The following is a 111,686-nucleotide window of genomic DNA, read 5'->3' on the forward strand; positions in this document are numbered from 1 at the left end:
GCGACCCGGCTGGCCGAACCCGACGGAGACAGCCCGCACGCGCCGAACGCTCCGCTGTGGTACCGCTCAGGCGCCGTCCACGCCAAGAAGCAGATCCTCGTCAACGACCGGTTTCCCGAGTACGACATCGAAGGCGAGTTCCGCACGCAGACCGGGAAGGGCATCTGGCCGGCTTTCTGGACCACCGGGATCTGGCCGGACTGGCCGCCGGAGAGCGACATCCTGGAATACGTGGGGAATTCCACCAACCTTTTCAACACCTGGAGCAGGAGCGCCGACGACAATGAGCACGTCGAGCGTAAGCTGATCAGCGGCCAAAAACCCGACGCCTGGCACAGGTACCGCGTCCGGATGTCCAAGCGGGGAAACGACGTCATGCTCGACTACTACTTCGACGGAGTCCGGAAGGCGACCCACCGGGGAGTCGGCTGGGCCGGTGTCCCCCAGTGGCTCATCATCAATCTGCAGATGGGATCCTGGGCTTCCGGAATCGCGCCTGGCGGTCCCGGCTGGGACAAGCAGCCGGGTCCCGCCGGCAGCACCTACCTCCGTGCTCGCAACGTGCGGGTCGGTCGCATGCGCGCCCGGTGACGCATCACCCCGGCAGAACGCGACGTCCGCCCGAAGCCTGCGTGGCCGGGGAGCGGCGAGCCGGCTCTCCGGGACGGGCTCGATCGCCGCTCGCCATCTGGGGGCGGTGAGACAGCCGTCGCGGACGAGGTGGTCGGCCAGCGTACGGCGAAGCCGTCCGGCCAGGTCGAATGTCTCGCGCTATGGGATTGCTAGGCAGATTTCTTAAACTCCTCATAGCGACTCATAATCGCAGCAATGCTAGGCCGATCCTGGCGCAGTTTAGGAATTTTCAGCGCAATCCCATCCATCTCTTGAAGACCATGACGCAGCATAGGCCCGTCTTCTTCATCGAGGAGATCTTCTCGAATCTCCACAGTATAGTCGGGGCGAATACCTAAGAAGTTTTTGTCATAGGCGGCGTGATGAATCTTGCACAACGCTAGGCCATTTGAAACCGCGGGGATACCCTCCGGATGACTGTCACGCATGATGTGCGCAGCATCCAGCAAAGAAGCATGGCGAAGATTACATATAGCGCAGCTTCCCTCATAAGCGCGCAGCACTTGGGCTCGAAAAACAGGCTGATGGAGACGCTGACGAGTCAATCGCTCAGCATAGCGCCGCTGAGCCACCGATGCTTGACTACCTACAGGTATCGAAAGCTGAGCCTCGTCAAGAGCAACCGCAAATTGGAATTGGTCTTTCTCTTCAGCGATAAGCCAAGCTGGGAAGCGCGGCAAATAGAGCCCGGGCGCTACCCCGTAAAACCATATCAGAGGAAGTTTTCGCTCATGAGCAACACGCAATGCTACATTATCCGCTTGTTTATCATCTCTTCCACGATACTTATATCGGAGCAACCCGTCAGGCCCAGGCTTGTCGTCATACGGTGGACGCTTACCGGGCGCCGTGTAGGTTGTTAATATGGAAAGAGCTGCAGTCATGTACTTAGGCTTGCGAATCCCCCGATTAGGGTCTACCAGAGGGATCCTTTCACCCTCGAAATGAAACCCAAGTAGCTCGTCACGACGCACTACAGGATCTTCGTCCGTACAGCGCAACCTAAGCCAGTCCATTGCGGCCGCTCGAAGTCGGGCGCTGAACGCGTCTTCCATGTAGCTATCGCTCATGGCGTAGTCCTACAGCACAGCAGCAAGTCCACAGACGCAAGAAGCAATCAATTTGATTACAAATTAGACCGATCTGGCTATTCTTCGCCTTATGGGACATACCTTCCTAATGCGCTTGGCCGACTAAGGAACGCTGGGTCAAGCTGTAGATCGCCAGATCGATCCGCTAACCCTGGAGCTTGGGGGCACTTCAAAGGATGTGCATGCGGACGCCGAGGCGGCGGATGCGTTCGCGGTAGCTGTAGCGCTCCAGGTCCAGCAGGGTTCGTACGGCCTGCTGGGCCATGGGGTGGTTGCGGACGAGCATCGGGGCGATCTTCTCGGCGCGTTCCAGCTCGGCCACGGCGGCATCGCGCTTGCCGCACCACAGCAGCCCTCGTGCATAGTCCAAGTAGTGATATCCAGCCCGGCCGGCTTGTAAGTTCTTCGGAAGCCGCACTGCCTGGGCTCGCTGTACAGCTTGTGGGCCATCACCAAGTTCGACGGCAATGGCGACGCCATGGATGTCGATGTTGGTCTGGTTGGTGGATAGCTCGTAATAGTTTGTACGCTGGCGAGCGCCAAGTCGGGTGACCGCTTCCGCCGCGAGCCGATGACGTGACCACGCCTCATCGGCATCGTTCTTACGCGCGGCCGTGATCGCGGCTCTCAGCTGGAGACCTCCCCACACGGCCAGCGCTTCTGAGGTGCCTGCGGTGTATTCGCGCTCGATGCTCGCGCACGCCGTGTCGAGCACGGCCATCGCGTCGTTCCATGAGGTACTGGCCCACAGGTTGCGGCTTCGGATGTAGGCGAATATGGCCTCGTTGTAAAAGTCCCCGGCGCGGCCTCCTGCCCAGCGAACCCGATTGGCAGTGATCACAGGGAGGTCGGCGTAGCCCAGGTTATAGGCAACCGCGTCGGCTGCTCGATACGCGAAGGAGAGCAGACCAAAGGCCGCGCTTCGGTCGGGTTCCTCGTACAGGTGCGTCGCGGCCTGGAGTTCGGAGAGCAACGCGGGAAGCTCGTCCGCCAGATCGGCATAACGTGCCTCTCTCCTCAGCCAGCGGGCACGTTCGATCACCGCGCGCAGATCCGACAGCGGTCGCACCGCGTCTTCCCACTCCGGGTCGAGATCGTAGCGCTCCAGTTGGCGGCGGATCTCGGGGATTGCGGAGTGGCCTCGGTCCTCGCTCGGGCTGTCGCCGCGGTAGGGGCGCGCGGTGAGCTCGTTGGGGTGCATGCGCAGGGCGCGGGCGAGGGCGTTGATCAGCGCGACGGAGTCCAGGGGGATGCTGTCGTTCTCGACTCCGGACACCCAGGACTGCGCACGGTTGAGCCGCCGGGCCAACTCGATCTGAGTGATACCGGCGCGCTTCCGGGCACGCCGTACACGGGTTCCCACGCTCTCCGCCGCCGGATCTGAGTAGGCCATGGCCTCAAAGTAACCCTGCTGGATGGCTTTGGCCTTACCCATCGCCGAAATATCAACGGCACTGATGTCCACGCCGCTGTGCTTCCATACATTCACTCTCCGTGAGGGATAACGAGCATCCGAACGGCCCCCGGCATCCGCCTGAAGCGTCGGCCGTAGAAGCCGCCGAGCGGCTGCGGCGGGCGCTTGAAGCACTGGGTGTCGTGGCCGATGTCCATGACGGTTACGAGCTGGCGCTCGTGTCGGTGTGGGACGGCCTGGTGGTGTGGTGCAACGGCGACCGGTTCTGGTGGCAGGCCGGGTGGGACGAGCAGTGGGGGCGACCCGCCTACACCTTGCGGCCGGTGTCTGGAGCCGAGGAGGTCGCCCGCCTGGTCGCTGCTCGATGCGCGGAGCTTCGGCGAATCCGGTTCGGGGAGCGGGCCGACCCGAGGCAAGTCCGGCCTGGGGAGCGGGCCGAGTCGCCGCGAGCCCAGGCCGACGAGCGGGCGGTGATACCGGAGCCTGAGCGGCCCCAGGGTCCCGTCTGACGGTCCGCGAACTTATCCACAGCCTGTGGAAACAACTCCCAGGCGAGTCCCGGAACCCTCATAGTCCAAAGAGAACGGCCCCACCAAGCGAGGCCAAGTCGCCTGGCAGGGCCTTGATCGCACACAGGAGGTGCGACCCGTGTCCAACCCTAATGGAGCCGTACGGATCATCCGGGTCCGTTGGCACGCCGAGCAACCGCCCACCCCGCTCGGGTGCCGGTGGTGCGGGCATCCGCCGTACGCCCACGACGCCGCCGGCCTGCCGCATCGGCCCGGCCACCTGTGGGAACAGCCCACGAGTGTCCAGGTCCGCGCCCGGATGGCCGCCCGGCGGCGGCTCGGCCTGTGCGACCGCCCCTTCCCCGGTACGGCGAAGCCTGCAGTGGCCCGCTCCCCGAAGCTGTTCCACTCGCCCACGGGCTCGGTAGGCAGGCCGACCGCTGGGTCTCCGTCGAGCAGGCCGTCCCCGGGATTCCCCACGGGCCAGGGGCGGCACGCGCGACCGGCGGCGACCGCCGTCGCACCGTACGGACGGGGGCCGCACCCGCAGGACCCGTACGTGCGGGACTCGCCACCGGGGTCATGCTCGCCGTACGGGAGCAGGCGCGGGGCGCGCCGCGAGGGGGTGGCGGTATGAGCCCGGAGCGTCGGGCCGACGGCCCGAGGGACCCGGTTCCGCGGTCCCGGCCGGGCAGAGAGCCGGGCAGAGAGCCGGATAGGCGGCTGGGTGAAGAGCCGGACCGAGAGGAGGTGGAGAGGGCGGCGCGGTTGCTGTCGCGACTGCTCCGTGTACTCGTCCGGCGCGCCGGAACAGCGAACGGCCCCGCTGGCATGCACACCAGCGGAACGGCGAACGGCCCCGGCGGCGCGAACCCCACCGGAACGGCACGACCGAACACCGCCGGACCAACACAGCCGAACACCACCGGACCGGCCCGGCCGAAGACCACACGGACGGAGGCGGAAGCCGCGTGGCCGCCGCGCCCCGGACGGGCCGGGACCGACCTTCCGGTGATCTCCCACTGCTTCCCGGCGAACCGCGACCAGATCAGGCACGCCCGCGACTTCGTCGCCGGACTGCTCGGCGTCGGCCACCCGCTGCACGACGACGCCGTACTGCTGACCAGCGAACTGACGACCAACGCCGTCGAGCACGCGTGCGGGCCGGGCGGGAGGCCGAACGGCGAGTCGGGTAAGCCAGGCGGGCCGGACGGTGCGGTGGGCAGGCCGGCCGGACCGAACGACGGACCGCGGGAGTTCCTCGTCACCCTCGCCTTCGTCGAGCGCGGCGTGCTGGTCACCGTCCAGGACCCCGGTTCCGCACGGATCCCCTGCCCGCGTGACCCCGGTCCGGACGCGGTCGGCGGGCGCGGGCTCGCGCTGGTCAACACGCTCGCCGCCCGCTGGGGCTTCCACCGTGATTCCCTCGGCACCGTCATCTGGTTCGAACTGCACTCCCCCGGCTGACGGCCCACCCGTCTCCGCGTCCGCCTTCGGCCGAAGCAGCCTCGGTCACCTGTTCGATCTGATGCCAGACTCCGCCGGAGCACGTCACCGTCCGGGTCGTGCGGTCACTTACCGCAGGGCGGGTCGTAGGCCAGGGCGGGTGATACGTAGTCCCTCCACAGATCGGGGGTCATGGCCCCACGTGTCGACGCGCACAGGAGCGCGAAGGCGCGGTCCGCGTCGGTCTGCCAGAGCCGTACGGTGCCGTCCTCGCCCCCGCTGATCAGCAGGCCGCCACGCGGGCTGAACAGCAGGGCCTGGACGAAACCGTTGTGCCCGGTGACCGGAAGCCCGTAGGCGGAGGTGGCTGCGGGGGTGGAGGTGTCCCACAGCCTGATCTGGCCGAACGCACCGCCTGCGAGCAGCTTGCCGTCCGGGGCGAAGCCGACGCTGTAAACGACACCGCCGGCGGGCAGTGGATCTCCGATGGCCATCGGGGAGCGGGGCCGTGACAGGTCCCACAGCCGGACCGTGTCGTCCCTCCTGCCCGTCGCGGCCAGCCGTGAGCCTGGATCGATGGCCAGGGAGAAGATCGGCTGGTCGCCGGCAACGTGACCGGAGAGCATGGGGACGGCTCCGTCGCCCGTCCGCCAGGCGCGGATGGTGCCTAGGACATCACCGCTGTAGAGGTACGGTCCCTGGGACGCGGCGGCCATGCCCCTGACCGGAATGTGCTGTTCGCGCAGCACATCGCCGAGCGCGGCGGGACGCGCCGGATCCGACACATCCCAGGCGCGCAGGTCGCCGAACAAATCGCCCTGCAGGTTCATCGAGGCCGCGACCAGCGTGTGCCCGGTGGTGTCGAAGACCAGCGCGGAGATCGATTTCCCTCGTCCAACCGATACGTCACCGGCCTCCACCGGGTGGGCCGGCGCCGATACGTCCCACAGCCGCACGCTGCCTTCTTGGTCACCGGTGGCCAGGACGTTCTTCCCGGAGGTGACTGACCGCCCGGATCTGAAGGCGATCGCGTCCACGACGGTGCGGAACCGGGGGAGCGCGCCGAGTGGTACGAGGCGGGTGGGATCGGAGACGTCCCAGAGCGTGACCTGGTGGCCGGAGGCCACCGCGAGCAGGCGTCCATCGCCCGTGAGCGCCAACGCGTTGACCGACTGGCCGCCGCTCATGACGGCCAGCGTCGGAGGTAGCCGCCAGAGCCGCACGGTGGCGTCTCCGCTGCCGCTGGCCAGCGTGCGCCCGGTGGCGTCGAAGGCCAGGCTGTTGACGACGGTGGTGTGCTCGTGCAGTGCGGGGCCGAGCGCCCTGGGCTGCCGTGGAAGGCCGATGTTCCAGAGGACGATGGTCCCGGAGCTGTCCCCGGTGGCGAGCACGCGCCCATCCGGGCTGAAGGCGACCGAGCTCGCAGTGGCGGCCGTGGACAGGGTGGCGCTCACCTCCGGCCGCCGCCGGTCGGTGACGTCCCAGACCAGCACCCTGTTGTCGTCCCCGGCGGTGGCCATCACCCGTCCGCCTGGACTGAACGCCACGTCGTAGACGATGCCCGTGTGGCCGCCCAGCTCGCCGCCCAGCGCTGTGGGACGGGCCGGGTTCGACACGTCCCACAGCCGGACCAGCAACCTGCGATCGGGACCTGGGCCGAGGCCTCCGGTGACGGCCAGGGTGGTCCCGTCCGGGCTGAACGCGACGGAGTTGACGCTCTGACGCCGCAGGGACACCACGGTGCTCAGCCGCCGGGGGTGTCGCGGGTCGGCGACGTCCCACAGTTGCACGTCGCCTGTCACCGTGTCCCCAGCCTGCCGGGTGCTGAGGGCCAGGCTCCGGCCGTCGGGGCTGAACCTCAGGCTCACCACCGAACCGCCTGGGGACACGACCACGGGCTCCGACAGCGCTACCGGGCGCCTGGTGTCGGAGACGTCCAGGATCCGTATGGTGCCGTCCGAGCCGCCGCGGGCCAGCAGGTCCCCCCGCGGGCTGTAGGTCACCTGCTTCACACTGACTGCTTTCCCGGCGCTGAGCACAGGGGCCAACGGGGCCGGACGGGCCGGGTCAGAGGCGTCCCAGATCCGCAGCCGGTCAGCGCCGGTGGCCAGCGTGCCGTTCGGTCCGAAGGCGACCGAGGGGGCGTTCGGATACCGTCCCGGCAACGTCGTGGCCGATACGAATCCCGCCTGCGTCATCAGCACCGTGCGCAGCTCCGCCGTCGGCCGCATCCGGTACGCGATCAGGTCGAGCTGCGCGGCGAGCGCACCGCTGGTCTCGCGCCGGCGGTCGGCCTCCGCGGTGACCCGCTCGAAGATCGCGTCGTCGCGCTGCCTCAGGGCGTCGCTCCGTTGGTTCAGCGCGAATACGGCCAACCCTCCGGAGAGTAATGCCAGCACGCTCATGGTGGCCATGACCGTGCGCCAGAACCGGCGGCGGAGCCGCTCGCGCTGTGCGGAAGCGGCGAGGAACTCCCCGGCCAACAGGGTGACGTCCTCGCGGTGCGCATCCGCCCAGGCGCGGGCCAGCTCCAGTCTGGCCCCCTCGTAGAGGATCGTCGCGTCCCTACGGCCGCCGCGCTCCCAGGCGACGGCCGCGTCCCCCACCTCCTGTCGCAGGAGCGCGCGATCGACATCTCTGTTGTCCGCCCCGACCCAGTGGCGCAGCTCCGGCCAGGCCCACAGCAGCGCTTCATGGGTGACCTCGACGGTGACCGGGCTCCCCTCCCGCTCCGCACCCTGGGTGATCAGGCGGGCGCCGGTGAAACGCTCGATGACCTCCGCGACGGCCTTCGGGTCGTCGGCGGCCAGCATCAGGTCCTCACGAGTCCGGCGGCGGCTGGTGACCTCACCGTTCTCGCCGACCCTGACGAGACCGCGGAACAGCAGCGGCGCCGCCTGCTTGGCGGCCGGTATCAGCTTCCCGAACTCCTCCTCCGCGGTGTCGGCGACCGCGCGGTCGATACCGCCGGAGTCGCGATAGCCGTCCACGGTCAGGACCTTGCCTCTGCGGTTCAGCCACGTGACCCGCAACGCGTGGGCGAGCAACGGCAGCCGCTCACCCCGGTAGGCGCCGCCGTCCTGACCGGCGCCGCCGCGCAGATCGCCCAGGATGACGTCGACCAGGCCGGGCGCGAGCGACAGGCCGCTCCGCTCGGCCGGCTCGGTCACGGCGCGGCGCACCTCCTCGTCGGTCATGGCGCCGACGATGATCTGACGGTTCGCCAAGGCGTCACGAAGGTGGGGGAAGGCGGTGCAGGAGCCGTAGAAGTCGGCACGCAGGCCGTAGAGGGTCAACGCGATGGGCTGCTCGGCGCCGGATGGGGCGTCGGACGTCTCGGTCCCGGTCAGGCCCGCCAGCGCGGCGACGAACCGGTACCGTGCGGACTCGTCCCGGCAAAGGGTGAACAGCTCCTCCAGCTGGTCGACGACGAGTACCACCCTGCCGTCCGGAGGGAGCCGGAGTCGCTCGCGCACCAGTGCTGTCAGCTCCCCGGGACCGGCGCTCATCGCGTCCGCGACCTGCGTCTCCTCGGCCCCGGTGAGTGCCCCCAGCTTCGAGGCGAGCTCCTTGAGCGGTTCGGCCGTGGGGGTGAGCAGCAGCTGTGGCCACTGCTCGGAACCATGCAGTTTTCCCTCGGCCAGCTCTGGCAGCACCCCGGCACGCAGCAGTGACGACTTGCCGGCGCCGGAGGGTGCGACGACGACCAGCGGGCTGTGATCGGTCAGGCGCCGTTCGAGCTCGACCTTGGCCTTGCTGACCAATGCCTCCCGCCCGAAGAACCACTTGGCCTCACCTCTCTCGAACGGGCGCAGCCCGGGGTAGGGGCACTCATCGCCCGTCCCCACGCCGTCGTCCTCCGGGTTCGGCCCGCGTCCGTCCCGGATGCCGGCCTCTTTGCGGGCTTGCTCCCAGCGCTCCTTCCACAGGTCGTGCTGGTTGCGCCACCAGGGGTGTCTCAGGTCGTAGCGCGGCTGGTCGCCCGCACGCTCCAGCAGCGCGCGAACCAGCGTCCACAACAGTACGAAGTCCTGGGCGGCGCTGCCCCGGTTGATCCAGTCGCTGACCGTCTGCGGGGTCAGTCTCGCCGGGATGCGCTGCTCGGCGAACAGCTCGTTGGCCCGGTCGATCAGAGCGCTTCGCCGCAGTCCGGGTGCGCGCTCGCGGGCGCGTTTCTCAAGCGCTTTCAACGCGTCCCGCAACACCGCCCGCGAGGCGGGCAGGGGCTCACCGCCGGTCATGTCCCGACCCCGTCGTGGTGGGTGCCGTCCCGGCGCGTCCGGCGCGTCCGGCCGGATCGACGCCGGAGAGCCGCCTTACCTGGGCGATCACGATGTTCTTCCGGCCGCACCGGTATCTGTTGGGCCGCCGGGGAGGGCGCGCTGAACTGACACCGGCGGAGCGGCCGATCCCCCGGCCGCGGGTCAGAGAAAGGACCGCGTCGATGAATCCTGTGGTGTGGGCTCTGGTGCCGATGGCCGGCCTGGCGTGTGTGGCCTTGGCCGCCGTGCTCATGGTCTTCGCGGCCACCAGGGGGTGCGCCTCGGCAGAACGCGCACGGGTGCTCCGCGCGGTCGCCGAGGTGGTCCGCGCGGTGTGGGGCAAGCGGTGACCAGGCGACCGGAACCACCGGGGAAAGGGCAGGGGTCGCGTGCCTCCGGCTCGCCCCCGCCTCCGGTCGGTCCGGGCCGCACGTGGGGGCCGCCCGCCGCTGAACCGCGGACAGGTGGTGCGCTCGATCCACATCATCTCCGGCCGTCCCTCGCCTTGAGCCCAGCCTCTTTGAAGGTAACAACGGTCGACGAGATGAGCCCGGCGGTTCATCAAACCGCAATCAAGCGCATACAGAAGGTCATATCAGCGGCCGGGAAGGCGCTGCCATCGGACCTCTCGGCCCTGATATGCGATCACCGGATCCCACCCAAGAATCCGCGGGCCGCTCACCTCATCCGGGTGAGCGGCCCGCGGATCCGTCGAGGGACGCCGGGGCATCCGGCCTATCTGGCGAAGGCCGCGAGCGCGATGCCGAGGCCGCGCTCGTTCTGCCCGGCGGCCTTGGCGTCGGTGGAGTTGATCGAGTAGACGACCGTGCGGCTCAGGTCGCGGGTGGCGCCGACGCCGGTCGCGCTGCCGTACCTGGCTCCGGTCTTGCCGAACGCCACGATGCCGCCGGGCAGCTCCAGCCTGGTCAGGCCCGAGGTGTAGACCGCGGGCTGGTCGCCGCCGTACATCGTGACCTTCGGCACCGTGAACATGGGCTCGATCTGCGCGGCGGGCACCACCTTGCCGCCGAACAGGGCCTTGATGAACTTCTCCAGGTCGGCCGTGGTGGAGATCAGGTCGCCGGAGGCCCAGGTGGAGGTCACACTGGTCTCGGTCATGTCCACGACGTAGCCCTGGCCGTACTTGACGGCGTCCGGGAAGCCCTTGGGGACGACCTGGTAGCCGTGGTTGTGCCGCCCGCGGATCTTGATGGACTCGCCGGGGAGGTAGCTGTCGCGCATGCCGACGGGCCGCAGGATCCGGGTGGTCACCTCGTGCTCGTAGGACCTGCCGGTGATCTTCTCGATCAGCAGGCCCGCCACGAACGTGTTGGTGTTGAGGTAGTGCTGCTGCGTGCCCGGAGTGAACTCGATCGGGTTCTTCACGGCCTCGCCGACGTACTCCTCGGGGGTCACCTTCTCGAACCTGGTGGCGTAGACCCGCTCGAAGCCGCCGTCGTTCGTCGGCGAGGGCAGGCCGCTGGTGTGGTTGAGGAGCCGGCCGACCGTGATCGTGGGATAGTCGGCGGGCAGCAGCCCGGGGAGGTACTCCTGCACCGTGCCGTCGAGCGAGACCTTGCCCTCGGCCACGAGCTGCAGCACGACCGCGACGGTGAAGATCTTGGTCACGCTGCCGGCCCGGAAGCGGGCGCCCTCCCTGGCGGGCCGCTCGGTGCGCAGGTCGGTCACGCCCGTGACGCCGCGCCAGGAGCCGGCCGAGCCGCCCACCCTGACCTCGGCGGCGGTGGCGTCGGCCGCGGGCAGCCCGGCGATGCTCCGCTTCAGCGCCGCCTCGTTGATCGGCGGTACTTCGCTCCGTACGGCGGACGACCCCGCCGTGGTCGCGGACGACCCCGCCGTGGCGGCGGCGATCGCCGGGGTGCCCGCGGTCGAGAACAGGGCGGCGAGGGCGAGACCGGCGGCGGCGACACGGGTGCGCTTCATCGTGGACATCTCCAGGGTCAGGTGAGGAAAGTGCTGGTGATGCCGTCGATCCTGCCGATCCGGCCCCGCCGCGCGGATCGCCGACGCAGGTGATTTTCCCGCTCCCTCCCGGGAGGGAGATCCTCCCCGGCCACTCCCCCGCGACGGGGGAGGCACCGTTTTCCGTCTGGTCGTCAGGGAACTATGGGTGTCCGGCGACGAAGGCGTGCATCGGCCATACCGCGCCCTTCGCCTCCTGTTCCTTGTCCTGATCCGGGTCGCGCAGGTATCCGGCGCGCAGCGCGACCCGCTGGGAGGCGAGGTTGTCCCGGTGGGCCCACAGCCGTACCTGCACCAGGCCGAGGTGCCGAATGGCCCACGAGGTGAGCAGGGCCAGGGCGCGAGTCGCCGCGCCACGGCCTCGCGCTTCGGCCGTCAGCCAGTACGAGATCTCGCCCACCCGGCCGTCATGGCCGAGCGCGATGTTCCCCAGCTTCGCGCCGGTGGCCGCGTCGCAGACGACGAACCCCACTTCACCGTCCGAGGCGCGCATCCGGTTGATCGCGGCGAGTACCTGCGCGGCGTCCAGCGTGGGCGGGTCCGTGGTGAAACGCTGGATCTCCGGATCACGCGCGCTCTCGGCATACCAGGCCGCATCATCGTCCGCCCAGTCACGAAGCCGGACCACTCCATCGTCCAAGTCCTGATCGCCCATGAGCCGCAGTCTCACAGTCGCCGGACGCGGCTGGAAGTCCGCGATCCCTCTGGAGGCTTCCGCCCGGCCGTAAGACACACAGGCCCGGTACGGCGCCGCGGGCCAGAGGAGGGCGCGCCGCCGTACCCCGGTGTCAGGCCGAGGGCAGGAAGGTCAGGGCGCAGAGCGCCAGGAACAGGGCCGCCACAGCATCGGGCCAGATCGCCTTCGCCGCCCCGCGGCGAACCGAGCTCACCCTGAGATGGAAATACGAGACATGTAGCACCAAAAGTCCCTCTTTCGCCTCGGTGGAACGGCCTCTTCGGGCCCGTCGGCAACCCTTTCCGGCTCGGTCACGTCAGATGGATCATGATTCTCGGTTCCTGTGCCGTCGTGAGCTGGGTCGCGCTCGGCGCGGCGTACTACTTCTACTTCTGGCTGGACGACGGCATCCTGTCGCCGTGGCTGCTGGCCTACCCCGTGCTGTGGATCCTGGCGGTCGGGCTGACGACCTGGTGGGCCGTCCGCCTGGGACGGCGGCGGAGCCGGGGATGGGCGGTGGTCATGGTCTGCCAGCTCGTCGCGGCGGTGGTGATCGTCGGGGTGGTCCCCTGGGAGCGGTTCTTCCGGTGGAGCTGGTTCGAGACGCACCGGACGGCCTTCGCGGAACTGGCGCACCTGGGCGAAGGGCTCCCGCCGGATCGCTCCCCGCTGCCGGAGCGGTACCGGGCGCTCGCTCTCGGCCGGGGTGCGGTGCAGAGGATCCACGACCCCGAAGTGCCCGGAGGGGATGTGCTGTTCCTCGCCGTGGCGGAGTGGAAGCCCGAGCGGATCGGCTTCGCCCGCGTGCTCGGCGGGAAAGCCGGCACGGACCCCTGCTCCCTCCTCAACGTGGCGTATGACGGAGATTTCACCTGCGCGGCCCTGGGCGACGGCTGGTGGTGGATGGGGGACAACTGGGAGATCGAGCGATGAGCGGCCCGCGGGCGCGCGTGACCAGCTCGGCGAGGGCGGCCAGGTGTACCAGCGCGGCGATCGACTGGATGATCGTGAGGGCGGGCAGGTACCACGGGGGGATGTGCTCGCTGAATCCAGACTGGTCGTCGGTGAGCACACCGGTGCTCAGGGGGTTGTACACCTGGGCCACCACCAGGGCGAGCAGGTAGAGAACGGTGAGGACACCCGACGTGAGCAGGGCGCCAGGCCGTGTGCGCAGCCGCGGGTGCGTGCCGAGGATCGCCAGCGCGACCGCCGGGACACCGAGAAAGGCGGAATCGACGAACATCGCGGTCCGCGCGGCCGATACCACGTGCTCGACGAGGGCGGGGTCGGCCGCGTTCTCGGTCAGCCGGATGGCCGTGTGGTTGAACGCGGTGACCACGGCGACGAAGACGGGACCGAGTGCCATCAGTGGAATCGCCCGGGTGCGTCCCGCCGGGACGGCCGGCTCCCCCGTCGTGTCCTCTGCGGGAGCCGCCGTGTCCCCCGCGGCCTCCCCCGCGGTCTCCTTCCGGGTGTACCAGCGGACGGTGGCCGGCCGTGCCAGCAGGATCAACCCCGCGAGCTGGCCGGCCCAGCCGAGCACGAGGAGCGCCGCGAGAGCGGGCAGGTACCAGGGCGGGGCGGCCGCCGCCATGTCGAAGGGCGCTCCGCTGAACAGGGCGCCGTTCACCGGGAACAACCGCGGGCCGTAGCCCGTGACGGGGTTGAGGCCGGCCACCAGGACCAGGCCGATCGTGTGGAGGACGGCGAGCACGCCGGCGAGCAGCGGAACCGCGGGCCACCGCCGCGCGCCCTGCCAGGCGGCCCGGGCGAGCAGCCCGAACGCGAGGGCGGCGGCCACGAAGAAGAGCCCGATGAGCGCCGTCCGCCCCCAGGCGAACCCCGCGTACTCGCGCAACGCGACGGGGACGGCTTCCGCGTTCTGCGTCACCGGCGCGTGTGGGAGCCGCCGGTCGGTCATGACGAGCGCGACGCCGTTGAGCACGGTGACGGCCAGACCGTGTGGGACCACCGACCACAGCAGCGCGATCGTGATGCGCACCTGCCGCGGCGACGTGCGTGCCGTATCGATCACAGTGGGTTGGACTTCCCTGCGGCATGATCGGTTCCTCCGCGGCGCCGGGCCCCGGAATCACCGTCAGCGGGTCCGGTGGAGGGCGCGCCGCCGTACCCCGGGTGTCAGGGTGATGGCAGGAAGGTCAGGACGCAGAGCGCCAGGAGCAGGGCGGCGGGTACGGCGCGCCACGGCCAGGCGAGGCGCGGCGCGGTGACCAGGGCGGCGAACGGATAGGCGAGCACGCCGCTGAGCAGGATGAGGACGGATCCGCTGTCCCCCGCCCAGGACGACTGGGCGAACCGCCAGATCACCACCAGGAAGAGGACCGCCGCGACGGCGACGGGCCAGGCCGGCCGTACGCGCAGGAGATACAGCAGCGGCCAGGCGAGGATGACCGCCACCCAGCGCCCCACGAACCAGGTGAAGCCGATGGCGCCGAGGCAGGCGAAGGACTGTTCGCAGGTCCCCGAGCCGGTGAGGGCCCGCATCATCAGGAAGGCGGCTCCCACGAGGAGGGCGGTGAGGATCACCCCGGTCAGTGCGGCCAGGAGCAGCCTCCGGGGAAGTCTCCGATCGGCCGCCGGCTCGCTTTCCCTGATCGCTGTCACCTTCCGAGGATGGCACGCGGAGGTCCCATCGGCCCAGGGATGAGGGCCGGCGTTCCCGGGACCCATCGACATCCGGACGAGCCTGGACAGGGCGGGCCAGCACGGGCCAGGGCAGGACAGGACGATCCCGGACGGATCATGGCATGGGTCCGGACGGGTTTGCCTGACGTCAGTGACAAGGTTCTAGCGTGCTCCTGATGGGCGTGCGGAGGGCGTCGGGCGCGGATCGGCGAACCGGTCGTACGCGACGCGGGACGAGCACGCGTCGGTCGACCGGAGGACGACGATGAAGTTCGCGATCAGCTACAACACGGCCTACTACGGCGTCGATCCCGAGGAGGTCGTGTCCTTCGCCCGGCATGCCGAGGACTGCGGTTTCGAGGCGCTCTACCTGCCGGAGCACATCGTGCTGTATCCCGGTGCGATGTTCGGGCCCCATGAGGTCCCGCCGTCGCTGCCGTACGTCGATCCGCTCGACTGCCTGAGCTTCGTCGCCGCGGCCACCCGTCGGATCCTGCTCGGCACGGGCGTGCTGCTGCTGCCGTACCACCACCCGGTCATCCTCGCCAAGCGCCTGGCGACCATCGACGTGCTGTCCGGGGGACGGATGCGGCTGCTGACCGTGGGGCTCGGCACCCTGCCGGGTGAGGCGCACGCGATGGGGGTCGACTTCGCCGCCCGGGGCCGTCGTGCCGACGAGGCGATCGATGTGCTGCGGCTGCTCTGGGGCGGCGGCGAGGAGGGCGTGAGCTTCGAGGGGGAGTTCTTCTCCTTCGACCGGCTGGTGAGTTTCCCCAAGCCGTCCGGGGTCACTCACCTGCCGATCCACGTCGGCGGGTCGAGCCGGGCCGCCGCGCGCCGGGCCGGGCGGCGGGGCGACGGCTACTTCCCCGGCGGCGCGCTCGGCCCCGAGGAGCGCGCCGTACAGTTGGAGATCGCCCGGTCGGCCGCCGTCGAGGCCGGTCGTGACCCGGAAGCGCTCGAGTACACGCGCTGGGGGTCGATGGACATGACCGCGGAGCGGGTCGAGGAGCTCGCCGCGCAGGGGGTGACCCGCGTCGTGGTGAATGCCACCGCCGCCGATCCGGAGGGGCGGCGCGAGGAGATGTCCGCGTTCGCCGAGCGGTTCGCCCTCCCACGCTGAATCGCCGGAACCCGTCCGGGCCGCTTTCAACCTTTCGGCGCGGAGGAGCGTCAAAGTTCAAAAGCGCGATGGGAGAGCGGACATGACCAAGTGGGCACACCGGTTCTCGGCCGCCGCGGTGGCGGCGGTCACCATCACCACCTTCTTCCCGGCGACGGCGATGAGCGCCGTACGGTCCCCGGCGGCCTCACCGGCCCGGGAGGCGGCGTCACAGACCCGGGAGACGGCCTCGCGGTTCCGGGAGGCGGCCTCGCCGGCCCGGTGGACCGCCGTCAATCTCAAGGTCACCGAGAAGGTCCGCCACTCGCTGGCCGACGCCTACTGGGCCCAGTACTACGGCCCGAACCTCAGGAAGCACCACCCGGGGACCAGCCGCAGGAAGGTGGACGGGCCGAAGAAGGTCTACTACGGCAAGGTCAGGAGCGCAGGCAAGGACGTGTACTGGGCGGTCGGCTCCATCGGCGTCAAGGGCGACCCGATCAGCTACCAGGACGGGCCGCACGTGTGGCGCAGGAGCGCTCACGGCGCCTGGTCGTACCGCGGTGACACGGGCGGCTGCCTGGACAAGGCGCCGAGGGCGCTGCTGAAGCTCTGGCACCTGCGCTCGTACTGCTGAGCCGGACGGGAGCCCCGCCCCGGGCGTCGATCCCGGGAGGGGCGTGACCCGAAAACCACATCTGTGTACGCCGCCGGTCGTGAACGGGTTCCTCCGCTCGTAGCGTGACGGGGACGCCGGAGGGGAGCCGTCAGATCAGGACGGTGAGCCAGGTCCCGACCAGCCGCAACCCGAGCGTCTCGTACACGCGCCGCGCGGGGTTCCCCTCGGTGACCGCCAGGCCGATCTCGGTCAGCCCGTCGGCGGCGGCCCGGGACAGGGTCGCCGAGAGCATGAGCGAGCCGAGGCCGCGGGGCGATCGGTCCGGGTGCCGGAAGACCTCGGTGACCCACGGGCCGTCGTTCGAGTCGGTGACCAGGACGCCGCCCACCACCTCGTCTTCTCCCCCCGCGTCGTCCCGTACGGCGAGGACGCCGCACGGGAGCAGGGGGCCCATCACCTCGCCGCGCATCAGGGGCGCGAGCTCATCGTCGAGGGTCATCTTCCGGGACCGGTGGTCGGGATGGCCGGGCGGGTAGGCCGCGAACCACGCGGGGAAGACCTCCGCGGGCTCGCGGTCCCAGGGCGTGAACCGCAGGCCGTCGGGGGCCGCGTCCGCGGCCGGCCGTACGTCCGACAGGTCGCACCGCATCCGGTGGACGTGCCGCAGCGTCCGGGCGCCTCGCGAGACGAGACGCCCGGCGAACTCGACCGGCGCCGACACCGCCCAGCCGGGCAGGCGCGACATGACGGCGTCGACGGCTCCCGGGCCGAGCTCCTCGACGTTACGGGCCCAGGGACGCCCGTCACGGACGTCCTCCACATAGCCGATCACAGGGGCGCCGTCGGCCCCGGTCAGTGTCCGTCGTTCGCCACTCATGACGGAGAGTCTGCCAGCCGCGGCGGAAGGGTCTGTCACCCGCGGTGGGAGAGCCTGTCACCCGCGCAGGGAGAGTCCGCCGGCCGCGGCGAGAGAATCCGTCACCCGCGGCGGGAGAGCCACGCGGCCGGGGCCGTTCCGGATGGCACCACAGCCGGTCCACCGGCGTCCCCGGGCCGGCGGGTCAGCCGGGTGAGGAGGTCGGCGTGGGGTTGGCCCCGGACCTCGGGGCGGACTTCGCGTGGGCGGCGCATCCGGTGTCCCACTCCGGGACGCGGATCAGCGCCGGGTTGGCGACGCCGTCCTCGCCCCGCGATCCGCTCGACGTGCTGGCGAAGGCCAGGCCCTCGACGCAGATCCGGGCGATGTTGGGGAAGTTGTCGGCGTTGCGGAAGACCTCGACGTAGTCGACGTCGCCGATCCGGTCGGGCGGGGCGCCGTTCTTGCCGCCGCGGTCGCCGAGCTGGTCCGAGCATCCGGCCAGCAGCAGTACGGCGAGAGCCGCTCCCGCCGCCCGGCCGACGGTCGCCGAGTGTGCCATCCGTCGCTCCCGTCACCGGAGGGGGACGCCGCGGCGGGCGCCGATGATCGCCGAAATTCTACAAAAGAAGGATCGGTCTCATACGGCTTACCCGGGATGAGTTGGATGGCCTCGGACCCGGTCCGGACACGGTCGCCCGCGGTGCGGTCAGGCACCGTCGCCGGGCCTCGGCAGGCGCGGCGGACGGTCAGACGCGGTCACCCGGCTTCCACGACGCGGTCAGACGCGGTCGCCCGGCTTCGGAAGGCGCGGCGCGACGTAGTCGTCGCCATCCTTGGGATCGGTCACGATGGACACCCGCGGGGGCGCGTACTGGTCGGGCAGGAGCAGCACGTCCGTCACCTGGTCGAGGGGGTAGCCGGCGCCCATGAACGTCTCGACGGTGTGGTGGTACCGGTCCTCGGCCGTGTGGTCCATTCGCATTCCGGCCGTGCCGCACGTCACCACCGTCCGCTGCCCGGTGACCGCGCACACGGCCAGCTCGATGAACCGTGACGACAGCGCCCATTCCGTCCTGCCGGTGAAGCGGATGTCGACCCGGATGACGTTCTGCGGCGGAAGGGCGTTGTTCCTGTCGTGCTCCCAGCCGGCGATCCTGGCGGTGACTCCGGAGACGTCGTTGCCGGTGACGACGACCTCGTGGGCGGCCGGTCCCGGCGCGCGGTCCCCGTCGGTCTCGGGATCGGCGGCGCACCCGCCGGCGGCCAGGATGGCGCCGATGACGCCCGCGGCGGCGACGCCGCGAAGCAGTGATCCGATGACGTCCGTGGCGGCGACGGCACGCGCGGCGACGCGGCGGAACGGTGAACCACCGCGCCGGGCCGTGATCGACGGATGCTCCACGGCGCGCAGCCTACCGCCCCCCTTTTCCGGAAGGACGGTCGTGTCCCGAACACGGCTTTTCGCATCAGGTATATGGCTTTGCCCGCGCCAGGAAGGGTCGCTAGGGTCGGCGCGGGAAGGACCCGTGATCACTCCTGGAGAAGGGGGGCTGATGAATATGGCTGCCGACAGCCCTGTTCAGCATGCCCTCGACCGGCCCGCGTGAGTTCGGAGCGTGGCCGGTCGCCCGAACGACCAGGAGTGTCACATGTTCTCTTTCTTCTCTTCGGCCGGTACCGACCTGGTCACCGACCGCCTCGTCCTGCGGATCTGGCCCCGCGATGAGGTCGACGCCGTTCTGCGGGACGCCCGGTGCGCGCACTGGGCGGACGACTTCCCCGCCGAAGGCGACCGCGTCATCGCCGGCCTGTTCGGCGAACATCCCGAGTGGCTGGGCGAGTACGGCCACCGCCAGATCATCGAGCGCGACAGCGGTCTGGTGGTCGGCTCGCTCGGCCTGTTCTGGCCTCCGAGCGACGGCACGGTCGAGATCGGCTACGGCGTCGTGGCCTCCCGGCGGGGCCGCGGTTACGCCCCCGAGGCCACCCGGGCCCTGACGGAGTTCGCCCTCACCGCCACCGATGTCCACACGGTGTACGCCAAGGTGGAGCCGTCGAATCCGCCCTCGATCCGTGTGCTGGAGAAGGCCGGTTTCCGGTGGGTGAGCTCTGAGGAGGGCACGTCCCGGTTCCGTGCCACGGCACCGTACCCGGCCCTGCCCTGATCCCCGGGGCCGGCGGCGCGTGCCGCCGGCCCCGTCCCACGCCGGCCTCGCTCCCGTCCCGCGGCGGTTCCGCCTCCGGCCCCGCCGGCCTCGTCCCGCGCCGGTCCTGCCCCCGGCCACGCCGGCCTCGTCCCCGGTCGGTCCCGGTCCTCCGTCGTCACCGGGCTCGGGTGGCGGCGAGGAGGTCGCGGAGCGCGTCCAGCACCGCGTCGGGCTGCTCGATGTGCAGGTACTGGTGGGAGGCGCCGGGCAGCTCCCGGCGCTCCCCCCGGGGGACGGACGCGGCCAGCGCGGTGTGCATGGCGCGGATGCCGTCGTGCGCGGCGCGCATCTGCTCCTCGGTCATGAAGTGCGCCCAGTACGGGTTGCGCCCGCCCGCGGTGAGGAGGATCAGCGGCACGTCGGGGAGCGGCCCGCCGTTCCGCAGCTCGTCGTAGATCTCGGTCTCGAAGTTGGCCGTCTCGTGGAGCTGGGTCCGCCAGTCGGTGAGGTGGTACTCGACGAGCGCTTCGCGGACCCCGTCGGGCCATGCGGCCAGCAGCCCGGTCAGCGCGGCGCGGGCGGACGCGAGCTGCTCACCGGTGAGGTCCGGCATCGTCTCGGGGTCCGGTTTCATCCGCTCGTTCAGCTCGGCGGCCCCTTCGGGCAGGTGGTCGAAGATGTCCTCGTGGCCGGGGTCCAGCAGCAGCAGTCCGGCGACCTCGCCGGGGAAGAGCTGCGCGTAGCGGCGGGCGTAGAACGCGCCCAGCGAGTGCCCGGCCAGCAGGTACGGGCCGGGCACTCCGGCGGCGCGCAGCAGGTCCCGGAGCTCGCCCGCGACCTCGGCGGCGGAGCGGGGCAGGCGGGCCGGGTCGCTCCAGCCGGTTCCGGCGCGGTCGTAGACGACGGCGGTGGTGAGCCCGGCGGCCCGCTCCTGGAGGTTCAGGAAGTCCAGCCCGACCAGGCCGGCGCCGGGCAGGAACACCACGCTCGGGCCGCCGGTGCCCGCGCGGTGCAGCAGCAGCCGCCGGCCGTCCACGTCGTGGTGGCGTCCCAGCGGCGGCGCCGTACCGGCCGCCGTCGCGGGACTCGCGGGACTCGCGGGACCGTTCTCGGCGGGCTGACCGTGCATCGTCGCTCCTTCGGACGGGGGTGGACCGGGCGGGTGCGCGGCGGCCCGGGTGAACACGCGACGGCCCCGGAGGCGGCCGGGCGGACACGCGACGGCCCGGCAGGCGGGCCGGACCGGACGCGCGGCCCGGCCTTTCACGTGCCGGACCGGACGCGACCCGACCTTTCGCATATTTGAGAACGGTAAACCCGATCGGCACCGTTCGCAAGATTGCGAAAGGTCGGGCGCTCTGCGAGCATGACGCGGTGGACGCGTTGGAACTGCTCGCACACCCGGTACGGCTGCGCGTCGTGCACGCCATGTCCGGTGGACGGATCCTCACCACCGCCCAGTTGTGCGACCGGATACCCGACGTCTCCAAGGCCACCGTGTACCGGCACGTCGCGCTGCTCGCCGAGCACGGCCTCCTGGAGGTGGCCGGCGAGCAGCGGGTGCGCGGCGCGGTGGAGCGCAGCTACCGGCTGCGCCGGGAGCGGGCGGTCGTGGACGCCGGGACGGCCGCGTCGCTGTCCCCCGAGGACCACCGGCGCGTGTTCGCCGCCGCCATGGCCACCCTGATCGCCGAGTTCGGCGCCTACCTCGACCGGGACGGCTCCGACCCGGCCGCCGACCTGGTGGGCTACCGGCAGCACGCGGTCTGGCTCGGCGAGGAGGAGCGCGCCGAACTGATCGAGGAGCTGCGCGCCGCGATCCTGCCCCGGCTGGCGTACGGCCCGGCCCCGCACCGCACCCGGCACCTGCTCAGCCCGATCCTGTTCCCGGCCGAGGAGCCGCCGCGGGAAACACCGTAGGGGTGGCATTGGAGGGGGGCACGCCGGCACTCCAGGCCGAGGTCCTCGACGTCGAGCGGGCAGCGGGAAGGCGCGGTCATCCGGTGAGCGCGGGCTCAGACACAACCGCGCGGCTTCAGGGACTTGGACCAGGCCGGGAGTGTGTTGGTGATCTGCGGACGGGTTATGGACCAGAGTTCACGCCCCTTCCCCGGCACGAGTTCCTGGCCGCCCAGCAGGGCGTAGGAGGTCTCGTCGAAGATGAGGGATTCGCGACCCCGGTCGTCCACCCGGGTCACGGCGATGCCCGATTTGCCGGTGGCGTCCTTGACCTCTTCCGTCTCGATGCCCGGCAGGGTCGCGGCGATCTCGAAGAGGGCCGCCTGCTGCTTGGGCGGGACCGGGCTGCCGAGGACGGCGACGATGCCGTACCAGGTCCGGGTCGCGGTGTCCTTGTTGAGGACGATCTCGTTACCGCGTTCGGCCAGCTTGTGCCGGAGCTCCTCCCGGTCGGTCGGCCACCCGCGGACGTCGGCGTAGGTGGGGCCGCCGCGGCCGGGGCACCTGGTCCGGAGTTCCTTGTACTCGTGGTCCTGAGGCCTGGACTTCGACGGCTTGTGCCACCGCAGTTCCGGACGGGAGCCGTCGACGGACTCCCAGATCTCGCCCGTGATGTGGCGCGGACCGACGTTGGGAACCCCGTTCTCGCTGCGCGTCTCCGCGATCCGCTCGTAGTGGAGGTACTGGTCGTCGCGGGGTTCCGGCCACGGGGCGGCGGCCGTGGCCTCGGCCGCCAGCCTCAGGACCTCGGCGGCGCTCGCAGGCGCGGCGGGCTTGAACGTCTGGACGGCGATCACTCCCGCGGTCATCGCCGCGACCAGGCCGCCTGCCAGCGTCATACGCCGCAGGCCGGCCCTTCGGGCCCGGGGCCGGCGCTTCACGCGGGCTTCGGCCAGGAGGGCGGTACGGGCGGGGGCGAGGCGGTCCGCCGTGGGATGCGGCTTGTCGGCGAACAGGTCGCGCAGTTCGGTCAGTTCGGTCAGGTCGTTCAGGTCGTTCATGAGGTCTGCTCCGTCGTGGGGTCGGTGCTGCCGAGGGCGTCGCGGACGATGGCCCGCGCGCGGTTGAGGCGTGAACGGACTGTTCCGATCGGGATGGACAGGGCGTTGGCGACCTCCTCGTAGGTGAGGTCGGCCCAGGCCACGAGGAGGAGCACGTCGCGGTCGCGGGCCTTCAGCGAGGCGAGCGCCTGGGCGAGAGGCCGGCGTACGGCATGCGCGCTCGCCCGCTCAAGAGCTTGTTCCGCGGCGTCGTCGGCGTCGGGAAGCACGCCCATTTTCGAGTACGCCCTGTAGCGGTGTACCTCGGCGCGTTGATGCCGGCGGATGAAGTTGGTCGCGAAGCCGTACAACCAGGGCAGGGCCTCAGGACGGGCGGTGTCGTAGTCGCGGCGCTGCCTGAACGCGGCGAGGAACGTCTCGGAGACGACGTCGTCGGCCGTGTCGTCGCCGAGCCGGCGAGCCACATAGCGGTGGATGTGTCCTGCGTGCCGGTCGAACAGCAAGGCGAAATCCTCGGGATCTCGCCATGACCGTTCGATCAGGGCGGCGTCAGACAGGGTCGTACTGAGCGGCATGGGGGTGGGCCTTTTCAAGGAAGCAGTGTCGCCCGTCTTTCACACCAGCCGGGAAACGGGTTCACGGGACGCCGCCGACCGACCGGCCCGCGCCCCAGCTATTCGGCGTTGCTAAGTACCGGTAGTCAGTGTTACTTTCTACTGGTACCTAGCGACACCAAGTAGCTGAAAGGAGGTGTTCCATGGGCAAGCTCGTCACGGAGATGCTCAAGGGAACGCTGGAGGGCATCGTCCTCGCGATCCTGGCCGGCCGGTCCGCCTACGGCTACGAGATCACTGCCTGGCTGCGCGACCAGGGCTTCTCCGACATCGCCGAGGGCACCATCTACGCCCTGCTGGTCAGGGTCGAGCAGCGCGGCCTGGTCGACGTGGAGAAGGTCCCGTCCGAGAAGGGGCCGCCGCGCAAGGTGTACTCCCTCAACGCTCAGGGACGGGAGTACCTCGAAGAGTTCTGGACGACCTGGAGCTTCCTGGCCGGAAGGCTCGAACAGCTCCGCGAAGGAGGCAAGTAGCCATGGCGGCAGAGCCGAACGAGCCGAAGAACCGCTACCGGCGGTACCTGGAGGTGGTCACCGGGTCGCTGGAGGACAAGCGGCGCTACCGGCAGTACAAGACGCGCATCAGGCAGCTTCCCCCCGACTACCGTACGGCGGCCGAGGCGATGGAGCGGTACCTGCTGCACCTCGGGCTGACCGACGGCGCCGACGTGACGATGTACGAGGACCTCGCCGACCTGTTCGAGCGGAGTGCCATCGACGAAACCCCGATCCGTGACCTCTTCGGGGAGGACCCCGTGGAGTTCGTGGAGGCGTTCGTCGCCAACTACCCGGCCGGACAGTGGCGGAACCGGGAGCGCAACCGTCTCACCAGCGCCATCAAGCGCGCCGCCGGCGAAGAGCCCGCAGGAGAGGACAGGACCGAATGATGACGACGCAGCAGGCCCCGGCGATCCAGGTGCGGGGCCTGGAGAAGTCGTACAAGGAGCTGCGGGTGCTGCGCGGCGTGGACCTCACCGTGGCGCGGGGCAGCATCTTCGCCCTGCTCGGCTCCAACGGGGCCGGCAAGACCACGGCCGTGAAGATCCTGTCCACGCTGCTCAAGGCCGACGCGGGCACGGCCCGCGTCAACGGCTTCGACGTCGCCACGCAGGCCGCGGACGTGCGCGAGTCGATCAGCCTCACCGGGCAGTTCGCCGCCGTGGACGAGATCCTCACCGGGCGGGAGAACCTCGTGCTGGTCGCCCGGCTGCGGCATGTCGGAAATCCGGGCAAGGTCGCCGACGACCTGCTGGAGCGCTTCTCGCTGACCGACGCGGGCGGGCGGAAGGCGTCGACGTACTCCGGCGGCATGCGCCGCCGCCTCGACATCGCGATGAGCCTGGTCGGGAATCCGCCGGTCATCTTCCTGGACGAGCCGACGACCGGGCTCGACCCCCAGGCGCGCATCGAGGTGTGGCAGGCCGTCAGGGAACTCGCCGCGCGCGGCACGACGGTGCTGCTCACCACGCAGTACCTCGACGAGGCCGAACAGCTCGCCGACCGGATCGCGATCCTCCACGAGGGCCGGATCATCGTCAACGGCACCCTCGCCGAGCTCAAGCGGCTGCTGCCGCCCGCCAAGGTCGAGTACGTCGAGAAGCAGCCGACCCTTGAGGACGTCTTCCTCACGCTCGTCGGCGCCGACGGCAGGAACGGCCATGACCGCAACGCCGGCACGGACGCATAAGGAGCAACGATGAGCAAGCACTTCCTCGGTGACACCGCCGTCCTGCTGGGACGATCCCTGCGCCACATCGCGCGCAGCCCGGACACCATCATCACGACCGTGGTCATGCCGATCGCCTTCATGCTGCTGTTCGTCTACGTGTTCGGCGGCGCGATCAACACGGGGTCGGACTCGTATGTGACCTACCTGCTGCCCGGCATCCTCCTCATCACGGTCGCCTCGGGCATCGCCTACACCGCGTACCGGCTGTTCATGGACATGAAGGGCGGCATCTTCGAGCGGTTCCAGTCCATGCCGACCGCGCGGTCGTCGGTGCTGTGGGCGCACGTGCTGACCTCGCTGGTCGCCAATCTGATCTCGCTCGCGGTCGTCGTGCTCGTCGCCCTGCTCATGGGCTTCCGCTCGACGGCGGGAGTGTCGGCGTGGCTCGCGGTCGCCGGCATCCTGATCCTGTTCACCCTGGCGTTGACGTGGATCGCCGTCATCCCCGGCCTGACGGCCAAGACCATGGAAGGCGCGAGCGCGTTCTCCTACCCGCTCATCTTCCTGCCGTTCCTCAGCTCGGCGTTCGTGCCCACCGGCACCATGCCCGGCCCGGTGCGCGCCTTCGCCGAGCACCAGCCGGTGACGTCCATCGTCAACGCCATCCGCGCCCTGTTCACGCAGCAGCCGGTCGGCACCGACATCTGGATCGCCCTGGCCTGGTGCGCCGGCATCCTCGTCGTCGCGTACGTCCTCGCCATGAACACCTACCGCCGCAGGATCTCCTAGAGGCCCCGCGAAGACAGCAGGCCGAGAAGGTAGAGCGCGAGGAACGCCGCGGCGATCGCGGCGCGCCACAGCCGGGTGAGCCCGGGCCCGGCGACCAGGACGGCGCACGAGTAGGCGATCAGGGCGCTGAGCGCGATGAGGTCGATGACGATGCCCAGCGGAGGCACCGAGGACAGGGCGAACTCCCAGATCGCCACCAGGAACAGCCCGCCCACGACGGCGACGGGCCAGGCGGGCCGTACCCGCAGGACGTACAGCAGCGGCCAGGCGAGGACGATCGCCACCCAGCGGCCCACCTCCCAGACGCGGACGAGAGAGCCCAGGCACCCGATGAACCCACCGCACATCCGGGAGGGGAACACCTCGCTCATCACGTACGCCCAGCCCAGAAGCGCCACCGGGAGGATCGCCCCGACCATCATGGCGCCGAAGACCCTCCTGCCGACTCTCTCTTTCACCGTCGTGGGTTCCATCGTCGTCCTGCGCCGCCTTCCGGTTCTCCGCGCGTGGCGCGTTCGGTGAGCCCCCGAAGGGATTCGACGCCCGGAGCGGGCGGGGAGTTCGGCGGAACCCACCGGCCGGCTTCCCCCGCCCGTCCCCTACCCGCAGGTCTTCGTCTCCGGGGAGCAGAACATGACCTCGGGATGGCGGGGCGATGGTTTCCTCAACAGGGCCTGCGGCTTCTCACGGAGGTGGAGGTCGAAGAAGGCCCGGACGTATCCGCGGGTGATCTCCACCGTGCGGGGTCCGGAGAGGGTGCCGCCGAGGTCGACGCCGATCTGCCTGGCGAGCAGGTCGTAGTCGGTGAAGGACGCGTGCACCGCCCCGGTCACCACGAGCCAGCGCTTCCAGCCGGTCAGGTGTCTCCAGTCACGGTCCCATGTGGGGTCCTCGCCGCTTCCCGGGCTGTGCGGTCCCCGTACGCCCAGGAACATGAACGGCCGCGCCAGCCCGCTCGCCGGAATCGGGGCGAACATCTGGCCGTCCATGTTGATCCCGGCGCGCACCCGGGGGTCCTTCAGCATGGTCTCGGCGACGCTCGCGCCGCCGAGGGACTGACCCGCCATCGCGATCCGGGACGGGTCGATCAGGGCGCCGCCCCGCCACTTCGAGCGTGGCCCGACCAGCTCGGCCAGCACGAAGGAGGTGTCGGCCGCCCGGCTCTTCACCGCCTTCCCGCCGAAGTCGTCGGTTTCGAGCTCGCACGCGGCGCAGGTGGCGACCCGCCCGTCGGGGAAGGTCGTGGCGAAGGTCTCGTAGGTGTGGTCGATGCCGGCCACCACGTAGCCGCGGCTCGCGAGCTCCTCGGCCAGGGCCGTCAGCGAGCTCCTGGGCCAGGTGAAGCCTGGAGAGAGCACCACCAGGGGCAGGCCGCGCCTGCGTCCGGCCGGGCTCGCGTCGCGGAACGCGTTGGTGCGCGTCCTGCTCAGCGCGTCGGCCGGCACGCCGGTCATCCCCGTTCCCTTCAGGACGAGCTCCGACTCCTTCGGTGTCATGTACGGCGCCCGCCGCCCGCCCGGTGACTTCGCCGGGTACCAGAGGGAGACCATGAGCTCCCTCGCCTTCACCCCGGGCACCCAGGGGTCCGGCCGGGAGAGGTCTCTCAGATGCAGGGACGTCGTGCCGACCGGATGGGGGCCGGTCGGCCTGGGCAGGTACGGCGCGCCGATCGGGGCGCCGGCGGGTGTGCCGCTCGGGGTACCGTCCGGCGTGCCGCTCCGCGCGGCCGGGGGGCCGGGGGAGGCGGGCACGGCGACGGTCGCTGTGGCTACGGACGCGGGCACGGTCGAGGCGGAGGCCGGCGTGGACGCGCCGGGGGCGGTGACCACGAGGGCGAGCAGCGCGGCGACGATGGCCAGGGCGCCCCTCGGCACGGGCCCGGCGCCGCTCCGCTCCGGCTTCGTGCCGCTCGGACGGTGGCCGGTCCGGGTCACGTGCCCGTCTCGGCTCCCGGCTCCCAGCGCCGGGAAGGGATCTTCGTATGGCATGGAAAGATCCTGCGGATTCGGGCTCCCGGCGATATCGGCCCAAAGTACGGTTCACGGCATCTCGAACCGTCCATCTGGCCGGTTCACCGGATCCTCGCTCCCGGCTCGGTCCCGGTGAACCGGCGCCGCGACGGCCGTGAACCGTCGCGGCGGGCCGGTGGGCCTTTCCAGGGGCCGTGCGACGGTCAGGACCCTTCGGGGATGACGGCGTCGCGGGGGCCGCCGTAGACCGGGTTCCGGTCGTGGTGCTCCTTGGTGACGAGGAGGCGGATCACCCCGGTTGGCGTGTCCTTCGGCCCCTCGATGACCTCCTCCGCCTCCCAGACGGTCCAGTCCTCGCCGACCGGGGTCTTCTGGACGCGCAGTTCCCCGTAGCCGCCGGGGTTGCCCGGAGGGAGGGCCATGATCACGTAGACGACCTTCAGGCCGCGCTTCTCGATCTCCGGAACGACCTCGCCGACGGTCTTCTCGTCCACCCGGTACCCGGCGAGCGAGCGGCCCTTGGTGGTGGCCAGCCGGTAGGGCGGGTGGATCTCCTTCGGTTCGGGCGCGTCCACCAGCTCGCAGGGCCCCACCGGGCCCTCCATGAGGATGGTGCTGGTGCTGGTGCCGCCGGTGTTGTTCTTCCCGATGGTCCAGACGAAGGTCTGGCCGGGCTTGAAGAGCCGGGTGTCGATCCGCATCCGCCAGCCGTGCTTCTCACCGGGGATCGACTCGGGCACGTGGTACAGGTCCCGCGGGATGTCCTCCACGTGCTTCCCGCGCGGTTCCCGGCACATCTTGCCCTCGGGGACGTAGTCGACGATGGCGGGGATGCCGAGCCTCCGCAGCTGGTCCGACAGCCCGGCGGCGTCGCGGGAGTCGCGGAGCTCGGCGTACACCACCCCGTTGGCGTCCCTGGTGACGGCGTAGGCGGACTCGCCGCCGCCCCCGAACACCGCCGGGATCGCGACGGCGGCGCAGACCCCGGCCGCGACGGCCGCGGCGGCCAGGAAGAGGCGCCCCCGCGGCCTCCTCACCGGCACCGGCGTCGACCGCGCGGCGATGTGCTCCTTGAGCTCGGCGAGCTGCCGCTCCTCGAACCCGGCAAGACGTCTCTCACTGGTCGTCATGACGTTCCTTTCGCGATGGCGGGTTCCGGACGGCGGGCGTCGAATTCGGTCCTGAGCAGGCGGCGGACACGGTGCAGCCGTACCCGGGCGGTCCCGACGCGGATGCGCAGGGCGGCGGCGGCCTCCTCGACCGGCAGGCCGTCGAGGTGGACCAGCTCGGCCACGGCCCGCAGCCCCTTCGGCAGGGCGGCGATGGCCGACAGGAGGCGGCGGGCGTCCCGTTCGGCGTCGATCCGCTCCTCCAGCCGGGCGATGTCGTCGGCGTCCAGCGGGCGCCGGCCCGCGGCCCGGTCCGCCTTATGGACCTCCCGGGCGGCCCTGCGGTGCTCGGTCGCCACGACGTTGCGGGCTATGCCGTACAGCCAGGCGGCCTGACTGCCGCGCTCGGGACGGTAGGTGCCCGCGGCGTCGACGGCGGCCAGGAAGACCTCCATCGTCAGATCCGCCACCGTGTGCGGGTCGGTCACCCGGCGCGCCACGAAACGGCTGACGGACTCGGTATGTCTTCGGTAGAACTCCTCGAACGCCTCCGGATCGCGCATCGTCCGCCGGAGGTCCTCCGTATCGGGTGCGGTGTTTGCCACCTGCTCCGCCCTTTCGCCGACCGTGTTCTCCTTCTTTCTTGTGGGGCGGGAAGGGGGAAATTACATTTTTCATGGCATCCCGCCCCGGTTGGGGCGGGCAGTACCTGGAATGCCCGAGGTCAGGCACCTCTCAGCGGGCGTTACGGACGGTCAGCCACTCCGCGGCGGTCACACGGTAGCCGAGCTCGGAGTAGAGGTACCCGGTCACGGCCGTCATGTGGAGCGCGCCCCACGGCACGCCCACCGTGATCCGCTCTCCGCGCCGCTCCCGGTGGACCTCGCCGAGGCAGTCCAGGAGCAGCCTGTCCCGGTCGTGGAGGATGAACTCGCGCCAGGCCCTCCTCACCCGTCCTTCGGTCCACCCGTCATGTCCGGTGAGGTCGGTGACGTCCATGCCGCCCGACGGGAACTTGAGCGTCGCGAGCCAGTCCGGCACGGCGGTGAGGGCGTCGTCGACGACGGTGGCCCACCGGGTGGACCTGCCGTTCCGACTCCTGTCGGGCCAGAGGAGGGGAACGTCGAGTGCTTCGAGATCGAGGGCGACCGTCTGGTGCACGAGACCGTCGAGGCGGACCCTGGCGATCTTCCGGTGCAGGGCGGTCTCCGCGTTGGGCCGGCCCTCGGCGACGATGAGGCCGCAGCCGCGCAGCCGCTCCGCCACCTGGTCGTAGAAGGAACGCTCGGCGATGTGCGCCATCGGGACGAGGAGGAACGCCGGCCGCGAGTGTGGCCGCCGGAATGTGAGGACGGCGGAGCGGACACCGATGATGCTGGTCTCGATGAACTGCATGACGCCTCCCCGCGCAGGACCGTCCCCGGTTCAGCGGCTCTACGGGAGAAACCTCCTAAAGCGGTGGTGACTCCGTCAGGGCCGGTTCGGCCGTCTCCTCCTCTGCATTCCCCGGACGCCTTGCTTTCATCGAACGATCGGGGAGCTGCCGAAATCTCCCGAAGGCATCGGTCTCTCCGGACATTCGGCCGCCGCCTGTTCGAGCACGCCGTCACCGCCGCACGCGGCCTCGGCTTCGCCCGGCTCGCCATCGAGGCGGATCCCAATGCCGAGCCGTTCTACCTGGCCAGGGGTGCCGTCCGGACCGGCGAGGTCCCGTCGGGGTCCGTCCCCGGGCGGCTGCTGCCCCTGCTGGAGATCACCGTCGCCTGAATCCATCGGCGTGAACACCCTGTTAGGGTTTGCGGGCGGCTGCCGTTGATCATGACTTGAGGGGCGGTTGAGGGACATCGCCACCGACGACGTGGCCCTCGCGGGAGTGCTGGGGTTCGACCCGGAGGTCTGGGCCGGCGCGGGGAGAGGCGTCCGGGAGGCCGCCGACGAGCTGGCCCGGGGCGTGGACCGGTTCTGCCGGGCGATGGACGAGCGGCCCTTCGGCCAGGACGACCTGGGCCGCGCGTTGTTCGACGGCGATCCCGGGGCGGGCGTGCCGGGGTTCGCCCGGATACGCGACGACCTCCTGAGGGACCTCGCCCTGGCGGTGAATCTGCTGCGCGAAATGGCGGCCGGAATGGTCGTCACCGGATGCGAGTACGCCGCGGCCGAGGAGGCGAACGCGGGGGTCCCGTACGTGCCGCTGTGCCCGGGATGGCTGAGGGACCCGGAGGTGTACCGGCCCGAGCCGGGCCCGGGCGGCCTGCCGTCGACCACGCCGCCGCCCGGCTTCGTGAGCCAGGCGATCTGGTTCCTGGAGTCCGTGGGATTCGGGGCGGCGTGGCCGGACGGCGATCTCGACGGGGTGGCGCGGCTGCTCGACGCCGCGACGGCGATGGCGCGGGTGGTCGGCGACGTTCAGGAGCAGATCGCCGGGCAGTCCGGGCGGGTGGTCCGGGCCGGGTCCGGGTCGGCCACGGCCGCGTTCGGACGGGCCGCGCGACTGGTCCACGGCGAGCAGGGGTGGCTGGCGGACCTGCGGCGGCGATGCGAGCACCTCGCCGACTGCGCCCGCATCGCCCATGACGCGATCATCGAGGCCAGGCAGCGGTTCATGGCGTCCGCGGCGTTCGTGCTGACGCTGATGCTCCTCGCGAGGCTGCTGGCCCCCCGACTCGGCCCGGTGCTCGACCTCGTGGTGAGGAAACTGCTCCGGCTGGAGGGCCTGGCGCTGCGGATCGTCCTGCTGATGATCCGCCAGGCCGCGCTGGGCGCGATGTACTCCGGCGGGCTGGGGGTGATCGACCAGCTGTTCGCCACCGGAACCGTCGACGGAGCGGAGCTGGCCCGGGACCTGTCGCACGGAGCGCTCGCCGGCGGGTTGATGGCCGGCGCGCACGCCGCGCTGCCCGCCCTCCTGCGCCGGGGCGGCCCCACGCTCACCGGCCTGGCCGAGGCCATGGAGTCCGCCACGTGGGAGCGGGCGTTCTCCCGGACCCTGGTCGGCGGGGCGGTGAGCACGACCGTGCTGGCGACCGCGGGATGGGCCGGCGGCGCCGGCTGGGACTGGAAGCACGCCGCCGGGATGGGATTCGGCATGTCCGTGCTCAGCACCGGCGCGGGCCTCGCCGCCCGGTCCTGGCCCGCCCCGGGTTACGCGAGCCTGAGGGGCAGGGACTGGAAGCAGAGCCCGGCCAAGCGGTGGCACGACGTCAAGTGGGCCCTGGGGATTCTCACGATCACCGCCCCCGTCGTCTCCGTCTTCGCGCTCGCGAAGTTCGCCGAGGACCGGAGGAACCCGTTCTTCCTGCAGAAACGGGTCGGCCAGTTCGGCCGCGAGTTCGACATCGCCAAGGGTCGCACCATGTCGACGACTGACGGCAAGGACGGCAGCCTCGGCGCGTCGGATCCGCGGCGTACGAGGGTCGGCGCCCTCTGGGCGAGGACTAGCCTCGACGAGTTCGTCCAGCTGGCCTACAACGTCCTCTACAAGAAGGACATGTCGGTCATCAACGACCGGCCGCTGCTGGAAGCCGACAGGCAGAAGACGAGAGAGGCCGTCGGTCCCGTCCTGGGGCCGCGCTGGAACGAGGCGGACCTGGCCGGTAAGCCGGGACTGTTCGGCCCGTTCCCCAACAAGACCGTCGAGCTCGGCCTCAAGCCGAAGACGGAGATAGGTGCCTACGACGTCCAGCGGGGCTTCACGGGCCTCTGGCACGACCAGCACGCGAGCCTGGCCTCGGACCGGAAGATCCTCTGGGACTTCATCTCCACATACTGGCAGCGCATCTCCTAGCCCTGGGTAGCGCGCACTCGTCGTCCTTGTAGAGGGCCCGTGCTTGAGAAGTCGAGGCCTTCTCCATGCATCCGCTGGCCGAGACCATGCCAACCTTACCCTGCCACAGGCCTACTTGGAGGAAAGGCCGAACGACTGGGCTGCTCCACATGCAGAAAGGCCAACTCGCCGTAGATAGATTACCGATCCACTTCCCGGATTAATGAGGGGTTACGCAGCACAACCAGGTGTGCCATTGAGTCGACGCCATCGAAACATGGAGGATGATGATGTTGCTCAGGAAGCTCACGTGGCCCCTCTCGATCTTTTCTCGCCGCAATCGACTCTCTTCCTTGGCCCCGCAGATATCCACAAAAGCAGAACTGCTGAACATGACGCTGGTCAGGCTGGGAGTCTTTCAGACGTACATTCAGCACGCTGACGCGAAGGCCGGAACACTCGTCGCGATACATGCGGGAACCGCCGCGCTGGCCGCAGGGAATGTGGACACGGCCACCGCGCTCTGGAAAGCCGGGGTGGCGCCGGGAGTTGTAGGCGTGGCTCTGCTGGCCTGCTTCGCCTGCGGATTCCTGATCGCGGGCCATCATCTGATCGCGGCCATTCGCCCCAGGCTCAAGGAACCTGCGGGATCCAATCGGTTCGGCTTGGCCGGCTATGCCCCGGGCGCCACCGAGGCTCAACAGAGACAGGACGATCTGGAGGAACAGGCAAGAGAGGCAGAAAGGTTGATCAACGTTCTCGCCGATGTCGCTCGTGCCAAGTACGCCCGGATTACGAGAGCGGTTCCCTGGATGGTTCTCATGTTCGTCACCACGGTGACATGGATGGCGCTGGGAGCGTTCTTTCCGTGAACGCTCCCATGGCCCTCGGCACTTACGAGACGAGGGGTCCTCCTGCGGGGGGAATCACATCTCGTCGACCGAAATCAAAAAAGTGTCCTGCTCCATGGCAGGCAAGGGGATGCCCATCACTTCCAGGGTCCGCCTGAGGACCGTCTCACTGTTGACGATCACGTCGAGGATGTCGGCCTGCTGGAGCGAGTCCGTGATCTTGGCGATCACGGACAGGAGCTGCTCGGCGTTCTTCTGCTGTTCGGCAAGCATGTCGGTGAAGACCTGCGTCACGTTGCCGGGGTTCTCTGCGAGCTGGATGGCCGGTCGCGCCTTAGGGCTCTTCTCGACGGCGGCCAGGAAGCGCTCCCAGGCGAGCCTTAGCTCGTCGGTCTTGACTATCTGAAGAGCCTTGGTCTCGGCTTTGCTGTATATCTTGTATTTTTCCACAGCGACCTGCTGCTTGAGTTCCCTGACTTCTTCTGGGATGGAGACCTCGGCCCGGGCCCACCAGCGCAGGGTGAACCGCCGGTCTCCTTGGGCGATCTCATCCAGTCGCCTTTGGATGTGCTCGTTAACCGCGCTCTCTGCTTTATCGGGGTCGAATATGGAGAACCGGCGGGTGATCTGTCGGGCCACCTCCCGAATCAGACCTCGCACATGTTCCGACTCGGACTGATCGTCCAGCCACGAGCCGGCGCTCCTGGGCCGGCCAGCGAAGCTCGCAGTGCGGTGAACCGTGACGGTGAAGTCGTAGGCATCGTCGCGCGCAGGAGAGAGGAAGCTCTCCGGCTCCTCTCTGACAGGCTCTTCCGGTTCCTGAACCAACTCGAACCTCTTCCACAACATAGGTCAATTCCCTTCGGCGAGCCGATTGAGGTGTTTGTAGAGGGTCTGAGAGATGTGTCGGCGTTGCCACCACATCCGCAGATACAGGTGGACGAGTTGCCTCTCCGCTTTGCGATCCGCGCTGCGGAGGACCTCGTCGATCACAGGTCGCAGGTTCGGCTGCTCCTCGTAGCGAGAGATCCACCCGCCGAGGAAGAGCGGCCACGCCTCAGGGGTCGCACGTGGCCGCCTGCCGCCGGTGATGTTGGGGGTGTACAGGCCGAGTGCATTGCGCCAGAGCGTGATCAAGGCCTTCCGTAGCTCTTGGTCTTGGAGGTCGAGGCTGGTGAGCACCGGCCGCGCCGGATTTCCCGAGGGCAGGGCGGCGAGCCTCGACAGTGACAGGGCGGCGGTGTTGCGTCCACCCTGGCCGTCCTCTCGCGCCCAGGAAGCCAGGTCCAGGAGAATCGCAACGGCGGTCTCCTGGGAGTACAGGTAGTAGACGGATTGGGCCACCGCCGGGTTGAACTCCTTGTCGAGCCGGAACCCCAGCTTTCGGAACACCCTCATGGCCATGTCAGGTGCATCGGTCCCTATCTGCGAGGCGTAGGCCCGCACCACTATCGCTCGTTCTCCCCGGGTTCCACTTGCCATCCTTTGAAGCTGAAGATGTACGCGTGTCGTGAGATCCGGGTCCTGGGCAGCGGCCTCCAGCATCAGCGCAGCCAGGCGCCGACTCCTCACCCGATCGGAGCGGCTCCATGGTTTGAGAAACTTCTCATCGACGACGCGGAAGTTGAAGGTAGCCAGTCGGCCCACGGCATGTGCCACCTTCATCTGAATCTCCGGGTCAGGGCTGTCCCCCATAGAGTGCAGCCAGGTGATGAGCTGGTTTCGGATTGTCGGCTGGTCCTCCCAGAGGACGCGGAGCATCACGGCCGCGTTTTTGGGCTGTCTGAGGCGTACGGTCATGCCCCCTCCCACCATGGCAATGGGGAGGGTAGTGGCTCGCGCGTAGTCGAGCCATGCGGGGAGCTGCTCCCAGATGGGGATCGGTCGCGTTTTCGCCTCACTCCTCCATTCGTCGTCGATGAGCTTGGCCAGTGAGAGTGCGGATTCCGAGACAACCGTCTCCGGCAAGCCGTGCAGGACCGCGATGCTCGCCATGAAGCAGCGGCCCAGGACAGGCCTTCGATCGTGGAGTTTTTTTCGGATCTCCTCGCGGATTCGGTTCGGCAGATCTCCTAAGATTTCCTCGACGGAACGGCCGGATGACAAGCCTCGGACGACGCGGCAGGCAAGTCCTGCGGCTTTCCTCGGCGCCGTTTCATCGCCCAGCTCTTCTTTGATCTCTTTGGGAACATGTGATGCGAATGGCACTGCGAGTTTCGCAGCGTGCGCCTCATAGGAGAGTCTCCGCTTGAAGACCTCGATGCCAGGGGGAGGCTGATGTTCGACGATCGCTTCAGTGGGGGCTAGACTTTCGCTCGGCACCAATATCACCACCCGGCAGTCGTTCTGATCAGCCAAGCTTCTGAGCTGACGTATGCGGGAGTCCAAGTCGGCGTCGGCCAGCTCCATCACGTAGCCGTGACCCTCCAGCAGCTCAAGGTCACGGAGCCGGGGCCTTGGTCCTTCTAGGCGAATCCACCCCACCGGCGGATCCTCGTCTCGTCGTCTTGCGAGCCAGGCCCAATCCAGTAAAGCCGCCATGGCGGCCGTGGCCCGTCCCGTGTTTTCTGAACCATGTATGAGCACGACCCTCTCGCGATCAAGCAGCTTGCGTGTCTCCTCCTGGGAGGATGTGGGGACGAGAGGCATTAGCAAGCGTTCGGCCTCTTGGGTGGAGATCAGATCGACTGCCACACTTGATTCATCGGCGCCACCTGCGTGGTAGTGCAGATCTCGACCCGCCTGGTTCAGATTGCCGTTCCTGACCCGGTTGGTGACGCGACCGTATGAATCACGTCCGACCCATGACGCCCGCTCCTCATAAAACAGCTCATCCAGGTTTTTCTCGCGCTGCAGCCGATCGACTTCGGCCTCTGCCACCTCCTCTTGAATGGAGCGTTTTGGAGAATCTTTCTCTTCTTCTCCGGCCACCTCTTTTTCGTCCGTGGTCCGGTTTTCAGGGGGCGCAGGCGGAAGCTCTTTCACTTCCGCGTGTTTCGGCCTCTCACTTTCGGACCGGGGCACCCCGTCTCCGGTGACTGCGGATTCCTCACCTCGCGAGCCGGAGGAAGCTTCAGTGGCGGAGGGCCCATCTGGGGGAGCCTGTTCCGAATCGCTCACTTCTTAGGGCCCCCCATTCGGCGAGAGGAGATGCGCTGGTCCCGTCCAGCACTGTTTATGTCACCGTTGGTCACGTGGTTGGACAGCTGCCCGATCGCATCGCGGCCAGCGTGGATGGTCGGGATGTGCGGCGTCTCGGCCGGCCCGGATGGTGCCCGCTCCCCCGGAGGGGCAGATGTGTCCGAGGTGTGCGGATCGGACTCCACGGCGAACTTCACCAGTTCCGGGCTGCTGTGCGGGTCGAACCGCGGCACGTACAGGTAAGCGGTGTACCGCTCCGTCTTCTCCTCGGTATGAACCCTCAGAAACTCCGAAGGTGCCGGCCTTCCGGACAGCTGAGTGACGTGATCGTTGTAAATCGCCTCAGAGACGATGACCACCAGTTCGGCGGCGGGGAAAACGCCGAGTGCGGCACGAGCCGGCCGGGAATCCCGTAGCCTGACCACTTCCACGGCGCGTGGTCCCGGCCACCCGGCCGCGCCTGTGGAGTCGACGAGTCCGGCATCCAGAGCCAGCCGTAGCCGCATGGGTGACCACGCCGGTTCAGCTCGTCTGCGGTTGTGGAAGCCGATCGCCGCGTCGAGTTCGCGTACGAAGTTGTCGAGGATCCGGTAGACATCGGTGCCCCCGGGCAGCAGAGCGGTGATGGAGTCGCCGACCATCTGCCGGACCCAGAGGTGGCGGTCCAACTCGGCCCTGTCGGCCGCTTCGTCGACCACCTGCACCAGCGCGCTCTGCAGCGTGCGGTGCTCAACGTAGTTGCGACCGCCATAGTTCTCGACGTCGACGCTGAGCAGTACTTGGTACTCGCGGCTGGGATGCTCGTTCACGGTACCTCCATGGCGTAGGTGACGACGTCCACGGTGATCGAGGACCCTGGCCGGCAAGCCATACAAATAGGGTTTTCGCCGCGGTTCTCTGCCGAATTATTGGGTGACGCCAAGCTGCCCTGTAGATCATTCATCGGGCGCTGCGACACGATTATTTGCCACGAGATCGCAAGCGATACCGACGATGCCGTCCCACGACATGTTCGGCGGCCAGCTCGACCCGCGTGTCGGCGAGATCTCGTTCACATGGAGCATCGGGACCGACCATACGGGCAGGACGATGACGGTCCAGACCGTCTGGTGGCCGGGCGCCGGTCATCCACTGAAGGGAGCCATCGTCACCACCCGGTTCAGCTGGAGCGTGAAGGCCCTCATCTCGGTCCCCGCCATCACCGGAACTGAGCGGACCCCTGCAGCGACGACCTGGTCGACGCCTACGGCGTCCGAAGCCGGTGACGTCACTCCGATCCAGTGATCGTTCTCGGTTACAACGCTAGGGAAGCACCGATGCCTGATCCGGTGGTAGGTCGGCGAAGCTCGTCAACCCCTTTGGGTCGGTAATGACGATGGTGCGATAGCCGCTCTTCAGGAGGCCTTGAGTGGCGAGCGCCCGCAGCGCTTTATGCACGGTGCCTTCCTTCGCACCTACGAGCCCGCCCAACTCGGCCTGAGTGATCGGTACTCCGATGTTCAAGCCCACACCGTCGGCTTCGCGTCGGCCATGCCGAGCAGCGAGCGCAAGAAGGACACGGGCCAGGCACACATCCGTTTCGTAACCTGCCAGGTCCAGTCGTCGCTGGTTGGACCATCGCAGCCGCTCTGCCGTGATCCGGTTCAGTTCCAGAGCGGCGGCTGGATAGCGCTGGAGGAAGGAAATGAAAACCGGCCCTTTGATGTGCTCGTACACGCCGTGCCCGCACGTGGTGACCGTGGCCGAGCGCGGTGCTCCGTTCAAGACGGCCATCTCGCCGACCAGATCACCGGAAACACGTACCGCGAGCAGGGCTTCAGTGCCGCTTTCCACCCGCGCGGTCACCTTGACCAGGGCGTCGAGCAGCAGCCACACGGATGTACTGCTGTCGCCCTGGTGTATGAGCACATGACCGGACGGCAGCGTACGAAGCATGCCGATCTGGAGGAGCTCGGTTCGTGCAGTAGCCGGGAGCCGATGCAGGAGGGTGCCGATCGGCCAGTTGCGATCGTCAGCCATTGACGCGTGGGACACGGTGATCCTCCACTGGTACACAGGTGACGCTGCTGCTCACACATACGTCACACGTTGGAACGTGGCAATGTCCAGGTGCGGCCATAAATCAGGCATTTCTTCACATGCAGAGCGATAACCTAGGCCGAAAAGGGGCGTGCCGTGCACGAGCTGAGCAGGCTGCTGGAGGCGGCCGGACGCGGGGACTTCCCGGCCGCCGACGGCTCCGTGCGGCTCACCGTACAGCCGAGCCCGCGCGACTGCGGCGTCATCGCGTTCACCGCGCACAGCGTGGTGTTCGCCGACGTCGACCACGAGTGGCTGCGCGGGCTGCTTCCCGCCGATGACCTGTCCGCGCCCCTGCACCCGCGCTTCCTGCGCGCCCTGGAGGAGCGCACCGGGCGGCGGGTGGACAACGTGGACATGCTGCTGACCGCCGGACCGCTGACCGGCCCGCCGCCGCTGCCGCTCACGGAGCTCACCGACCGCGGCCACCCCCGGGTACGGCGGGCCCTGCGCCACCGCGACGACGTGCGGGTGTGGGAGACGGACGGCGGTGTCGTGCTGCTCGGCCGGGGCGTGGCGGGCCGCTGGGAGGTCGCGGGCGAGGTCGATCCCGGCCACCGGGGCGCGGGCCTGGGCAGGCTGCTGGCGCTGGCGGGCCGGCACCTCCTCACCGCGGTGGACGGCGCCGCCCACACCCTGTGGGCGCAGGTGGCGCCCGGCAACGCGGCCAGTGTGCGGGCCTCCCTCGCGGCGGGCTTCCGCCCGGTCGGCGCCGAGGCCCTGCTCATGCAGCCCGAGCGTCCCTGACCGGGCTGCACCGGTCCGACCAGCCCTGTAAGAGCCGGCCAGGACCGGCCAGGGACGGTCAGGAGGCGGCCAGGGACGGTCAGGGGGCGGCCAGGGACGGTCAGGGACGGTCAGGGGGCGGCGCAGACGTCGCGGTACGGCACGCCGCCGAGATACTCGCCCCACTCCCGCCGGGTGAGCGTACGGCCGGCCCGCGCGCAGACCTCGGCGGCCATCAGGCCGGGGGCGACGGGCAGCTCGTAGACGTGGCCTCCGACGCCGGCCGGGCGCAGCCGGGTGCCGTCGGCGGTGAAGGCCGGGTAGAGCCCGAGATACTCGTCGGCGTCGTGGACGTCGATCCCCGCCCCGATCGGCTGCCGGGTGGCGGTGTCCCACAGCCGGATGATCTCGTTGTCGTCCACGGTGACGAGCACGTCCCCGCGGGGGGAGAACACCGTGGGGCCGGAGTCGCGCGCCGCGACGGGCAGGTCCGGGGGCAGCGGCCTGTGGTTCCGGATGTCCCACAGGGTCACCCGCTCGCCGTCGCCGACCGCGAGCCACCTTCCGGTCGGGTCCGCGGTGACGTTGACCGCCCCGCCGGGAGTGCTGACGTATCCCCCGCCGGCGGACCTGCCCGTCGCGGTGTCGACGAGACGGCCCTCGGCCGAGGCCAGCGTGCGGCCGTCGCGCAGGTAGACGATGCCGGAGACCTGGGTGTCCAGCTTGACGGTCCGGATCTCCCGGCCGGTGCGCGTGTCCCACACGTGCAGCCGGCAGTCGCTCCGCACGGGGTAGGCGGAGGTCTCCGGGGCCTCGTCGCCGGTCTTCCCCGGGTCGGCGGCGGGGTCGCCCCGGGTGTCGCAGTCGGCCACGGTGAAGGTCCGGCCGTCGGGGCTGAACGCCCGCCCGGTCACCTTCCGGCCCGCGCCGAGCCTGTGGCTCCACAGTCTGCGCCGCGTGGCGACGTCGAGCACCTCCACCCGGTGGTCGTCGTAGACGACGGCGACGCTCCTGCTCGTGGGGTCGAACATCGAGCGGGGCATCACGGTCGGGTCGTGGGGGAAGGTCCCGGCGAGACGGCGCCCGGGGACGTCCCAGAGCATCAGCCGGGAGGCGTCGGACGGCTCGGCCATGAGCCACCGGCCGTCGGGGCTGACCGTCTGGACGTCGTGGATGCCGCGGAGCCGCCACTCCGGGAGCCGGGACCGCACGGCGAGGCCGACTATCCGGTCGCCGAGCCGGTAACGCAGGGTCCGGCCGTCCGGGGTGAACCAGACGGCGGAGACGTTGGCGGGAGCCCGATAGGTCAGGATCTCCCGGTGGGCCTGGACGTCCCAGACCCAGATGGACGTCCCGGCGTGGCCGGCGGCCAGCCGGTTGTCGTCGCTGAGCCGTATCCCGGAGGCGCCGTCCAGCGCCACCGGCGGGTCCGCGCCCGCCCAGGCCCACATCCAGTTGTAGCTCTGCTCGTGCGCCTCGGCGGCCTGCCGGGCGCGCCGGCCCGTCGCCGTGTCCCACAGCTCGATCCGCACGCCGCCGCAGATCAGGAACCGGCTGTCGGCGCTGAAGCTCACCACGTTGACGTCGCCGCCGCAGCCGCGCGGGAAGCGGCGGTCCTCCACGACGCCGGGCAGCCGCCACACCCGGACCCTGCCGCCGTTCACCGTCGCGCCGATCCGCCCGGACGGCGCGACGGTGAACGAGGTCTCGTACGGGGACCACCCCATGCGGACGAGCCGGTCGCGGCGCACGTCCCAGAGCCGTTCGGAGCCGCTGAGCGCCAGGAGGTGGCCGCTGCCCGCGAAGTCGGCCTCCAGCCCTTCCGGGCTCACTCCGGGCATCGACCGGCTTCCGGCGAGGCGGCCGGTGCGGGTCTCCCACACCAGGATGGCCTGGGAGACCGTGACGGCCAGCAGGCGGCCGTCGCCGCTCAGATCGGCGTGGCCCACTCCCCCGGACAGCCGGGGCGAGTTCCACTCGGCGACCTGCCGGCCGGTCGCCACCTCGTACACGCGCACCCCGCGCTCACCGACGAGGGCGAGCGTCCGGCCGTCGCCGCTCACCGCCTGCACGGCGGCTCCCTGCGCCGCCGGGGGCCGGAACACGCCGACCTCCCTGCCGTACATGGCGTCGGTGAGGCTGGAGCGGCTCTCGAACCCGGGGGCGAGCCGCCAGGCGGCGACGCTGAGCAGCATGGCCTTCACCGGGTCGGTGGTGCGCAGGTCGCCGGCGACGCGGGCGATCTCCCGGCCGCGGGCCTGGTCGCGTTCGGCGGCCACCCGGTCGCGCTGCTCGGCGACCTGGGCGCCCTGGTAGACCGAGGCGGCGGCGCCGGCCAGGGACAGCACCAGCAGCACCGCCAGCGCGACGGTGAACAGCCGCCGGCGGCGGGCGCGACGCCGGGTGAGCCCGCCCGCGGCGGCGAGGAAGTCACGTTCCAGCGGGGTGAGGGTCAGGTGCCGCCGCCCGGTGGCGGCCCAGCCGAGCGCCGCCTGCAGCCGGCTGCCCTGCGGCAGGTCGGCGTCGCGGCGGCCGTGCGCGTCCCAGACGCGGGCGGCCCGGCCGATCTCGGCGAGGACCGGCAGCCCCTCGCGGTCGGCCTCCACCCACGAGCGCAGCCTGGGCCAGGCGCGCAGGACGGCGGGGCGGGAGATGGCCACCTCGCCGTCGCGCTCGGTGACGAGGTAGCCGAAGGCGTCCAGGATGCGCCGGCGGGTCTCGGGACGCTCGGGCAGCAGCTCGTCCGCGGGTACCCGCCGTACGGTCTCCAGGCCGTCGGCGTCGATCGTGACCAGCCGCAGCAGCAGCTCGGGGACGAACTCCCGCTCGCCGGGCCCGAGGGTGGCGTAGGCGTCCTCGGCCAGCGCGCCGAGGGCCGGGTCGGCCGGGCCCGAGGTGTGCAGGGCGCCGGCGCGGCGGCCTGCGCCGAGCAGGTCGCCCCCGGCCGGGAGGTCCGCGCCGAAGCCGCCCAGCGGGCCGGCCTCCCCGGAGCCGCCCGCCGTACCGGCCGCCCAGAGGCCGCCGGCCGTACCGGTCTCCCCGGGACCTCCGACCAGGGCGAGCAGGAGGTCGCGGGCGGACGGGCGGCGGTCGGGGTCCTTGTCCAGCGCGGCGGCCACCAGCGGGCGGACGGACGGCGGCAGCGCGCCCAGGTCGGGGTGGTGGGTCAGCACGCGGTGCATCACCGCGCCGAGGTCGTCGGCCCGGAACGGGTCCTCGCCGGTGGCGGCGAACACCACGACGCACCCCCAGGCGAACACGTCGGCCGGCGGTCCGGCGCGCTGTCCGGTGAGGATCTCGGGGGCCATGTAGGCGGGGGTGCCGGCGACGGCGCCGCTCGCGGTCAGCGACATCTCCGCGGTCCGGGCGATCCCGAAGTCGATCACCCGGGGCCCGTCCGGGCCGAGCAGGACGTTGTCCGGTTTGAGGTCGCGGTGCACGACGCCGGCCTCGTGCACCGCGGTCAGCGCGGTCGCGACGGCCGTCGCCAGGCGGTGCAGGTCGTCCCCGGTGAACCGCCGCCCGGCGCGCCGCAGATTGACGCCCTCCACGTACTCGCTGACGACGTACGGCCGGGCCGCGTCCGGGTCGGCGTCGATCACTTTGGCGGTGCAGAACGAGGCGACGCGCCGGGCCGCGGCGATCTCCTTGCGGAACCTGTCGCGCAGCCCGGGGTCGGTGGTGGCGTGCAGGACCTTGAGGGCGTAGCGGGCGCCGTCGGCGTCGTACGCCTCGTACACCACCCCCTGCCCGCCGGAACCGAGCCGTCCGGCCAGCCAGTACCCGCCGATCCGGTCGGGGTCCCCCGTGCCCAACGCTTCCATCGCACCTCCTCGGAGGGGTTGGACGCGCTTCGGGCGCCACGGGTTCATCAGGACGCGCGGGCGGACCTGTCCCGGACGAGCGTCGGGTCTCAGCTCCCGCCGGGTTCCCCCGGCGGGAGCGACCGGTGCCGCGCGCCCCAGTCCCAGAGCGCCTGCAGGACGGGGCCGAGGTCGCGGCCGTGCGCGGTGAGCGTGTAGCGCACCCGGGGCGGCCAGCCGGCCCGCCGGTGCCGGTCGATGACGCCCATCCGCACCAGGTGCGCCAGCCGTTCGGACAGGACCTTGTCCGAAAGCGCGGGCAGGGCCTCCCGCAGTTCGGTGAAGGTGCGGTCGCCGCGCAGCAGCTCCCGGACCACCAGGGTGGTCCAGCGGCCGTGCAGGGCCGCGAGGGTGATCTCCACCGGGCAGGCGGGGGTGGGTTCGGTGACGCCCGCGCGGGGGTCGTCGGGCAGGCCCGGCCGTACCGGGTGACCAACCGTTTGGTGAGCCACGAGAGCGCCTCCTAGCGTTTCCGCGTCCGGGTGATTTCTACCTCACGACCCACGATTCACGACCCGCCGCCCGGCGGCCCGGTGGGAGGACCGGCGGCGGCCCGGCCGCCCGGCGGCCCGACGGAAAAGACCGGGCGGCGGCCCCTACGGAAGGACCTGTGCCGATGACGCGGCAGCTTGCCGAACGCCCCGAGGACGTGCCCGCGGTGTTCGCCGAACGGTTCAACAGCGGCGACCCCGAGGCGGTCGCGGAGCTGTACGAGAGCGGGGCGGTGTTCGTCCCCGAATCGGGTGCGGCGCTGACCGGCCCGGACCTCCACGCCGCCAACGAGCGGTTCCAGTCCCTCGGGGTGCCCATCACCGTACGGCCGCGGCACGTCCACTCCGCCGGTGACGTCGCCCTGCTGGTCGTCGACTGGGTCATCGAGGGCACCGGCCCCGACGGCCTGCCCGTGCTCATCGAGAGCACCGCCGTCGACGTCGCCCGGCGCGGGCCGGACGGGCGGTGGCGATACGTCATCGACAGCCCCTTCGAGGGGACCCGGGCGGGCCGCGACCAGGGATGACGCGGCCCCGGGACGCCGTCGTCCGCGGACGGCGCGCGGCGCCGGGTGACGCGGACCGGAGCCGTGCTTCGTCCGGCGCCCGTGAACGACGCGCGGCGCCGATGACGCCCGGCCGCGGGGACCGGTTCAGGAGAAGGTGATGTCCGGGGCGGGGGCGCCGGGGACGACGAACGCGTGGAGCCGTTCGGCCTCCTCGGCCACGGATTCGGTCTCGCCCGGTGTCAGGGGCCGGAACGGGAGGACGGCGAGTGTCGTGCCGCGCAGCTCCCAGATCCCGCGCACGAAGCCGTCGACGAGGAAGGTCGGCAGCACCAGCGCCCGTCCGGGCATGACCCGGGCGCGGTCCTCGTCGCTGATGATCCGGGTGCGGTCGGCATGCCCGAGCAGGACGTTGTCGTAGGCGGGCAGGAACCGTACCGGGGCGGGCGCGTCCTCCTCGGCGAGCGGCGCGCCGGGGAGGTCGAACAGCTCCCTGCCCTGCTCGTCCCGGACGACGCGGAGCTCCGGGCGGAGACGGTCGACGACCTCGCGCAGCCGGGTGATTCCGGACCACGCCTGGACGTCCGTGACGCCGGCGGGCCCGAAGGCGGCCAGGTAGCGGAGGACCATCGCCTCGACGGACGGCGCCGTCTCCATGGGCTCGCCGATCCAGGCGTCGGCGAGGGCGACCTCGATCGAGGGACGGGTGCCCCAGCCTCCCCAGACGCCGATCCGCGGGGAGGTCACCAACGGCACCTGAAGCTCCAGGTTCCGGGCCAGCATCATGCCGTCGCGGCCCGGGTAGCGCTCGGCGAACAGTCCGGCCAGCATCCGGCGCGGGACGACCCGGTCGCCCAGCAGTTCCCGGCCAGTCTCGGCCAGCTCCGCCAGGTCCAGCCCGGCGGCCGGCTCGGCGTAGAGGGGCCGGCGCGCGGCGCGTTCGATGAAGGGCTGGATCAGGGGACGCAGCCAGCGGAAGTCGTCGGCGGCGACCAGGTGCTGGGTACGGCGCAGCGAGGTGGAGCGCACGACGGCGCGCTCGTGCAGCAGCGACTCCAGGTCGCCGTGGGTGAAGGGGCTCATCCGCGTCCAGAGCCCGACGTAGGGCCAGTTGGGCTCCTGGCTCTGCACCGCCACCAGGTGCCGCACCACCTCCAGCGCGGGCCGGGAGGTACGGCTGGTCAGGAACTGGCGGCTCAGCAGCGTCCGGTTGAGGGTACGCCGGGAGACGACGGGCACGGCGGTCATGGGACGGGGGCTCCTTCGGGGATCGGGCCCGCGGCTCCGGAGTCCTGCGGGGCTCCGCGAGCCTAGATCCCATACCGGTCAGTTCCCGTCCGGTTCACTCGCCTTTTCGGCGCGGGCTCGGAGGACCCGTCCGGGCCAGGACGGGTCCTCCGGATCCGGGGTCTCAGAGGCGGCCGTTGCGGCGGAGGACGTCCACGGCGCGCACGGTGGTGTATCCGCGCCAGTCGAGGGCGCCGGCGGGCGAGATCGTGGCGTAGTCGACGGTCCACCCGCCGTCGTCCCGCTGCAGACCGGCCAGCCGGTCGAGGTCCGCGTCGATCACCTCCTGGGTGAACAGCGCCCGCGCCGGGCGGTCCGGGAACGGGGCGAAGTCGAGCGGGCGCAGCGTCTCGTCCTCGGTGCCGCCCTCGACGCGCATCCGCCCGTCGGCGGGGATGTACTCGCCCAGGCGCTTCAGCAGGCCCGCCGCCTCGGGGGCGGTGCCGTGGACGGCGTCGAGGAACCGTACGGCGAAGGCCAGCACATAGGCGTGGGACGTGTGGTCCACCTCCTCGACGGCGGTCAGGCAGTAGCGGACGGCCCGGTCGAGCCAGGGGTGTTCGGCGACCGCCGGGTCGCGGGCGGCGACGCGGAGGGCGGCGGCCGCGGTCACGGACGTGATCTGCAGCGAGGAGACCGTGGTGTCGGCGCCGGCCCACCAGGGGGCGCATCCGGCGCTGGAGGTGACGGGGAGCGCGAACGGCAGGCCGCCGTCGGGCAGCGAGACCGACTCCAGCCAGTCGCACAGTGCTGTGGCCTGCGGCGCCGTGGCCGGGGCGATCTCCTCGAACACCTCGAAGGCGTGCGCGGCGGCGCCCGTCTGGCTCTCCGGGGAGCGCAGGTCGGGCTCCAGGCCCCAGCCGTAGCCGCCGTCGGGGTTGCGATAGCCGTCCAGCGCCACCAGCACGGCGGCGGGATCGCTCTCGCCCAGCGGCAACCCGAACCGGCGGCGGTCCAGGAGGCGGGCGTGGGTGGCCATGAAGGAGGAGACCACGGAAAGGTCAATGCTCATATCGCAACCCTGCCTCATCCGACCGACGGTTCCGGGCTCCCCGGCCTGCGGATCCTGGGCGGCGTCCCCCGCGCCGCGGCTCCCGCCGCCCCGGTGATTCGTTTCCCGTTCCGCACCCGAGCCATTCCTTGAGGGCTTCCCGGGGCGTTGCTATGGTGCGCGGGAAAGCGGGGAATGGTGAAACACGATTTCATCGGGGGACATTCGATGCGAATACCGCGAACAATGGCTGTGAAGGCTGGGAGAGCGGGTCTCGCCCTGCTGGCGGCGGGTGTCACGGCCGCGGCCTGGCCCCAGGTCGCCCGGGCGGAGCGGGACGGGAGCCAGGTCCGGATCCAGGGCCCGGAGCTGGGCCGTGATCAGGGCCGCGATCAAGGCTGGGAGCAGGCGCGAGGTCGGGAGCTGCAGAGTCCGCAGGGCCAGGGCCAGGGCCGGGAACAGCGGGGGCGGGAACAGGAGTGGCAGGGCCACGACCGGGAGGCCGGACGCAACGTCAGGAACGCCAACAGCGGTAAATGTCTGCTCGTGCGCGGGGACGCCGACGGCGCGAAGGCCGTGCAGTCGTCCTGCGCCGACTATCCCGACCAGAAGTGGCGTTTCATTCCTGAGGACGCCGACTCCGAATACAAAAGCTATCGGCTGGTGAACGCCAACAGCGGTAAATGCCTGCTCGTGCGCGGCCCGGAGGGTTCCCCCGCTCTCCAGTCCTCCTGCGGCGACTACGACGACCAGATATGGGAGGTCATGTCCGCCAGGAACGGCTACTTCCAGCTGAGGAACCTCGCCGGCCAGCAGTGCCTGGTCGTGCGGGGAGACGAGGACAACGCCCACCCGGTCCGGTCCGACTGCGACACCGCCTACACCGACCAGTTCTGGCGCGACGAGGACGGGTCCTCACGCTGAACGCTGAGCTCGGAACAGCCGGAGTCGCCGGGCCCTGAGACGGGCCCGGCGGCCCCGGCCGCGGTCGATGACGGGTGACGTCAGGAGGCGGGCCCGTCGTCGGTCCAGCCTGACTCCAGCGTGACGTCGGAGTTCCACACGGTGCCCGGCTCCATCCCGGCCTGGGGACCGCCGGGCCGCACCACGACGTTCTCGGTGGCCAGCGCCTGTCCGGTCTCCTCGTCGAAGATCAGGCGGGTGCGCAGGACCCCGTCGTTCCCGGCCGCCGCCTTCCCCATGGCCGACGCCTCCGGCTCGTCGATCGTGACCGCGGTGCCGGCGCGGCCCTCGGCGTCGGTGACGTCCCGGGTGACCTCGATGGACGCAAGGCCGGCGAGCATCCGGAACGCCGCGCCGCGCACCTCGGGGGTGACCGGCATGTCGGCGATCAGGCCCGTCGTGACGGTGAACAGCCAGGCGTCCCGCGACATCGGGGCGCTCGACTCGGTGCCGTGCCCCTTGTAGGAGCGCAGCAGCCACGCCTTGAGGGCGTCCGGCTCGGACGGCAGGGCGCGCAGGTCCCGCACGCTGACGTTGCGGCCCAGCCAGAACACCTTGTCCCCGTCGGGGAGGGGGGCCTGGCCCTTCTGGACCTCCCCGGGCCCGGTGGACAGCGACAGCTTCGCACCCTTCTTGCCGGGCACCACGACCGGGATCTCGGCCGGGGCGCCGGCCTCGCGCCACGCCGCCTCGTCCTCGGGGGTCGCCGGCTGCGCGCCGAGCGACTGCGAGCCGCTGTGCTGCCGTTGCTCGGGGCCGGTGGCGGACGGGGTCCAGCTCTCGGTCCGCTGCCGGTCCACGACGGTGTAGTCCGCGCCCTCGGCCCGGAACAGGGTCCGGCTCACCGACACCGTGTGCCACCAGGCGCCGGTCTCGTCCGGCTGGCCGGCGGCCCGGTGGGCGGCGGCCAGCAGCACGGTCCGCGCGGAGAGCCGGACCTGCCCGTCCGGAGCCGTACGGCCCGGCGAGGACCCCGGGGACTCCGGGGACCCCGGGGACTCCGAGGACGACACCGCCTGCCCGGTCCGCGCGGCGGACGGCGAGGGCGCCGTACCACCGGTCCCGGTGATCGCGACGGCCACCGCGGTCACCGCGGCGGCGGCTCCGGCGAGGCCGAGCCCCCACGCCGGCCTCGCGATCGTCCGCCTCCCCGGTGCCCGTCGCGTCCGCCGTTCCTGGCGGGGCTGCGCCATGGCGCGCGTGAGCTCCGCCGCCCGGGTGTGCTCGTCGACCGGGGTGTCCCCCAGGTGCGCGGGACGGGCGGCTCGCAGCCTGTCGATGGGATCGTTCATGACAACTCCTCGCTGAGGTTCCTCACCCGGGGCCGAGGGCTCACCGGGTTCTCCATGGCGCGGCCGAGCCGTTTGCGCGCGCGGTGCAGCCGTACGCGGAACGTCGCCTGGGAGCAGCCGATGACGCGGGCCGCGTCACGCGGGGAGAGCCCCTGCCAGGCGACCAGGACCAGGATCTCCCGGTCGTCCTCGGGCAGCTCCGCCAGCGCGGCCAGCACGCCGAGGCGCTCGGTCACCTCGTCGGCGACGTCCGCCCGCCGTACGCCGTCCCCCGTCGCGGCGGTCCAGGCCCGCAGCTCGGCGCCGAACGCCTCCCGCCGCGCCTCCGCCCGCACGGTGTCGCGCAGCACGTTGCGGGCCACCCCGAGGAGCCACGGCAGAGCCGGTTCCGGCACGTCCTCCAGCCGCCTCCAGGCGATCGCGAAGGTCTCGCTCACCACCTCGTCCGCCACCTGCCGCCCGGCGCGGCTGACCACGTAGGCCCACACGCGCTGCCGGCACTCGTCGTACATGCCGGTGAACCTGCGTGAATCATCCGTCAACGCCCGGCCCCTTTCGTCCCGGATGTTCTTCTGACACCGGGAAGTGGTCCGGGCCCGCCCGTTGTTACGGGCCACCCCGGAGAATTTCACGGCCGCGGCGGACTCGGCACCGGGCCGGGACGTGGGCTCCGCGCCGAACCGGGACACGGGTTCCGCGCCGAGCCGGAATGTCGGACCAGGTCACTACCGTTGCGAGAGCCGGCCCGCCGGGCCGGCGCGGGCGCGATCCGGCGCCCGCCCCCGCGAGCGAAGGACCCGCACGTGATGGCCGACCGCAAGCACGGCGTGCCCGAGCCCCACTCGACCATCCGGTCGGAGGACTGGGACAGCGAGGACCTCTCAGGCAGGCGATACGAACGGGTCGCCTTCGTCGACGTGGACATGACCGAGGCGACGAGCCGGGGCGCGACGTTCCACGAATGCGTCTTCCGCGACGTGCGGTTCAACGCCTCCGTCCACTCCGACAGCGCGTTCACCAACTGCGCTTTCAAGAGCTGCGTGTTCTTCGACGCGACCTTCACCGGTTGCAAGCTGGTCGGCAGCGTGTTCGACGACTGCTCCTTCAGCCTCCTGAAGGTCGAGGGCGGCGACTGGTCGTTCGCCGGGCTCCCCGGGGCCGATCTGCGCGGCGTGACCTTCAAGGACGTACGGCTACGGGAGGCCGACCTCACCAAGGCGCGCTGCGAGGGCGCGGTGCTCCGGGACGCCGACCTGTCGGGCGCCTGGCTGCACAGCGCCGATTTCACCCGCGCCGACCTGCGGGGAAGCGACCTGTCGGCCCTCGACCCCCTCGTCGCCAAGCTGAAGGACGCGGTCATCGACGTACGGCAGGCCGTCACGCTCGCCATGGCCCTGGGCCTGGAGGTCCGCTCCGACTGACCCGCCCGCCACCATGCCCGGCCCGGCTGCCCGCCACGACGAGGCCCCGGAAGACCACGAGGCCGGACCCTACCTCCGAGGCTCGGTCATGTGGCTGAGGCTCCCCACCTCAGCCACATGATCCGAACCTCGAACGGCTCCCAGGCGGGCGGCGGCCCGAGTGACGAGCCGCGTCCCGGTCCAGCGCGCCATGACGCCGCGCCGTTCCAGTTCCAGGACGGCGAGGAGAGCGAGGACGGGCATGAAGCCGCCGACGGCCGCACCCCCGACGAGGGCGAGGTACGGCGCGGCCGAGCGGGCCAGCCGCCGGAGCACAGGCGCGGGCCGCCCGGTCGCCGAGTGGCAGACCGCGACGTGCACGGCCGCGCGGCCCGGTGTGGCGCCGTCCCTGCGCGCCGCCGGGAAGAGTGCGAAGATGACCAGCCCGATCACCGCGTACGACAAGTTGGGCAGGATGTCCCGCAGGAGGGCATCGTCGGGCATCGGGCCACCCGTGACGAGCCGGTAGCCCTGGACGGAAAGCAACCCGAACACCGGCGAGGCGAAGAACCACACCACGCCGTCGAGCAGCATGGCGAGCGCCAGTCGGCCGGCGGTGGGCGGGGCGAGGTCCTGGCGGGGCGCCGGCCATGGCCCTGGCAGCAGCCGCGCAGCCGGGCCCGCCAGTGTCCAGCCGAGTCCGGCGCCGACCGTATTGATGATCAGGTCGTCCAGGTCGAACAGCCGATACGCGCAGGGGTAGAGGCCCCACAGGCCGGTGAGCTGGGTCAACTCGATCGTCAGCGAACCGGCGAGGGAGATCGCCAGGGTGCGTGCCACGCCGAGCCCCTGCCGGTAGCGCAGGAAGAAGCCGAGCGGCACGAACAGGGCGACGTTGAACACGATCTGCAGCACCGACCTGCTGTACAGCGCGGCAGGCAGACCTCGTCCCGCGTTCTCTCTGATCACGTCCTGGATGCTCGACAGCGGCTGCCAGCGCGGCGTCGCGAGGCTCTGCCGGATCACGCAGAAGTCCGGCGTCACCTCAGGGAGCGGAAAGAGGGTGAAGGCCACCACGCCGCAGGCGTACAGGACGAGCATCGCCGTGACGAAACCCGACCATCGCCCGATGTGCCCGAAGCGGCCGTATTGGCGAGACACGAAGGGCAGCGACAGCAGCGCGATGGCCAGCGGGGCGAGAAGCAGGGCGATTTTCGCCTGGGTCAGGTAGATCTCCACAAGCCGCGAAGTCTAGCCAAAGAGGATATAACGGCACATTTATGGATATAAGCACGTCCTCAGGGTCCTTCCTGGCGAACCATGCCGACGGCCCGCGCTCGCCCACGCCGCCGATCTCCGGGCCTAGATGGGCTGTTCGAGGATGTGCCGCATCGGGGTGAAACCGGCCGCCTCGTAGAAGGCCCGTGCGTCGGCGTTGAAATCCCACACGTCGGTGAGCAGGCTGGAGCACCCCTCCCGTCTGCCCGCCGTACGCACCGCCTCGACCAGGGCGGTGGCGACGCCGGTCCGGGCCGCCCGGGGATCGACGGCCAGGTGCTCCAGGATGACGAACATCCTCGGCCGCACGAGGGCGTCGCCCGGACGGTCGGCGATGACGGCGAGGGCGTAGCCGACCGGCCGACCGGCGAGGTGGGCCACGAAGGCGCGGACGTCCTCGCGGGCCAGGTGGGTCTCGAAGATCGGCACCAGTTCGGCGTGGGCGGCCCCGGAGCGGAAGACGTCCGGCCGGTTGCGGGCGTGGACGGAGTGGACGAAGTCGTTCAGCCGGGCAAGCAGGGCGGCGTCCCCGATCGAGGCGGGACGGACCTCCGGCGCGGGACGGGGTTCTTCGCCGGCCGGGGGCACGGGCCGAGGTTGGGACGCGGGTTCGGTGGGTGTCATGGCCCGGATGGTGACGCACGCCCCGCGACCGGTGCCACCCGTTTTCCGCCCGGCCCGGCATGCGGCGCCTTCCGGAGAAAAGGCCGGTGCTTTCCGGAGAAAAGGCCGGTGCTTTCCGGAGAAAAGAGCTGCGCGCCCGTTCCGTAGTGGAATCGGGCGCGCAGCCGGGACGTTCCCGGTTCGCCGATGTCTCGTTCAGGTGCGGTGCCGCGGATACTCCGCCTTCCCCGGCACCGGGTCCTGCCGTCCGCCCGGGAGTGGGAAACGGGTCCGTCCCTGTCCGCGCACGGTCACGCGCGGAGACGGTCTCAGTCGTCGTCCTCGTCGTCGCAGTCCTTCTGACCGTGGCGGTCGTTGTCGAAGAATTCCTGCAGGGCCAACGCCAGGAAGAACTCGTCGTCATTGTCGCCGTTGCCGACGCCCAGGGGGATGCCCACACCCCCGGCGGTGACCGGAGCCACGGACGCGGCCTGAGCCGGAACGGTGTAGGCACCGGCGAAAACGACTGCGCCGAGAGCGGCCGCGGCGAGCGACGCGGCGGTCTTGATTTCCATGCGATCCTCCGATTTTCAGGAGGACAGATTCGTCCTCATGAGTTACCGACGCCCTAAGAATGCCCATCGTCGGATACCAAAAGAAACCGCAAAGCACTTATACTTCGGCAAAGCCGGGAAGAGGTACATAAATAAGAAGTGAATTGGACATTTCGCCTTATTTCAGGGTGAATCGCGTTCCGTCGGGAATGAAGGCCCGGCGTTCACCGGCCGCCGGGCCGGTTCCCGGGCCCGCGCCCCGCCGGGAAACGAGCCGGAGACCTGGGGAAAAGATGGCCGAGCGCCTTCCAGGGGATGGGAATGCGACGGGTTACGTTGGGGCGATGGACTCTGGTTTCGGGTATTTCGCCACGCACGACGCGGTCGGCCCCGCCGTGATCGCCGGACTGGTCGAGGAGCGCGGCCACCAGGCGCTGCTCTTCAGCGAGCACACCCACATCCCCGTGGGGGAGAAACTGCCCGAGCGTCCCGAGGGCGGCGAGCTGCCCCGCAAGTACTGGCACACCTACGACCCGTTCGTGGCCTGCACGGCGGCCGGGCTCGCCACCACGCGGCTGCGCGTGGGCACCGGGATCTGCCTGGTGCCGCAGCACGACCCGATCGGCCTGGCCAAGACGGTGGCGAGCGTGGACGACCTCACCGGCGGGCGCTTCGAGTTCGGGATCGGGGCCGGGTGGAACGACCCGGAGATCCGCAACCACGGCGTGGACCCGGCGCGGCGCTTCGCGGTGATGAAGGACCACGTCCGGGCGATGCGGGAGATCTGGACGCACGACGAGGCCTCCTACGAGGGGGAGTTCGTCGCCTTCGGCCCGATCTGGTCGTGGCCCAAGCCCGCGCAGCGTCCCTGCCCGCCGATCCTCGTGGGCGGAACGGGGCCCAAGGTCTTCGACCGGGTGCTCTCGTACGGCGACGCCTGGCTGCCGAACTACTCCCCCGGCATCCTGGACCGGGTGAAGGAGCTGTTCCGGCGGGCCGACGACGCCGGGAAGAACGTCGAGGTCATCATGATGTCGGCGCCCGCCGACCCCGACGTGCTCCAGGCGATGGAGGAGGCGGGGGTCGGCCGGGCGATGGCGTGGCTGCCGTCGGCCGGGCTGGACCGCGTCCGGCGCGAGATGGACGCCTTCGAGACGGCGCTCGCGGAGGCCCGCGGCGAGTGAGGGGCGCCGGGTGAGGGACGCGGCGGGTGAGGGACGCGGCGGGTGAGTGGCGCCGGGTGAGGGACGCGGCGAGTGAGGGGCGCCGGGTGAGGCTCCCGGCGCCCCGTGGCATCGGGGGGAAACCGCCCGGTGTCCGCGAGGGTTCCGGTGTGGCACGCTGTCCCGGACAGCGCACGCCAACACGGGATAAATCGCGAAATGACCGACAGGGATGCCACCGGCCAGGGCAGCGCCATGGACCTGCTGGAACGGATCGGCTCGGTGGTGCTCCCGGTGGGCATCGCGCTCTACGCCTTGCTGTACCTCGGCGTCCAGCAGATGTACGGGATCTTCAACATCAGCCCCGAGCAGGCGGGCATCGACCAGGCGACCATGTTCGGACGCCTGGTCGGGTCCCTGGTCCTGCTGATCCTGGCGGGTTCGCTGGTCCTGGGCGCGCTGGTGGCCGTCTGCTGGCTGGTGAACAGGGCCACGCTGGGGCACGCGGCCAGGCTGGCCCGCGCCGTACGGGCACGGCCGTGGGCGGCGGCGACCCTGGGCGCGGTGTGGTGCGGCGCGACGTACTGGGGCTTCCTCGGCTACCTGGACCTCGACGAGGGCGCCGGGCTCGCCTCGATCGTGCTGGTCGCCGCCGTCATCGGGACCGTCTCCTTCCTGGTGCCGTTCCGGCTGCTGCGGCGCCGCCCGACGGGCCGGGCCGGGATGCGGGTGGTGATCGCCGCGTTCACCGGCATCGGGCTCGGCTTCGCGCTGATCGGGCAACTGGAGGCGGACGCGGAGGCGCTCGCCGCCACGGGACGGGGAAGCATCGTGCTGAGCCTGGCCGGCTTCCAGGACCAGTGGGTGGTCGCCGTCACCCCCGCCAAGGGGACTCCCCTGTACGGCGGGACGCCCCTGCTGCTGCTCGGCGAGCACGAGGGCACCTACGCGTTCTATGACTGCGCCCGGCGGGAGACCTTCCGCCGCCCGATGGGCGCGACCGTGCTCCAGGGGATCGAGCTGGAGCCCGACCACGAGGGCTTCACCTGCGGCGAGCCCGCCCCCGCGAAGGACACCGCCGCTGAGAGGACCCCCGCCGAGGACGCCTCCACCGGGAACGGTTCCACGAGGACCGGCTCGGCGAAGACCGGCTCGGCCAGGACCGGCCCGGTGGAGAGGGGTCCGGTGGAGAGGGATTCGGTGAGGACCGGCTCCGGAAGGACCGCCACGCCGGCCCCTTCAGCCGGCCAGGGCGACTGAGCGCAGGAACCCCGCGACGGCGGCGGCGACACCCTCGGGGTCGGCCGCGTAGACGAAGTGGTCGGTCCGCAGTTCCACGAGGCGGGTGCCGGGACGCCGCTCGACCATGGCCCGGGCGTCCTCGGCGGAGATGACGCCGCCCTCGGCGGCGCGGATCAGCAGGGCCGGGCAGGTGCTCGCCGTCCAGTCGGCCCAGTGGTCGCCGCGGTTGGACTGCTCGGACTCGTGGATGTCCTCGGGGTGGAACGGCAGGCGCCAGCTTCCGTCGGGGTTCTCCCGCAGGGCGTCGGCGAAGAACGGCGCGAAGTGCCCCATCCCCTCGATCATCGCCTCACGGGTGGGCGCCTCGTACGGCAGAGCGAGCACGAAGGCCAGCGGGTCGGGGCCGCCGTCCAGGCCGAGCCGTACCGGCGCGTCCATGTTGACGAACGCGGAGACCCGCTCGGGGTGGCGCGCGGCGAGCTGGTAGGCGTTGATGCCGCCCAGTGAGTGGCCCATGACCACGGCCCGGTCGAGGCCGAGGTGGTCGAGCAGGGCGACGACGTCGGCGACGTATCCCTCGCGCGAGTAGTCGGGTGCCCGGTCCGACTCACCGTGCCCGCGCTGGTCGGGGGCGATGACCCGCCACTCCGGCGCCAGCGCGGCGGCCACCCGGGCGAAGCTCGCCCCCTCGGACATGTGGCCGTGCAGGGCGATGAGGGGACGGCCGGGGCCGCCGAAGTCGACGTAGGACAGGCGTCGCCCGTCGATGCGGAACTCGGCCCGGACGGGGGCGGTCGCCTGGGGGGTGCTCTGGTTCATGGCTGACCCTTTCGCGGTCTAGCGGTCACGCCCCGGTGGCGTGTGCTCGGAACGTTACGCCGATTTGCGCATATGCGCAAGACATATGCCTAAGGCAGGTGCGCAAGGGCATGCCGCCGAGCGGAGAGGGAGGCCAGTAGCATCCCGGCATGGGAAATCGCGAGGATCTGATCGCCGGCGCCCGGCGCTGCCTGGAGGAGAAGGGTTGGGCGCGGACCACCGTCCGCGACATCTCGGCCGCCGCCGGAGGGGTCAGCATGGCGGCCATCGGCTACCACTTCGGCTCCCGGGACGCGTTGCTCATCGCGGCTCTCATCGAGGCGATCGACGAGTGGGGCAGCGAGACCGGGCGCACGCTGGCCGCCTACGGCGAGGCGGGGTCCTCCTCGGCGGAGGAGTACGAGGCCATGTGGACGCGGATCATCGAGTCGTTCACCGCCAGCCGGAGGCTGTGGCTGGCCAGCATCGAGGCGGCCCTGCAGGCGGAGCACTCCCCCGAGCTGCGGCGTCACCTGTCGGGAAGCCAGCAGGAGGGGCGCCGCGGGCTGACCGCGCTGCTGTCGGGGGTCCCGGAGGAGGAGGTCGCCGACGCGGCGACGCGCACGCTCGGCTCGGTGCAGATGGCGCTGCTCTCCGGCGTCATGGTGCAGTGGCTGATCGACCCGGAGAGGTCGCCGACCGGCCCGGAGGTGGTCGAGGGACTGCGGGCACTGGTGGATGTCATCGGCCCGCCCCCGGCCTCGGGCACGGCCCCGGTCTCGTGACCGCCCCCGGGACCGGATGACGGGCCGCGCGGTCAGGCGGTCTGGTAGACGGGGTCGTAGGTGAGGCAGTCGGCCCCGTTCTCCCCCGCTCCGACGGTGATGCCGGGAGCCTGGCACTCGAACTGGTCGTTGTGCCGGCAGTCGGCCATCTTGCACGCGCCGACCCGGCCGGTGCCGCCCGGGTCGCCGCCCTTGACCGAGTCGGTGAAGAAGGTGTCGCAGCGCGCGTGCCGCCGGTCGCCCACGGTGATCGCCAGTGCGTGGCACCCCTGGTTCCTGTTGTACGCGCAGGCTTCGGCCTGACATCGGTTCACGATGGGCATCTCCATCGGAAGTCCTCCTCGCACCCTTGAAGAAAAATCACGCTGAGTAGGAGGTTCGTACCGAAAAGCGACCTTCACCAAGCCCGACGCGGCCCCAAATCTTCACCAGCCATCGTTCCGGCGCTCCGGCCCAGGGTCCCCCCGGACACTCCGATCGCCGCGTTCCACCGGGCACCGCGCCACTCCGGCGCCGACCGCGCCGGGACGCCTCCCCGGCGCCGCACCTCATCAAGCCCGGGTCCCGCCGAGTCCGCGTTCCGCCGGGCGTCGTACCGTGCCACATCGGAAGCCATACTTTTTACAGAAATCTCGGTTGAGACGTAACACCGCGCCGTACCCGGACAGGTGCAAGGTGACGAGCACCCGGCGAAAGGCGACAGCGTGGGCCCCCCTGACCCGAAGGGGCGCTTCGAGGAGATCTACGAGGCGCACTACCCCGACCTGCTCGCCTACGTGCGACGCCGTACCGACTCCCCCGACGACGCCGCCGACGCGCTCGCCGAGACGTTCACCACGGCCTGGCGGCGGATGCGCGACATCCCCGACGGTCACGACGCGAAACTCTGGCTGTACGGGGTCGCCCGGCGGGTCCTGGCCAACCGGCGGCGCGCGGAGACCCGGCGGTCCGCGCTGGCCGTACGGCTGCGCGCCGAGCTGACCGTCTGGGCCGAGGACCTCGTGGAGGACGACGCCGACGGGGTGCGCCAGGCGTTCATGCGCCTGCGTCCCGAGGACCGGGAGCTGCTCGCCCTGGTCAGCTGGGAGGGTCTGAGCGGTGAGGAGATCGCGAAGGTGCTGGGGTGCTCGCACGGCGCGGTGCGGCTGCGGCTGCACCGCGCCCGCAGGCGGCTCGCCAGGGAGCTGCAGGCGGAGGGGCTCGACATGGCCAGGTACGGCTCGCGCGCGGTCGCGCTGGTGAAGGGTGGATCCGGTGCCTGACATCGACCGTCTCGTCGCCGGGATCGCCCCGGACCCCGGCCCCGGCATGACCCCCGGCGCCAGGGAGCTGCTGGACGAGATCACCGCCATGCCCGTTCCCGCCGCCGGCGGGCTCCGCCGATGGCTCACCGTCCCTCACGGTCGCCGGTGGCAGGGCCTCTCCCGGCCCGCCCGGCGGTTCGCCGCGCCCCTCGTGGCCGGGATCACCGCCGCCGTGACGATGCTGAGCTGGGCGCTTCCCGGCCTGTTCGGCACCGCCCCGGCCTCGGCCGCCCTCGACATCAGGCGGGAGGGCGACAACATGCTGATCATGGTCAGGGACATGTACGCCGCCCCCGCCGCCTACCAGCGCGAACTACGGGACCGCGGCCTGCGGATCTCGCTCGTCCTCGATCCGGCGCCGCCGAGCCTCGCCGGCCGGATGGTGGTGATGGACCCACGCTCCAGTGGTCTGTCCAACGTGGAGCTGCGGCGCAGGAAGGACCTCATCAGTACGATCGACCGTCCCGGGGGCTGTGATCGGCCATGGGGGGACTGCCCGATCGGGATCAGGGTCCCCGTCCGCTACCGGGGACAGGCCGAGATCTCCCTCGCCCGCCCGGCGCGACCGGGTGAGACCTACCGGTGGCGAACCAGTCTCGCCGCGCCCGGCGGGCTGCTCCACTGCGTGCCCTTCGTCAACCGCCCCCTGTCCGAGGTGCGTCCGCTGCTGGAGAGCCGCGGCGTCAGCGTCAGGACCATCTCCTACGGCGGCAGGCAGGCGGGGAAGCCGGCGCCCGGCCGGTGGTACGTCCACGACGCCGTCCTGGAGTCCGCGACTTCGGCACTCGTACTGGTCTGGCCTGCCAAGAAGGAACTCGCCCTGCCCGAGGCGGTGGGCGCCCCGGAGAACATGTGCCGGAAGGGCTCGCCGAAGACCGGCTCCTCCGACCCGGAGACGGGGGTCTCGTGATCGGCACCTCTCCGGGGGGTTCACCGGAGGGCGAGCCCTCCCACCCGAAATCGGGGACCTGGTGACCGGGTCCTCCCCCTCGGAGGACCCGCTTCACCTGACGGCCCCCTCGGAGGATCCCGCATCCGGCTGACGGCCCCGCCGGAGGACTCCGCCTACGCCTGAGGGCTTCTCGCCCTCCCCCGCTCTCCGGGGATCGCCGCCCTCCTGCTCCCTGGAGAGCTCTCGCCCTCCGCGCCCCGCGGCCGGGCGCCCCTTCCCTCGCGTTCCCTCACGGCGCCGGCTCCGCGCCGCGCGCTCTCCTCGGCGTGCCCGACCGCGGCACGCCCGGCCTCCGGCACGCCCGACCCGGCGTACCTGACTTCGGCATGCCCGACTTCGACGTGCCCGGCTCCGGCGTGCCCGGCTCCGGCGTACCCGGAAAGACGATCGGACCCCGCATGTTCACAGACACCCGCCCGGCGACGGCCCCCCGGCCGCTCCGCCCGTCCACCGCCGTCCGCCGCCCGCTCGTCGCGGCCCGTCACGCGCTCGTCGCCGTTCGCCGCGCGCTCGCCCGGCACCGCGTGTTCACGGTGGTCCTCGTCCTGGCCGCCGCGCTGCGCGTGATCACGATGCTCGGCTACCGCCCCGCACAGCTGTACTGGTACGACTCCTTCACCTACCTCGACATGGCCGTCCGCCTGCGGCCGTCGGCGACGTTCCATCCGATCGGCTACCCGCTGCTGCTGCGCGCCCTGTGGCCGTTCCACAGCGTGGCGGTGATCGCGGCCGTCCAGCACCTCCTGGGCCTGGCCACCGGGGCGGTGATCTACGCTTTGCTGCGCCGCAGGTCCCTGCCCGGATGGGGGGCGTCCCTGGCGACCGTGCCGGCCCTGTTCGACGCGTCGTTCCTGCGGCTGGAGCACGGGGTGCTGTCGGACATGCAGTTCATCTTCCTGATCGTCACCGGGGTGGCCGCGCTGATGTGGTCGCCCAGGCTGTCGCCGCGGGCCGCCGCGGTGGCGGGCCTGCTGTTCGCGGCGGCGGCGCTCACCAGAACGATCGCGCTGCCGCTGCTCGTCCTGGTCCTCCTGGTGCTGGCCGTACGGCGGGCCGGGTGGCGCCCGCTGGCGGCCCTGGCGCTCGCCGGGACGCTCCCGCTCGCCGCCTACGCGGGCTGGTACCGCGCGCACCACGGCGCGTTCGCGCTCAGCGGCGCGGACGGGGTGGCGCTGTGGGCGCGCACCATGACGTTCGCCGACTGCTCGGTGATCGACCCTCCCGCCGAGGAGGCGCGGCTCTGCCCCAACGGCACGGTCGTGGACGCGGCGTCGGAGTACGTGTGGGCCCCCGGCGCCTCACTCAACCGGCTTCCCGGCGACCGGTTCTCGCACAACGCGCTCGCCCGGTCGTTCGCGCTGCGCGCCATCGCCGCCCAGCCGCTCGACTATCTCCGCGAGGTGGCGAAGGACACCTCGCTCGCCTTCCCCTGGACCCCCGTCCCCCACCCCAAGCGGGTCAACGCGGCCTTCGGCTTCGCGCTCGGGGACTGGGCGCTGCCCACCCAACCGTTGATCGACCAGGTCAGGCGGGAGTACGACCCCGGTATCCGGGGGCTTTACTCGGTCCGGCCGTACGCGGACTTCCTGGTCGCCTACCAGTACCCCGCCTACCTGCGCGGCCCGATGCTGGCGGCGATCCTGCTGACGGGCGCGGCCGGGGCGGTCTTCCGGTGGCGCTCGGTGATGCTGCCGTGGGCGGTGGCGGCGGGGCTGCTGGTGGGTCCGGTGGCGGTGCTGGACTTCGACCACCGCTACGTCCTGCCGGTCATCCCGGTCGCCTGTCTGGCCGCCGCGCTCGCCGTACGGGAGGGGGCGGAGGTTCTCCGGCCTGTGCCGCGGCGGGTGCGGAGATGAGCCCCGGACACCCCGGCTACGGCCCCGCCGCAGGCGGGCGGCGTGACGGGGCTTCGCGAGAAGGGTGTCCCGGGGCGGGTGTCCCGGCGTGGCTCTCCCGGGCCGGGTTCCGGAACGGGCGTCCCGGGGCGGGCGCGGCGGGCGCTCCCGCCTTAACCGGGCGGCTCCGCGGGGTCAGGGGATCCCGGTCGTGCCGGGATCCGGGGATTCCGGCCGTGCCGGGGTCAGCCAGAAGTGATCATGAGTGCCAGGCCGAGCAGCACGATGACGGGGATCAGCCACACCACGGCCTCGACTGCGAACTCCTTGTACACGGTCAATTTCTCCTTTTAGGTCCTGCTCAATACCTGGTTCCAGCCATGGGAAGCATATGCGTCTACCGGGATGACGTCGCATCGGACCCGGCCCGGCCCGGCTCCGCGCCCGGTCCCGCGGCCCGTCCGGCGCCGCGCGCGACCCCGGAACCCGCCCGGTGTCTCAGCCGGGTACGGCCCGCATAGTCCGCCGACGGCCGGGTACGGCCAGCACAACCGCCGACGACCGGGTACGGCCCGGCCGGGACGACGGTGGTCCGGTGCGGAACGGCCGGGACGACGGTGACGCACGGCGCGGCGCCGGAGACGAGTCCCCTTGACCGGCGGACCACACGATGAGAAGACACAGAGCTGGTAGGAGGACATATGACGATGAAGAGCGCGGGCGAGGAGCAGGTGAACATCGTCGACGAGCGGCTCTACCTCGGCAGGGGCTTCGCCGACGACGAGCGTCCCGGGATCGTTGAACGGTTCACCCCGCTGGAGAAGCGACTGCGCTCCCACCCGCTCAGCTCGGTCGACCTGCTGCTGAACGTCAAGAACCGCGACCGGGCCGAGCAGAAGGTCACCCTTGAGTGCCGGCTGGCGGGCGCCGACCCGCTGGTGGCGACCTCCGGCGAGGAGGACATGACCTCGGCGCTGAACGAGGTCCGCGACGACCTCCTGCAGCAGCTCGACAAGCTCAAGACCAAGCGCGACCCCCGGCAGGACCGTCACCAGCAGCGCCGCCCCTGACACCGCCGACCCGCCGACCGGCCGGGGACGGCCCGGCCGGTGATCGGGGCGGCCGGTGATCGGGGCGGCCGGAGATCGGGGCGGCGACCCGCCCGGAGCGCCCGGCCGGGGACCGGACGGCGTCCGCCCGGAAGACCCGGAAGGCGGAGGGCGCCGGCCCGGGTTCAGAGGGCGGAGCCGCCGGTGGCGTCGAGGGTCGTGCCGGTGACCCAGCGGGCGTCGGCGGAGGTGACGAAGGCCACCACGTCGGCGACGTCCTCGGGCGTGCCGACCCGGCCCAGGGCCGCGAAGCCCGCCGCGTACGCCTGGGCCTCGGGGTTGCCGCGCAGCCAGTCGGCGTTGATGTCGGTGTCGACGAACCCCGGGGCGACCGAGTTCACCGTGATCCCGCGCGGCCCGAGCTGCTTGGCGAGGGTCCGGCCCATCACCTCGATCGCCCCCTTGGTCCCGGTATAGGCGATGGTCCCGGGGAGGGCGATCCTGGTCACCCCCGAGGTGATGTTGACGATGCGCCCGCCGTCCCGCATGAGCGGGAGCGCCCGCTGGATGATGAAGAGCGGCGCCTTGACGTTCACCGCGTACACCCTGTCGTACAACTCGGGCGTGAGCTCCTCGATCGACGCCGAGGCGTTGACCCCGGCGTTGTTGACCAGGATGTCCAGTCCGTCGATCTCCGGCTCCAGCGCGGCGAAGAGCGTGTCCACGTCTCCGGGCACACCCAGCTCGGCCCGTACGGCGAAGGCCCGGCCCCCGGCCCCGGTGATGGCCTCCACCGTCTCCTTGGCCGCAACCTCGTCCCTGCCGTAGTGGACGGCCACCCGCACACCGTCGCGTCCCAGCCGCAGCGCGATCGCCCGGCCGATCCCCCGGCTCGCACCCGTCACCAAAGCGGTCCTCATGTCACTCACTCCCATCTTTAGCGGTCGCTACAGAAAGGACCGTAGCACGGTTCTTTAGCGGTCGCTACAATTGGGGACATGGGCAGGCAACGCGAGTTCGACCGGGACGCGGCACTGGAGAGCGCACTGCGGGAGTTCTGGCGGCACGGGTACGAGGCGACCTCGATCGCCTCACTCACCGCCGCCATGGGCATCCGCCCGCCCAGCCTGTACGCCGCCTTCGGCGACAAGCGGCGGCTGTTCGACGAGGTGGTGGAGCGCTACCAGCGCACCCACGGCGCCTTCACATCGCGGGCGCTACGCGAGGAGACGACCGGCCGGGCCGCGGTCGCCCGTTTCCTGCGCCAGGCCGCCGCGGAGTACACCGACCCGTCCCACCCGCCCGGCTGCATGGTGATCAGCGCGGCGGTCAACTGCGGACCGGGGTCGGCGGAGGTGGAGGAGAGCCTGCGCCGGCTCAGGGAGGCGGGCAAGGCGGCGATCGCCGAGCGCATCGCCGGGGACGTCGCGGCGGGCCGGCTCTCCTCGGACACCGACGTCGACGCGCTGGCGACCTTCTACGCCTGCGTCCTCCAGGGCATGTCCACCCAAGCCCGCGACGGCGTCGGCCGCGAGGAGCTGGAGCGCGTCGCCGACCTCGCCATGCTCCCCTGGCCCGCCGGAGACGGCGACCGCGACGGCCCCGTCCCGGACGACGCGGAGCGACCCGGCCGCGCGGACTGACCGACTCGGGCGGCCCGGGGCGACCGGGCCGTCCGGGCTGTCCGGGCTGTCCGGGCTGTCCGGGCTGTCCGGGCTGTCCGGGGCGACCACCCCGGACGGCCGGGACCGGGCGGACCGGTCGGTCCGGGCGGCCGGGCCGGGATCACTGGCTCTTGGCCGAGCTGTCCTCCGGCGCCGTGTCGCGTGTGGTGGCGCGGAGCCAGCGCGTGCCGTACGGCTCCAGTGTGAACCTCACCCGGCCGTCCGGGGGAAGTTCCTGGGTGCCGTCCACCAGCAGGTCGACGAGCACGTCGCAGTGGCCCAGGTCCTTCAGCACGAGCTCCACCTCCGCCTCGCGGCCGGCGAAGTTGTGCACCGCCACCACGGTGCCGCCCTCGGCGTCGGCCCGGTGGGCCAGTACGGCGTCGTCCCCGGTGTCGAGCACCTCGTAGGAGCCCCAGGCCAGCTCCGGGGACTCGCGGTAGCGCTCGATCAGCAGCTTCATCCAGTGCAGCAGCGAGTCCGGGTCGCGGCGCTGGTCGCTCACGTTGACGTTGCGCGGGCCGAACCTCCCGTCCGGAGAGGGGACGGAGACCTTCGGGTCGGGCGAGAAGCCGCCGGAGGGCGACCACTGCATCGGGATCCGGACGGCCATCCGGCCCTCGCCCGCCAGGTTCTCACCGAGGCCGATCTCCTCGCCGTAGAAGAGCACCGGCGTACCCGGCAGGCTGAACAACACGCTGTAGGCCAGCTTGAGCCGGCGCGTGTCGCCGTCGAGCATCGGCGGGAGGCGGCGGCGCAGGCCCCTGCCGTACAGCTGCATGTCCTTGTCCGGGCCGAAGGCGTCGAAGACCTCCTGCCGCTCGGCGTCGGTGAGCTTGTCCAGGGTCAGCTCGTCGTGGTTGCGGACGAACATGGCCCACTGGGAGTCGTCGGGCGGCTCGGGCCGCTCACGCAGCGCCTCGGCCAGGACGCGGGGGTTCTCGCGGGCCATCGACAGGTGGAACCGCTGCATGGCGATGAAGTCGAAGCACAGGGTGACCTCGTCGCCGTTGCCGTCACCGAAGTACTTCATCAGGTCGGGGTACGGCAGGTTCACCTCGCCGAGCAGGATCGAGGAGCCGTCGCGGCGGTTCATGAAGGCGCGCAGATCGGCCAGGAACTCGTGGGGGTCACCGTTGATGTCCTCGATCAGGAACGGCACCGCGTCCACCCGGAACCCCGACAGCCCCAGCTCCATCCAGAACCCGAGGATGCGCGCGATCTCGTCGCGCACCTCGGGGTTGCCCGTGTTCAGGTCCGGCTGGAAGCGGTAGAAGCTGTGGTAGTAGTACTGCCCGGTCTTCTCGTCGAGCTCCCAGACGCTGTCCTCCTTGTCGGGGAAGACGATCGCCTTCGGGTCGAACGGCTCGGGCTCGTCGCGCCAGACGTACCAGTCCCGTTTGGCCGAGTCGCGGCTGGACCGGGCCTCCTTGAACCAGGGATGCCGGTCGGAGGTGTGGTTGACCACCAGGTCGGCGATCACCCGGATCCCCCGGTCCCTGGCCGTGCGCATGAACTCCACGAAGTCGCCCAGGGTGCCGAGCCGGGGGTCCACCGAGTAGAAGTCGGTGATGTCGTAGCCGTCGTCGCGGTCCTCGGTCGGGAAGAACGGCATCAGCCAGATGCAGGTCACCCCGAGCCGGTGAAGATGGTCGACCTCCTGGGCGAGTCCCCGGAAGTCGCCGATGCCGTCACCGTTGCCGTCCTTGTAGGTCTCGACGTCAAGGCAGTAGACGACGGCGTTCTTCCACCACAGGTCGGCTGTGTAGGTCATTCGCATGCATCCGCACTACCCTCGCGTGACGATTTCATGAGGAAAGCGCGGGTCGCGGAGCACACCCCGCACGGAGAAGGCACGGGTCCTGGAGTGCGGCCCCGCATGGAGAAGGCACGGACCGTGGCGTACGACCTCGCACGGAGAAGCCGTGGAGCCCGGCTCGCATGGGAAAGGCGCGGACCGTGAAGCCCGCGCCTTCCCGTTCGTCCGGTGCCCGCCCACTCCACCGGCGTGCCGGTCACGTGTGCGACCCGTCGGCCGGAGGGCCCTTCACAGGGCCCTCCGGCGCCTCACACGGCCGGTGGAGCGGGATGTCCCCGCTCAGGGCGGTGGGATCAGCACAACGGGACGATCGCGGTGGTGCAGACCGCGCCGACCGGGTAGGCCCGGACGACCCCCACGACGGGACGGGTGTAGAACACCGGCCGGGTGTACACCATCGTCCTCGGGTAGACGACCTGCTTGGGCGGATAGACCACGGTCACCTGCCCCACGGGGCCCTGCAGACCGGTCACACCGGATGTCCCGGCGGGTCCGGGAGGACCCTGCGGCCCCTCGGGTCCGGGCGGGCCCTGCGGTCCCTCGGGTCCGGGCGGACCCTGAGGACCCTCAGGTCCGGGCGGACCTGTCAGGCCGATGTCACCCTGCGGGCCGATCGGACCCTGCGGGCCGACCGGGCCGACGTCACCTTGCGGGCCCTGGGGGCCGATCGGGCCGACGTCACCCTGCGGACCCTGAGGACCAGCCGGGCCGGTGTCACCCTGCGGACCCTGAGGACCAGCGGGGCCGATGTCACCAGGCAGACCCTGCGGGCCAGCCGGGCCCTCCGGACCCTGCGGACCCGCCGGACCGGTGTCACCCTGCGGACCAGCAGGACCAGGCTCACCCTGCGGGCCCTGCGGGCCGGTGTCGCCCTGCGGCCCCTGCGGACCAGCGGGGCCGATGTCACCGGGCAGACCCTGCGGACCGGGCTCACCCTGCGGACCCTGCGGACCGGTGTCACCCTGCGGACCCTGAGGACCAGCCGGGCCCTCCGGACCCTGCGGGCCGGTGTCACCTTGCGGGCCCTGGGGACCGGTGTCACCCTGCGGACCCTGAGGACCGGCCGGACCGACATCACCCTGCGGACCCTGCGGACCGGTGTCACCCTGCGGACCCTGAGGACCAGCCGGGCCCTCCGGACCGACATCACCCTGCGGACCCTGCGGACCGACATCACCCTGCGGACCCTGAGGGCCGGTGTCACCCTGCGGACCCGCCGGACCAGGCTCACCCTGCGGACCGGTCATGCCCATCGGCCCCATCGGACCCATCGGGCCTTCCGGACCCTGCGGACCGGGAAGCCCAGGCAGACCCTGCGGGCCGGCGGGGCCGGCCGGACCGGCCGGACCGCGCTCGCCCTGCGGGCCCGGAAGGCCGGGCAGGCCCTCGGGTCCGGACTCGCCCTGCGGACCGGCCGGACCCTCCGGACCCTGCGGACCCGCCGGGCCCTGCGGGCCGACGCCACCCTGCGGGCCGACCGGACCCGCCGGACCGGACGGACCGGACGGGCCCTGCGGACCCGCCGGGCCCTGCGGACCGGTGTCACCCTGCGGGCCGACCGGGCCCTGCGGACCGACCGGTCCGGGCGGGCCCTGCGGGCCGGCCGGGCCCTGCGGGCCGGGAGGACCGGGGGGAACGGCACAGAGGGATTCGGGAAGACGAAGCCACCTGCACAGCAGGATGTAGTTGCCTGCCGCCACGGGCGGAGCGGGAGCGGGAGCGGCCGCCGGCGGGGTGGGGGCGGGACGAGGCACCGCCGTACCCCACGACGAAGTACAGAACGAGTGGAAGGTCACCATGAGCGGGCTGTCGTCACAGAAGGGGTCAGGACCCCCCTTGCTGCTCTGCACCTGCTTCGGCACCTGCTTGGGTGCTGTGTCGGCGAACGCCGGAGCGGACGCCTGAGCGAGGACGGCCCCGGCGAGTGCACCGCTCGCCAGGACGCTTTTCATAAGGGTAGCCACGACGTCTTCTCTACTCTTCCGGCGCTCGCAAAAAACCCGGTGCGGGCACTTTTGAACCACGGCGGAGAATCAGGAAACGGTGTCCCCCAGAATCGTTTGACACACCTGACAAGGAGAGCGCGTTTCTTTACCCATCACCCCCACAAAACGTCGAATAAAAGCAGATTTCCTTAACGACTGGCCAGCTCCGCCAAATGCCTTATCGCGCCCGATGCCGACAACATCGGTGAAGTCGCTAAAAAGCCATAAAGCCGCACATCATCCTGAAAGGGAAACGCTCCGGAGAAGTGGGACGGAAGCGTGGCCGTCCCCCGGCGGGGACTCCCGACGGGGAAACCGCGGACCCACGGTCTCCCCAGGGCCGCGATCGCCCGCTAATGTGCTTGACGCCCGATCCCCCACTCCCGGAAGGCGGACGCACCCATGACGAACGACTACGCGACGACTTTCAAGATCATCGACGTCGACGGTGACGGCCTGATCTCGCTTGAGGAGTTCACCCGCCTCATGGAGGTGCTCGGCCAGCCGGTCACCCCCGAGACGGCCCGTGCCGCCATCGCCAAGCTCGACCAGGACGGCGACGGGCTCATCTCGCTTGAGGAGTTCGCCGGATATCTCCGGTAGGCCGGGGGGACGCGCCGTCCCTCCCCGCTCTCCGCCGGTCGCGCCGGGCGCGGATGGGCGCCCGGCCCGCGGATCCCCCTTGCAGGCCACGACGGGCCAGCCACGGACCGGACGCAGTTCAGGTCCATTCCCGGCTCTCCGGGCCGTGACACCTGCCGGAACCACCGCTCGTCGGCGGCCGCATGCCCATATCCTCCTCACCCCGGACATTCCGTACTCCGTTCTCAGGTCCGGTGGCTTTTCGGCCGCTCGTCGGCCGGGCCGGGCCTGCGGACGTAGACGGGGTCCCCGGGCCGGATCATGTCGTAGATCGGCCTGGCGTTGTGGAGCGGAATGCGGATGCATCCGTGCGACGCCGGGTGCCGGGGCACCTTCTCGGAGCCGTGGAAGCCGATCTCGCCGTTGAAGTAGACCGTGTAGAACTGGTCGCCCAGCGGTCCGCTGGTCCATCCGGGCGTCCGCAGCCAGGCGCGGAAGTCGCCGGTCGGCGTGACCGCGACCCCGCAGTGGCCCTTCTCGCAGTAGTGCTCGCCGTTCCCGGTGGAGATGTGGGTGACCAGCTCGGGCCTGTCGTTCCGCCATACGGTCAGCAACTGCCGGCGCAGGTCGATCTCCACCCGCGTGGGGCCGCCGGACGGCACCAGCGGCCTGATCCGCGCGGGGTGGGCGAGCGCGCGCCAGGTGGGGCCGTCCACCTCGTCGACCGGGGGCAACCCGTTCGCCTTCTGGAAGGCCCACACGGCCGCGCGCATGGCGGGGCCGTACGTGGGGCCGGGCGGGCCCTTGTCGAAGCCCAGCCGGCTCAGCCTCCGCCGGACCGCGAGGACGATCGTCCCCTCCGCGCCGGGCCGCAGGACCGGGAGGCTCACGGCGGCGTGCCCGCGGCCGGAGACCGGCCGCCCCGGCGGGGCCGCCAGGGCACCCGGGGCGCCGGGGACTCCCGGCGAGCCCGCGGGCACCGGAGGACGCGACGGCGCGACGTCGCCGGGTGAGAGCCGGAACGGCAGGACCGCCGCCAGCAGGAGAGCCGCGTTCGCCGTCAGCAGGCAGCTAATGGTCTTTCGCATTTTCCACGCCCATCCGCGGTAAGAGGAGAACTCTCAGAAAGAGCGCGAGTATCGCCGCTCCTCGACGGCCGTCCGCACCAGTCCGACGGCCTCCCGGGCGCACCCCCAGGAAAAGCTGAATCCGGCGCCGCCGTGCGCGAAGTTGTAAACGACCTGGTCTTCCTCGTCCCATTCCAGGCAGACGTTCTCGCTGCGGAACGGGCGCAGGCCGACCCGCACCGGCTCGTCGGGGTCGATCCTGGCGCGGCGCAGCGCGGGCATGAACGCGAGGCACCGCTCGTACATCTCGCGGATGGGGGCGTGGTTCTCCAGATCGATTCCGGTGTCCCACTCGTCCTTTTCCGCCAGCCCGCCGAGAACGAGGAGATTCCGGTTCCGCGGGACGATGAAGACGATGTCCTGCTCGTCGTGGCGCTCGTCGTGGGAGACGCAGTGGGCCTCCTCGATCCGGGGGCCGCGCAGGCCGCCGTTGCGGACCCGGACGAGCGCGCCGCGCAGCGGGTACATGGGGACGCCGCGCAGCTCGGCGGTGCCGAGCCCGGCGCAGCAGACGACCAGTCCGGCGCCGAACCGCTCGCACAGCTCGTCCCGCCGGGCCGCCAGCGGGCCCTCGACGCGGTGCCGTACCACCCGTACGCCGTGGCGGACGACCTCGCGCATCAGCCACACCATGTACCGGTCGGTGTCGATCATGGGCGCCAGGTGGGAGTAGGCGTCGACCACGCCGTAGTCGGGGTTCACGCCGTTGCGCTCGGCGAGCGCCGGGTCGCGGAGGAAACCGCGGACCTTCCCGGCGAGCTCCCGCATCTTGTGCAGATCGTGCGGGTTCTCCTCGACACGGTGCCGGAAATAGAAATTGGACCTCCGCATGGCCACCCCCGGCACCTTGGCGCGGGCCATTTCCTCGAACATCCGGTACGAGGTGAGGCACCAGTCCTTGGACCGGGCGAGTGATATCTCGTCGTGGTGGTACCCGCACACCGCGGGCGGCCACTCCCACAACGCCCCCGCGACGACCGAGACGATGTCGGGCGCGAACCTGTCCGCGACGACGGTGACCCGGAAACCCTCTCTGGCCAGACACAACGCGGTCGTCAATCCGCTTACACCGGCCCCGACAACGAGTATTCTCTCCGAATTCGCGCGCACCTGAGAACGCCTTCTTCCTGGATTCTCCCGGATCGACCGGTATTTCGGCGCGACCGGCCGCGAAAAAGCCGCCCCGCCGTCCCACTCAAACGCTCCAAGGGTAGATCCGGGCGCCGACGCCCCCCGGAGCGTCGGCGTGTCCGGGAAATCCCGCGAACGGCCATGGAACCAGGACGAACGATGAACGATCAGAGAGATCGCCTGGACCGGACGCGGGTAACCCCGGCGGCCCGCCGAATGATCCGATGACGGCCGGTCGGTCCCGGGCCGACCTTCACCGGCCGATCGGCGCCATCGGCCGGGTGGAAGGTTGACGCTTTTTTGGCCCGGCCGCAGGAATGCACGGCTCCCGGTCCGGGCGCAAGGGGGGAGATTGCCTGCGTTGCTCGGCAAGCTCGCCTATTCGCCCCCGGTGGTATCGATGGGTGGAGGCGGCCGGGCGAATCCCGCTTGTACGGGAACCTGGCGGCAAGGAGGGGATTGGGCCCCGCATGACGGACGCCCCGCCGAAGAGCCGGCGGGGCGTCCCGGGTCGGCCGCCGATCCGCCGCCGGGTCCGCCGGAGCGACGCCCGGACGGTGGTCAGGCGGTGGTCAGGCGGTGGTGAGGTAGACCTGGCTGACGACCTCGGCGAGCTTCTTCAGGTCACCGGCCGCGTCGGTCTCCGGCGTGGCCGGGTCGTAGATGGCCGCGATACGGCGCTGGACCGGGGCGAGCTTCTTCAGCTCGTCCCAGACGGTCAGCCGGTTCACCGTGCCCTGGGCGGTCCGGACGCGGGTCCAGAGGTTCACCTGCTGGGCGGCGCCGTCCTTGACCGGCGCGGACACCCGCATCGCGACCTGCTCGGGGGCGACCTGGCCGACGACGCCGGTCTCCTCGGCGGCCACCTGGGTCAGGACGTCCCAGGCGCGGGCGCGGACCTGGATCCACTGGTTGCGGTGCGCCTGCTCGGCGTCGATCTTCCAGGTCTGGTAGCCGCCGTACAGCAGGCCGGTGTCCAGGGAGAGCTGGTCGAGGCGCCCCGCGTTCACGTAGCCCTCGACCTTCTCGGGGGTGAGCAGCGGGTACCGCTTGGTCATCTCGGTCTTGCAGGCGGCGTCGGCGCCGCAGGCGAACTCGGGGACGACCGTGTGGACGCCCAGCCGCTTGCCCGGGGCCGCCTGGCGCAGCGCGGCCGACGCGCCGGTGACGAAGGCGGTGACCTCGGCGTCCGTCGCGAACGTCTTGTTGTAGCCGAGCTGCGAGGTGAAGCGGATCCCGGTCACCTCGGGCCGCGCGGCCAGCGCCGCGACGCGCTTGACGGCCGCGGCGAAGTTCGCCTGGCCCGCCTTCCAGTCGTCGGCCAGCTCGGTGTCGAGCCAGACGCGCAGCCCACCGCTCCGGGCGGCGGTCACCGCCTGGCCGGTGGGGGTCTGCGCGGCCGCGGTCACCTCCTGGGCGGTGGGAGCCTGCACGGCGGGCTGGGCGCCCTGCGTGCCCTGGGTGGTCGCCGGGGTGGCCGTCGTCTTCGCGCCGGTGCCGCCGGGGCCGGTGAAGCTGCCGTTGTCGGGCCCGGTCACGCTGCCGTCACCGCCGATCCCGTGCCCGTCGGTCGAGCACTGCTGGCCGCCCTCGCACTCGGGGCTCCCGCCGTCCTCGGCACCCTCCGGCCAGGGGGAGCCGTCATCGCCGACCGCGCCGTCGCCCTGGAGCTCCGCGCAGTAGTTGCCGGGGGCCGAGCAGTCGATGAACTTGCCCTGCAGCGGGGTGGCGTCCTTGAGGTTGGCGCCGTCGTCCTTCAGCCAGAACTTCGCGATGTCGAGGGCCTCGTCGGGCTTGGCCAGCCAGTGGCACACCACGTACGCCGGGGCGTCGGCGCTCAGCAGATCGTTGCAGCTCCGGGGATCGTCCTGGGAGTAGGCGGCGACCGCGGGAGTCACCGCCCCGATGACCGTGAGCATGGCGCCGACGGCCAGGGTTCGCCGCAGAGTGAGTCGCATTCTTAAGCTCCCGGGTGAAGCCGGTCAAAACGATCGTTTGGCACTCTATCCGGATCATCCCTATCTCAACAGGTTTTGTCAGGAAGTCAGCAGACTCCCCCTCGCCCCATCGGCCCGCCCCGCACACAGCCGCCCGGACCGTTCTCCCACCGCCCCCGGTCATCCGCGCCCCACCGGATTCGCGCCGCTCAGGCCATGTCACCCCAGGTCGTGGCCATGCCGCCCCGGCCGCTCCCGCACCGCCCGGCCGACCCGATCGCGGACCGGCACCGCCCTGCCCGGCCGTCCGGCGGCGGGGTGCCGATAATCGAAGCATGATCCCCGTACGGCGGGCCCGCTGATGGCGGCCGAGTCCTCACAGACCCTGGAGCGCGGTCTCCGGCTGCTCCGCCTGCTGGCCGACGGCCGGCGTGGCCGTACCCCCACCGAACTCGCGACCGAGCTGGAGCTGAGTCGCCCGGTGGTCTACCGCCTGCTCACCACGCTCCAGAACGAGGGTTTCGTCCGCCGGGGCGGTGACGGCCGGGTCCACCTGGGGTTCGGGGTGCTCGTGCTGGCGCGGGCCGTACAGCCGCTGCTCCGCGAGGGCGCCCTGCCGACACTGCGCGGGCTCGCCGAGGAGGTGGGCGCGACGGCGCACCTGACCGTGGCCGAGGGGGACGACGGCCTGGCGGTGGCGGTGGTGGAGCCCTCCTGGACCGACATGCACGTCGCCTACCGCGAAGGGTCCCGCCACCCGCTCGGCCGGGGCGCGGCCGGGCACGCCATCCTCGCCCTGCGGCAGGGCCGTACCGGCTATGTCGTCACCGAGGGCCAGCTCCAGGAAGGCGCCCGCGGCGTGGCCGCGCCCGTCACCGGCCTGCCCTGGCTGGAGGCGTCCGTCGGGGTCGTCGCCTTCACCCCGCTCGACCCGGCGGCCGTCGGCCCCCGGGTCGCCGCCGCGGCCGCCGAACTGGGCCACGCCCTCGCCTGACGGAACCCGCCGTATCAAGCGATCGGTTCGAGGAACTCCAGGCGGTTCCCGTGGGGGTCCTCGCTGTGGAAGCGCCGCATTCCCGGGAAGTCGTCGTCGAAGGTCACCGGGTGACCGGCCTCCGCCAGGCGCCGGGCCCACCCGTCAAGGTGCTTCGTCCGCGAATCGCACCGCCGTCCATCGCTCCACCCGGTCACCGCTCCGAGGTCGCCGGTTCTTCGGGGCGGGAGCGCGCCCGAGTCCCCGGGGTGTCGCGGTAGAGGTCGCGCAGCAGCAGCGCCTCCGCGCCGTGGTGGACGACCTCGCGGTTGATGTGCAGGACCAGCGCGGCCATGGGGTGGTCGGCGAACGGACCCTCGGCGGGGCCGCAGGGCCGGGACAGGCCCTCGGCGCCGAGCTCCCGCACGCCGTCCGCCCAGGCGGCGTACACCTCGTCGAGCTGCCTCAGAGCCTCGCCCGCCGTACCGGCGTAGGGGAAGGTCGGGTACTCGACGGCGGGTCCCCCGAAGTGCGCGGCGGCGCGCGCCCCCAGGACCCCCACGATGATGTGGGCGAGACGCCAGGCGATCGTCGTCACCGGCGGCGGACTCGGCTCGGGGCGCACGAAGTCGATCACGAAGTCTCCATTCCCGAGGGTGCCGGACGCGGCGCCGGCGCCGCGGGGCCGTACGCTCCAGCAGCCGGCCACCGGCTCCCAGAGGTATTCCTCGTCGGTCAGGCCGTCGAGCCGGGGCCGCAGGTGGTGCCGCCAGTGCCAGTCGAGCTGGTCGGAGAGCAGGTCGTTCCAGTCCAGGGTCGTACCGGGATGAGTCATGGCGGGACGATATGAACGATCGGGGACCGTATCGGTCCTCGATCTCTGGCAATCTCGGCCCATGTCCCACACACCGGCGCTGGACACCTCCGCCAGGCTGCTGAAGCTGCTGTCCCTGCTGCGGTCGCGCCGGGACTGGCCGGGCGCCGAGCTCGCCGCGCGCCTGGGCGTCACCCGCCGCACCGTCCGGCGCGACGTGGAACGGCTGCGCCTGCTCGGCTACCCGGTCAGCGCCACATCGGGTGTGGCGGGCGGATACCGGCTGGAGGCCGGGGCCACGCTGCCGCCGCTGCTGCTCGACGACGAGGAGGCCGTCGCGGTGGCGATCGGGCTGCGCCTGGCGGCCGGCGGCGCCGTCACCGGACTGGAGGAGACCTCGGTCCGGGCACTGGCCAAACTGGAGCAACTGCTCCCGGCTCGGCTGCGGCACCGCCTGACCGCGCTGCACGCCGCGACCGTGCATCTGCCCGGCCGGGCCGCGGCCGTGGACTCCGCGGCGCTGTCGACGCTCGCCGGCGCCTGCCGCGACCGGGAACGGCTGCGGTTCGCCTACCGTGACGCCTCCGGCGTCCCCAGCGACCGTACGGTGGAGCCGTACCGGCTCGTCCACGCCGGGCAGCGCTGGTATCTCGTCGCCCTGGACCTGGTGCGCGACGACTGGCGCACCTTCCGGGTCGACCGGATCGGCGCGCCGCGGCCGACGGGAGCCCGCTTCACACCGCGGGAACCTCCCGACGCCGCCGCGTTCGTCGCCGCCTCCGTGTCCACCGGCCCCTACGCCTTCACCGCCCGGGTACGGCTCGCCGCCCCGGCGGACGCCGTCGCCGGGCACGTGCCGCCGACGGTCGGCGTCCTGGAGGACCTCACCGACGGGACGTGCCTGCTGACCACCGGATCGGACTCCCTGGACGCCCTGGTCGCCCACCTGATCCTCATCGGCGTGGAGTTCGAGGTGCTGGACCCGCCCGAGCTGGCCGACCGCGTCCGCGCCACCGCCCAACGCCTCACCCGCGCCGCATGTTTGACAGGGCCCGGACCGGTGGCGGAAGGTTGTACGTATAAAGGACAGTAGTGTCCGATAAACGGACATACTGTGTCACCATCTGCAGGCTCGGAGAGGCGCATGCCGTACTACCGCATGGTGGGAGAGGTCCCCCGCAAGCGACACGTGCAGTTCCGGCGGCCCGACGGCGGGCTGTACGCCGAGGAGCTGATGGGCGAGGAGGGCTTCTCCAGCGACTCGTCTCTCCTCTACCACCGGCACCTGCCCACGGCGATCCTCAAGTCCGAGGCGGTCGAGCCCACGGCGGCGACGGCACTGACGCCCAACCTGCCGCTGTCGCCCCGGCACTTCCGCACCCAGGACCTCCCGATGAACGGCGACCTGGTGACCGGGCGCGGGCTGCTGGCGGGCAACGCCGACGTCCGCATGTCGTACGTCGCGACCGAGACGCCCAGCGAGCTGTACCGCAACTCCATGGGTGACGAGTGCGTCTACATCGCGAGCGGCCGGGTCCGGTTCGAGTCGACCTACGGCGTGATCGAGGCCGGCGAGGGCGACTACGTCGTCATCCCGACCGGGACCATCCACCGCTGGGTGCCCGAGGGCCGGGTCACGGCCTTCACCATCGAGGCCGCCGGGCACATCCGGCCCCCCAAGCGCTACCTGTCGAAGCACGGGCAGTTCCTGGAGCACGCCCCCTACTGCGAGCGCGACCTGCGCGGCCCGCAGGAGCCGCTGATCGTCGAGGGTGAGGAGGTGCCGGTGCTGGTCCGCACCCGCGGCGGGCTGACCCGGCTGGTCTACCGCAACCACCCGTTCGACGTGGTCGGCTGGGACGGCTGCCTGTACCCGTTCGCGTTCAACATCAACGACTTCGAGCCCATCGTGAAGCTCACCCACGCCCCGCCGCCGGTGCACCAGACGTTCGAGGGCCCGAACTTCGTGATCTGCTCGTTCTGCCCCCGGCCGCTGGACTTCCACCCCGAGGCCATCCCGATCCCCTACAACCACCACAACGTCGACTCCGACGAGCTGATGTTCTACGCGGGCGGCGACTACACCGCGCGCCGCGGCTCGGGCATCGACGTCGGCTCCATCTCACTGCACCCGGCCGGGTTCACCCACGGCCCGCAGCCGGGCGCCGTCGAGGCCGTCATCGAGGCCGTACGGCAGGGCCACTCGACCACCAGCGAGCTGGCCGTGATGGTCGACACCTTCCGCCCGCTCGACCTGGGGCCGGCCGCCCTGTCGGTCGAGGACCCCGCCTACGCGTGGACCTGGGCACGATGAGCCTCTTCGAGGCCCTCGTCGACGACGCGGGGCTGTTCCCGCCCACGGCGCTGCCGATGGCCGACGCGCTCCGGCGGCACCGCGACGACCTGGTCGCGGGCAGCCCGGTGCTCACCCACCGGTTCCTGTGCCCGGCGAGCCGCCTCGCCGAGCTGCGCGCCCACCTGGAGCAGGCGGGATTCCCCGGCGCGGGTCCCCGGGCGGACGAAGCCGGCCGGGCGGGCCGAACCGAGCGGCCGGACGAAGCGGACCGTATGGGCCGGACCGAGCGGGCGGACGGGGCCGGGCGGGTGGCGGAGCCGATCCGGCTCGGGCTGATCCTCGACACCCCCGAGGTCCCACCGCTCGACGGCCTCACCGTCGAGCTGGTCGAGGTGCCGGGCGGCCGGGCGGTCGCCCTGGACATCCCGGCGCGGCAGTTCGTCGAGGTCACCGCGGCACAGCTGCCGATCGACCCGCCGCCCGGGGTCGGGCTGAAGATCAGGTGCGGCGGCCTGACGGCGGCGGCCTTCCCCACCCCGCGGGAGCTGGGCGCCTTCATCACCCACTGCGCCGAGCGCGGCATCCCGTTCAAGGCGACGGCGGGCCTGCACAACGCGGTCCGCCACTTCCATCCGGGGCTGGGGACCGACCGGCACGGCTTCCTCAACCTGGTCCTCGGGGTCTGCGCGGCGGTGGAGGGCCGCGACCCGGTCCCGGTGCTGACCACCACCGACGTGGGCGAGCTGGTACGGCTCGCGCAGGCCGTACCGGACGGCACCGCCGAGCGCGCCCGCCGACTGCTGGTCTCCTACGGCTCGTGCAGCACGAGCACGCCGATCGACGACCTGACCGCCCTGGGGCTCATCGGTGCGCAGCCGGCCGCGACGGGGTACGGGACCGGCGCGGCCATCGGTCCCGCGACGGCCGGCGCGGCCACCGACCCGGCGACGAGGGAAGAGCCGCCGACCCGATGACGAAGAAAGAGGAGGAAGCGTAATGTCCTGGGGCCTTTCCAACCTGCCCTACGGGGTCTTCACCCGGAGGGAGGGTGAGACCCCGCGCGTCGGCGTGCGGTACGGCGACCACGTGCTGGACCTCGCCGCGGCCCTGCACGACGAGGTGTTCGCCACCGGGTCGCTCAACGCGTTCATGGCCCGCGGCGTCACCGCCTGGCGCGAGACCCGGACGCTGATCCAGAACAGGCTGAGCGACGACCCGGCGGTCACCGCGTACCTCGTCCCGCTCGCGGAGGTGCGGATGCACCTGCCGTTCGAGGTGGCCGACTACGTCGACTTCTACTGCTCGCTGGAGCACGCCTCCAACCTCGGCCGGATCTTCCGCCCGGACGACGAGCCGCTGAAGCCGAACTGGCGGCACCTGCCGGTCGGCTACCACGGCCGGGCCGGGACCGTCGTGCCGTCCGGCACCCCGATCGTGCGGCCCTCCGGCCAGCGCGGCGCCGGGACGTTCGGCCCCTCGGTACGGCTGGACATCGAGGCGGAGCTCGGCTTCGTCGTCGGCACGCCGACCGGCCTGGGCGAGCGGGCGGGGCGCTTCGAGGACCACGTGTTCGGCGTGACGCTGGTCAACGACTGGAGCGCCCGCGACATCCAGGCGTGGGAGTACGTCCCGCTGGGCCCGTTCCTCGGCAAGTCCTTCGCCACCTCGGTCTCGCCGTGGATCACCCCGCTGGAGGCGCTGTCGGAGGCCCGGGTCGCCGGGCGGGAGCAGGACCCCAAGCCGCTCGGCTACCTGCGCCGCGAGCGGCCCTGGGGACTGGACCTGACGCTGGAGGTCCGGCTGAACGGCGAGGTCGTCTCCCGCCCGCCGTACCGGGAGATGTACTGGACGCCCGACCAGATGCTCGCCCACATGACCGTGAACGGCGCGAGCCTGCGCACCGGCGACCTGTACGCCAGCGGCACGGTCTCCGGCGCGGAGCCGGACCAGCGGGGTTCGTTCATCGAGCTGACCTGGAACGGCACCGAGCCGATCAAGCTGGCCGACGGCTCGGTCCGTTCGTTCCTGGAGGACGGGGACACGGTCACCATCTCCGCGACCGCCCCCGGGCCGGGCGGCGAGGTGATCTCTCTCGGAGAGGTGTCGGGCACGGTCCGGCCGGCCCGGTGAGCCGCCTCGCGCGGACCCCGGTCCGCGCGAGGGGGGAGGCCGGATCCCGCGGTCCGCGCCCCGCGGGATCCGGCCGCGTCCCGCGGGCGCGGCCCGCGCGGCTCGGCCGCGCCCGTACGCGAGGATCGCGCGGGTCATGGCGCGGCGCGCGGCCCGCGCGGCTCGGCCGCGCCCGGTGCGGGGACTCCTGACGGCTCGCCGGTCCCGTCATACCGTAGGAGAAGGAACCTCTCGGGCATCTCACTCGTTGTAACAAGCAGGAGGGCCGGCGTATGGACGAGTGGACCATCTGGTTGATTCTCGCGGCGGTGCTGGGCATCGCCGAGATCTTCACCCTGACCACCGTCCTGGGCCTGCTCGGCGCCGCCGCCCTCTTCACCGCCGCCGCCGCGGGGCTCGGCCTGCCGGTGCCGCTCCAGCTCCTGGTCTTCGCGGCCGCGTCCGCCGCGGGACTGCTGGGGGTCCGCCCGATCGCCAGGCGCCATCTCCGGCAGCTTCCCCAGAGCCAGCGGTTCGGGGTCCAGGCCCTCGTGGGTAAGACCGCCTACGTCCTGCGCGAGGTGACCGGTCAGGACGGCCGGGTACGGATCGGCGGGGAGGAGTGGTCGGCCAGGGCCTACGACGAGACACTGGTGATCCCGCCGGGGGCGGTCGTGGACGTCATCGAAATCGAGGGCGCGACCGCGCTCGTCTATCCCCGAGAGTGATCCTCTGACCGACTCACAGACTTCCCGGATGTGACCATGGACCCATTGCTGCTCGTCGGCCTCCTCATCGTCCTGTTCGTGGTGTTCACCGTGGCCCGCTCGGTGCGCATCGTCCCGCAGGCCAGGGCCCGCAACGTGGAGCGGCTCGGCCGCTACCACACCACGCTCAAGCCGGGTCTGAACTTCGTGATCCCGTACATCGACCGGGTCTACCCGATGATCGACCTGCGCGAGCAGGTGGTCTCCTTCCGCCCGCAGCCCGTGATCACCGAGGACAACCTGGTCGTCGAGATCGACACCGTGTTGTACTTCCAGGTCACCGACCCGCGGGCCGCCGCCTACGAGATCGCCAACTACATCCAGGCGATCGAGCAGCTCACCGTGACGACCCTGCGCAACGTCATCGGCTCCATGGACCTGGAGATGACGCTGACCTCCCGCGACACGATCAACAGCCAGCTCCGCGGCGTGCTGGACGAGGCCACCGGCAAGTGGGGCATCCGGGTCAACCGGGTCGAGATCAAGGCGATCGACCCGCCCAAGACCATCAAGGACGCGATGGAGAAGCAGATGCGCGCCGAGCGGGACAAGCGCGCCGCGATCCTCACCGCCGAAGGCCAGCGGCAGTCGCAGATCCTCACCGCCGAGGGTGACAAGCAGAGCGCGATCCTGCGTGCCGAGGGTGAGCGCAGCGCCGCGATCCTCAAGGCCCAGGGCCAGTCGCAGGCCATCGACGAGGTCTTCCAGGCCGTCCACCGCAACGACCCCGATCCCAAGCTGCTGGCCTACCAGTACCTCCAGGTGCTTCCCGAGCTGGCCAAGGGCGAGAGCAACACGTTCTGGGTGATTCCCAGCGAGGTGACCTCCGCCCTGCAGGGCGTGTCGAAGGCGTTCACCGAGGCGCTGCCGCAGTCGTCCGCCACCCGGCAGGCTCCGGCCGTCAACGAGGCCGCCGAGCGGGAGATGGCCGCGGCGCAGCGGGCCGCGGCCGAGGCGGTCGCGGAGGCCTCCGAGGCCGACGTCGGCCCCCGCCAGCTCGGCCCCGGCGCCCCGGCCGCCACCGACCCGCTGGCCGGGCTGAACGAGGAGCGCCCGGCCGCCGCCGTCCGCCGCGACGGCGCGGGCAGGGCCGATGGGAGCGCGGGCGGGACCGGCGCCAACGGCACCGGAGACCCGGCCGGCCCCGCCGGTCCCGGCGCCTGACCCCTCGTCCACTGCTCCTCCCGGTCATTCCCGCCCGCCGTACGACCCGCAGCGCCGTACGGCGGGCGGTGCCGTACGGAGGGCGGGAATGACCGGGATGATCCCGGGTAGGGAGGCCCCGTCTTTGCGAGCGTGAAGCAGCGCTGTGGGCGGGTTTAAGAAAAGCGCGATGGACACCTCCGGAGCCGACCGGGCACAGTGCGTAAGGTCGTAACCGAGGGGGGATCCGTATGAAAGCGCTGGTCAAGGCGAAGGCCGAGCCCGGTCTGTGGTTGATGGACGTACCGGTGCCCGAGGTGAGGCCGGGTGAGGTGCTGATCAAGGTGCTGCGCACCGGCATCTGCGGCACCGACCTGCACATCCGGAGCTTCGACGCCTGGGCACGGCAGACGCTGCGCACGCCGCTGATCATCGGGCACGAGTTCTGCGGCGAGGTCGTCGAGGTGGCGCCCGGGGTCGAGGACGTCGCGGTCGGCGACTTCGTCAGCGGCGAGGGCCACCTGGTCTGCGGCAAGTGCCGCAACTGCATGGCCGGGCGGCGCCACCTGTGCCGCAACACCGTCGGGCTGGGCGTGAACCGCGACGGCGCGTTCGCCGAGTACCTGACGCTTCCCGCGTCCAACGTCTGGGTGCACCGCACGCCGGTCGACCCCGACGTCGCGGCGATCTTCGACCCGTTCGGCAACGCCGTGCACACCGCCCTGACGTTCCCCATGGTCGGCGAGGACGTCCTGATCACCGGGGCCGGGCCGATCGGCCTGATGGCCGCGGCGGTGGCGACGCACGTGGGCGCCCGCAACGTGGTCGTCACCGACCTCAGCCCCGAGCGGCTGGAGCTGGCCCGCAAGCTCGGCGTCTCCCTCGCGCTGAACGTCGCCGAGACCCCGATCGCCGAGGGTATGCGGCGGCTCGGCATGCGCGAGGGCTTCGACGTGGGCCTGGAGATGTCGGGCCACCCGCAGGCGCTCCGCGACATGATCGCCAACATGACGCACGGCGGGAAGATCGCCATGCTCGGGCTGCCCGCCGAGGAGTTCTCCGTCGACTTCGCGACCATCGTGACCTCGATGATCACCCTCAAGGGCATCTACGGCCGGGAGATGTTCGAGACGTGGTACGCCATGTCCGTGCTGCTGGAGAAGGGCCTCGACCTCTCCCCCGTGATCACCGACCGCTTCTCCCACCGCGACTTCGACGCGGCCTTCGACACCGCCGCGAGCGGTAAGACCGGCAAGATCATCCTGGATTGGACCGCCTGATGTTCGACAACGTCCGCGACGACCTGCGCGTGACCCTCGACGAGATCGCCTCCGCCGGGCTGCTCAAGCCCGAGCGGGTCCTCACCACCCCGCAGAGCTCCGGCATCGCCGTCGCCGGGGGCGGCGAGGTGCTGAACTTCTGCGCCAACAACTACCTGGGCCTGGCCGACCACCCCGAGGTGGTCGCCGCCGCCAAGGAGGCGCTCGACCGCTGGGGCTTCGGCATGGCGTCGGTCCGCTTCATCTGCGGTACCCAGGAGGTCCACAAGGAGCTGGAGGCGCGGCTGTCGGAGTTCCTCGGCCAGGAGGACACCGTCCTGTACAGCTCGTGCTTCGACGCCAACGGCGGTGTGTTCGAGACGCTGCTCGACGACCGCGACGCGGTGATCTCCGACGCGCTCAACCACGCGAGCATCATCGACGGCATCCGGCTGTGCAAGGCCCGCCGCCTGCGCTACGCCAACCGCGACATGGCCGAGCTGGAGGCCCGGCTGAAGGAGGCGTCCGACGCCCGGCGCAAGCTGGTCGTCACCGACGGCGTCTTCTCCATGGACGGCTACGTCGCCCCGCTGCGGGAGATCTGCGACCTGGCCGAGCGGTACGGCGCCATGGTCATGGTGGACGACTCCCACGCGGTCGGCTTCGTCGGCCCCGGCGGCCGGGGCACCCCCGAGCTGCACGGCGTGAGGGACCGGGTGGACATCATCACCGGTACCCTCGGCAAGGCGCTCGGCGGGGCCAGCGGCGGCTACGTCGCCGCCCGCCGGGAGATCTGCGCGCTGCTGCGCCAGCGCTCGCGCCCCTACCTGTTCTCCAACTCCCTCGCCCCGGTGATCACCGCCACCTCGCTGCGCATCCTCGACATGATCAGCGGTGACAGCGACGCCCGGGACCGGCTGCGCGCCAACACCGAGCGGTTCCGCACGAAGATGACCGAGGCGGGGTTCGACATCCTGCCCGGCGACCACCCCATCGTCCCGGTGATGATCGGCGACGCCGCCGAGGCCGCAGCGATGGCCGAGCGGCTGCTGGAGCGGGGCATCTACGTGATCGGCTTCTCCTACCCGGTGGTGCCGAAAGGCCAGGCCCGCATCAGGGTCCAGCTCTCGGCGTCCCACTCGGCCGAGGACGTGGACCGCGCGGTCGAGGCGTTCATCGCCGCCCGCGGCTGACCCCCGCCCGGCCCGTCCTCGCACTCCGTTCCGTCCTCGTGCTCCGGCCCGTTCCCGCGCTCCGGCCCGGGAGCGGGCCCGCGGCCTGGGAACGGGCCCGCGGCCGGCGTTCCGGAACGGCGAGGGGCGACCGGCCGGGGGGAGCGGCCGGCGCTACCCGCCGAGATAGGCCAGGACCGCCGCGACCCGCCGATGACTGTCGGGGCTGTTCTCCAGCTCCAGCTTCATGAAGATCGAATTGACGTTCTTCTCGACGGCGGAGACCGACAGGTGGAGCGCGCGGGCGATGCCGCCGTTGGACCTGCCGTGGGCCATCTCGCGCAGCACGTCGCGCTCGCGCGGGGTCAGCTCCTCCCCCCGGTGACCCCGTACGGCGTGGCGGGCCATCAGGGCCTCCACGACCTTGGGGTCGATGACCGAGCCGCCACCGGCCACCGCCCGCACCGCGCCGAGCAGCTCCTCCAGGTCACCGACGCGGTCCTTCAGCAGGTAGGCGAAGCCCTCGGCGCCGTGCTTGAACACCTCGAAGGCGTAGAGCGCGTCGGAGAACTGGGAGAGCACCACGACACCGGTCGCCGGGTGGTCGGCGCGGATCCGGTGAGCCGCGTCGATGCCCTCGAAGCCCGGCCGGAACGGGCCGCCCGGCATGCGGATGTCGGTGATGACCACGTCCGGCCGGAGCCTGCGCACGGCGTCCAGCAACTCGCCGGCGCTGCCCACCGCCCCGGCGACGACCGCCATCCCGGACGTCTCCAGCAGCCTCCGGACGCCCTCGCGGACCAGGTAGTGGTCGTCGGCGACGACGACCCTCGGCCGCCCCTCGACCCGCTCCGGCTCAGTCATGGACCGGCACCCAGGCTCGCACCCTCGTCCCCTCTCCCTTCGCGCTCGCCACGTCCAGGCCGCCGCCGAGCGCGGCCAGCCGGTCGGCGAGGGCCACGAGCCCGCGCCGGGTGACCGTCCCCGGGTCGAAACCCTCGCCGTCGTCGGCGACCGTGACCCCCAGCCGCCCGCCGGACAGCGTCAGCCGTACGTCCACGGTGGAGGCACGGGCGTGCTTGAGCGTGTTGGCGAGCGCCTCGCTCACGGTGAAGTACAGCGCTCCCTCGACCTCGTCGGGAAAGCGTCTCACACGCGGCTCCGGGTCGACGCGCACCGTCGAGGGCACCGGCAGGCGCGAGCAGCGCTCCTCCAGGGCCTCGGCCAGCCCGCCCTGGCTGAGCACCGACGGGTGGATGCCCGCCGCCAGCTCCCGCAGGTCGTCGAGGGTCTGCCTGGCCTGGTCCCGCAGGAGCGTCAGCGTCTCGGCGTCCCCTCCGGTGGCCCTGGCCAGCTCCAGCCCGGCGATGAGCGCGACGACCTCCTGCTGCACGCCGTCGTGGATGTTGCGCTCGATCCGCCGCCGCTCGGCCTCCTGCGCGTTGACCAGCCGGGCGGCCAGCCCCGTGCTCTGGATCGCCAGCCCGACCGGTACGGCCAGCGCGCGCAGCAGCCGCCGGTCGTCGCGGGTGAGGCCGCCGTCCCGGGGGCCGCAGGCGATGTGCCCCTGCCCGGCGGGGACGGTCAGCTCCGGCTCGCCCTCCTCCTCGCCCGCCACGACCCGGGTGCCGTCGGCGAGCGTGACGGCCGCCCACCGGACGTCCAGGCCCGTCCGCACGGCCTCGGCCAGCCGCCCGAGCAGCTCGCCCGGCTCCGCCTCCTCCAGGCCGGGCGCCAGCTCCGAGAGCAGCTCGTCCACCGTGGGCCGCAGGTCGAAGACGAGGAAGAAGCGCGATCCCCGGACGCCCACCCGGATGTCGAGCATGTTGTGCCGGAACACGGCCACCCCGATCGCGGCGGGCAGCGCGCTCAGCATAGGCGTGAAGGAGATCCAGGCCGCCGCCATCGACTCCGCGAAGATGAAGAACATCGCCAGCGGGAACCCGACGAGAGTGACGGCGAGCCCGGCGGCCATCCAGCCGAGCCGGCGGCGCTCCGGCCCGGAGGCACGGCGGGTGCGCACCACGAGGGAGCCCAGCACCGCCAGCGCCGTACCGAACACGGTCAGCTGTCCCAACCCGTTCAGGGTCGCCACGACCAGCCCGGCCGGCCCGGTGACGCCGAGCGGGTTGCTGAACCACGAGACGGCCTGGGCCTCACCGGAGAACAGCAGCATCCCCAGCCACTGCACGGCGATCGCCACCCCGGCGATCCACACCCCCACGCGCCAGCGGCGCGAGGGAAGCCTTCCGTCCGGGAAGAACAGCGGGATGAAAACCCAGGAAAGCCCGTAGAAGAGCGTGAACAGGGAGGACAGCAGGACGGCGAGGACGAGCATCGGCGTGGGCCACCCGGCGTCCGCGAAGACGAGAAGCCCGGCCCCGAGGGATCCCAGCCCCAGGCAGTCCGCGGTGGCCAGGAGCAGCCAGCCGTAGAGGTTGTCCGGCCGCCGGTGGGCGACGAGCCAGCCCAGCGCGGGCAGCGGCGACACCAGCACGATGAACATCAGCTGGGAGAGCGGCGGGCTGCCTTCCAGCACCGTGCCGGCGACGATGCCGAGGATCGCCACCGCCGCCATGGAGGCGGCGAGGACACGGGTCGGGGTCGGGGAGAGCACGGAACGCAGTGTGGCCCCTCCGGGTGACCAGCGTCTATGAGGCTGTCCTCACATCCGCCGGCGGACGGCCGCACCCCGCAAGCCGGTGGCTCGCCGGATACCCCCGCCCGCCGCGCCCTTCCTAGCGTGAGGGCCACGGCCGTCACCGTGGCGGTGGCGGCGAACCACAGCCTTTGAAGCAGCCCATGAAGGAGAAATCCGTGCACCTCCGGCCCCGAACGACCCGCGCCCTGGCCCTGGCCGCCCTCGCCGTGGCCGCCCCACTGACCCTCGGCGGAACCCTCCCGGCCACCGCGGCCACCGTACTGCCCGCCGCGGACGCCGTACGGCTCGCCGCCGCGCCGGCGCGGCAGGCCGCCGTGGAGACCGCCCCCGCAGCCGCGGCCACCGCCACCGCCGCCCCGGAGATCCCGGACAGCCCGGCCGGGCGGCAGCTCCGCTGGTTCCTGGACGCCACCACCCGGGCGCCGCTCCCCGCGGGCGAGATCGAACAGCACGTCGACGCCGCTTTCCTCAAGGAGGTGACCGTCGACGGCTTCAACGGGTTCCTCAAGGGCCTGGCCGGTGTCCGGCTCGACGAGCTGACCAGGACCGACCCGGGCTTCCTGGCCGGCACGGTCACCGTCGCCGGACAGAAGTTCGACCTCCGGCTCGACGTGGACACCGCGGGGAAGATCAACGGCCTGCTGGTCACGCCGTCGATCCCGCCCGCCCCCACCGGCTGGGCCGAGCTCGACGCCCGGCTCCGCGAGATCGCCCCCCGGACCGGCTTCCTCGCCGCCGAGATCGACCGGCAGGGCCGGTGCGAGCCCGTCCACGGCGTCGGCGCGGACACCGCCCGCCCGCTGGGGTCGGTCTTCAAGCTCTACGTGCTGGGAGCGGTGGCGGACCGGATCCACACGGGCAAGCTGGGCTGGGAGAAGAAGCTCACCGTCACGCCCGAGGTGAAGATCCCCGCCGCGGACGGTCTCGGAGCCCGGCCGGACGGCAGCACCGTCACGGTCCGCGAGGCGGCCAAGCTGATGATCTCGATCAGCGACAACACCGCCACCGACCTGCTGATCAAGACGGTCGGCCGCAAGGCCGTGGAGAAGAAGGTCCGCCAGTGGTCCGGCCACGCCGAGCGGAACCTCCCCCTCCTCACCGTGCGGGAGAGCTTCCTGCTGAGGGGCGTCGACTACCCCCGGCACGCCCGCGCCTACCTCGCGCGCGGCACGCAGGGGCGCCGCGCCTACCTCCGCGACGTCGTCGCCGGCCTCCCTCTCTCGAAGATCAAGGTGTGGGAGCAGCCCCGCGAGATCGACACCCTCGAATGGTTCGGCTCCCCCCGCGATGTCTGCCGCGCCTACGCCGGCCTGCTCAAGCGGAGTGACGCCCGCCTCAATGAGGTGCTCTCGGCCAACGACGCCGGACTCGGCCTCGACCCCGCCGAGTGGCCGACCGTCTGGTACAAGGGCGGCTCCGAGCCCGGGGTCTTCGACATGGCGTTCCTCGGGCGCACCGCCAAGGGGAAGACGTACGTCGTCACCACGCTGGCGAGCGACACCCGCGCCCCCATCGACGAGGGCGCCGTCGCCCCCCAGGTGATCTCCATCAGCAGGGGCGGTTTCGGCCTGGTCCGGTGAGCGGCCCGCCGGGCACGCGCACCCCGGGCGCTGCCCGACAATGAGGGGGTGATTGACACCCGGCGGCTGCGGACCCTGCGCGCGGTGGCCGACCACCGTACGGTCACCGCCGCCGCGGCGGCCCTCCACCTGACGCCGTCCGCGGTCTCCCAGCAGCTCGTCGCCCTGGAGCACGAGGTGGGGCACCGGCTGCTGGAGCGCGACGGCCGGGGCGTGCGGCTGACCGCCGTCGGCCGCATCCTGCTCGGTCACACCAACGAGGTGCTCGCCCAGCTGGAGCGCGCCGAGGCCGACATCGCCGCCTACACCACCGGTACGGCCGGCGAGGTGAAGGCCGCCTCCTTCGCCACCGCGATCGGCCTCGTCGTGGCCCCGGCGGTGGGCGCGCTGCGGAGCAAGGAGCCCGGCATCCAGGTCCGCGTCCTCGACGCCGAGGGCGACCAGAGCCTCACCATGGTCCTGGACGGCGCGGTGGACGTCGCCGTGGCCGTCGAGTACCGCGGGGCCCCGGCCGAGGACGACCGCCGCCTGTCGCGCATCCCGCTCTACTCCGAGCCGTTCGACGTGGTGCTGCCCGGCGACCACCCCCTCGCCCGCGGCTCCGGGGAGCCGGGGGAGGCCGGGGAGCGCGGGGATCTCGACGAGCCCGGCGCGGCGAGGCGGGAGGTGGCCGTGGCCGACCTGGCCGGGGAGACGTGGATCGGCCCCTACCCCGGCAACCCCTGCCACGACGTGATCGCGCTGGCCTGCGAGCACGCCGGGTTCACCCCGGAGTTCGCCCACTCCTCCGACAACTTCAGCGCGGTGGTCGCCCTGGCGGCGGCCGGGGCGGGCGTGGCGATGGTGCCCCGGCTGGCGCTGCGCGCGGCCGACCTGTCCGGCGTGGTCGTCCGCCGGGTCGCGGGCCCGGAACGCCGGGTCTTCGCGGCCGTACGGCGCGGCGCCGAGCGGCACCCGCTGCTGGTCCCCCTGCTGGACGCCCTCACCGACGCCGCGGCGGACCTGCGCCGGATCCCGCCCTGGTGAGAGGGCCGGGTCCGAAAGGCCGCCGTTCCGTCAGGCGGGTACGGCGCGCAGGAAGTCTTCGAGGATCTCGTTGAAGGCGTCCGGGCGCTCCATGTTGGGGTAGTGCGCGGTGCCGTCGACGGTGGCCTCGCGGCCGTCGGCGACGGTGCGCGCGAGGCGGCCGGCCATGTCGATGTGGTCGCTCGAATCGAGGCCGCCGCTGACGGCCAGCACCGGGACGGTGACCTTCTCCGCCCGCTCCCAGGTGCCGGTCACGGGCACCTGCCAGTCCCGTTCGGCGCCGGTGTGCTTGGCGACGGTCCGCATGGTCATCTCCCGCAGCCGCCGTACGACGCCCGGGTCGACGTCGTCGAGCGTGCGGTGCGGGCCGGCCGCGAACAGCGTGAAGGCGTCCACCCAGCCGGCGACGTCGTCGGCGGCCAGGGCACGGGCCTGCTCGGCCCTGACGCTTCCGATCCAGGGATCGCGGAACTCCGGCTCGCTGGTCCCGGCGCCGACGACGACCAGGGCGCGCACCAGTTCGGGGTGTTCGAGCGCGGTGTCGACCGCGACGGCCCCGCCCATCGACACCCCGACGAGGACCGCGGGGTCGGTGTCGAGATGGCGCAGCAGCGCGGCGAGGTCGTCCGTGTGGCGGAACGGCCCGGTCGCGTTCGAGGACCCGCCGTGGCCGCGGGCGTCGGGGACGATCACCCGGTGGTCCCGGGCGAGGACCGGCAGCTGGTCGTCCCACATGTCGCCGCTCAGGAAGCCGCCGTGCAGCAGCACCACCGGCTGCCCCGCCCCGGCCTCGCGGTAGGCGAGACGACCGTCGCCGGCCGCGAACGTGAACGTGTCTGAAGTAACGGTCATGACAACCAAGGTGCCATTTTTGCGATGGTTTGACAACCAAGGTGTCATCATGGAGGGGTGGCCGATACCGAACGACCCCTCGCCCCCGATGATCTCGCCCACCGGCTCACCGAGGTGTTCGACCTCGTGGGGCCCCTGTACCGGCGCGCGCAGCGCAAGGTGGAGGAGGGCGTGCCGATCGAGGGGCTGTCCGTCGGGGTGCGCGCCGTCCTGAACCTGCTCCGCGAGAACGGGCCCATGACCGTTCCGCAGATGGGCCGCGCGCAGGCGCTGAGCCGGCAGTTCGTGCAGCGCACGGTCAACGACGCCGCGGCGCGGCGGCTGGTCGAGAGCATCCCGAACCCCGCCCATCAGCGGTCCTCACTGATCCGGCTGACGGACGACGGCAGGGCGGCCATCACCGCGGTGATGACGCGCGAGCACGCCCTGCTGCGTCAGGTCGGCGGAGACCTGACAGGCGCCGACGTGACGGCCTGCGTGCGGGTCCTCACGGCGATGCTCGCCTTCCTCGACAACGTCGACGTGGACTGACCCGCGCGCCGCCGCGGCCGTACGGCCCCGCCTGACGAGACCGGTGACGTCGAGGCGGGGGTCGTCGCCCTCGCCGCGCGTTCGACGGCCGGCGAGCACCCGGCCCTGCGGCGGCCCAGTCGGCCTCGCCACCGTCGCCCCCCGGAGCCGGGGGAAGCATTCCGCAGCCCGTCGGCAGGGCCGCGAGCGCGGACGCCGCCACGGACGGTGCGATCTTCCCGTGCGTCCTGGGGTCGCCTTCACCCGTGGACGGCCAGGGCGACCTCCATCCCGACGCTCTCCCCCTGCTCCAGCAGCCCGATCTGGCGCAGGCGGGTCAGCTCCACATCCAGCCCGCGTTCCTCGGCCGCCACCAGCAGGGCGAGCACCGCGGGGTGGGTCGCGCCGTCGACCACCGGCACCGGGTCGTCGAACCGCCAGCGCACCGCCAGCTCCGGCGTGGCCTCGACCGTGCCGGACTCGACCTCCCACCCCGGCACCGAGAACCCGTCGGCCGGCGGCCGGGCGACCGGCCAGCAGCAGACCACCTCGACCTCGCTGTCACTGCCGGGTACGGCCCGCAGCGTCGACCAGAACGGCCCGACCGGCGCGTTGCCCTCCTCCGCCAGCGCCCGCCAGAGCGCGGCGAACCCCTCGTTGGCCCGCTCGTCCGCGTTCTCGACGTCCTCCGTCGTGGGGTTCTCCCCGCCGGGCACCCGCAGCACGACGCCCGCCCAGTGCCGCCGCTCGGCCCGCCGTTCCACCACCTGCCATTCGTGACCCCCATCGCCACCGAGCAACCGGTCGAGCGTGTCGAGGGCGGCGTCCTGGCGCTCCCGCTCCGCCGCCAGCCGGGCGCGGTGCCCGGCGAGCGTCGCCGCGGCCGTACGGGGGTCGTCCAGGAACGGAGGGGCGTCGGCCAGCGGGACGCCCGCCGCGCGCAGCGCCTTCAGCCGGAGGGCCGGTTCGAGCTGGGCCGCGCTGTAGCGCCGGTGCCGTGACCAGGGGTCGACCGAGGCCGGCTTGAGCAGGCCCTGCTCGTCGTAGAGGCGCAGGGCCTTCAGGCTCAGCCCGGTCAGCTCCGCGAATTCGCCGATGCTCATCATGTGACCAGTGTGGAACCTCCCCCAGGGGCAGGTTCCAGCCGCGCTCCGCATCGTGCGCCGCTCGGTCACCGGTCGGGCGGCTTCCCCCTGAACCCGACCACGACCTCCGGGCCAGAGCCGTCCATCACGTTGGACGGCCCCGCAACCGCGACCCCGAACGACGCCACCGCACCTACCCTCGTGCCGTCAAGCGCGCCCGACGCGGCGGCTACCGCGAACGCCGCCCCTCCGACAAGGCCATCCGCTGTTGCGGACCACCCACCGTCCAGCTCCTGACCGCCGGGCACACCTTGCCCAAATGATCTATCTGAGCGACGTAGGCCTCCAGTGGGGACTTAGCGCCTGTACGATCGAAAATCGTAACGATCTTCCCATCCCTCACAGGCGTCACAGGGTTCTGTGGGGACGGTGGTGCTCAGCGAAAGGAAGGGCATGAACATTCGGACCAAGCTCGCGGCATTGGCCGGCGTCGCGGTGGTTTCCACCGGCCTGGTGGCCGGCGCCACGCCGGCAAGCGCGGCCGGCCCCTGCGGCGGCGGCTACTACCAGATCGACGTGTACAACATCTCGAACCTCGCGGGCAAGACGGTCGGCCGCACTCATCTCTACTACTCCAGGTCCACCAAGAAGAACTGCGCCGTCACCTACGCCACGCCCGCCAAGCGCGGCTACAAGGCCGTGAAGCTCCGCCGCTCGGGCACCTTGAAGTGGACCGTCGACGCGGGGACCTTCAACGAGTACGCGGGCCCGGTTTACGTCTCCGCTCCGGGCAAGTGCATCGACATCGAGGGGTACATCGGCGGCAACGGCGCCACGTACTACAGCAGGCACTGCGGCTGAGCCGTTCCAGGGCCTGTACGGAATACGGATCTTCACCTGGTCCGAAGGTTCCGGATCCACAAGACGGCTCCGTGTAGATGGAGGCCGGCGAGGTAGCTGTCGGGGTCTTGCCGAAGCACCGCGGCGGCCAGGGGTTCAGGCGCTCTGTCGGGCCTCGGCGTTGCTGGTGCGGATCTGCTGGATGCGCTGCTTGGTCAGGCCGAGCAGCTCGCCGATATCGGCGTCGGACAGCCCGAGGCTCGACAGGTGCTCGACGCGCGCCCTGGCGGTGCGGCTGTAGTCCTCGGCGATCGCGGCGGCCCGGCGCTGCAACTCAGCGAAGGCGCTGAGGTCCTCCCCGGTCAGGCCGGGCAGCGTGTAGTGGAAGACGGGCGCCGGCGGCTCGGCGCGGTCGCCGAACAGGAACGGCAGCCCCTCGGCGACGTCGGCGTGCAGCTCCTTCAGCGAGCGGGCGGACATGCCGCCGGCGACGCCGTCCACGGTGGCGAGCCACAGCGTGCCGTTCTTGGTGACGTGAACGTCAACGCTGTCGTCGGCCATCAGTCCTCCAGCCAGTCGTCACCGAACAGGGCGGCGAGCCCGCGTTCGAGGGCTGCCACGAGTTCGGGTGTCTCACCCGGGTAGAGCGGGACGATCGCGCGCGCCGCGACGCGCCCGGCCGGGTCCCACAGCAGCAGGAAGCGCTGCCGCCTGCTCGTCTCCGCCCAGTCGCAGCGCAACCCGTGGGCACGCGCGAGGGCCACGAGCCGGTCACGGATGGCCGCGTAGTCGTCTCGTTCTACCACACGCGGCAGACTATACCCCTTGTTTCACACCGACAATGCCCCTTGTCGCTGCATTCCGGCATGGCGTGTCCTCACCGCCCGGCGAACATGGGGACCGGAAGGCCGGCGGGTCCCGAGAAACGCGAGGGCCCCGGCCGGGACCCTCGCGGCGGGAGGGTCAGACGGTCACGGGCAGCCCCGTGAGGCGCCAGGTGCCGGGGTCGGGGACGCGCAACCCGGCCGGCGGCACGGCCGGCGACAGGTCGGGGAAGCGGCGCAGCAGGGCGGTGAGCGCGACCTCGGTCTGCACCCGGGCCAGCGACGCCCCGACGCAGAAGTGAGGCCCGTGGGAGAAGCCGAGGTGGCTCGCCGTACCCGGGGTGCCGGAGACCCGGGTGACGTCGAGCCGGTCGGGGTCGGCGAACGCGCGCGGGTCACGGTTGGCGGCGGCGACCGCGACGGTGACGGCCTCGCCCTTGCCGATCGGCACGCCGTGCAGCTCGACGTCCTCCCGGGCGTGGCGGGGGATCGTCAACAGCGTCGGGCCGCACCAGCGGATCAGCTCCTCGACGGCGCGCGGCACGATCACGGGGTCGGCGCGCAGCGCGGCGAGCTGTTCCGGGTGGTCCAGCAGGGCCGCCACGGCGTTGGCGATGAGGTTCGTCGGCGTCTGACCGGACAGCACGAGCTGCCAGACCAGCATGACCAGCTCGGTCTCGCTCAGCCGGTCGCCGTCCTCGTCCCGGACCCGGACGAGGTCGGAGAGCAGGTCGTCGCCGGGCTCCTCGCGCCGCCGCGCCACCGCCGCCTCGGCGCCCCGCATGATGGCCGGGATCGCCGCGGCGAACGCCTGTCCCGCGCCCGCGGCGATGGTCGCGCCGTACTCGCGCCAGCTCGGGCGGTCGGCCTCGGGGATGCCGACCAGCTCGCAGATGACGTCCATCGGCAGCGGGCGGGCGAAGTGCCACAGCAGGTCCACCGAGCCGTCCTCGGTGTGAGCGGGAAGGTCGTCGAGCAGCCCCTCGACGATCCGCTCGATCCGGGGCCGGAACCCGGCGGCGCGGCGCGCGGTGAACGCGGGCGCCACCAGCCGCCGCAGCCGCAGGTGCTCCGCCCCTTCCATCTCGCTCATCGTCCGCATGTACGGCAGGCAGTCGGCGGGCACGTCGGGCCACATGAAGCTGCTCTCGGTGATCTCGAACCGCGGGTCGGTGAGCAGTGCCCGTGCGTCCTCGTGCCGGGTGACGGCCCACATCGGCATGCCGGGGATCAGCAGCCGCGCCAGCGGGGAGCGCTCGCGCGCCCACCCGTAGGCGGTGAAGGGGTCGCGGATCACCCCGGGGTCGGTGAGATCGACCTCGGGGACGCCGCCTGCCTCACGGTCGCCGCTCGCTTCGGTCCCGCTCATGAACTCTCCTCAAATCCAAATGTCATGAACATATACACTTATCATTCGGATGGTAACTGTATTCGGATTTGCCGGACGCGACAACCTGAAGCGGGAAGGAGGCCGGCTCGCCGGAACGCGGGCACGGGAGGGCGACCGGGCAGGCCGCCGACGGCCGCTCGGATAAGACTGAGATGACAGAAATTTGTGTTATTTCAGATATTTGAGTAACTTCATGCGCGTGACATTCGATGACGAGCTCGCCTTCGCCGACGAGGTCGGCCGGCATTTCGCCCGGCAGAACGGCCTCCCACCGATCACCGGCCGAGTGGCCGGATGGCTTCTCATCTGCGATCCGCCGCAGCAGAGCATCGCCGAACTCAGCGAGGCGCTGCGGGCGAGTCGCAGCGCCGTCAGCGGCGCGGTCTCCGCGCTTGAGGAGTGGTCCTGGATCCAGCGCTCACGCGCCGCCGGCGAGCGCATGGACCGCGTCAGCCTCCATCCCGCGATCTGGCTGAGGATGACGGACAAGTCAACGGAGTACGCCTCACTCGGCGCGCTGGCACGACACGGGCTCTCGGTTCTGGGCGACGCTCCCGCGGCCCGCCGGGCCCGTCTCCTGGAGACGGTGGCCTTCGCCGACTTCCTCCTTGAGCGGATGCCCGCGCTCGCGGCCGAGTGGCGCGCCCACCGCGACGCCCTGCGCGCCTCGGGTGAACTGCCCGGCGACCCCGGAGCGCGCTCTTCCTGACCCTCACCACGCGAGGCCGCTTTCCCGTTTTCCCGCTTTCCTGCTTTCCCGTCGCCGCCCCACCGGCGCCGGTTCCCCCACCATGCCCGCACCACGGCCGCGCCGGTCGTGAGCACCTCCCGATCAGGAGAATTCCGATGACTTTCGACGCCGCCCGCTGGCAGGCCCGCTTCGACGTGCTTCGCGCCGCCCACCATGTGCCGGGAGCGTCGCTGGCCGTACTGGTCGATGGTGAGATCCACGAACTGGCCGGCGGTGTACTGCACCGGGGGACCGGGGTGGAGGTGACGACCGACTCGGTGTTCCTGTCCGGTTCGCTGGCCAAGGTCTACACCGCCACCCTGGTGATGCGGCTGGTCGACTCCGGCATGCTGGACCTGGACACGCCGGTCGTGGACGTCCTGCCCGAGTTCGCCACCCCGGACCCCGAAGCCACCAAGGCGATCACCATCCGGCGGCTGCTCAGCCACACCGGGGGGCTGACCTGCGACTTCAACTACGACTCCGGCCGGGGCGACGACTGCCTGGCCAGATACGTGGAGGCCGCCAAGGACGTCGCGCTGGACTGCCCGCCCGGGACGGCCATCTCCTACAGCAGCCTCGGATACGTCGTACTGGGCCGCGTCGTCGAGGTGCTCACCGGCACGACCTGGGACCAGGCACTGAAGGACCTGCTCCTCACCCCGCTCGGGCTGGAGCACTCGATGACGCTGCCCGAAGAGGCGCTTCGCTTCCGCGTGGCCATGAGCCACCTGGGCGGGCCCGGCCAGGATCCCGACCCGGCGCCGGCCTGGGATCTGATGCCGCGTTCGGCGGGGCCGTACGGGAGGGTCATCATCTCCGCGGGGGACGTCATCCGGTTCGTCCGGATGCATCTGGACGGCGGCACCGCCCCCGACGGCACCCGCGTGCTGTCCGCCGACGCCGTCGCGGCGATGCAGCGGCGCGAGGTCGACAGCCCGGACAAGTGGACCGTCAGCGCCGACGGCTGGGGCCTGGGCTGGACCCTGTACGACTGGGACGGCGTCCCCGGCTACGGCCATGACGGCAGCGCCGTCGCCCAGCACTCCTACCTGCGCGTCGTCCCCCACGCGGGCGTCGCCGTCGTCCTGCTGACCAACGGCGGCGGCACCGACGGGCTTTACGCCGAGCTGTTCCGGGAGTTGCTGGCGGAGCTGGCCGGGGTGCGGATGCCCGCCCCCTTCGGTCCCGCGGCGAACCCGCCCGCGGTGGACATGACGCCGCTGGTGGGCACCTACCGGCGCGAGGGCGTCGTCACCACCGTCACCCAGGACGAAGGCGGCCGCGCGCACATCCGCTACGAGTTCGTCGACGGTATGAAGGACTTCTCCCCGCCGCTTGAGATGGACCTGCTGCCGGTGTCGGAGACGGTGTTCGCCGCCTCCGGCGGCCCCGCCTCCGGCGGGGGCCACATCCCCGTCGTCTTCTCCACCCTGACCGACGGCACCCCGTGCGTGTACATCGGCATGCGCGCCACGCCCAAGACCGCCTGACCGCTCACGTCGTCCGGGAGGAAGCCGCGGTGGGGGCGAGCTTTGGGGGCGCGTCGAACGCGGACCGGCCCGGTGCCGCGCGTCTCACCCGATGGCGGGGCCGGGGCCTCGGTAGGGCAGGGTGCGGCTGTAGACGATGTTGGTCGTCGTGCCGCCGAACGCCGCCAGCTCGTTGACGACCTGTTCCAGGTGGGGCATGGACGTCGCGGCGACTTTCAGGACGTAGCAGTCCTCGCCCGTGGTGCGCAGGCACTCCAGGATCTCCGGACGCTCCCCGAACAGCCGGTGCAGCGGCTCGTGCCGGCTGCCGGGATACTTCAGGCGCACCACGGCGAGCACCGGGAACCCCGCCTTCTCCAGGTCGACATCGGCCCGGTAGCCGGTGATGACCCCCGCCGACTCCAGCCGCCTGACCCGCTCGGTCGTCGCCGAGGCGCTGAGGCTCACCCGCCGCGCCAGCTCGGTGAGCGGAACCCTGCCGTCCCGCTGGAGCTCGGTGATGATCGCCCAGTCGGTCTGGTCAAGATTCTCGGCCATTCGCCAAAAATACCGTCATATCCTCGGCCGATCCCCCGTCATGGCGTGAGGAATCCCTTCCGGATCGGCCGGCCGGATAACTAGCCTCGATCAGGTGGAAATAGGAGTCAATGTCCCGAATTTCGGGCCCGGCACCGACCCGGACACGTTGCGCCGCTGGGCGCGGACGGTGGAAGGACTGGGCTTCGACCTGCTGATGGTCTCCGACCATGTCGTGGTGACCCCGGACGTCGCCGAGCAGTACCCGGCGCCCTTCTACGAGCCGTTCACCACGCTCTCCTGGTTGGCCGGCGTCACCGACCGGATCCGGCTCGGCACCACGGTGCTCATCGTGCCCTACCGGCATCCGCTGCTCGTCGCCCGGATGGCCGCCAACCTGAACCGGCTCAGCGGCGGACGGCTGGTCCTCGGTGTGGCGGCCGGCTGGGCGCGCCAGGAGTTCGAGGCGCTCGGCGTGCCGTTCGAGCGGCGCGGGAGGCTCACCGACGACCATCTGCGGGCCATCCGCGCCGCCTGGGAGGAGGACGACGACTACCGCGCCGGCGACATACCGTTCTGGGTCGGCGGCCACAGCGACGCCGCGCTGCGCCGTGCCGTACGGCTGGGCGACGCGTGGCACCCGCTGCGGTTCACCCTTCCCTGGCTGACCGGGGCGCTGGACCGGCTGAAGGCCGTCGCCGCCGAGGAGGGGCGGACCGCGCCCGCGCTGGTCCCTCGCATGATCCTGAGGCTCACCGAGACGCCGGTCGCCGGGCCGGACAGGCTCGCCGGGGAGGGGACGATCGACCAGGTCACCGAGGACCTGGAGCGGCTGCGCCTGCTCGGCGCCGAGACCGTCGTGCTGGACCCGTTCGGCGGGGACCCCGCCGAGACCCTCCACCCGGAGACGGCATGGCGGGCGCTCGCGGCCGTCGCCGACCGGCGGCGAACGCTCACGACCGGAAACACCATCGCACGCGAACGGAGCGATCATGACGGGTGACGACGAGCGGTTCCTCCGCAGGGCCATCGAGCTGGCCGCCGAGGCCAGGGCGGGCGGGAATCCGCCGTTCGGGTCGCTGCTGGCGGGGCCGGACGGCGGGATCCTCGCGGAGGAGCGCAACACGAGCGTCACCGACGCCGACATCACCGCCCACCCCGAGCTGAAGCTGGCCAGGTGGGCGGCCCGCGAGCTGGACCGGGCCACCGCGGCCGCCACCACCATGTACACCAGCTGCCGGCCGTGCGGCATGTGCGCGGGCGCCATCGAGCGGTCCGGCCTGGGCCGCGTCGTCTACGCGCTCTCCCCCGAGCAGCTCGCGAGCCTCAAGTCACCCGGTGCCACGCCGGTCGTCTTCCCCTTCTCCGAGGAGGGCCCGGCCCTGTTCGACGAGGCCCGCGTCCCGCTGCAGGGCTACTACTGAGGACCGGGCCCCGGCAGCCCGGCTCGCCCCCGGGAGGGTCGAGGATTCGTCGATCACGACGCCGTGAAGGCCCGACGCGGGCCGGACCGCCACGGCGTCGTGATCGACGGCCGGCCGGCGTGGCGCACCGTCAGGTCAGCCGGCCCGCGGCCCTCAGGTCGTCGAAGATGAGCTGGTCGACCGGGGAGACCCGGTCGCGGTCGGCGTACGACAGCCAGGCGACCTCCTCGATCTCGCTGCTCGCGGTGAGGGTGCCGCGGTAGTCGCCGGTGTAGCAGGTCATGCGGACCACCGTCCCCTCCGGGTGGCCGTGCGCCTGGGCCTCGTAGGTGCCGAGGAGGGCGACGGTCCCGGGGAGGATCGCCACGGTGAGCTCCTCGCTGATCTCACGCGCCAGCGTCTGCGCGTCGCTCTCCCCGGCCTCCCGCTTGCCGCCGGGGAAGTAGTAGGTGTCCTTGCCCCGGGAGCGCGTGCTGAGGACCCTGCCGTCCTCCAGCCGTATCCACGCCACCTTGTCGATGAGCACCGGCATCACGTGTCCCCGTTCCTCGTGGTTGATGAAAGACGCGGCCGCGGACGCCGGGCCGAGGCTCCGGCGTGAGGGCTTCAACGACGTGCGATGAGCGGGAGCAGCAGGTCGTCGACGACCGACTCGATCTGCTCGTCGGTGCTCTTGGGCTGTCCGCTGACGCAGTGGTAGAGGAGCATCGCGGGCCCGGCCGCGGCGATGGCCGTCTCGCTCGCACCCGGTGCGACGCCTCCGTGTCTCTCGATCAGCTCGATGACGCCCCTCTCGCAGGGCACGGTCACCGACTCGTGGAAGAGCACGCGCAGCTGGGCCGTCTCCTCGTCCCCCGCGGCCGCCACCGCCTGGAAGGCCGTGCCCCTGGAGTCGTACAGCGCCTGGTTGAGATACCGGAGCAATGTCAGCAGGCCGTCGCGGAGCGGCGTGTCCGGCGGGATCTCCGGTGGGGCGGGAAGCAGGTCGCGCAGCGCGTCGCGCACGAGTTCGTCCTTGTTGCGCCACCTTCGGTACAGGGCCGCCTTGCCGGTGCCGGCCGCGGCGGCGACCCGGTTGGTGCTCAGCTTGGCGTAGCCGACTGTGCCGAGCTGCTCGATCACCGCGTCGAAGATGGCCCGCTGCAGCGCCTCACCACGCCGTCGCGTGGAGGGCGGCTCCGGCCGCGCCGGTCGTTGCGCCGATGTGGTCATCGACACCTCCTTCACACCGGACCGGTTGCGCTCCCACCCTATCGGCCAAATATAGTGAACCACCTAGTTCACTATTGAGGCTTCAGCCTCGAAGGAGGAAGAGGAAGATGCCGAGCCCACCCGAACGATCCGCCACCGAAGCACCGGCCGCTGCCGCCGAGGCGGCGCCGAAAGCCACCGATGTGAGGCTGACCGGCGCCGCCGCGATGACCCTGGGGGTGATCGTCTCCTGCGAGCTGGTCCTGATGCTCGACGCGACGATCATGAACGTGGCCCTGCCCCAGATCCGCGGTGGCCTGGGATTCACCCCCGCCGGACTGTCCTGGGTCACCAACGCCTTCCTGCTCACCTACGCGGGCCTGATGCTGCTCGGCGGGCGCGCCGGCGACATCCTCGGCCACCGCCGGGTGTTCCTCGCCGGCATGGTGCTGTTCACCGCCGCCTCCCTGCTGGGCGGGCTGGCCCCCAGCCCTGAGGTGCTCATCGCCGCCCGCGCCGCGCAGGGTCTCGGCGCCGCGCTGGCCGCGCCCAGCACCCTGGCCCTGCTGACCACCAACTTCCGGGGCGAACAGCAGGTCAAGGCGCTGGGCGTCTACTCCTCCGTCACCGCCTCCGCCATGACCCTCGGCCTCATCCTCGGCGGCGTCATCACCACCGCGCTGTCGTGGCGCTGGGTGCTGTTCATCAACGTCCCGATCGGGCTGTTCTCCGTCCTGATCGCACCGCGTTATCTCGCCGAGTCGCCGCGACGGTCCGGCCGCTTCGACGCGGCCGGGGCGCTGACGTCGATGTCCGGGCTGGTCGCCGTCGCCTTCGCGCTGATACGCGCCGCCGAGCACGGCTGGCGGGACCCGGCCGCCCTCGCGGCACTGGTGGGCGGGATCGTGCTGCTGGTCGCGTTCGTGCTGATCGAGTCACGGACGAGCCAGCCGATCATGCCGCTCCGGCTGTTCGCCGACCGCACCCGCGCCGGCGCCTTCGCCGTCCTCCTGCTGGTCCCCATGGTGACGATGAGCATGCAGTTCTTCGTCGTCCAGTTCCTGCAGCAGGTGCTGCGCCACAGCCCGCTGCAGGCTGGGCTGGCATTCCTGCCCATGGCGATCGGGATGCTGCTGACCGCGCAGAACGCGTCACGGGCGATCGCCAGGTTCGGCGGCAAGGCGGTCGCGCTCACCGGCGTGGCCCTGCTCACGGCCGGCGTCGCATGGCTCGTCCCGATCACGGCGACGACCGGCTACGCGGCCGGCATCGCCGGTCCCCTGCTGCTGACGGGGGCGGGGCTGGGACTGGTGGTCGTGCCGTTCAACATGGCGATCATGTCCACGGTCGACCCCGCCGAGTCGGGAGCCGCCGCCGGGGTGCTCCAGACCGCGATGCTCACCGGCGCGTCACTCGGCATCGCCGTGCTGTCCGCCGTGTACGCCTCGACCATCGAAGAGAACGGCGACTCCGCGACGCGGCCCACGGTCCACGCCATCGCCGAGGGCATGGGAACCGCCTTCACCGTCGGTCTCGCCTTCGCGGCCGCCGCTCTCCTGATCACCCTCCTGGTGGTCAGGCGAACGGGTGCGCGATGAATCCGGCGGGCGCTCAAGACGTGGTTCACGCGGAGCCGCCGACAGTCGACCAGCGTCGGACACCGGTGGCGCCCCCCTGAGACCCGGCGCGGGGCGGGACCGCCGGTCCTCGGGCGAGACCGGCGGGGTCAGTCTCGGGCGGGTTTCCGCTGCTCCCAACGCTCCATCATGAGCAGGATCTCGTCGTGGCAGAAGGCGAAGAAGTCGCGCATCTCAGCCATGGTGCGGCCGGGACGGCTGTCGGGGCCGCCGATCGCGGCTATGCCCTCGTCGAGGGTGTCGGTGATGAGCTGCAGCCGGTTCATCTTGCCGATCGTCGCCTCCCACCAGCTCTGGCTGCTCAGGAGGTACAGGTCGCGCCGGGAGCCCGGGACCGGCTCCCGGCGGAGCAGGTCCATGTCCACGAGGTAGCGCACGGCGCCCGAGATGGCGCCGGAGCTGGCGCCGAGCCGTTCGGCGAGGTCGGCGGCGCTGAGCGCGTCCTCCTCGGCGGTCATCACGGTCAGCAGCACGCGGGCCGCCATCGGCGGGACGCCCATGGCGGCCAGCATCCGGCCCATCCGCTCCACGAACCGGCGTACGGCCTCCTCGTCGCGCATCCATCCCCCCCCTGACGTCCTCCCGCATTCTCCCGCGTCAAGAACGCATATAGATACTTTCACTTTTCTCTGAAGCCTCTATACATTCTAAATCATGAGCAACGTCATCTCGGTGTCCGGCGTCACGAAGCGATTCGGCCGGACCCGCGCGCTGGACGGCCTGGACCTGGAGGTCCGGGCCGGCGAGGTGCACGGCTTCCTGGGCCCGAACGGCGCCGGGAAGTCGACCGCGATCCGCGTCCTGCTCGGCCTGCTGCGGGCCGATTCGGGCACGGTCCGCCTGCTGGGCGGCGACCCCTGGAAGGACGCCGTCGAGCTCCACCGCCGCCTGGCCTACGTGCCCGGCGACGTCACGCTGTGGCCCAACCTGTCCGGCGGAGAGGTCATCGACCTGCTCGGCCGGCTGCGCGGCGGTCTCGACCGGGATCGCAAGAGGGAACTGATCGAGCGGTTCGACCTCGACCCGCGCAAGAAGGGGCGGGCCTACTCCAAGGGCAACCGGCAGAAGGTCGCCCTCGTCGCCGCGCTCGCCTCCGACGCGGAGCTGCTGCTGCTGGACGAGCCGACCTCCGGGCTCGACCCGCTGATGGAGGCGGTCTTCACCGACTGCGTCGCCGAGGCGCGGGAGCGGGGGCGTACGGTGCTGCTGTCCAGCCACATCCTCGCCGAGGTCGAGAAGCTGTGCGACCGGGTGAGCATCATCCGCGACGGCCGCACCGTCGAGACCGGCACGCTGGCCGAGCTGCGCCACCTGACCCGCACGTCGATCACCGCGGAGCTGGCCGGCCCGCCCGACGGGCTGTCGGACCTGCCCGGCGTCCACGGCCTGCGCGCCGGCGGCGACCGGGTGACGTTCGAGGTCGACGACGACCGGCTGGGTGACGCGCTGGCGCGGCTCGCGGCCCGCGGCGTGCGCTCGCTCACCAGCCGGCCGCCGACCCTGGAGGAGCTGTTCCTGCGCCACTACCGGGACGGGGACGCCCGTACGGCGAACGGGAGCACCCGTACGGCCGGTGGAGACGCCCGGCCGGTGGACGGGGACGCCCGTACGGCCGGCGGAGACGCCCGATGACCGGCACCGGCTCGCTCGTCCGGCTGATCCTGCGGCGCGACCGGCTCGTTCTGCCGCTGTGGGTGCTGCTGCTCGCCGTACTGCCGATCACCCAGACCGCCGGCATCGCCGAGCTGTACCCGACCGAGCGGGGGTTGCGGGAGTTCGCCGCGTCCTTCGGCGCCAACCCCGCGCTGGTCGCGCTGTACGGGCCGTTCACCCACTGGAACGCCGCCGCGCTGGGCGTGTGGCGTGCCGGGTTCACCCCCGTGCTGCTGGGTCTGGCCTGCCTGCTCACCGTGGTCCGGCACACCCGGGTGGAGGAGGAGACCGGCCGCCGCGAGCTGCTCGGCTCCACCGTCCTGGGTCGCCAGGCGGGGCTGTCGGCGGCACTGGCCGTGGCCGCGTCGGCGAACCTGGCCGTGGCGCTGGTCGTCCTGGCCTCCTTCGCCGGGCTGGGGTATCCGGTCGCCGGCGCGCTGGCCACCGGCCTCGGCTACGCCGCGACCGGCATGGTGTTCGCCGCCGTGGGCGCGGTCGCCGCGCAGCTCACCGAGAGCGCGGGCGGGGCCCGGGCGATCGGCCTGTCGGCGCTCGGCGTCGCCTACCTGATCCGGATGGCCGGTGACTCGACCGGCGCCTCGTGGCTGTCGTGGCTGTCGCCGTTCGGCTGGAGCCAGCGGATGCGTCCCTTCGCCGGCGAGGTCTGGTGGCCGCTCGCCCTGTCGCTCGCGGCGGTCGCGCTGCTGTCGCTCACCGCCTACGCCCTGGCCGGACGCAGGGACCTCGCGGCGGGTGTGCTGCCGCCGCGGCTGGGTCCCGCCGACGCCGCGCCCGGCTTCGGCTCGCCGCTCGCGCTGGCCTGGCGACTGCACCGGGGGCCGCTGCTCGGCTGGAGCGCGGGCTTCGCGGTGTTCGGCGCGGTGGTCGGCGCCGCGGCGAAGACCGCCGCCGACACGATGGCCGGCAACGCGCGGCTCATGGAGATGATGGCCCGGCTGGGCGGCTCGGCGAACGTGGCCGACGTCTTCGTCGCGAGCGTGATGAGCATCTTCGGGATGGGCGCCGCCGGCTACGCCGTGCAGGCCGCGCTGCGGATGCGCGGCGAGGAGACGCTCATGCGCGCCGAGCCGCTGCTGGCCGCCCCGGTGGGCAGGGCCCGGTGGATGGCGGGTCACCTGGTGTTCGCGCTGCTCGGGCCGGCCGTGGTGATGCTGGTCCTGGGGGTCGCGGTCGGGATCGCCTACGGCGTGAGCACCGGCGACGTCGCCGGCCGGCTCCCCGGGGTGGCGGGCGCGGCGGTCTCCCAGCTCCCCGCCGTGTGGTCGCTGGCCGGGCTGGCGGTCGCGCTGTTCGGCCTGCTGCCACGCCTGACCGCGCTGGCGTGGGCGGCGCTGGCGCTGTTCCTGCTGCTCGGCCAGGTCGGCGCGCTGCTGGACCTGCCGCCCGCGGCGCTGGACCTCTCGCCGTTCAGCCACCTGCCCAAGCTCCCCGGCGGGGAGGTGGCGGCGACGCCGCTGCTCGTACTGACCGTGATCGCCACCGCGCTCGTGGCCACCGGCCTGTACGGCTTCCGCCGCCGCGACGTCGGCTGACGCCGGCGGGCACGGTCCGGCGTCACCGGGGTCCCGCCGTACGGTTCGCGGGCCGTACGGCGGGACCCGGGGGCCGCGCGAGGAGGGTGCGCGGACGGGCGGCCGATCGGGGTTTCGGCAGGTGGGAGCCGGTGAGGAACGAGGAAGGAGCCGTCCGCCTCCGGCGGGGGCCCGCAGGGGGGCGGACCGGTGCCGCCGGGGATGAGCGCCGCGCCCGGGGGCAGGGTCTCCCGGGCACCCGTCCGCACCGCCGAAGGAGGACCGCATGGCCGACACCGCCATCATCGACGTCGACGGCACCCTGGTCGACACCAACTACCAGCACGCGCTCGCGTGGTACCGGGCTTTCAACCGCTACGACGTGGTGCTGCCGCTGTGGCGCATCCACCGGCACATCGGCATGGGAGGCGACCAGATCGTGGCCGCCCTCGCCGGGGAGGACGTCGAGCGGGAGCACGGCGACGCGCTGCGGGAGGCGTGGACCGAGGAGTTCGACAAGATGATCGACGAGGTGCGGCCCTTCGAGGGCGCCACCGACCTGCTGGTCGAGCTGGGCCGACGCGGGTTCGCCGTGGTCCTCGCCTCCTCCGGCAAGCCGGAGCACGTCGATCACTTCCTCGACCTCATCGACGGCCGCGAGCACTGCAGGGCGTGGACCACCTCCGAGGACGTCGAGAAGACCAAGCCCGCCCCCGACCTGATGAAGGTGGCGCTCGCCAAGGTCGAGGGCGCCTCGGGGGTGGCGGTCGGCGACTCCACCTGGGACTTCCTCGCCGCCGGCAAGCTGGACCTGCCCGGCATCGCGATCCGCACCGGCGGGTTCTCGCCCGAGGAGCTGCGCGAGGCCGGCGCCGCCCATGTCTTCGACTCGATTCCCGACCTGATCGACGGGCTCGACCGCACGCCGCTCCGGAAGGCCACCTGACGACGTCGCCCCCGCCCGGGGGCGGGGGCTTCCCGGAGGTTTCCGATGAACTGGTACCCGCTGCGTCTCAGCAGCCCCGTCCGCGACTACGTCTTCGGCGGCCGGGCCATCGCCGAGCGGCTGGGCCGTACCGGCCTCCCCCACGGGCCCATCGCCGAGACGTGGGAGGTGAGCGACCTGGAAGGCGAGAGCGCGGTGGTGAGCAACGGCCCCCTCGCCGGGTGCACGCTGCGGGAGCTCGTCGAGGACCGGCCGGGCGAGCTGGTGTGCCACGGCTGGAGCGGGCCGCACTTCCCGGTGCTCACGAAGTTCGTCGACGCCACCGGCATGCTGCCGGTGCACCTGCACGCCGACGACGCGACCGCGCGGCGGCTGCAGGCCCAGCCGAACGGCAAGACCGAGGCGTGGCACATCCTGGACGCCGCACCCGGCGCCACCGCCCTGGTCGGCGTCAAGGAGGGCGTGGGCCACGACGAGCTGCGCGCCGCGCTCCTGGAGCAGGACTTCGACGCGGTGATGCGGCGGCTCCCGGTGCGGCCGGGCGAGACGGTGTACGTGCCGGGCGGGACGCTGCACAGCTTCGGTCCCCGCACCCTCGTCTATGAGATCGAGCAGACCTCCGACATCCAGCAGCACGCCATGCCCTGGCGCATGGAGGACGGCTCCCCCCTGGGGAGAGGCGAGTGGCACGCCGGCGTCGAACGGCTGCTGGAGGAGTGGCGGCCGGAGCCGCGGCCCGACTTCCAGCCGGGCCTGCGCATCCCCGCGGGCGAGGACGTCGAGCGGGTGATCTGCTGCGCCGGGCCCTACTTCGCCCTGGAGCGCTGGCGGGTGGCGGCCGGCGTGTCACCGGCGTGCCGCTTCGACACCGCGCTCGTGGTGAGCAACGCCGGCGGCCCGGTGGCGGTCGAGGCCGGCGGGTGGTGCGAGACCCTCGGGCCGGCGCGGACGCTGCTGCTGCCCGCCGCACTCGGCCTGGTACGGGTCAGCGGGCCGGCCGACCTGCTGGTCGGCTACCTGCCGAACCTGGAGCGTGACATCCGCGCCCCGCTGGCCGCGAGCGGCTACGGGCCGCAGGTCATCGCCTCGCTCGGGGAGGTTCCGGCGGCCTGAGCCGCGCGGTGCCCGGCGGCCCGGGACGCACGGACCCGGCGGCCCGGGACGCGGGAAGGAGCCCCCGCGGGGGGCGCAGATGAGTTATCACGTCTCTCACCTGGGCAACCAGCAGGGATGGACCATTCAGAAGCACCGGTGCTGGAGGCGCTCGCCGCCTACCACGCCGAGAAGCAGCTGCCGTTCACCCCGCCGGGGCACAAGCAGGGACGCGGCGCCGACCCGAGGGTCCGCGCGGTGCTGGGGGACGCCGTCTTCCACTCCGACGTCCTGGCCGTCAACGGCCTGGACGACCGCACCTCCTCCAAGGGGATCCTGGAGCGGGCCCAGGAGCTCATGGCCGACGCCGTCGGCGCGGACCACACCTTCTTCTCCACCTGCGGCAGCTCCCTGTCGGTCAAGGCCGCCATGCTGGCGGCGGCCGGGCCGCACGAGAAGCTGGTGCTCGGCAGGGACGCCCACAAGGCCATGGTGGCCGGGCTGATCCTGTCCGGCGTCCGGCCGGTCTGGGTGGACCCGAACTTCGACCCGGACCTGCACCTGGCCCACCCGCCGTCGGTCGAGGCGTTCACCGCGGCCTTCGACGAGCACCCCGACGCCAAGGGCGCGCTGGTGACCAGCCCGACGCCGTACGGCACCTGCGGCGACCTGGCCGGGCTCGCCCGGATGTGCCACGAGCGGGGCAGACCCCTGCTGGTGGACGAGGCGTGGGGCGCGCACCTGCCCTTCCACCCCGACCTGCCGGTCTGGGCGATGAACGCCGGCGCCGACGTCTGCGTCACCTCCGTCCACAAGATGGGGTCGGGACTGGAGCAGAGCTCCGTCTTCCACCTGCGGGGCGACCTCGTCGACCCGGAGGCGCTCAAGTCGCGCGCCGACCTGCTGAGCACCACCAGCCCGTCGGTGCTGATCTACGCCGCCCTGGACGGCTGGCGGCGGCAGATGGCCGAGCACGGCCGTGAGCTGTACGACCACGCGCTGGCGCTGGCCGGGAGCCTGCGCGAGCGGATCTCCGAGATCAAGGGCATGCACGTCCACACCCGGGACGACTTCTGCGGGCCCGGCCGGGCGTCCGACATGGACCCGCTCCAGATCATCATCGACATCTCCGGCCTGCGCCCGAGCGGCTACCACGCGTCCGACTGGCTCCGCGAGCACCACCGGCTCAACCTGCACCTGTCCGACCACCGCCGGATCAGCGTCCAGCTCACCCACGCCGACGACGAGGAGTCCGCCGCCAGGCTGCTCACCGGGCTGAGGGACCTGGCCGAGCACGCCGGTGAGCTGCCCCCGGGCCCGTCGATGGACGTCCCCGACCCGCGGGAGCTGCGGCTGGAGCAGGCCATGCTGCCGCGGGACGCGTTCTTCGGCCGTGCCGAGCAGGTGCCGTGGCGGGAGGCCGTGGGCCGGGTCTCCGCGGAGATGCTCACGCCGTACCCGCCCGGCATCCCCGCCGCGGTGCCCGGTGAGCGGCTCACCGAGGCGGTGCTGGACTACCTGCGCACCGGGGTGGACGCCGGGATGGTCGTACCGGACGCGGCGGACCCGGAGGTCAGGAGCGTCCGCGTCGTCGCCGGGGAGTGACCGCCGCCCCCGGCGGGCGGCCTCCGCCCCGGCGAGGGCCGCTGCCGTCCGATGGCGGGGCCGGATCGCGAGGGCGGCACCGAACGGCCGGGGCACCCCGACCGTTCGACCTTTTCCGACTTTTCCGGCTTTTCCATCCTCGATGCGCCCTTTCGATCGCTTACGCCTTGACCAGGGGAAGACGACCCTTTACAGCCCTTTGACATGACTGTACGTTGTCGTTAAATCACCCTGTGCATTCGAGGAATGTAGGTGAGACCATGCCCGAAAACGGCAGCGAACGCCCTCCCGACCCCCGGGTGGCGTTCGCGAGCGCGGCGGAGGCCAACGCCGGGGAACGCAACGAGCGTCCAGGGGCGGCCGACCGCGCCGTCATCACGGTGACCGCCGACGAGCACCTCCCGCCCCTGGCCGAGCAGGCGCTGGACGACCGGCCGCTGACCCTGCGATTCACGGAACCGGAGGAGTAGGCCATGGAGCTGCACTTCCGCAACCGCTACGTGTCCAGGGTCTGGGTGGCGATCATGTTCTACAGCCCCGTCACCTGCCGCGACTACGGCCAGTGGGGCACCCGCGGCTGGTGGGCCATCGACCCGGGCGGTGAGGCGTTCGTCCTCAACACCGACAACCGCTACGCCGCCTTCTACGCCGAAGCCGCCAACGGAGCCGTCTGGACCGGCCCCTACGGCCCGATGTACGTCTACCAGACCGCCTTCGACTCCTGCCTCAACATCGGCAGCACCGCGGCCAGGCGCGTCGGCACCCGTCTGGTCGACATGAACGGTTACTCCCGCTACTACGTGAACCTCGTCGCCTGACGAGGCCCCTCACCGGGCGCCGGTCCGGCACCGCCGGTCGGCATCGCGGTGAGGATGCCCCCTTGAGCGCCTCCTGGGAGACGGCTCCGAGGTCCGTCCGGCCTCGTGTCTCCTTCCGCTGACCCGTCCCCCTCCGACCGGGAGGCGCTCACCCCGAAACCGGCCGCCGAGGCGCCGGCCCCGAAGACACCCGCCGGTCCCGAACCCGCCCGCCGGCCGCCGAGGCGCACCTCGCCCGTCCGGGACGCCTTTCCGTACGGCTCGCCGCCCCGGCCGACGCCGGCTAGGGCTCGATGTTCTTGCGCAGCGCGGCGAAGTAGAACCCGATGGCGATGGCGCCCACCAGCGCCACCATCCCGACGGTGGTCCCCTCCGCGCCGAAGAGCGAGGTCAGCACGATCGCGACGGCGAAGACGAGGGGCACGCCGATATCGAGCCTTTTGCGGTTCACGATCCTCCTTCTCGGTTCGCCTCGCGGCTTCACCGCCCGTCGTCCAGGGCGGCGCCGTCCGGCGAGGCAGGATCAACCTAGCGCCCCGCACGCGAACCCGCGCACGGCCGCCGTCCCGCGACCCGGCGGGGCACCCGCCGAGCACCGGCCCCACGGCCCGGTGGAGCACGCCGGCCGGGTCGCCCGGCCGCCGGTTCCACGGCTCAGCGGGACGCCCCCGGGCCACCGCGATCACCTCGGCGAACCGGCGGTAGCGGGTCAGCTCCTCTCCCACCGGGTCCAGCACGAACTCCCGGGCGACCTGACCCACGCTCGCCCGGAGCGCCCGGGACGCCCGGCGCGCCCGGCGGCGCCCGCCCAGCCACGCGGCCACCCGGCAGAGCAGTGCGATCACCAACCCGAGGAGCACCCCGCCGAGCAGCAGCAGGGTGGGCCAGGGCAGCTCCCCCACGGTCGGCATGTAGGGCCGGGGAAGCCGCAGGTAGTCCATGGCGATCAGGCCGAGCAGCCAGAGCGCCCCGGAGAGCGCCACCAGCAGCACCAGCCACTGCGCCAGGCCCGCCGCCCTCCACCACGCGGGCCGTCCCGACGCGCCGAGCGAGGTGGTCGCCACGGCGCGGTCGAGGCCGTCCTCCAGCTCGTCCGCGCGTGCCCGGGCCGCCTGCCGTACGGCCGCCGCCCACGGCTCGGGCAGGCCCTCCGAGGCGGTCCCGGCGGTCTCGCGGACGGCGGTGTCCATCCGCGAGCGCTGTACGGCGGACGTGGCCGGGATGGAGGTGCGGCCCACGGGCCCGGCGCCCTCCGGCGTCGCGGACCCGGCGGCCCCCTCGTCGCGGACGGGGCGGGAAGGCCCAGGCGGAGGCGGCGCAGCGGGTCGGGCCGCAGCCGGCGGATCCACCGGGTCGGCGGCCAGCCGGTCGCGGCGACGGAGCGGTGCCGGTGCGACTTGGCCACGGCGGCGACCACGACCGGGACCCCCGCCGCCTCCGACAGCGCGCCGGTCAGCGGCCCCGCGAGGCCGTCCAGGGAGACCTCCGGCGGCGCGGCCACCTCGATCGGGCCCGTGGCCGAGGCGCCGGCGTCGCGCACCACCCCGAAGGCCGGGCCTCCGCCGAGTCCGGAGCCGGAGCCGGGACCGGAATCGGGGCCGCCGGCGTAGAGGTCCGTGCCGGCCATGATGGACTCCCCGTCGTGGAGACCGGCGCCGCTGGAGGCCAGGGCGAGCGCGTCCGAGGCCGTGCCGACGTCGGCGGCCAGGCGGGCGGCCCACGAGCGGCGGTTCGCGACGCGCGAGGCGAGCAGGGAGCGCAGTTCGTCCACGCCCTCCCCGGTGCGCGCCGAGACCGCGACCAGCGGCACCCCGGCCAGCCCATCCTCGTCGAGCAGCCGCCGCAGGTCCGCAAGGCAGCGTTCCACGGCGGCCGGGGACAGGCGGTCGATCTGGTTGAGGACGACCACCGTGACGTCGCGGTGCCGGGACAGCGGGCGCAGGTAGCGGTCGTGCACGGCCGCGTCGGCGTACTTCTGCGGGTCCAGCACCCACACCAGCAGGTCGACCAGCTCGACCAGCCGGTCCACCTCCAGCCGGTGCGCCGCCTCGATCGAGTCGTGGTCGGGCAGGTCGAGCAGGACCAGCCCGGGGACCTCCCCGCTCGCCCAGCCCCCGGTGACGGCGTCATCGGAGGCCCCGGCGTCCACCTCGTGGCGGCGGGAGATCTCCAGCCAGTCGAGCAGCGGCCCGGCGCCCGTCCCCTCCCAGAGGGCCGCCTGCGCGGCCGAGGTGGTCGGCCGGGTGATCCCGACCGTGGCGAGCGTGGTGCCGGACAGCAGGTTGAACAGCGAGGACTTGCCGCTGCCGGTGGCGCCGGCCAGCGCCACCGCGGTGTGGTCGACCGACAGGCTGCGCCGCACGCCGGCGCGGGCGACCACCGAGCGGGCCCCGGCGACCGCGACGGGGGCCAGCCGCCCGTCGGCGAGGTCGGCGGCCTCGGCCAGCGCGTCCAGCCGGTCGTCCAGGGAGACCGTGGTCCTGCGTCGCAGCAGCTTCACGCCTCACGCCCCTCGGTGCCGTTCAGCGGAACGGCGTCCGCACCGCCCCGCGGCACGCCGCCCAGACCGTCCATGCCGTTCACGCCTCCGGTGGCGCCGCCGGGCGGCAGCGCGCCCCGGCCCTCGGCGGCCGCCGGGATCTCGCGCCGGTGCTCCCGTACGGCCCGCGCCGCGGCCCGCAGCGCCCCGGCGGTGTCCCCGGGCGGCTGCACGGCGTCGAGGAGGTCGGTGAACCGGGTGGCCTCCGCGCCGAGCAGGGAGGCGACGCGGGCCCGCAGGTCGGCCCGGGCCTTGACGGTGAGGGTCCGCACCGCCTGGTCGCCGAAGACCGCCTCCAGCAGCTTCTGGCTCAGCACGCTGGTTCCCCCGGCGATGCCGACCTCGATGCCGGTCAGGCCCCCGGTGGAGGCGAACACCGCGAGCATCAGCAGCAGGCCCGCCCCGTTGAGGCCGTAGGAGGTGACGCGGGCGGCGGTCCGCCGGTCGGCGCCCTCCTCGCGGACCAGGCCGAGGACGTACTCCTGCCAGCCCCGGACGGCGGCCTCGGAGCGGGCGGGCAGGTCGGTCGCGGCCCGGCCCAGGCGCCCGGCCGCCGCGACCCCGGCCTCCTCCAGCAGGGCTCGCCCGGAGGGGTGCGACGACCACGACTCCAGCGCGCGTTCGGCGGCGTCGTCGGCCGCCGCCCTGATCAGCGCCTCCACCCCGCTCTCCAGGGCGACGCGCAGTTCGCTGTCGGGTGCGGGCCGCCCGGTGAACATCGCCACCAGCCGGTCGCGGAACCGGCCGACCCGGCTCTCCAGGGAGCGCATCAGGTCGCCGGTGCCGACGAAGTCCTGCCAGCGGGCCAGCACCTCCCCGCGCAGCAGCGAGCCGTCCAGCATGCCCTGGTCGAAGGCGGCCAGCCCGCCCGAGTAGGCGGCGCCCGTCATCGAGCGGAGGTCCTCGGCCGCGGCACGCTGGCGGTCCACCGCGTCGGCGAGGGCGGGGACCCGTACGGCGAGGCTGTCCAGGGCGCCGGACAGCGTCTGGCGGACCACGTCCGCGCGGGCCTGGGCGTCGGCGGCGATGCCGGTCAGCCAGTCGGCGATCGGCTGGACCGCCGGGCGCGGCAGGCGGGCGTTCTCCTCGGGCAGGACCAGCTCCGGCACCTCGAACAGGCGTGTCCCGCCCAGTCCGTTGGCCTCCAGCAGCCGTCCGAGGTCACGCTCGACCACGCCGACGGCCTCGGGCGGGACGCGCGACAGGATGACGGCCAGGGCCGTGCTCCGTTCCCGGGCCGACCGCAGGAACCCCCACGGCACCTCGTCGGCGTAGCGGGAGGCCGTGGTGGTGAACAGCCACAGGTCGGCGGCGGCGAGGAGCTGGGCGGCCAGTTCGCGGTTGGCGGCGACGACCGAGTCGATGTCCGGCGCGTCGAGCAGGGCCAGCCCCGGTGGCAGGCCGGCGACGGTGACCACCCGCAGCGTGCCGGGCTCCCCGGAGCCGCCGCCGGTGACGCGGGGCAGGCCCGGCAGGACGTGCTGTTCGGTGAACCACGCCTCGTCGGCGGGGCTGGTGACCAGGGTGGGCGCCAGCGTGGTGGGCCGCAG

General features: G+C 71.8%; 110 protein-coding genes (2 of these 110 running past the window's edge). 55 read left to right on the plus strand and 55 right to left on the minus strand.

Annotated elements, in window-relative coordinates; genetic code table 11:
• Positions 1-591: the 3' portion of a family 16 glycosylhydrolase gene (locus tag ACQP10_RS34620; RefSeq protein ID WP_433540429.1), read on the plus strand. Its footprint begins 306 nt before the window's first position; only the last 591 of its 897 coding nucleotides appear in the window; its start codon lies off the left edge, out of view; it ends in the stop codon at positions 589-591.
• A 191-nt stretch (positions 592-782) separates the two neighbouring features.
• Here the strand turns inward: ACQP10_RS34620 and ACQP10_RS34625 are convergent, their stop codons facing one another.
• Positions 783-1,703 (minus strand): HNH endonuclease, encoded by a 921-nt coding sequence (locus ACQP10_RS34625; RefSeq protein WP_433540430.1) that lies wholly within the window; start codon positions 1,701-1,703, stop codon positions 783-785.
• 190 nt (positions 1,704-1,893) lie between these two features.
• Entirely contained in the window at positions 1,894-3,189 is a 1,296-nt protein-coding gene (locus ACQP10_RS34630) for a helix-turn-helix domain-containing protein (RefSeq protein WP_433540431.1), read from the minus strand.
• Positions 3,190-3,218: 29 nt separating this feature from the next.
• Between ACQP10_RS34630 and ACQP10_RS34635 the strand changes: the two genes are divergently transcribed.
• Entirely contained in the window at positions 3,219-3,647 is a 429-nt protein-coding gene (locus ACQP10_RS34635) for a hypothetical protein (protein ID WP_433540432.1), read from the plus strand.
• A 1,011-nt stretch (positions 3,648-4,658) separates the two neighbouring features.
• Positions 4,659-5,114, plus strand: coding sequence for an ATP-binding protein (locus ACQP10_RS34640; RefSeq protein ID WP_433540433.1), 456 nt, complete (start codon positions 4,659-4,661; stop codon positions 5,112-5,114).
• A gap of 104 nt (positions 5,115-5,218) precedes the next feature.
• On the opposite strand, the gene ACQP10_RS34645 is transcribed toward ACQP10_RS34640, so the two are convergent.
• Positions 5,219-9,334, minus strand: coding sequence for a hypothetical protein (locus ACQP10_RS34645; RefSeq protein ID WP_433540434.1), 4,116 nt, complete (start codon positions 9,332-9,334; stop codon positions 5,219-5,221).
• A 203-nt stretch (positions 9,335-9,537) separates the two neighbouring features.
• Here ACQP10_RS34645 and ACQP10_RS34650 point away from each other — a divergent pair, with 203 nt between their 5' ends.
• Positions 9,538-9,705 (plus strand): hypothetical protein, encoded by a 168-nt coding sequence (locus tag ACQP10_RS34650; RefSeq protein ID WP_346018744.1) that lies wholly within the window; start codon positions 9,538-9,540, stop codon positions 9,703-9,705.
• A 385-nt stretch (positions 9,706-10,090) separates the two neighbouring features.
• On the opposite strand, the gene ACQP10_RS34655 is transcribed toward ACQP10_RS34650, so the two are convergent.
• Complete coding sequence (locus ACQP10_RS34655) at positions 10,091-11,299, minus strand: serine hydrolase domain-containing protein (protein ID WP_433540435.1); 1,209 nt, start codon at positions 11,297-11,299, stop codon at positions 10,091-10,093.
• A gap of 181 nt (positions 11,300-11,480) precedes the next feature.
• The gene (locus ACQP10_RS34660) at positions 11,481-11,993 is read right to left on the minus strand and encodes a GNAT family N-acetyltransferase (RefSeq protein WP_433540436.1); all 513 of its coding nucleotides are present in this window, start codon (positions 11,991-11,993) and stop codon (positions 11,481-11,483) included.
• Positions 11,994-12,365: 372 nt separating this feature from the next.
• On the opposite strand from ACQP10_RS34660, the gene ACQP10_RS34665 reads away from it, so the two are divergent.
• Positions 12,366-12,947, plus strand: coding sequence for a hypothetical protein (locus tag ACQP10_RS34665; protein ID WP_399501490.1), 582 nt, complete (start codon positions 12,366-12,368; stop codon positions 12,945-12,947).
• Here ACQP10_RS34665 and ACQP10_RS34670 read toward each other — a convergent pair.
• Positions 12,883-14,049, minus strand: a complete 1,167-nt coding sequence (locus tag ACQP10_RS34670; RefSeq protein WP_433540437.1) for a hypothetical protein — start codon at positions 14,047-14,049, stop codon at positions 12,883-12,885. The two genes, ACQP10_RS34665 and ACQP10_RS34670, sit on opposite strands and share 65 nt — an antisense overlap.
• 104 nt (positions 14,050-14,153) lie before the next feature.
• Complete coding sequence (locus ACQP10_RS34675) at positions 14,154-14,639, minus strand: hypothetical protein (protein WP_399501492.1); 486 nt, start codon at positions 14,637-14,639, stop codon at positions 14,154-14,156.
• A gap of 286 nt (positions 14,640-14,925) precedes the next feature.
• On the opposite strand from ACQP10_RS34675, the gene ACQP10_RS34680 reads away from it, so the two are divergent.
• The gene (locus tag ACQP10_RS34680) at positions 14,926-15,783 is read left to right on the plus strand and encodes a TIGR03619 family F420-dependent LLM class oxidoreductase (protein WP_399501493.1); all 858 of its coding nucleotides are present in this window, start codon (positions 14,926-14,928) and stop codon (positions 15,781-15,783) included.
• A gap of 82 nt (positions 15,784-15,865) precedes the next feature.
• Entirely contained in the window at positions 15,866-16,399 is a 534-nt protein-coding gene (locus ACQP10_RS34685; protein ID WP_346018737.1) for a hypothetical protein, read from the plus strand.
• 130 nt (positions 16,400-16,529) lie between these two features.
• Here ACQP10_RS34685 and ACQP10_RS34690 read toward each other — a convergent pair whose 3' ends face one another.
• The 3 genes from ACQP10_RS34690 to ACQP10_RS34700 all read right to left on the minus strand — a co-directional run bounded on the left by ACQP10_RS34690 (position 16,530) and on the right by ACQP10_RS34700 (position 18,642).
• Positions 16,530-17,258: a GNAT family N-acetyltransferase gene (locus ACQP10_RS34690; RefSeq protein WP_346018736.1), complete on the minus strand. Its 729-nt coding sequence runs from the start codon at positions 17,256-17,258 to the stop codon at positions 16,530-16,532.
• A gap of 184 nt (positions 17,259-17,442) precedes the next feature.
• On the minus strand, positions 17,443-17,799 hold the full coding sequence (locus tag ACQP10_RS34695) for a hypothetical protein (RefSeq protein WP_433540438.1): 357 nt from the start codon (positions 17,797-17,799) through the stop codon (positions 17,443-17,445).
• A gap of 219 nt (positions 17,800-18,018) precedes the next feature.
• Positions 18,019-18,642 (minus strand): hypothetical protein, encoded by a 624-nt coding sequence (locus ACQP10_RS34700; protein WP_346018734.1) that lies wholly within the window; start codon positions 18,640-18,642, stop codon positions 18,019-18,021.
• 247 nt (positions 18,643-18,889) lie between these two features.
• Here ACQP10_RS34700 and ACQP10_RS34705 point away from each other — a divergent pair, with 247 nt between their 5' ends.
• Positions 18,890-19,405 (plus strand): GNAT family N-acetyltransferase, encoded by a 516-nt coding sequence (locus ACQP10_RS34705; RefSeq protein WP_346018733.1) that lies wholly within the window; start codon positions 18,890-18,892, stop codon positions 19,403-19,405.
• A gap of 157 nt (positions 19,406-19,562) precedes the next feature.
• Here the strand turns inward: ACQP10_RS34705 and ACQP10_RS34710 are convergent, their stop codons facing one another.
• Entirely contained in the window at positions 19,563-20,516 is a 954-nt protein-coding gene (locus tag ACQP10_RS34710) for an alpha/beta fold hydrolase (protein WP_346018732.1), read from the minus strand.
• 245 nt (positions 20,517-20,761) lie between these two features.
• On the opposite strand from ACQP10_RS34710, the gene ACQP10_RS34715 reads away from it, so the two are divergent.
• Entirely contained in the window at positions 20,762-21,307 is a 546-nt protein-coding gene (locus ACQP10_RS34715; RefSeq protein WP_390000714.1) for a helix-turn-helix domain-containing protein, read from the plus strand.
• Between the two features lie 95 nt (positions 21,308-21,402).
• Here ACQP10_RS34715 and ACQP10_RS34720 read toward each other — a convergent pair whose 3' ends face one another.
• Positions 21,403-22,347 carry a CU044_5270 family protein gene (locus tag ACQP10_RS34720; protein ID WP_433540439.1) on the minus strand — a complete coding sequence of 315 codons (945 nt, stop codon included), beginning with the start codon at positions 22,345-22,347 and terminating at the stop codon, positions 21,403-21,405.
• Positions 22,344-22,850 carry an RNA polymerase sigma factor gene (locus tag ACQP10_RS34725; protein WP_399501498.1) on the minus strand — a complete coding sequence of 169 codons (507 nt, stop codon included), beginning with the start codon at positions 22,848-22,850 and terminating at the stop codon, positions 22,344-22,346. Before ACQP10_RS34725 ends, ACQP10_RS34720 begins: the two co-directional genes overlap by 4 nt.
• A 254-nt stretch (positions 22,851-23,104) precedes the next feature.
• On the opposite strand from ACQP10_RS34725, the gene ACQP10_RS34730 reads away from it, so the two are divergent.
• Genes ACQP10_RS34730 through ACQP10_RS34745 form a run of 4 tightly spaced genes read left to right on the plus strand, consistent with a single transcriptional unit; the run spans position 23,105 to position 25,418 of the window.
• Entirely contained in the window at positions 23,105-23,434 is a 330-nt protein-coding gene (locus ACQP10_RS34730) for a PadR family transcriptional regulator (protein ID WP_346018728.1), read from the plus strand.
• A gap of 2 nt (positions 23,435-23,436) precedes the next feature.
• The gene (locus tag ACQP10_RS34735) at positions 23,437-23,847 is read left to right on the plus strand and encodes a DUF1048 domain-containing protein (protein WP_179825969.1); all 411 of its coding nucleotides are present in this window, start codon (positions 23,437-23,439) and stop codon (positions 23,845-23,847) included.
• Positions 23,847-24,647 (plus strand): ABC transporter ATP-binding protein, encoded by an 801-nt coding sequence (locus tag ACQP10_RS34740; protein ID WP_179825980.1) that lies wholly within the window; start codon positions 23,847-23,849, stop codon positions 24,645-24,647. The genes ACQP10_RS34735 and ACQP10_RS34740 overlap by 1 nt, the downstream gene beginning before the upstream one ends.
• Before the next feature lie 9 nt (positions 24,648-24,656).
• The gene (locus ACQP10_RS34745) at positions 24,657-25,418 is read left to right on the plus strand and encodes an ABC transporter permease (RefSeq protein WP_179825982.1); all 762 of its coding nucleotides are present in this window, start codon (positions 24,657-24,659) and stop codon (positions 25,416-25,418) included.
• On the opposite strand, the gene ACQP10_RS34750 is transcribed toward ACQP10_RS34745, so the two are convergent.
• From ACQP10_RS34750 to ACQP10_RS34770, 5 genes are all read right to left on the minus strand, one after another.
• A complete protein-coding gene (locus tag ACQP10_RS34750) occupies positions 25,415-25,876 on the minus strand; it encodes a hypothetical protein (RefSeq protein ID WP_179825984.1) in 462 nt (153 codons plus the stop codon). The genes ACQP10_RS34745 and ACQP10_RS34750 overlap by 4 nt on opposite strands.
• A gap of 141 nt (positions 25,877-26,017) precedes the next feature.
• Positions 26,018-27,406, minus strand: a complete 1,389-nt coding sequence (locus ACQP10_RS34755) for an alpha/beta hydrolase (RefSeq protein WP_433540440.1) — start codon at positions 27,404-27,406, stop codon at positions 26,018-26,020.
• Positions 27,407-27,591: 185 nt separating this feature from the next.
• Positions 27,592-28,518, minus strand: a complete 927-nt coding sequence (locus tag ACQP10_RS34760) for a hypothetical protein (protein WP_433540441.1) — start codon at positions 28,516-28,518, stop codon at positions 27,592-27,594.
• The gene (locus tag ACQP10_RS34765) at positions 28,515-29,102 is read right to left on the minus strand and encodes an RNA polymerase sigma factor (protein ID WP_433540442.1); all 588 of its coding nucleotides are present in this window, start codon (positions 29,100-29,102) and stop codon (positions 28,515-28,517) included. Before ACQP10_RS34765 ends, ACQP10_RS34760 begins: the two co-directional genes overlap by 4 nt.
• A gap of 130 nt (positions 29,103-29,232) precedes the next feature.
• On the minus strand, positions 29,233-29,892 hold the full coding sequence (locus ACQP10_RS34770) for a hypothetical protein (RefSeq protein ID WP_433540443.1): 660 nt from the start codon (positions 29,890-29,892) through the stop codon (positions 29,233-29,235).
• Positions 29,893-30,012: 120 nt separating this feature from the next.
• Here ACQP10_RS34770 and ACQP10_RS34775 point away from each other — a divergent pair, with 120 nt between their 5' ends.
• The 3 genes from ACQP10_RS34775 (at position 30,013) to ACQP10_RS34785 (ending at position 33,132) form a co-directional block, all read left to right on the plus strand.
• Complete coding sequence (locus ACQP10_RS34775; RefSeq protein WP_433540444.1) at positions 30,013-30,264, plus strand: hypothetical protein; 252 nt, start codon at positions 30,013-30,015, stop codon at positions 30,262-30,264.
• Positions 30,265-30,331: 67 nt separating this feature from the next.
• The gene (locus ACQP10_RS34780) at positions 30,332-32,281 is read left to right on the plus strand and encodes a sugar transferase (protein ID WP_433540445.1); all 1,950 of its coding nucleotides are present in this window, start codon (positions 30,332-30,334) and stop codon (positions 32,279-32,281) included.
• Positions 32,282-32,544: 263 nt separating this feature from the next.
• Positions 32,545-33,132: a hypothetical protein gene (locus ACQP10_RS34785; protein WP_433540446.1), complete on the plus strand. Its 588-nt coding sequence runs from the start codon at positions 32,545-32,547 to the stop codon at positions 33,130-33,132.
• Positions 33,133-33,186: 54 nt separating this feature from the next.
• Here ACQP10_RS34785 and ACQP10_RS34790 read toward each other — a convergent pair whose 3' ends face one another.
• The 3 genes from ACQP10_RS34790 to ACQP10_RS34800 all read right to left on the minus strand — a co-directional run bounded on the left by ACQP10_RS34790 (position 33,187) and on the right by ACQP10_RS34800 (position 37,061).
• Positions 33,187-33,960 carry a hypothetical protein gene (locus tag ACQP10_RS34790; RefSeq protein ID WP_433540447.1) on the minus strand — a complete coding sequence of 258 codons (774 nt, stop codon included), beginning with the start codon at positions 33,958-33,960 and terminating at the stop codon, positions 33,187-33,189.
• Positions 33,961-33,963: 3 nt separating this feature from the next.
• Entirely contained in the window at positions 33,964-36,096 is a 2,133-nt protein-coding gene (locus ACQP10_RS34795; protein ID WP_433540448.1) for a hypothetical protein, read from the minus strand.
• A 131-nt stretch (positions 36,097-36,227) separates the two neighbouring features.
• A complete protein-coding gene (locus ACQP10_RS34800; protein WP_433540449.1) occupies positions 36,228-37,061 on the minus strand; it encodes a hypothetical protein in 834 nt (277 codons plus the stop codon).
• 199 nt (positions 37,062-37,260) lie between these two features.
• Here ACQP10_RS34800 and ACQP10_RS34805 point away from each other — a divergent pair, with 199 nt between their 5' ends.
• Positions 37,261-37,536, plus strand: a complete 276-nt coding sequence (locus ACQP10_RS34805; protein ID WP_433540450.1) for a hypothetical protein — start codon at positions 37,261-37,263, stop codon at positions 37,534-37,536.
• An 18-nt stretch (positions 37,537-37,554) separates the two neighbouring features.
• On the opposite strand, the gene ACQP10_RS34810 is transcribed toward ACQP10_RS34805, so the two are convergent.
• Positions 37,555-38,271 (minus strand): Crp/Fnr family transcriptional regulator, encoded by a 717-nt coding sequence (locus ACQP10_RS34810; protein WP_433540451.1) that lies wholly within the window; start codon positions 38,269-38,271, stop codon positions 37,555-37,557.
• 156 nt (positions 38,272-38,427) lie between these two features.
• Between ACQP10_RS34810 and ACQP10_RS34815 the strand changes: the two genes are divergently transcribed.
• Positions 38,428-39,078: a GNAT family N-acetyltransferase gene (locus ACQP10_RS34815; protein ID WP_433540452.1), complete on the plus strand. Its 651-nt coding sequence runs from the start codon at positions 38,428-38,430 to the stop codon at positions 39,076-39,078.
• Between the two features lie 110 nt (positions 39,079-39,188).
• Here ACQP10_RS34815 and ACQP10_RS34820 read toward each other — a convergent pair whose 3' ends face one another.
• Together ACQP10_RS34820 and ACQP10_RS34825 are read right to left on the minus strand one after the other, a co-directional pair.
• The gene (locus ACQP10_RS34820) at positions 39,189-42,881 is read right to left on the minus strand and encodes a protein kinase domain-containing protein (protein ID WP_433540453.1); all 3,693 of its coding nucleotides are present in this window, start codon (positions 42,879-42,881) and stop codon (positions 39,189-39,191) included.
• 89 nt (positions 42,882-42,970) lie between these two features.
• Positions 42,971-43,372 carry a winged helix-turn-helix transcriptional regulator gene (locus ACQP10_RS34825; protein ID WP_433540454.1) on the minus strand — a complete coding sequence of 134 codons (402 nt, stop codon included), beginning with the start codon at positions 43,370-43,372 and terminating at the stop codon, positions 42,971-42,973.
• 164 nt (positions 43,373-43,536) lie between these two features.
• On the opposite strand from ACQP10_RS34825, the gene ACQP10_RS34830 reads away from it, so the two are divergent.
• Positions 43,537-43,938, plus strand: a complete 402-nt coding sequence (locus ACQP10_RS34830; RefSeq protein WP_179825993.1) for a YybH family protein — start codon at positions 43,537-43,539, stop codon at positions 43,936-43,938.
• Between the two features lie 126 nt (positions 43,939-44,064).
• Here the strand turns inward: ACQP10_RS34830 and ACQP10_RS34835 are convergent, their stop codons facing one another.
• Both ACQP10_RS34835 and ACQP10_RS34840 read right to left on the minus strand, forming a co-directional pair.
• A complete protein-coding gene (locus ACQP10_RS34835) occupies positions 44,065-45,165 on the minus strand; it encodes a winged helix DNA-binding domain-containing protein (protein ID WP_433540455.1) in 1,101 nt (366 codons plus the stop codon).
• Positions 45,166-45,328: 163 nt separating this feature from the next.
• Positions 45,329-46,216 carry a hypothetical protein gene (locus tag ACQP10_RS34840; protein ID WP_433540456.1) on the minus strand — a complete coding sequence of 296 codons (888 nt, stop codon included), beginning with the start codon at positions 46,214-46,216 and terminating at the stop codon, positions 45,329-45,331.
• A gap of 225 nt (positions 46,217-46,441) precedes the next feature.
• Here ACQP10_RS34840 and ACQP10_RS34845 point away from each other — a divergent pair, with 225 nt between their 5' ends.
• Positions 46,442-47,119, plus strand: a complete 678-nt coding sequence (locus ACQP10_RS34845; RefSeq protein ID WP_433540457.1) for an RICIN domain-containing protein — start codon at positions 46,442-46,444, stop codon at positions 47,117-47,119.
• Between the two features lie 80 nt (positions 47,120-47,199).
• Here the strand turns inward: ACQP10_RS34845 and ACQP10_RS34850 are convergent, their stop codons facing one another.
• Together ACQP10_RS34850 and ACQP10_RS34855 are read right to left on the minus strand one after the other, a co-directional pair.
• Positions 47,200-48,450 (minus strand): CU044_5270 family protein, encoded by a 1,251-nt coding sequence (locus ACQP10_RS34850; RefSeq protein WP_433540458.1) that lies wholly within the window; start codon positions 48,448-48,450, stop codon positions 47,200-47,202.
• On the minus strand, positions 48,447-48,992 hold the full coding sequence (locus ACQP10_RS34855; protein ID WP_346018718.1) for an RNA polymerase sigma factor: 546 nt from the start codon (positions 48,990-48,992) through the stop codon (positions 48,447-48,449). The genes ACQP10_RS34850 and ACQP10_RS34855 overlap by 4 nt, the downstream gene beginning before the upstream one ends.
• Positions 48,993-49,256: 264 nt before the next feature.
• On the opposite strand from ACQP10_RS34855, the gene ACQP10_RS34860 reads away from it, so the two are divergent.
• The gene (locus ACQP10_RS34860; RefSeq protein WP_346018717.1) at positions 49,257-49,871 is read left to right on the plus strand and encodes a pentapeptide repeat-containing protein; all 615 of its coding nucleotides are present in this window, start codon (positions 49,257-49,259) and stop codon (positions 49,869-49,871) included.
• A 69-nt stretch (positions 49,872-49,940) separates the two neighbouring features.
• Here ACQP10_RS34860 and ACQP10_RS34865 read toward each other — a convergent pair whose 3' ends face one another.
• From ACQP10_RS34865 to ACQP10_RS34875, 3 genes are all read right to left on the minus strand, one after another.
• Positions 49,941-51,089, minus strand: coding sequence for a VanZ family protein (locus ACQP10_RS34865; protein ID WP_346018716.1), 1,149 nt, complete (start codon positions 51,087-51,089; stop codon positions 49,941-49,943).
• A 123-nt stretch (positions 51,090-51,212) separates the two neighbouring features.
• Positions 51,213-51,752: an N-acetyltransferase family protein gene (locus ACQP10_RS34870; RefSeq protein ID WP_433540459.1), complete on the minus strand. Its 540-nt coding sequence runs from the start codon at positions 51,750-51,752 to the stop codon at positions 51,213-51,215.
• Between the two features lie 308 nt (positions 51,753-52,060).
• Entirely contained in the window at positions 52,061-52,306 is a 246-nt protein-coding gene (locus ACQP10_RS34875; protein ID WP_346018714.1) for a hypothetical protein, read from the minus strand.
• Between the two features lie 323 nt (positions 52,307-52,629).
• On the opposite strand from ACQP10_RS34875, the gene ACQP10_RS34880 reads away from it, so the two are divergent.
• Both ACQP10_RS34880 and ACQP10_RS34885 read left to right on the plus strand, forming a co-directional pair.
• A complete protein-coding gene (locus ACQP10_RS34880; RefSeq protein WP_346018713.1) occupies positions 52,630-53,469 on the plus strand; it encodes an LLM class F420-dependent oxidoreductase in 840 nt (279 codons plus the stop codon).
• Between the two features lie 198 nt (positions 53,470-53,667).
• Positions 53,668-54,708, plus strand: a complete 1,041-nt coding sequence (locus tag ACQP10_RS34885; protein WP_433540460.1) for a hypothetical protein — start codon at positions 53,668-53,670, stop codon at positions 54,706-54,708.
• Here the strand turns inward: ACQP10_RS34885 and ACQP10_RS34890 are convergent.
• The gene (locus ACQP10_RS34890) at positions 54,688-55,509 is read right to left on the minus strand and encodes an alpha/beta fold hydrolase (RefSeq protein WP_399501511.1); all 822 of its coding nucleotides are present in this window, start codon (positions 55,507-55,509) and stop codon (positions 54,688-54,690) included. The genes ACQP10_RS34885 and ACQP10_RS34890 overlap by 21 nt on opposite strands.
• A 149-nt stretch (positions 55,510-55,658) precedes the next feature.
• On the opposite strand from ACQP10_RS34890, the gene ACQP10_RS34895 reads away from it, so the two are divergent.
• Positions 55,659-56,273: a TetR/AcrR family transcriptional regulator gene (locus ACQP10_RS34895; protein WP_346018711.1), complete on the plus strand. Its 615-nt coding sequence runs from the start codon at positions 55,659-55,661 to the stop codon at positions 56,271-56,273.
• Between the two features lie 32 nt (positions 56,274-56,305).
• Here ACQP10_RS34895 and ACQP10_RS34900 read toward each other — a convergent pair whose 3' ends face one another.
• Entirely contained in the window at positions 56,306-56,602 is a 297-nt protein-coding gene (locus ACQP10_RS34900) for a DUF1540 domain-containing protein (RefSeq protein WP_179826016.1), read from the minus strand.
• A 375-nt stretch (positions 56,603-56,977) separates the two neighbouring features.
• Here ACQP10_RS34900 and ACQP10_RS34905 point away from each other — a divergent pair, with 375 nt between their 5' ends.
• From ACQP10_RS34905 to ACQP10_RS34920, 4 genes are all read left to right on the plus strand, one after another.
• The gene (locus ACQP10_RS34905; protein ID WP_179826018.1) at positions 56,978-57,535 is read left to right on the plus strand and encodes an RNA polymerase sigma factor; all 558 of its coding nucleotides are present in this window, start codon (positions 56,978-56,980) and stop codon (positions 57,533-57,535) included.
• The gene (locus ACQP10_RS34910; protein WP_433540461.1) at positions 57,528-58,487 is read left to right on the plus strand and encodes a hypothetical protein; all 960 of its coding nucleotides are present in this window, start codon (positions 57,528-57,530) and stop codon (positions 58,485-58,487) included. The genes ACQP10_RS34905 and ACQP10_RS34910 overlap by 8 nt, the downstream gene beginning before the upstream one ends.
• A gap of 440 nt (positions 58,488-58,927) precedes the next feature.
• Positions 58,928-60,385, plus strand: coding sequence for a hypothetical protein (locus tag ACQP10_RS34915; RefSeq protein WP_346018709.1), 1,458 nt, complete (start codon positions 58,928-58,930; stop codon positions 60,383-60,385).
• Between the two features lie 680 nt (positions 60,386-61,065).
• Entirely contained in the window at positions 61,066-61,434 is a 369-nt protein-coding gene (locus tag ACQP10_RS34920; RefSeq protein WP_179826025.1) for an HPF/RaiA family ribosome-associated protein, read from the plus strand.
• A 164-nt stretch (positions 61,435-61,598) separates the two neighbouring features.
• Here ACQP10_RS34920 and ACQP10_RS34925 read toward each other — a convergent pair whose 3' ends face one another.
• Positions 61,599-62,333, minus strand: coding sequence for an SDR family oxidoreductase (locus ACQP10_RS34925; RefSeq protein WP_346018708.1), 735 nt, complete (start codon positions 62,331-62,333; stop codon positions 61,599-61,601).
• A gap of 78 nt (positions 62,334-62,411) precedes the next feature.
• Between ACQP10_RS34925 and ACQP10_RS34930 the strand changes: the two genes are divergently transcribed.
• Entirely contained in the window at positions 62,412-63,056 is a 645-nt protein-coding gene (locus ACQP10_RS34930; protein ID WP_433540462.1) for a TetR/AcrR family transcriptional regulator, read from the plus strand.
• 142 nt (positions 63,057-63,198) lie between these two features.
• Here ACQP10_RS34930 and ACQP10_RS34935 read toward each other — a convergent pair whose 3' ends face one another.
• The 3 genes from ACQP10_RS34935 to ACQP10_RS34945 all read right to left on the minus strand — a co-directional run bounded on the left by ACQP10_RS34935 (position 63,199) and on the right by ACQP10_RS34945 (position 66,127).
• Positions 63,199-64,851, minus strand: coding sequence for an alpha-amylase family protein (locus tag ACQP10_RS34935; protein ID WP_399501515.1), 1,653 nt, complete (start codon positions 64,849-64,851; stop codon positions 63,199-63,201).
• A 338-nt stretch (positions 64,852-65,189) separates the two neighbouring features.
• Positions 65,190-65,369: a hypothetical protein gene (locus tag ACQP10_RS34940; RefSeq protein ID WP_218912418.1), complete on the minus strand. Its 180-nt coding sequence runs from the start codon at positions 65,367-65,369 to the stop codon at positions 65,190-65,192.
• Positions 65,370-65,482: 113 nt separating this feature from the next.
• The gene (locus ACQP10_RS34945; protein ID WP_433540463.1) at positions 65,483-66,127 is read right to left on the minus strand and encodes a hypothetical protein; all 645 of its coding nucleotides are present in this window, start codon (positions 66,125-66,127) and stop codon (positions 65,483-65,485) included.
• Positions 66,128-67,283: 1,156 nt separating this feature from the next.
• Here ACQP10_RS34945 and ACQP10_RS34950 point away from each other — a divergent pair.
• On the plus strand, positions 67,284-67,484 hold the full coding sequence (locus ACQP10_RS34950) for an EF-hand domain-containing protein (protein ID WP_179826028.1): 201 nt from the start codon (positions 67,284-67,286) through the stop codon (positions 67,482-67,484).
• Between the two features lie 224 nt (positions 67,485-67,708).
• Here the strand turns inward: ACQP10_RS34950 and ACQP10_RS34955 are convergent, their stop codons facing one another.
• The 3 genes from ACQP10_RS34955 to ACQP10_RS34965 all read right to left on the minus strand — a co-directional run bounded on the left by ACQP10_RS34955 (position 67,709) and on the right by ACQP10_RS34965 (position 71,679).
• Entirely contained in the window at positions 67,709-68,551 is an 843-nt protein-coding gene (locus tag ACQP10_RS34955; protein WP_346018704.1) for a L,D-transpeptidase family protein, read from the minus strand.
• Between the two features lie 33 nt (positions 68,552-68,584).
• Positions 68,585-69,700 (minus strand): FAD-dependent oxidoreductase, encoded by a 1,116-nt coding sequence (locus ACQP10_RS34960; RefSeq protein WP_433540464.1) that lies wholly within the window; start codon positions 69,698-69,700, stop codon positions 68,585-68,587.
• Between the two features lie 593 nt (positions 69,701-70,293).
• A complete protein-coding gene (locus ACQP10_RS34965; RefSeq protein WP_346018703.1) occupies positions 70,294-71,679 on the minus strand; it encodes a hypothetical protein in 1,386 nt (461 codons plus the stop codon).
• 340 nt (positions 71,680-72,019) lie between these two features.
• On the opposite strand from ACQP10_RS34965, the gene ACQP10_RS34970 reads away from it, so the two are divergent.
• Positions 72,020-72,652: an IclR family transcriptional regulator gene (locus tag ACQP10_RS34970; protein ID WP_346018702.1), complete on the plus strand. Its 633-nt coding sequence runs from the start codon at positions 72,020-72,022 to the stop codon at positions 72,650-72,652.
• A 193-nt stretch (positions 72,653-72,845) separates the two neighbouring features.
• Here ACQP10_RS34970 and ACQP10_RS34975 read toward each other — a convergent pair whose 3' ends face one another.
• The gene (locus ACQP10_RS34975; RefSeq protein ID WP_433540465.1) at positions 72,846-73,466 is read right to left on the minus strand and encodes a DinB family protein; all 621 of its coding nucleotides are present in this window, start codon (positions 73,464-73,466) and stop codon (positions 72,846-72,848) included.
• Between the two features lie 61 nt (positions 73,467-73,527).
• Here ACQP10_RS34975 and ACQP10_RS34980 point away from each other — a divergent pair, with 61 nt between their 5' ends.
• The 8 genes from ACQP10_RS34980 (at position 73,528) to ACQP10_RS35015 (ending at position 82,212) form a co-directional block, all read left to right on the plus strand.
• On the plus strand, positions 73,528-74,538 hold the full coding sequence (locus ACQP10_RS34980; RefSeq protein WP_433540466.1) for a helix-turn-helix transcriptional regulator: 1,011 nt from the start codon (positions 73,528-73,530) through the stop codon (positions 74,536-74,538).
• 51 nt (positions 74,539-74,589) lie between these two features.
• A complete protein-coding gene (locus ACQP10_RS34985; protein ID WP_346018699.1) occupies positions 74,590-75,759 on the plus strand; it encodes a homogentisate 1,2-dioxygenase in 1,170 nt (389 codons plus the stop codon).
• Positions 75,741-76,715 (plus strand): hypothetical protein, encoded by a 975-nt coding sequence (locus ACQP10_RS34990; protein ID WP_346018698.1) that lies wholly within the window; start codon positions 75,741-75,743, stop codon positions 76,713-76,715. The genes ACQP10_RS34985 and ACQP10_RS34990 overlap by 19 nt, the downstream gene beginning before the upstream one ends.
• Positions 76,716-76,737: 22 nt before the next feature.
• Complete coding sequence (fahA, locus tag ACQP10_RS34995) at positions 76,738-77,871, plus strand: fumarylacetoacetase (protein ID WP_433540467.1); 1,134 nt, start codon at positions 76,738-76,740, stop codon at positions 77,869-77,871.
• A 272-nt stretch (positions 77,872-78,143) separates the two neighbouring features.
• Positions 78,144-78,578, plus strand: coding sequence for an NfeD family protein (locus ACQP10_RS35000; RefSeq protein ID WP_179826046.1), 435 nt, complete (start codon positions 78,144-78,146; stop codon positions 78,576-78,578).
• A 36-nt stretch (positions 78,579-78,614) separates the two neighbouring features.
• Positions 78,615-79,781 carry an SPFH domain-containing protein gene (locus ACQP10_RS35005; protein ID WP_346019703.1) on the plus strand — a complete coding sequence of 389 codons (1,167 nt, stop codon included), beginning with the start codon at positions 78,615-78,617 and terminating at the stop codon, positions 79,779-79,781.
• A gap of 230 nt (positions 79,782-80,011) precedes the next feature.
• Complete coding sequence (gene tdh, locus ACQP10_RS35010; RefSeq protein WP_179826048.1) at positions 80,012-81,040, plus strand: L-threonine 3-dehydrogenase; 1,029 nt, start codon at positions 80,012-80,014, stop codon at positions 81,038-81,040.
• Positions 81,040-82,212 (plus strand): glycine C-acetyltransferase, encoded by a 1,173-nt coding sequence (locus ACQP10_RS35015; protein ID WP_433541963.1) that lies wholly within the window; start codon positions 81,040-81,042, stop codon positions 82,210-82,212. Before tdh ends, ACQP10_RS35015 begins: the two co-directional genes overlap by 1 nt.
• A 153-nt stretch (positions 82,213-82,365) precedes the next feature.
• Here ACQP10_RS35015 and ACQP10_RS35020 read toward each other — a convergent pair whose 3' ends face one another.
• Both ACQP10_RS35020 and ACQP10_RS35025 read right to left on the minus strand, forming a co-directional pair.
• The gene (locus ACQP10_RS35020) at positions 82,366-83,055 is read right to left on the minus strand and encodes a response regulator transcription factor (protein ID WP_346018696.1); all 690 of its coding nucleotides are present in this window, start codon (positions 83,053-83,055) and stop codon (positions 82,366-82,368) included.
• Positions 83,048-84,808, minus strand: coding sequence for a sensor histidine kinase (locus tag ACQP10_RS35025; protein WP_346018695.1), 1,761 nt, complete (start codon positions 84,806-84,808; stop codon positions 83,048-83,050). The genes ACQP10_RS35020 and ACQP10_RS35025 overlap by 8 nt, the downstream gene beginning before the upstream one ends.
• Before the next feature lie 200 nt (positions 84,809-85,008).
• On the opposite strand from ACQP10_RS35025, the gene ACQP10_RS35030 reads away from it, so the two are divergent.
• A complete protein-coding gene (locus ACQP10_RS35030; protein ID WP_346018694.1) occupies positions 85,009-86,433 on the plus strand; it encodes a serine hydrolase in 1,425 nt (474 codons plus the stop codon).
• Positions 86,434-86,481: 48 nt separating this feature from the next.
• Positions 86,482-87,459: a LysR family transcriptional regulator gene (locus ACQP10_RS35035; RefSeq protein WP_346018693.1), complete on the plus strand. Its 978-nt coding sequence runs from the start codon at positions 86,482-86,484 to the stop codon at positions 87,457-87,459.
• Positions 87,460-87,489: 30 nt separating this feature from the next.
• On the opposite strand, the gene ACQP10_RS35040 is transcribed toward ACQP10_RS35035, so the two are convergent.
• Complete coding sequence (locus ACQP10_RS35040; protein ID WP_433540468.1) at positions 87,490-88,311, minus strand: alpha/beta fold hydrolase; 822 nt, start codon at positions 88,309-88,311, stop codon at positions 87,490-87,492.
• A gap of 57 nt (positions 88,312-88,368) precedes the next feature.
• Between ACQP10_RS35040 and ACQP10_RS35045 the strand changes: the two genes are divergently transcribed.
• Positions 88,369-88,842: a MarR family winged helix-turn-helix transcriptional regulator gene (locus ACQP10_RS35045; RefSeq protein WP_346018691.1), complete on the plus strand. Its 474-nt coding sequence runs from the start codon at positions 88,369-88,371 to the stop codon at positions 88,840-88,842.
• Positions 88,843-89,081: 239 nt separating this feature from the next.
• On the opposite strand, the gene ACQP10_RS35050 is transcribed toward ACQP10_RS35045, so the two are convergent.
• On the minus strand, positions 89,082-89,927 hold the full coding sequence (locus ACQP10_RS35050; protein ID WP_346018690.1) for a MerR family transcriptional regulator: 846 nt from the start codon (positions 89,925-89,927) through the stop codon (positions 89,082-89,084).
• A gap of 432 nt (positions 89,928-90,359) precedes the next feature.
• Here ACQP10_RS35050 and ACQP10_RS35055 point away from each other — a divergent pair, with 432 nt between their 5' ends.
• A complete protein-coding gene (locus tag ACQP10_RS35055) occupies positions 90,360-90,767 on the plus strand; it encodes a spore-associated protein A (RefSeq protein ID WP_346018689.1) in 408 nt (135 codons plus the stop codon).
• 135 nt (positions 90,768-90,902) lie between these two features.
• Here the strand turns inward: ACQP10_RS35055 and ACQP10_RS35060 are convergent, their stop codons facing one another.
• From ACQP10_RS35060 to ACQP10_RS35070, 3 genes are all read right to left on the minus strand, one after another.
• The gene (locus ACQP10_RS35060) at positions 90,903-91,307 is read right to left on the minus strand and encodes a hypothetical protein (RefSeq protein ID WP_346018688.1); all 405 of its coding nucleotides are present in this window, start codon (positions 91,305-91,307) and stop codon (positions 90,903-90,905) included.
• Positions 91,307-91,552 carry a hypothetical protein gene (locus ACQP10_RS35065; protein ID WP_346018687.1) on the minus strand — a complete coding sequence of 82 codons (246 nt, stop codon included), beginning with the start codon at positions 91,550-91,552 and terminating at the stop codon, positions 91,307-91,309. The genes ACQP10_RS35060 and ACQP10_RS35065 overlap by 1 nt, the downstream gene beginning before the upstream one ends.
• A 157-nt stretch (positions 91,553-91,709) precedes the next feature.
• On the minus strand, positions 91,710-92,939 hold the full coding sequence (locus tag ACQP10_RS35070; RefSeq protein WP_433540469.1) for a cytochrome P450 family protein: 1,230 nt from the start codon (positions 92,937-92,939) through the stop codon (positions 91,710-91,712).
• Positions 92,940-93,159: 220 nt separating this feature from the next.
• Between ACQP10_RS35070 and ACQP10_RS35075 the strand changes: the two genes are divergently transcribed.
• Positions 93,160-93,669 (plus strand): GbsR/MarR family transcriptional regulator, encoded by a 510-nt coding sequence (locus ACQP10_RS35075; protein WP_346018685.1) that lies wholly within the window; start codon positions 93,160-93,162, stop codon positions 93,667-93,669.
• Between the two features lie 137 nt (positions 93,670-93,806).
• Positions 93,807-95,183 carry a serine hydrolase domain-containing protein gene (locus ACQP10_RS35080; protein ID WP_433540470.1) on the plus strand — a complete coding sequence of 459 codons (1,377 nt, stop codon included), beginning with the start codon at positions 93,807-93,809 and terminating at the stop codon, positions 95,181-95,183.
• 84 nt (positions 95,184-95,267) lie between these two features.
• Here the strand turns inward: ACQP10_RS35080 and ACQP10_RS35085 are convergent, their stop codons facing one another.
• On the minus strand, positions 95,268-95,720 hold the full coding sequence (locus ACQP10_RS35085) for an Lrp/AsnC family transcriptional regulator (protein ID WP_399501525.1): 453 nt from the start codon (positions 95,718-95,720) through the stop codon (positions 95,268-95,270).
• Positions 95,721-95,814: 94 nt separating this feature from the next.
• Here ACQP10_RS35085 and ACQP10_RS35090 point away from each other — a divergent pair, with 94 nt between their 5' ends.
• Positions 95,815-96,702 carry an LLM class flavin-dependent oxidoreductase gene (locus ACQP10_RS35090; protein ID WP_433540471.1) on the plus strand — a complete coding sequence of 296 codons (888 nt, stop codon included), beginning with the start codon at positions 95,815-95,817 and terminating at the stop codon, positions 96,700-96,702.
• Positions 96,692-97,123, plus strand: coding sequence for a nucleoside deaminase (locus ACQP10_RS35095; protein WP_346018681.1), 432 nt, complete (start codon positions 96,692-96,694; stop codon positions 97,121-97,123). Before ACQP10_RS35090 ends, ACQP10_RS35095 begins: the two co-directional genes overlap by 11 nt.
• 130 nt (positions 97,124-97,253) lie before the next feature.
• Here ACQP10_RS35095 and ACQP10_RS35100 read toward each other — a convergent pair whose 3' ends face one another.
• Together ACQP10_RS35100 and ACQP10_RS35105 are read right to left on the minus strand one after the other, a co-directional pair.
• The gene (locus ACQP10_RS35100; RefSeq protein ID WP_346019701.1) at positions 97,254-97,655 is read right to left on the minus strand and encodes an NUDIX hydrolase; all 402 of its coding nucleotides are present in this window, start codon (positions 97,653-97,655) and stop codon (positions 97,254-97,256) included.
• Positions 97,656-97,729: 74 nt separating this feature from the next.
• A complete protein-coding gene (locus tag ACQP10_RS35105) occupies positions 97,730-98,335 on the minus strand; it encodes a TetR/AcrR family transcriptional regulator (protein WP_390000558.1) in 606 nt (201 codons plus the stop codon).
• Positions 98,336-98,442: 107 nt separating this feature from the next.
• Here ACQP10_RS35105 and ACQP10_RS35110 point away from each other — a divergent pair, with 107 nt between their 5' ends.
• Positions 98,443-99,912 (plus strand): MFS transporter, encoded by a 1,470-nt coding sequence (locus ACQP10_RS35110; RefSeq protein ID WP_433540472.1) that lies wholly within the window; start codon positions 98,443-98,445, stop codon positions 99,910-99,912.
• A gap of 128 nt (positions 99,913-100,040) precedes the next feature.
• On the opposite strand, the gene ACQP10_RS35115 is transcribed toward ACQP10_RS35110, so the two are convergent.
• On the minus strand, positions 100,041-100,511 hold the full coding sequence (locus ACQP10_RS35115) for a GbsR/MarR family transcriptional regulator (RefSeq protein ID WP_346018678.1): 471 nt from the start codon (positions 100,509-100,511) through the stop codon (positions 100,041-100,043).
• 94 nt (positions 100,512-100,605) lie between these two features.
• On the opposite strand from ACQP10_RS35115, the gene ACQP10_RS35120 reads away from it, so the two are divergent.
• From ACQP10_RS35120 to ACQP10_RS35150, 7 genes are all read left to right on the plus strand, one after another.
• The gene (locus tag ACQP10_RS35120) at positions 100,606-101,583 is read left to right on the plus strand and encodes an ABC transporter ATP-binding protein (RefSeq protein WP_346018677.1); all 978 of its coding nucleotides are present in this window, start codon (positions 100,606-100,608) and stop codon (positions 101,581-101,583) included.
• Entirely contained in the window at positions 101,580-103,157 is a 1,578-nt protein-coding gene (locus ACQP10_RS35125) for an ABC transporter permease (RefSeq protein WP_433540473.1), read from the plus strand. The genes ACQP10_RS35120 and ACQP10_RS35125 overlap by 4 nt, the downstream gene beginning before the upstream one ends.
• Positions 103,158-103,422: 265 nt before the next feature.
• The gene (locus ACQP10_RS35130; RefSeq protein ID WP_179826093.1) at positions 103,423-104,082 is read left to right on the plus strand and encodes an HAD family hydrolase; all 660 of its coding nucleotides are present in this window, start codon (positions 103,423-103,425) and stop codon (positions 104,080-104,082) included.
• A 45-nt stretch (positions 104,083-104,127) separates the two neighbouring features.
• Complete coding sequence (locus ACQP10_RS35135) at positions 104,128-105,195, plus strand: type I phosphomannose isomerase catalytic subunit (protein ID WP_346018675.1); 1,068 nt, start codon at positions 104,128-104,130, stop codon at positions 105,193-105,195.
• A 117-nt stretch (positions 105,196-105,312) separates the two neighbouring features.
• Positions 105,313-106,779 carry an aminotransferase class I/II-fold pyridoxal phosphate-dependent enzyme gene (locus tag ACQP10_RS35140; RefSeq protein WP_433540474.1) on the plus strand — a complete coding sequence of 489 codons (1,467 nt, stop codon included), beginning with the start codon at positions 105,313-105,315 and terminating at the stop codon, positions 106,777-106,779.
• 260 nt (positions 106,780-107,039) lie between these two features.
• On the plus strand, positions 107,040-107,249 hold the full coding sequence (locus tag ACQP10_RS35145; RefSeq protein WP_179826098.1) for a hypothetical protein: 210 nt from the start codon (positions 107,040-107,042) through the stop codon (positions 107,247-107,249).
• 3 nt (positions 107,250-107,252) lie between these two features.
• Positions 107,253-107,597, plus strand: a complete 345-nt coding sequence (locus ACQP10_RS35150) for a DUF1036 domain-containing protein (protein ID WP_346018673.1) — start codon at positions 107,253-107,255, stop codon at positions 107,595-107,597.
• Between the two features lie 283 nt (positions 107,598-107,880).
• On the opposite strand, the gene ACQP10_RS35155 is transcribed toward ACQP10_RS35150, so the two are convergent.
• The 3 genes from ACQP10_RS35155 to ACQP10_RS35165 all read right to left on the minus strand — a co-directional run.
• A complete protein-coding gene (locus ACQP10_RS35155) occupies positions 107,881-108,048 on the minus strand; it encodes a hypothetical protein (RefSeq protein WP_179826102.1) in 168 nt (55 codons plus the stop codon).
• A gap of 495 nt (positions 108,049-108,543) precedes the next feature.
• The gene (locus ACQP10_RS35160; protein ID WP_433540475.1) at positions 108,544-110,097 is read right to left on the minus strand and encodes a GTPase family protein; all 1,554 of its coding nucleotides are present in this window, start codon (positions 110,095-110,097) and stop codon (positions 108,544-108,546) included.
• A protein-coding gene (locus ACQP10_RS35165) for an ABC transporter (RefSeq protein ID WP_390000534.1) crosses the window boundary here: on the minus strand, positions 110,094-111,686 show its 3' portion. 264 nt of this gene lie beyond the right edge of the window; the window shows 1,593 of its 1,857 coding nt (coding positions 265-1,857); its start codon lies beyond the right edge, outside the window; its stop codon occupies positions 110,094-110,096. Before ACQP10_RS35165 ends, ACQP10_RS35160 begins: the two co-directional genes overlap by 4 nt.

It is taken from the genome of Streptosporangium sandarakinum, from assembly GCF_050942225.1.
GTDB lineage: Bacteria > Actinomycetota > Actinomycetes > Streptosporangiales > Streptosporangiaceae > Streptosporangium > Streptosporangium nondiastaticum.

Coding starts and splice junctions, on each gene's coding strand:
- ACQP10_RS34625 (WP_433540430.1), bottom strand. CDS start 1,703: ATGAGCGATAGCTACATGGAAGACGCGTTCAGCGCCCGACTTCGAGCG.
- ACQP10_RS34835 (WP_433540455.1), bottom strand. CDS start 45,165: ATGACCGCCGTGCCCGTCGTCTCCCGGCGTACCCTCAACCGGACGCTG.
- ACQP10_RS34880 (WP_346018713.1), top strand. CDS start 52,630: ATGGACTCTGGTTTCGGGTATTTCGCCACGCACGACGCGGTCGGCCCC.
- ACQP10_RS35125 (WP_433540473.1), top strand. CDS start 101,580: ATGACCGGCACCGGCTCGCTCGTCCGGCTGATCCTGCGGCGCGACCGG.
- ACQP10_RS34710 (WP_346018732.1), bottom strand. CDS start 20,516: ATGCACGGTCAGCCCGCCGAGAACGGTCCCGCGAGTCCCGCGAGTCCC.
- ACQP10_RS35110 (WP_433540472.1), top strand. CDS start 98,443: ATGCCGAGCCCACCCGAACGATCCGCCACCGAAGCACCGGCCGCTGCC.
- ACQP10_RS34930 (WP_433540462.1), top strand. CDS start 62,412: ATGGGCAGGCAACGCGAGTTCGACCGGGACGCGGCACTGGAGAGCGCA.
- ACQP10_RS35020 (WP_346018696.1), bottom strand. CDS start 83,055: ATGACTGAGCCGGAGCGGGTCGAGGGGCGGCCGAGGGTCGTCGTCGCC.
- ACQP10_RS34660 (WP_433540436.1), bottom strand. CDS start 11,993: ATGGGCGATCAGGACTTGGACGATGGAGTGGTCCGGCTTCGTGACTGG.
- ACQP10_RS35050 (WP_346018690.1), bottom strand. CDS start 89,927: ATGATGAGCATCGGCGAATTCGCGGAGCTGACCGGGCTGAGCCTGAAG.
- ACQP10_RS34890 (WP_399501511.1), bottom strand. CDS start 55,509: ATGAACCAGAGCACCCCCCAGGCGACCGCCCCCGTCCGGGCCGAGTTC.
- ACQP10_RS34900 (WP_179826016.1), bottom strand. CDS start 56,602: ATGGAGATGCCCATCGTGAACCGATGTCAGGCCGAAGCCTGCGCGTAC.
- ACQP10_RS35130 (WP_179826093.1), top strand. CDS start 103,423: ATGGCCGACACCGCCATCATCGACGTCGACGGCACCCTGGTCGACACC.
- ACQP10_RS34965 (WP_346018703.1), bottom strand. CDS start 71,679: ATGCGACTCACTCTGCGGCGAACCCTGGCCGTCGGCGCCATGCTCACG.
- ACQP10_RS34745 (WP_179825982.1), top strand. CDS start 24,657: ATGAGCAAGCACTTCCTCGGTGACACCGCCGTCCTGCTGGGACGATCC.
- tdh (WP_179826048.1), top strand. CDS start 80,012: ATGAAAGCGCTGGTCAAGGCGAAGGCCGAGCCCGGTCTGTGGTTGATG.
- ACQP10_RS34895 (WP_346018711.1), top strand. CDS start 55,659: ATGGGAAATCGCGAGGATCTGATCGCCGGCGCCCGGCGCTGCCTGGAG.
- ACQP10_RS35000 (WP_179826046.1), top strand. CDS start 78,144: ATGGACGAGTGGACCATCTGGTTGATTCTCGCGGCGGTGCTGGGCATC.
- ACQP10_RS34970 (WP_346018702.1), top strand. CDS start 72,020: ATGGCGGCCGAGTCCTCACAGACCCTGGAGCGCGGTCTCCGGCTGCTC.
- ACQP10_RS34690 (WP_346018736.1), bottom strand. CDS start 17,258: ATGAGTGGCGAACGACGGACACTGACCGGGGCCGACGGCGCCCCTGTG.
- ACQP10_RS35015 (WP_433541963.1), top strand. CDS start 81,040: ATGTTCGACAACGTCCGCGACGACCTGCGCGTGACCCTCGACGAGATC.
- ACQP10_RS34805 (WP_433540450.1), top strand. CDS start 37,261: ATGTTCGGCGGCCAGCTCGACCCGCGTGTCGGCGAGATCTCGTTCACA.
- ACQP10_RS35060 (WP_346018688.1), bottom strand. CDS start 91,307: ATGGCCGACGACAGCGTTGACGTTCACGTCACCAAGAACGGCACGCTG.
- ACQP10_RS34875 (WP_346018714.1), bottom strand. CDS start 52,306: ATGGAAATCAAGACCGCCGCGTCGCTCGCCGCGGCCGCTCTCGGCGCA.
- ACQP10_RS35140 (WP_433540474.1), top strand. CDS start 105,313: ATGGACCATTCAGAAGCACCGGTGCTGGAGGCGCTCGCCGCCTACCAC.
- ACQP10_RS34740 (WP_179825980.1), top strand. CDS start 23,847: ATGACGACGCAGCAGGCCCCGGCGATCCAGGTGCGGGGCCTGGAGAAG.
- ACQP10_RS34770 (WP_433540443.1), bottom strand. CDS start 29,892: ATGCAGTTCATCGAGACCAGCATCATCGGTGTCCGCTCCGCCGTCCTC.
- ACQP10_RS34760 (WP_433540441.1), bottom strand. CDS start 28,518: ATGACGACCAGTGAGAGACGTCTTGCCGGGTTCGAGGAGCGGCAGCTC.
- ACQP10_RS35040 (WP_433540468.1), bottom strand. CDS start 88,311: ATGACCGTTACTTCAGACACGTTCACGTTCGCGGCCGGCGACGGTCGT.
- ACQP10_RS35150 (WP_346018673.1), top strand. CDS start 107,253: ATGGAGCTGCACTTCCGCAACCGCTACGTGTCCAGGGTCTGGGTGGCG.
- ACQP10_RS34925 (WP_346018708.1), bottom strand. CDS start 62,333: ATGAGGACCGCTTTGGTGACGGGTGCGAGCCGGGGGATCGGCCGGGCG.
- ACQP10_RS34850 (WP_433540458.1), bottom strand. CDS start 48,450: ATGAACGATCCCATCGACAGGCTGCGAGCCGCCCGTCCCGCGCACCTG.
- ACQP10_RS34695 (WP_433540438.1), bottom strand. CDS start 17,799: ATGGCACACTCGGCGACCGTCGGCCGGGCGGCGGGAGCGGCTCTCGCC.
- ACQP10_RS34860 (WP_346018717.1), top strand. CDS start 49,257: ATGGCCGACCGCAAGCACGGCGTGCCCGAGCCCCACTCGACCATCCGG.
- ACQP10_RS34920 (WP_179826025.1), top strand. CDS start 61,066: ATGACGATGAAGAGCGCGGGCGAGGAGCAGGTGAACATCGTCGACGAG.
- ACQP10_RS35120 (WP_346018677.1), top strand. CDS start 100,606: ATGAGCAACGTCATCTCGGTGTCCGGCGTCACGAAGCGATTCGGCCGG.
- ACQP10_RS34685 (WP_346018737.1), top strand. CDS start 15,866: ATGACCAAGTGGGCACACCGGTTCTCGGCCGCCGCGGTGGCGGCGGTC.
- ACQP10_RS34935 (WP_399501515.1), bottom strand. CDS start 64,851: ATGACCTACACAGCCGACCTGTGGTGGAAGAACGCCGTCGTCTACTGC.
- ACQP10_RS34845 (WP_433540457.1), top strand. CDS start 46,442: ATGGCTGTGAAGGCTGGGAGAGCGGGTCTCGCCCTGCTGGCGGCGGGT.
- ACQP10_RS34645 (WP_433540434.1), bottom strand. CDS start 9,334: ATGACCGGCGGTGAGCCCCTGCCCGCCTCGCGGGCGGTGTTGCGGGAC.
- ACQP10_RS34790 (WP_433540447.1), bottom strand. CDS start 33,960: ATGTTGTGGAAGAGGTTCGAGTTGGTTCAGGAACCGGAAGAGCCTGTC.
- ACQP10_RS34870 (WP_433540459.1), bottom strand. CDS start 51,752: ATGACACCCACCGAACCCGCGTCCCAACCTCGGCCCGTGCCCCCGGCC.
- ACQP10_RS35135 (WP_346018675.1), top strand. CDS start 104,128: ATGAACTGGTACCCGCTGCGTCTCAGCAGCCCCGTCCGCGACTACGTC.
- ACQP10_RS34650 (WP_346018744.1), top strand. CDS start 9,538: ATGAATCCTGTGGTGTGGGCTCTGGTGCCGATGGCCGGCCTGGCGTGT.
- ACQP10_RS35145 (WP_179826098.1), top strand. CDS start 107,040: ATGCCCGAAAACGGCAGCGAACGCCCTCCCGACCCCCGGGTGGCGTTC.
- ACQP10_RS34705 (WP_346018733.1), top strand. CDS start 18,890: ATGTTCTCTTTCTTCTCTTCGGCCGGTACCGACCTGGTCACCGACCGC.
- ACQP10_RS34980 (WP_433540466.1), top strand. CDS start 73,528: ATGTCCCACACACCGGCGCTGGACACCTCCGCCAGGCTGCTGAAGCTG.
- ACQP10_RS35115 (WP_346018678.1), bottom strand. CDS start 100,511: ATGCGCGACGAGGAGGCCGTACGCCGGTTCGTGGAGCGGATGGGCCGG.
- fahA (WP_433540467.1), top strand. CDS start 76,738: ATGTCCTGGGGCCTTTCCAACCTGCCCTACGGGGTCTTCACCCGGAGG.
- ACQP10_RS34820 (WP_433540453.1), bottom strand. CDS start 42,881: ATGGAAGCGTTGGGCACGGGGGACCCCGACCGGATCGGCGGGTACTGG.
- ACQP10_RS34830 (WP_179825993.1), top strand. CDS start 43,537: ATGACGCGGCAGCTTGCCGAACGCCCCGAGGACGTGCCCGCGGTGTTC.
- ACQP10_RS34785 (WP_433540446.1), top strand. CDS start 32,545: ATGATGATGTTGCTCAGGAAGCTCACGTGGCCCCTCTCGATCTTTTCT.
- ACQP10_RS34985 (WP_346018699.1), top strand. CDS start 74,590: ATGCCGTACTACCGCATGGTGGGAGAGGTCCCCCGCAAGCGACACGTG.
- ACQP10_RS34975 (WP_433540465.1), bottom strand. CDS start 73,466: ATGACTCATCCCGGTACGACCCTGGACTGGAACGACCTGCTCTCCGAC.
- ACQP10_RS34885 (WP_433540460.1), top strand. CDS start 53,668: ATGACCGACAGGGATGCCACCGGCCAGGGCAGCGCCATGGACCTGCTG.
- ACQP10_RS35070 (WP_433540469.1), bottom strand. CDS start 92,939: ATGAGCGGGACCGAAGCGAGCGGCGACCGTGAGGCAGGCGGCGTCCCC.
- ACQP10_RS34720 (WP_433540439.1), bottom strand. CDS start 22,347: ATGAACGACCTGAACGACCTGACCGAACTGACCGAACTGCGCGACCTG.
- ACQP10_RS34735 (WP_179825969.1), top strand. CDS start 23,437: ATGGCGGCAGAGCCGAACGAGCCGAAGAACCGCTACCGGCGGTACCTG.
- ACQP10_RS34810 (WP_433540451.1), bottom strand. CDS start 38,271: ATGGCTGACGATCGCAACTGGCCGATCGGCACCCTCCTGCATCGGCTC.
- ACQP10_RS34955 (WP_346018704.1), bottom strand. CDS start 68,551: ATGCGAAAGACCATTAGCTGCCTGCTGACGGCGAACGCGGCTCTCCTG.
- ACQP10_RS35080 (WP_433540470.1), top strand. CDS start 93,807: ATGACTTTCGACGCCGCCCGCTGGCAGGCCCGCTTCGACGTGCTTCGC.
- ACQP10_RS35105 (WP_390000558.1), bottom strand. CDS start 98,335: ATGACCACATCGGCGCAACGACCGGCGCGGCCGGAGCCGCCCTCCACG.
- ACQP10_RS35055 (WP_346018689.1), top strand. CDS start 90,360: ATGAACATTCGGACCAAGCTCGCGGCATTGGCCGGCGTCGCGGTGGTT.
- ACQP10_RS34915 (WP_346018709.1), top strand. CDS start 58,928: ATGTTCACAGACACCCGCCCGGCGACGGCCCCCCGGCCGCTCCGCCCG.
- ACQP10_RS34655 (WP_433540435.1), bottom strand. CDS start 11,299: ATGAAGCGCACCCGTGTCGCCGCCGCCGGTCTCGCCCTCGCCGCCCTG.
- ACQP10_RS34840 (WP_433540456.1), bottom strand. CDS start 46,216: ATGAGCATTGACCTTTCCGTGGTCTCCTCCTTCATGGCCACCCACGCC.
- ACQP10_RS34680 (WP_399501493.1), top strand. CDS start 14,926: ATGAAGTTCGCGATCAGCTACAACACGGCCTACTACGGCGTCGATCCC.
- ACQP10_RS35100 (WP_346019701.1), bottom strand. CDS start 97,655: ATGCCGGTGCTCATCGACAAGGTGGCGTGGATACGGCTGGAGGACGGC.
- ACQP10_RS35085 (WP_399501525.1), bottom strand. CDS start 95,720: ATGGCCGAGAATCTTGACCAGACCGACTGGGCGATCATCACCGAGCTC.
- ACQP10_RS34755 (WP_433540440.1), bottom strand. CDS start 27,406: ATGCCATACGAAGATCCCTTCCCGGCGCTGGGAGCCGGGAGCCGAGAC.
- ACQP10_RS34730 (WP_346018728.1), top strand. CDS start 23,105: ATGGGCAAGCTCGTCACGGAGATGCTCAAGGGAACGCTGGAGGGCATC.
- ACQP10_RS35005 (WP_346019703.1), top strand. CDS start 78,615: ATGGACCCATTGCTGCTCGTCGGCCTCCTCATCGTCCTGTTCGTGGTG.
- ACQP10_RS34950 (WP_179826028.1), top strand. CDS start 67,284: ATGACGAACGACTACGCGACGACTTTCAAGATCATCGACGTCGACGGT.
- ACQP10_RS35095 (WP_346018681.1), top strand. CDS start 96,692: ATGACGGGTGACGACGAGCGGTTCCTCCGCAGGGCCATCGAGCTGGCC.